Genomic DNA, 115,343 nt, shown 5'->3' on the forward strand with positions numbered 1-115,343 from the left:
ACCCCGGGGTCAGCGCGCCGGCTCCGGGCGCAGCGAGGACAGCAGCAGATCCGCGAAGTGGGTGCCGACCTGCGCCGGGGTGAGCCGGCCGTCGCTGCGGAACCACGCGCCCAGGTGGTGCACGGCACCGAAGAAGTAGTCGACGACCAGGTCGGCCGGCACGTCGGGGCGGAACGTCCCGGCGCGCTGGCCCTCCTCCACCAGGGAGCGGAAGCGTTCGTGGTACTCGCGGCGGGCCGCCCGCACCGCGCGTTGGCGGTCCACCGGGAGCAGGTGCATCGACTGGAGGAACACCGTGGCGTCGTCGAGGTTGGCGATCGCGGTGACCACCACGTCGGCGGCGGCCAGGTGCAACCGGCGCGCCACCGGCTGCGGGTCGGCCATGATGGCTTCGAGGCGCTCGCGCTGCATGCGCAGCAGCCGCTCGTAGATCTCCTGGAGCAGGTCGTCCTTCGCGGCGAAGTAGTGGTACATCGCGCCCTTGGTGACCCCGGCCGCCGCCACGATCTCCTGAACCGAGGTCTTCTCGAAACCCTTCTCCGCGAACAGTCTGGTGGCGACCGTCAGCAGTCGCTGCGGCAGTGCCTCACCGTCGCCCGTCCGACCCACCGGCATCCGTCCCTCCCGGGCCGCCCGCCGGCCCGGTGCGCCAGCCTACGCAGGTGCCGCCGGCGCGGCGGGCTCGACGCGCACCGGAATGCCGTTGAGCACGGTGTTGCCCGACAGCGGGTCGACAGCCGTCTCGTCGGTGAGCACGTTGCTGTTGACACCGGCATGGGCGCGGGCCACCGACTGGCGGGTGCCCGGCACGTCGTGGCCCCACCCGTGCGGAAGGCTGACCACGCCCGGCATGGTGTCGGCGGTCACCTCCACCGCGACGACGAGCGACCCGACCCGCGAGGAGACCCGCGCGTCGTCGCCGGTGGCCAGGCCGAGCGTCGTCGCGTCGTCGGGATGGACCTGCAGGGTGCAGCGGTCGCGGCCCTTGACCAGCGCCGGCACGTTGTGCATCCAACTGTTGTTCGACCGCAGGTGCCGGCGGCCGACGAGGACGAAACCCTCCGGCGGAACGTCGCGGGCCGCACGCAGCCGGGCCACGTCGGCCGCGATCGGCGGTGGGCACAGCTCGACCGTGCCGGTCGGGGTGCGCAGCACCTCCGGCAGTCGCGGTCGCAGCGGCCCCAGGTCGACGCCGTGCGGGTGGTCGAGCAGCCGGATCAGCGAGAGGCCGTCCGGTCGCTGCCCGAACTGGTCGCCGTACGCGCCGAACCGCAGCCGCGCGTCGAGAAGGCGTTCGGCCGGCCGCTCCCCGGCGATCAGGGCCCGTAGGTCGGCCGCCGACCGGCCCAGCCCCTCGGCCGCCTCGGTGAGCAGCCGGGCGAGCAACTGCTCGTGCAGCACCGCCGGGTCCGCATCGGCGCCCTGTCCGGCAGCGGTCAGGGTGAGCCGGGCGAGGATGTCGCACTCGTCGAGGGCGTCGGGATCCGGTGGCAGCACGGGCGGCGAGTAGGTCGCCACGTTGCGTACGGCCAGGGTGAGGAGCGCGAAGTCGTAGTGTCCCGAGTGGGCGGGGCCGGGCGGCGGCAGCACCACGTCGGCGTGCCGGGTGGTCTCGTTCAGGTACGGGTCGACGCTGACCATGAAGTCGAGCGAGGCGAGCGCAGCGTCCAGCCGGCGGCTGTTCGCGGTGGACAGCACCGGGTTGCCGGCGATGGTGATCAACGCCCGGACCTGCCCCTCCCCCGGCGTCTCGATCTCGTCGGCCAGGGTGGCTACCGGCAGCTCACCCTTGACCTCGGGCAGGCCCCGCACCCGGCTGACCCAGCGGCCGGTGCGGAACCCCGGGCCGGGGCCGGCGGCTCGGGTGCGCTGGTGGGCGGCGAGGGGGAACATCGCCCCGCCGGGGCGGTCCAGGTTGCCCGTCAACACGTTGACGACGTCGACCAGCCAACTGGTCAGGGTTCCGAACTCGACGGTGCACGTGCCGATGCGCCCGTAGACGGCGGCCGTGGGGGCGGTCGCGAGCTCGCGGGCGAGCTGCCGGATGCGCGGCGCGGGCACCGCGCACCGGTCGGTCACCCGCTCGGGAGCGAACGCGGCGGCCAGCTTCCGGACGTCGTCGAGACCGGTGACGTGCTCCCTGAGCCCGCCCAGCCGAACGAGGTCCTCGTCGAAGAGGGTGTGCACGACGGCGAAGAGCAGCAGTGCGTCCGTGCCGGGTCGGATCGGCAGGTGCTCGTCGGCGGCAGCGGCCGTGCGGGTGCGGCGGGGGTCAACCACCAGGAACCGGCCGCCACGCGCCTGCAACGCCCGCAGACGGCCGGGGAAGTCGGGCGCGGTGCAGAGGCTGCCGTTGGACTCCCAGGGATTGGCACCGAGCAGGACGAGCAGGTCGGTGCGGTCGAGGTCGGGCACCGGGATGGCGTTCGGGTCGCCGTAGAGGTGGCCCGACGAGACGTGCTTGGGCATCTGGTCGACGGTGCTGGCGGAGAAGACGTTACGGGTGCCGAGCGCCCGGACGAGCGGGCCCACATACAGCCCGCCGGCCATCGTGTGCACGTTGGGGTTGCCGAGGTAGACGGCCACCGCGTCGCGGCCGTTCGCCCGGACGGCGGTCAACCCGGCCTCGACGGCGGCGAACGCCTCGTCCCAGCCGACCTCACGCAACGTGCCGTCGATGCGCAACAGCGGGCGGCGCAGCCGGTCGGGGTCGGCGAGGAGCTGCGGGAAAGCAGCCCCCTTCGGGCAGACGAAGCCGTGGCTGAAGACGTGCTCACGGTCCCCGCGGGCGTGCGTCACCCGGTTGTCGGTGATGGTCAGGGTCAGGCCGCAGGTGGCCTCGCAGAGCGGACAGGTGCGGTGAGCGGTGCGCGTCGCGTTCGTTCCGGGCATCGCAGGAGCCCTTCCGGTGGGATACCGACTGGTCGGTATGATGGCACGCCACCCGGACGGCTGTCACCCTCCGACGAACCGGAGCCGGCGGTGGGGGTGCTCCGGCAACCGCCGCTGCCGCACCGTACGCCCCGCCGACGGTGGTCACACGGTCATGGGTTCGTCCGGCTCGCGCGATGCCGTGGCCGACGGCTCCGCGGTCGTCGAGGCGCTGGGGCGGGGGCCGGCCGTGGACCCCTCGCCGGGCGGCGGCGGAACGGAGACGGTGCTCGGCGACGGATCGCTGCTCGGTGACGGATCGGCACTCGACGTCGGGTCGCTGCTCGGCGTCGGATCGGCACTCGACGTCGGGTCGGTCGTCGGCGTCGGATCGGTCGTCGGCGTCGGATCGGTCGTCGGCGACGGGTCGGTCGTCGGCGACGGATCGGTCGTCGGCGACGGATCGGTGCTGGGCGAGGGAGTGGCGGTGGCCGGGGGTTCCCCGGTCGCCGACGGGCTGGTGGTCGGTGGGGTGCCTGCACCCGGCTGCGACGCCGGCGGGGACGACTCGTCGTCCTCCGACGAGGTGGACGACCCTGCCGTGACGGTGGACGACCGGCCGGTGGTCGTGTCGCCGGCGGAGCGGTTCGCCCGCAGGGGGCGCGTGGCGGCGGAGGTGGGCGGTGGAGTGGACCCGTCGGCGGGCGACGCGATCCGGCTGACCACCCGATCGCACGGGACGCCGTTGATGAGGAACTCGGCCGGTGCCCGGAGCTGATCCGCCTCCACGGTGCCCCGCAGCGCCGTCGCCAGGGTGGCGCCGGGTGCGAGCTGCTCGGTCGGGGTGAGGGTCATCCGCCGGTGGTCCTGGCCCCAGGGGGCGTCGGTGGCGGCGACCTGGTGGCCCGGAGGCAGCGCGAACGCCAGGGACCAGTCGCGCAGCCACTGCCCGCCGGTGTTGGTGACGGTCAGATCGGCGCGGAAGGAGCCGTTCGGCAGGTACTGGGCGGTGTACCGGGCGGCGCAACCACCGAACTGCGGGTCGATGCCCCCCGCGTCGCTGTCGGCGGCGTCGTCGACCGCGGTGAGGCCCGGCAACTGACCGGCGAGCACGGCGGCGAGCAGGACGGCCGGTACACCGACGGCCGCCCCCTTGCGGCGGCGCCTGGCACCTCGGGCCGGGGCGGTCCGCGGCCGGGCTCCCGCGGTCGGGGCGAGTGCCTTCGGACCGGTGAGTTGACGGGTCGACCCGGCGGTCGGGGTCGGGTCGGTCACCGGGCTCGCCGGCCGCACCGCCACGTCCCCACCGGCGGCAGCCCGTAGGACGGCCGCCACCTCGGCAGCGCTCGGCCGGCCCGCCGCCTGCGCTGACAGGCAACGCCCCACCAGCTCGGCCAGTTCGGCCGGCAGCTCCGCCGGCATCGCCGCATCGGGCAGACCGTGCCGCAACTCCGCGGCACCCTGGCCGGTGAGGCACTCGGCCAGCACCAGGCCGAGGGCGAACACGTCACCGGCCGGCACCGCGGCGGCACCGGCCGCCTGCTCCGGCGCCAGGTACGCCGGAGTGCCCCAGATCAGTCCCGCCTCGTCGGCCGGGTCCTGGCCGACCCCGGCCGCGATACCGAAGTCCACGACCTTGATCCCACGGGGGCCGAGCATCACGTTTCCTGGTTTGACATCGCGGTGGACGAGGCCGTGCTCGTGGGCGGCGGCGAGGGCGTCGGCCACGGCGGCACCCAGCGGGGCGACCTCGTCCCAGGGCATCCGGGTGGACCGGCGCAGGTGGGCGGCGAGGGTCTCGCCGTCGACGAACTCCAGGACGAGGAAGGGCGCCCGTCTCCTGCCGAGGTGGCGCTGCTCGCCGTAGTCGTACACGCCGGCGATGTGCGGGTGGTCCAGGCTCGCCGCCGCGAGCGCCTCGCCGCGCAGCCGCTCACGGGCCGCCGGATCGTCCAGCAGTTCGGCGGCGAGCATCTTCACGGCGACCGTGCGTTGCAGCCGTACGTCGAACCCGCGCCAGACCACCGCCATGCCACCCCGGCCGACCGGTTCGTCGAGCCGGTAGCGGTGCTGGAGTAGTCGCATGTGGTCCGTCCCCCCAGTCCTCGCCCGGTGTCGACGCGGGTCGACATCCGACCGCTTTCCGTTTCGTCCGCCCTGCTCGCGCCAACGTCCCGTCAACCGTCGGCGGTACCCGGCCACCGAGATCCGAAACCCCTGCTCAACGGGCCTGAGCGCGGCCGGGAGGGATCGTCACGCAACCGTCACCGTTTCGTGGTCTGGCCGCCATGCGCCGCGGACCTGTCCGTCCGTCCCGCTGTCGGTCCATCGCCGCCTGTCCAGTCCCCGACGACAATTCAGGGGTCGATTCTGGGGTGGTCATCGAATGCGGGGTGTCGAATAGGCGAATTGCATTGCTGTGATCACAATTTGCAAGCTATTTTCGCTGGGCTGCGCTCAACCTGTGCGAAGGAGAGCATCCGTGGACCTCACCCTGACCTTCGACGCCGTCTATGCGCCTCACGCCGCGGTCGTCATGTCGACCGTCGCCGAATCGAATCCCGGTGAGGACATCCGTTACTGGCTGATCGCCGCCGACGACGTCAAGGCGGCGGCCCGGGCCACGCTGGCGAAGGCGGCCGGGCCGAACGCCACCGTGGAGTACCTGCAGGTCGACACCTCCCCGGTCAATCTGCCCAAGGGCAGCGACCCCGTGATGTCGTACCTGTCGGCGGCGATGTACCTGCGCCTGCTGGTGCCCGCCGCGCTCCCCGCCGAGGTGGAACGGGTGCTCTACCTCGACTGCGACACCATGTGCACCAGCACCCTCGTGCCGCTGTTCGAACTCGACATGGGTGGGGTGCCGTTGGGCGCCGTCCGCGACCCGTTCAACCGGCGGCTGTACGACATGGGCGGCATCCCGGGCCTGGCCACCTACCAGAACCTGGACCCGCGGGCGAACTACTTCAACTCCGGGGTGCTGCTCATCGACACCGCGCGGTGGAAGGAGTGCGAGGTCACCGAGACGTCGCTGGCGTACCTCGCCCGGCACGCGCACGAGTCCCGCTACCCCGACCAGGACGCCCTGAACTACGCCGTGTACGGCAACTGGCTGCGTCTGCCCCGGCAGTGGAACGACCTGATGGCGTGGCGGCTGGAGCCGGAGTTCGGCGGGAAGCTGTCCGACTCCGCGGTCATCCACCCCGCCGGGCCGGTCAAGCCCTGGCAGCCCGGCTTTCCCAAGGGCGCCCGACGGGACCTGTACTGGCGGCACCGCCGGCACAGCGGCGGCCTCACCCCCACCGCGCGGCGGTGACCGTCGACGTGTCCGTGCCGACATCCGCCTGACCGCGTCCCCCGCCCGGTCCGCTTCCCTTCCCCGGGCGGCCGGGCGCGGGGGTCGCCTCCCGCGGAACCGGGCCCGGTCGCCCCCGCCGGCAGGGCGGGAGCGGCCGGGCCCGGTCGTCGGGGTCCTCGCCGTCAGGCCGGGTCGCCTGCTCCGGTGACCGACCACCGCTGCCCGGCCGGATCGAGGAAGACCGCGTCCGACCCCCCCTCGGTCGCCGGTTCGAGTGTCGCGCCGGCGGCCAGCGCCCGCCGCAGCAGCAGCCGCGGATCGGCGGGAGCGACGGTGAGCAGCACCGGGCCGTCGACCGGCGGCCCGTCGGGCTCGTGCCACTCGCTGACGGTGAGCCGGTGCCCGCCCACGGCCAGTTCCGCCTGCAGGACCCGCCCGTCGGGCAGGCACTCCCGCGCGAGCGGGACCGCATCGAAGACGTCGGTGTAGAACGCGATGACCGCAGCGGTGTCGCTGACCGCCAGATGTGGGCCGGAGCGTACGCCCGGGGTCGTCATCGGAGTCCGCACCTCCCGCTACTCGGCGATCCGGGTACGCCCGGTCCAGCGGAAGACCACCGGGGTGACGTCCCCCGTCGTGGCGTCCCGCTCGAAGTGCTCGTACCCGCCGTAGTGGTGCACCTTGATCTTGTCGGACGTCGGCGTCACCAGGTGGCTGCGCAGGTCGACCGGCAGGTTCGCCGGCCCGCCCTCCAGCACCGCCTCGACGATGCCGGCGGCCTCGGTGTCGATCGTCGGGGCCCGTCCCGTCCGGTTGGTCCGGTCGTCGCCGTCGACGACCGGGTCCGCTGTTGGGACAGTGGGCGCGGAATCGGAAGAAAGTGTCATCGCACGACCTCCGTCGCTCGTCGTTCCGCCTCGCCGTGCGCCGTCGCCGAGGGCGACGCGGAATTGCCGAGAAGGGCGACACCGCCGTTTCCGCAGCCGGAATTCGAAAGGACGGGAGTGTCGTTGTCCCGCCACCGGTGACGACCTTTCGTTCCCGTCGAACGTAATCCAGGTCACACATTGCCCGTACCCCTGACCACCCCCTAGCAGGCGGGGCGGGTGCGATACGGCCCGCTGACGGGTCGGCGGCTCACTCCCAGCGGAAGAAGCGGGCGGCCAGGACACTGCCGAGCACGGCGGTGACGGCCAGGGCCAGCAACTGCGGCAGCGCTGGGCTCTGCCCGGCCCACGCGGCGGCGAGAGTGTCCACGGTGGCCCCGAGCGGCGAGTAGTCACCGATGCGGGCCAGCACCGCCGGCATCTGGTCGCGGGGCAGCCAGGCGCCGGCGAGGAACAGCAGCGGGAAGAACAGGGTCGGGCCGATGGACTGCGCGGACCGTGCCGACGGGGCGAGCGCGCCGATGAGCAGCCCGATGGCGAACAGGCAGGCGACCCCGAGCAGGAAGGCCAGCGCGAAGGCCGGCACGTTCGCCGGGGCCGGCTGATCGAGCAGGAACCGCACCCCCATCGCGGTGACCACCACGCCCACCACCGCCATCACCAGATTGACCACGACCTGCGCGATGAGCAGCAGCGCGGGACTGACCGGGGTGGTGGCGAGCCGCCGCAACACGCGCCGCTCGCGGTAGATGCCCAGTGCCATCGGGAGGGTGAACAGGGCGAGCATCCCGATGGTGAGGCTCAGCGCCAGGGACGGCAGGAAGGTCAGCTCGGCGTGCTGGCCGCCGTCGTCGCCAGCCGTGCTGCCGCGCTGGGGCAGCCCGAAGACGAGCATCAGGCCCAACGGCAGGGCGAAGACGAAGAACAGCGACACCGGCTCGCGCAGGAACAGCTTGGCCTCGACGGCCACGAGCTTGGACAGGGCGTTCACGAGGACCTCTCGTCGGTCGGCAGGGTGGTGGCGCGGGCACCGCGGCCGGTCAGGGAGACGAAGGCGTCGTCCAGGGTGGGCTGGTCGACGCGCAGGCCCCCGTAGCGGATCTTCCGTTCCGCCAGCACGCCCAGCACCGCCTGGAGGACCTCCTCCGGACCGGTGACGGTGACCTCGTCGCCGCTGCGGCGTACGGAGGTCACCTCGGGCAGGGCGGTGAGCACCTCGTCGTCCAGCGGGTCCAGCGCCCGGAAGTGCACCCGGTGCTCGGAGCCGACCCGGGCGAGCAGGCCGGCCGGGGTATCGATGGCCACCACCCGGCCGGCGTCGATGACGGCGAGCCGGTCGCAGAGCCGTTCGGCCTCCTCCATGAAGTGGGTGACCAGCACGACCGTCACCCCCCGGTCGCGGATGGAGTCGACCAGGTCCCAGGTGTCGCGCCGGCCCTGCGGATCCAGGCCGGTGGTCAACTCGTCGAGTATGGCGATCTCCGGCCGGCCGACCAGGGCGAGCGCCACCGACAGCCGCTGCTTCTGCCCACCGGACAGCTTGTGGAACGCCGTGTTCCGCTGCTCGGCCAGGCCGAGATCCGTCAGCAGGGCGTCGATGTCGGCCCGGTTGCGGTAGAAGGACCGGTACAGGTCGAGCGCCTCGCGGACCCGCAGCTTGTCCGGCAGTTGGCTCTCCTGCAACTGGGCCCCCACCCGGTGCCGCACCTCGGCGCGGTCGCGCACCGGGTCGAGACCGAGCACCCGGACCGTGCCCCCGTCGGCGCGGCGCAGGCCCTGCACACACTCGACGGTGGTGGTCTTTCCCGCTCCGTTCGGGCCGAGCACGCCGAAGATCTCGCCCTGCTCCACTGTGAACGAGACGTCGTCGACCGCGATCTTGTCGCCGTACCGCTTGTGCAGGTGCTCGACTTCGATGACCGGCATGGGTGGTGGGCCTCCGTGACGTGCGCGTGCCCGTTGTGAGGGCGGACCCTCGGGGTGTCGCGGCGTGAGTGGGCGCGGGGAAGGGTCGACGCGCACGGGGCTGGTCGACGCCCGCAATCATCCGGGCAACCGAGGCCCGGTTCAACCCTTCAGCCGATGAATCGGGGTGGCGGTCGGAGAACAGCGGGCGCGGCAGGGGTGTCGGACCGTGACCCTGGGTGTCGGGGTCACCGCCGGTCGCACAGGGGCAACACCTCGTCGAGCCGGGTCAGGACGACGTCCGGGCCGGCCGCCCGCAGCACCTCCGCCGCGGACTCCCCCCACAGCGCCGCCACGGCGAGCACTCCCGCTGCCCGGGCGGCGGCCAGGTCGGCCGGGGCGTCGCCGACCATCAGCGCGGCGGCGCACGGCACCTCGAGCAGTTCCACCGCCCGCCGGACGATGTCCGGGGCCGGTTTGGGGCGGGGCACCTCGTCCGAGCCGACCACGTGGTCCACGAGCGGACGCAGGCCCACCACGTCCAGCAGGTGCCGGGCACGCACGCCACTGCGGCCCGTCGCCACCGCCACCCCCACGCCCCGGCGACGCAGCTCGCCGAGCAGTTCCGCCGCGCCGGGCAGCGCCACGACCCGGTGCGCCAGGCGGTTGCTCTCCCGTACGAACGGCTCCGCCATCGCCGCCGGCAGGCCCATCGCGAGCAACACCTCAGGCAGGTAGCGGCCGGCGTGGCGGCAGTACTCGTCGACCGGGGCGACGCCGTCGCCGACGACTTCGGCGTAGGCCAGGGCGAACGCCTCCCGGGCCACGGCGAGGCTGTCGACCAGCACGCCGTCGAGGTCGAACACGACGGCCCGGACCTCGACGGGGACCGTTCGGGGTGGCGTCTCCCCGGACACCGGCGCCACCTCCTCCGCGCTGGCCCGCGCCACCGGCCGGGCCGTAGGGGTGGCCGCGCCGGGATGTCACGACTACGGTCGAAACGGCCGGCGCGCAGCGCCGGGACCGTTCACCGACCCTACCGGAGCACCGACCGATCCGTCCCGGAGGCGGGCCGGCGGCCCGGACGGCGAGAGAGGTGTGCACGTGCGGCTGCTGCACTGGCTGTCCGAGTCCACCGACGAGCGGCCGGACGCGGTCCGGGTCGACGACCGGGCGGTGTCCTGGGTGGAGCTGCGTCGGCTCGCCACGGCCGTCGCCGACGACCTGCGCGGTCTCGACCGGGTGGCCGTCGAGGCCACCACGGACCTGGAGACGGTGGTCGGTGTCGTCGGGGCGTTGCTGGCCGGTACGACGGTCGTGCCGGTGCCGCCGGACGCCGGGCCGATGGAACGCGACCACATCCTGCGCGACTCGGCCGCCGAGGCCCTGCTCGTGCCGGCACGGGACGCTCCCCGGGGCGGCGGCGAGGCGCTACCGAGCGTCCCGGTGGACCTCAGCCGGCGCGCGGACACCGTCCACCCGGAGCCCGACCCGGCCGGCACCGCGCTGATCCTCTACACCAGCGGCACCACCGGGGCGCCGAAGGGTGCGGTGCTGTCCCGCCGGGCCGTCGCCGCCTGCCTGGACGGGCTCGCCGACGCCTGGGACTGGACGCCGGAGGACCAGCTGGTACACGGGTTGCCCCTGTTCCACGTGCACGGGCTGGTGCTCGGCGTGCTCGGCCCGGCACGGCTGGGCGGCCGGCTGCATCACGTCGGGCGGCCGAAGCCGCAGCGGTACGCGCAGGCGGCGGGCTCGCTCTACTTCGGCGTCCCGACGGTGTGGTCCCGGGTCGCCGCCGACCCGGACGCGGCCCGGGCGCTGCGGTCGGCCCGGCTGCTGGTCTCGGGCAGCGCCGCCCTCCCCGCGGGGGTCTTCGCCGACCTCGCCGCGCTCACCGGCCACCGCGTCGTGGAGCGGTACGGCATGACCGAGACGCTGATCACGGTCAGTGCCCGCGCGGACCGGCCACGCCGGCCCGGCACGGTGGGGCTGCCGTTGCCCGGGGTACGGACCCGGCTGGTCGACGAGCAGGGCGGGCCGCTGCCCGCCGACGGGACCACGATGGGCGAGTTGCAGGTGTGCGGCCCCACCCTGTTCGACGGGTACCTGCACCGGCCGGAGGCCGACGCGGCCAGCCGTACGCCGGACGGGTGGTTCCGCACCGGCGACGTGGCCACGATCGATCCGGACGGCTGGCACCGGATCGTCGGCCGCGCGGCCACCGACCTGATCAAGAGCGGCGGGTACCGGATCGGTGCCGGCGAGGTGGAGGACGCGCTGCTGGCGTACCCGGGCGTGCGGGAGGCCGCCGTGGTGGGCGTCCCGCACCCGGACCTCGGCCAGCAGGTGACGGCGTACGTGGTGGGCGACGGTGTGCGGGAGTCGGAACTGATCGACTTCGTGGCCCGGCAGTTGTCGGCGCACAAGCGTCCCCGGCAGGTGCGGCTGGTCGACGCGCTGCCCCGCAACGCGCTGGGCAAGGTGCAGAAGTCCCGCCTCGTGACGGACTGACACCGCCGGCGGACGGCTGCCGGCCGGGTCGCCGGGCACGGCAGCCGGCCGGGGACGGCAGCCGGCCAGCGGCCGGGCACGGCAGCCGGTCAGGGGGCCGCGACGGCGATGGCGGTGAGGACGAGGCCCCGGTCGACCAGGAAGCGGCCCTGGAAGGTTCCCACCGGCACCCCGCCGAGCACGGGGCCGGGGACGAGCAGCCGGGCGGCGAAGCTGCCGGCCGGGTCGACGGTGATGTCCGCCTCGGCGAAGTCCAGCCACCGACGGGTGAGCGGGAACCACGCCTTGTACACCGACTCCTTGGCGCTGAACAGCAGGCGGTCCCAGCAGACCGTGGGGTGGGCGGCGACCAGGGTGGCGGTACGGGCCCGCTCGGCGGGCAGCGCGATCGCGTCGAGCACCCCGTCGGGCAGCGGCGCGTGCGGCTCGGCGTCCACCCCGACGGTGGCGACCTGAGTCGCTCGGGCGACGACCGCGCCCCGGTAGCCGTCGCAGTGCGTCATGCTGCCGACCACTCCGGCCGGCCAGCCGGGTGCGCCCCGCTCGCCGGGCAGGATCGGCGTCGGGGGCAGTCCCAGCTGTTGCAGCGCCCGGCGGGCGCAGTCGCGCACGGTGGTGAACTCGCGGCGGCGCTTCGCCACGGAGTTCGCGAGCAGCGCCTCCTCCTCGGGGAACAGGCGTAGGCCGTCGGGGTCGGTGTACGACTCGACCGCGGTCACGGCCGGGGGAAGGATGCGCTCGATCACACCGGTCGATGTTAGGCCGCCCGCCACCGCCGGGCCGGGGGTGGCGGGGCCGATAGGGGTCGGGTACGGGGTGTGGGGCGGCCCCGCGACGGTGGCTCACCCGGCCGCGACGAGCGCGGCCTTTCTGACCCGCCCCTGCGCGCTGCGGGGCAGTTCGTCGACGAAGTGCACGCGGCGGGGCCGGTGCCCGGCCGAGAGGATCCGTCCCACATGGTCGACGAGCCGCTGCGTGGTGACCTTCGCCGCGGTCACCACATAGGCGATGACCTGCTCGCCGAGGTCCGGGTGCGGGACGCCCACCACGGCGGCGTCGCGGACGTCGGGATGGGCCCGCAGCACGTCCTCGACCTGGCTGGCGTGCACCAGACGGCCCTGGCAGCGCACCACGTCGGCCGCTGGCCGACCGATGATCCGGTGTGCCCCGTCGGCGGTGACGGTGGCGAGGTCGCCGGTGGCGTGCCACCCGTCGGCGGCGGGGCCGGAGGCGTCGACGTAGCTGCTGAACAGCGTCGGCCCACGGATGCTCAGCTCGCCGACGGACTCACCGTCGGCGGGCACCGGCCGTCCGTCCGGGTCGAGGACCCGGGTCTGCACGCCGGGCAGGGGCGTGCCGGTGACCCCGGGCCCGCCGCGCGCGTCAGCCCGGCCGGTGACCGCGACGAGGGTCTCGGTGGTGCCGTACCCCTGTACGAGCGAGTGGGTGGTCAGCAGCCGTAGGCGTTCGGTGACCTCCGGTGCCAGCGGTGCGTCGCCGGAGACCAGGATCCGTGCCGCGGACAGGTCGCGGGCCCAGGGACGCTGGGCGATCCGGGCCCACTGGCCGGGCACGGCCAGGTAGATCGAGCCGACCGGGCCGGCGACGGCGTGCCGGTCGAGGTGTACGAAGCGGCTACCCACCCGCAACGCCCCGAGCAGTCCGACGACGAGCCCGTACGCCCGGAACAGGGGGGCACCCTGGACGAGGACGTCCTCACGGTTCCACCGCCAGGCGTCGGCGAGCAGGTCGAGGTCGGCGGCGATCGCCCGCCGGGAGATGCGTACCCCACGCGAGGGTCCGTGGGCGCCGCCGGTGTAGAGCACGACGGCGTCCGTGCCCGGCTGCGGTTCCGGCTGCGGAGTCCAGGACCGCTGGCGCAGGTCGACCGGGATGACGGGCAGGGCGTACGACCCGGTGGGTTCGCCACCGAGCAGCACCGACGCGCCGGCCTCCCGCAGGATGCGGGAACGCTCTCGCGGGTCCGCCTGCGGTGGCAGCGGCACCAGTGGCACGCCGGCCTGGACGGCGCCCACCATGCCGACCACCGCCTCCATGCTCGGTCTCGCCTCGACCGCGGCGGCCCGGGCGCCCCGGATCCGGTCGGCGACCGCATTGACGCAGCCCAGCAGATCCTCACTGGACATGATGCTGCCAGAGACGCGGAGCGCGTCGGCCCGGTCGGCTCCGGCCCCCCGGAGCGCCGGCAGCAGTGTCATCCGACCTGCCCCTTGTCGAGGACTTCGACGAGTTCGTGCGGGAAGGTGAACATCACGCCACCGAACCCCGTCAAGTCACTGATGCGCACAGTCCCATATCGCATGGCCCCGCCCTCGGCGAGGTTGCCCCGAAATTAGGCGGCACTAAGGACTGACACAACCCCTAGCCGCATCCGGGCACCGCGACTGCGGGGTGGTGGGGACCTGTCCGGCCAGGTAGGAGCGTCCGGAGTCGGGCCCGCGCCCCGGCGGCGGCGAGACGTGGTGGTCAGCGGCCCGGCAGGGCGGCGACAGGGCGCGGCGGAAACCGGAGCGGGATCCGGCGCGATTCCGTGAATACGGTCGTGAATTGCACCGGCGGGCTTGCGAATCGCGTCGGAGACCGGCGCAATGATTGACTGATCGGCAGCCCTCAGCAGTTTCGTCCACGCCGCAGGCCATCATAGCCCTTCTTTAACGGCAAGTTACACGAAACCTCACCCAGACGCCCGAAACGGGCAAGCGGGGCGATGGTGCAAAACGGGGGACTTCCCACCCCGCGGCTACGCGGGCCGGGATTCGGGAACGCGAATCCGCAGCCGAACGGCGCGAGCCACAACCAGAACCCTCCGTCAATATCATGCTCACGCTCCGACAGCGGGGGGATCCTGCGGGCCCGCTGAGCCGCAAGCCGGCGGGCCGGGGGGCGGCCGCCGGGTCGATCGGCGTCACGCTCCGAATTGTCAGCGCAACTGTCCATACCGACCCGCACGCCGGGCCCGACCGAGCCAAACCGATGTTTGCCTATCCTTTACAAACCTCGACTTGCCGCACATTTGCCGGACTGACATACTCCCACGATGCATGGTGATCGATAGCGGGGATGTGTCCGGGGCAGCTCGTCGAATTGCCGCATTAGCATGCGGCAGGACGATGTCGAGGCCACGGACCAGGCACGCTGGTCGATGAAATCCGCGCGGCGTACCATCGCTGCCGATATTCACGAATGCAAGGAGCGGTCGAGGATTTGGGGGCGCTGACTTCGTCGGGCGGCGGGCACGGGCCGGGCGGACACACCGCCGGACGGCCACGGTGACCGCGTGTGTGGCGGGATCACGCCGATGACGCTGAGCGAACGCGACGAGCACCTCGACGTCCTCACCGGCCGCCTCGACGACCTGTTGCGCCCCGGTGGACCCGCCACCACCGCACCGATCACGGTGGTCTCGGGGCCCGTCGGCGTCGGCAAGACCACGCTGCTTCAGGCCTTCGTCCGACGCGCGGCCGAGGCCGGTGTCGCCGTGCTGTCCGCGAGTGCCTCGCGAGCCGAGCGCACGGTGCCGCTGGAGGTCGTCCGCCAGCTCGTTCGCACCGCCCCGCTCACCGACGCCACCCGCGACCGGGTCGGCAGGCTGATCGACCGGGGTGCCCTGGCCTGGATCGAGGCCGACGACGACGAGGAACGGTGCGCCTCGGTCACCGCCGCGATCGGCGGGGAGTTGCTGGAGCTGGCCGCCCGGGGGCAACTCGTGGTCACGGTCGACGACGTGCACCACGCCGACGTGCCGTCCCTGCGCTGCCTGGACTACGCGGCCCGCCGGGTGGCCGGTCTGGCGGTGCTGATCGTCCTCACCGAGTCGCCCCGCACCCGCCCCTGGCACCCCACCGCCTACGCCGAGCTGATGCAGCCCGCCCGGCTGCGCCGCGTCCGGCTTCCCCTGCTCTCCCCCACCGGGACGTACCGGATCCTGGCCGACCGGGTCGGCGTGCCGGTGGCCCGGACCATCGCCGACGAGGCGCACCGGATCAGCGGCGGCAACCCCCTGCTGGTGCGGGCGCTGGCCGACGACCACCTGGCTGCCACCGGCCGAACCGACCGACCGGTGGCCGGCGAGGCGTTCCGCGAGGCGGTGCTGAGCTGCCTCTACCGCTGCGACCACCTGGTGCTCACCACCGCCCGGGCCCTCGCCGTGGCCGAGGAGCCGCTGCACGGCCCCCTGATTCCCCACCTCGTCGGACTGCGCCCCGAGTCGAACCTGCGTGCCGTCGATCCGTCGACCAGTGCCGGCCTGATCACCGGCGGCGGGCTGCGCCACCCGGCGGTCGGGCAGGCCGTGCTCGACGGCATGACCACCGAGGAACGCGCCCGGCTGCACCGTGCCGCCGCCATCCTGCTGCACGCCGACAGTGCGCCGCCGACGCGGATCGCCCCACACCTGGTCGGCACCGACCACCTGAACGAACCCTGGATGGCCCAGACCCTCCTCGACGCCGGCGAACAGCTCATGCTCGACGGCGAGGTGGAAACCGCACGCCGCTTCCTGCGCCGGGCCAACCGGGACTGCGCGGACGAGTGCCTGCGGGCCCGGATCCGCAGCGCCCTCGCCAGCGCCGAGTGGCGCGTGGACCCGCAGGCCGCCGTCCCCCACCTGGTGGGAGTCGCCACCGCCGTGCGCGCCGGGCACCTGGGCAGCCGCCAGGCCGCGGGGCCGATCCAGTACCTGCTGTGGCACGGTCAGGTCGACAGGGCGCGGGAACTCATCCGCCACCTCGACGACCGGGCGGACGGCGTGGACCCGCGCTCCGCGGCGGAACTGCTCGTCACCCGGGGTTGGATGACCACCCTCTACCCCGCGGTCGCGGCCTACACCGACCGGGGACCGTTGCCCGTCCGCGACCCGCTGACCCTGGCCCGGGTCAAGCGACGCCTGCAGGGGATCACCATGCTGGGCTCCGTGCTCGAACGCGGTGACGCCGCCGTGGTCGAGGACGCCGAACGGGTCCTCACCACCCTCAGGCTGGACGACGAGGCCAGCATCTGGACGGCCGTCTGCGTCGTCGTCGCGCTGATCTACGCCGACCGGCTGGACCTCGCCGAAGAGTGGTGCCACCGGTTGACGGACACCGCCGCCGACCGTCGACACCCCACCCCGAGCGCGGTGGTCCGTGCCCTGGCGGCGGCCGTGGCGGCCCGACGCGGCGACCTGCCCCACGCCCGGGATCTCGCCGAGGAGGCGTTGAACCGGCTCACGCCCAAGGGCTGGGGTGTCTTCATCGGCATCCCGCTCTCCGTGCGCCTGATGGCGCTGACCGGCCTGCACGAGTGGGACGACGCGGCGCAGTGTCTGCGTACGGCCGTGCCCGCCGCGCTGTTCGAGACCCCCTTCGGCCTGCTCTACCTGCACGCCCGTGGGGGGTACGCGCTGGCCTCCGGCAACCCGGACGGCGCGTTGGCCGACTTCCAGCTCTGCGGGCAGCTCATGACGGCGTGGCGGCTGGACCTGCCCGCCCTCGTGCCGTGGCGCACCGAGGCAGCCCGGGCACTGCTGCTGATGGGGCGCCGGCAGCAGGCGGAGAAGCTGATCCGGGAACAGTTGGAACTGCTGCGTCCGATGCACGCACGCTGCCGGGGTGCGGCCCTACGGGTGCTGGCCTCGACGCAGGAGGGCCCGGAACGGATCCGGCACCTGCGCGGCGCCGTCCGGTTGCTGCGGCAGTGCGGCGACCGGATGGAACTGGCGCGCGCCCTCACCGACCTCGGTCAGGCGTACCAGCAGGCCGGCGACCTGCGGCAGGCACGCAACGCCTCGCGGGCCGCCCGTACGCTCGCCGAGCAGTGCAGCGTGCCCGCGCTGCGGCCCGCCGCCCCCGGCCCCCGGGACAGCTCCGTCGAGGCGACCGACGAGACGATGGTTCTGGTGACGGGGCTCAGCGACGCCGAGTCCCGGGTGGCCACGCTCGCCGCGCAGGGCCACACCAACCGGGAGATCGCCGAAAAGATGTTCCTCACGGTCAGCGCCATCGAACAGCGACTGACCCGCATCTATCGCAAGTTGGACGTACACTCGCGCAGCGAGTTGGCCGCCAGGCTGCGGCTCACCCCCTAGTTCGGCGTCCACCTCGTGCCCGCGCGACGCTGCGCGCGCGAATCCCGCCGGCGGTGTCTCGCTCGACCGGGTGCCCCGGGTGCCGACGGCTGCGCCTCGCCCACTCGGGGCACCCGGTCGTACAGCACACCCGCCGACCTGGTGGAACCACCCACAGGAACGTCCGCCATCTGTGGTCCAGTTGATTGACACACCCTGGCCGCACAGACGACACACATAGACGTATGGGCCGGCGTGAACACCCCTGACGGCGCGCGGCGCAACCCCTAACGGCCCTCTGGCACCGCACTTTCGGAGTGGAAACCGTGGGGTCTCGTGCCCGTTGTCGCGCATCGGGGCCGGTGCCAGACTCCCTGCAACCGGATCCGCGCTGGTGCGTCGCTCCGGTGAGGACATCCAATCCGTCCGGCACGGTGGCCGGTTGTGTCCACCCCTGTTCGCTGCCAAGACCGTAGCGCGGGTGGTGGTTCCGCCGCCGACCGGCATCCGGGGACGGTGTCGGCCGTGCCGGTCGATCCTGGCGCGGCACCCGGGTATGGGAGGAGCTGACAGGTGCTGGTGCAGCGCGAGGAACAGGTCACCCGGCTACGTACGGCCTTCCGATCCTGTGAGGAGCAGCGACGCGGACAGGTCGCGCTCGTCACCGGGGCGGTGGGCAGCGGCAAGACCAGTCTGCTTGAGTCGTTCGGCGAGTGGGCGGACACCGCCGGGGGGCGGGTGCTCGCGGCGGCGGGCTCCCGCGCGGAACGGGGCCTGCCCTTCGGGGTGCTGGGACAGCTGCTGCACAGCGCCCGGCTCGACGACGAGGCGGCGGCGCGGTTGGAGAGCCTGATGCGCGACGTCGCCGCCGTACCCCTACCGGAGCCCGGCGGCGACGCGGGTGACGGCTCGGCCGCCGACGACCGGGTCTGGGCCCGCCTGCTGCACGGCCTGTTCACGACGCTGCTCGACCTCGCCGACCCCGGACCGCTGGTGCTCACCATCGACGACGTGCACCACGCCGACCCGACGTCCCTGCACTGTCTGCTCTACGTCGCCCGCCGGCTGCGGCACGCCCCGATCATGGTGCTGCTCGCCGAGGCGTCCGCCCTGCGCCCGCCGCACCCCCTGTTCCGCGCCGAACTGCTCAGCCAACCGCACTTCTGCCGGATCACGCTCCCGCCGCTGACCGTCGAGGCCATCGCCCGCCTGGTCGACGACGACTCCGGGGCGGCCCGGGAGACCGCCGAACGCTGCCTCGACATGACCGGCGGCAACCCGCTGCTCACCCGGGCGCTCATCGACGAACGGACGCCCGGCGACAGCGACGACGAGCCCACCGTCGACCTGGCCTTCGGCGACACGTTCGACCAGGCGGTGCTCGGCTGTCTCTACCGCCACGAGCCGGGTGTCCGTCGCGTCGCCCGGGCGTTGGCGGTGCTCGACCGGCCCGCCCAGACGGACCTGCTCGGCCAACTGCTGGACATGGTGCCCGAGGCGGCCGTGCCGGCGGTACGGATCCTGCGCACCTCGGGCCTGGTGAAGAACGACCGGCTGCGTCACCCGCGCATCCTGCGCTCCATCCTGGCCGACATGTGTCCCGAGGAACGGCGCAGGATGCACCGGCGCGCCGCCGAGGCGCTGCACGACCACGGGGCCGAGCCGGGAGTCGTCGCCGGGCACCTGGTCGCCGCCGCCTGGTCCGACGCCGCGTGGACGGTGCCGGTGCTCCAGGACGCCGCCGCCCACGCACTGGCCTCCGGACGCCCCGACGTCGCCGCCGCCTGCCTGCGCCTGGTCACCGACGCCGACGCCGACGACGCGCGGCGCGGCGCGACCACGGCGATGCTGGTCAGCGCCCGCTGGCAGGTCAGCCCGCTGACCGTCAACGGTCAGCTCGGCCAGTTGCTGGCCACCACCGGCCCCGACGGACGGCCCACCGCGGCGGCGCTGGCCACCGTGCCGTACCTGCTCTGGCAGGGGCGGACGGAGGAGGCCGCCGAGCTGATCGACGGCTGCGCCGACGACGAGGACCTGCCCGGCGCCCCGGGGCGGCTGCCGGTCATGCGGCTGCTGCTCGCCCTCGCCCACCCGGACCGCCTCGCCGCCGTCCGCGAGTCCTCGGCCGCCTGGGGACGGACCGCGACCGCGCCGACCACCGGGGGCCTGCAACTTCAGGCACTGACGGTGCTCGGCACGGCGCTGACGCCGACGGGCGAGCACGACGCCGTCACCGCCGCCGAACAGCTGCTGCACCGGCACCACACCGACGACGGGGCTCTGCCGCTGCTGACCGCCCCGCTGCTGGCGCTGTTGTGGTCGGGGCGCGCGGACCGGGTCGCGGTCTGGAGCGACCTGCTGCTCGACCGGCCGGCCGCGCGGTACGCCCCGGTGTGGCGGGCCGTCCTGCGGGCACTGCGCGCCGAGGCCGCGCTGCGCCTCGGTGACCTGCCCGGTGCCGAGGAACACGCCCGGGCGGCGCTGGAGGATCTGCCCGCGCAGGCGTGGGGCGTGGCCGTGGCCGGTCCGCTGGCCACGCTGATCACCTGCGCCACCGAGGCCGGCCGGTTCGCCGAGGCCGACCGCTGGCTGGCCCACCCCGTCCCGCCCGGCACCTTCCGTACCCTGCTGGGCCTGCATTACCTGACCGCCCGCGCCCGGCACCACCTCGCCCTCGGTCGGGCCCACGCGGCCACCACCGACCTGCGCCGCTGCGGCGAGCTGACGCGCGCCTGGGGTGTGGACGTCGCCGGCGTGGTGCCGTGGCGGCTGGAACTGGCCCGGGTGCAGCTCGGCGTCGGCAACAAGCCGCACGCCACCCAGTTGCTGCAGGAGCAGTTGCGCGTGCCGCACGGGGTGGACGACCGCACCCGAGGTCGGACGCTGCGACTGCTCGCCGGCACCGCCGCTCCCGAGCACCGGCGCAAGCTGCTCTCCGAGGCGGTCCACCTGCTGCAGGCCAGCGGCGACCGGCTGGAACTGGTCCGTGCGCTCGGCGACACCGGGCAGACGCTGCAACGGGCCGGTGACTCGGCGCGGGCCCGGCTGCTGGTCCGTCGGGCGTACCAGCTCGCCCAGGACTGTGGCGCGTCGGTGCTGGCCCAGCGGCTGGTGCGCCGCGATCCGGGCGGGGACGGGCCCGCGTACCCGGCGGCGGTGGAGACGCCGGGAATGGAGGACGGGCTCAGCGAGGCCGAACGGCGGGTGGCGGCGCTGGCCGCCCAGGGGCACACCAACCGGCAGATCTCCAGCAAGCTGTTCATCACGGTGAGCACGGTGGAACAGCACCTCACCCGGGTCTACCGGAAGCTGGACGTCAAGCGCCGCACCGACCTGCCGGCCCGGCTCGTCACGCACGCCGAGCCGTTGGCCGAGGAACTCCAGGACGCGTCCTGACCGACGGGTGCCCCGGCGGACGAGCGCCGGGGCACCCGTCGTCCGGGGACGGCCCACCTGAGCCGGCGACGCCGGCCCGGTCTACTCAGCCGGCGACGCCGCCGATCACCCAGCCGGCGGTGACGCTGACGCCGGCCCGGTCGACTCAGCCGGCGGTCGACTCGTCGCGCAGCCGCAGCACCACGTCGGCGGCCGTGGAGACCCCGCCGGCCTGCCGCAGCCGCCGGCGCCACAGCGCCGCCCGGTCACGGAACACCGGTTCCGTGAGCAGCCGGCCCAGCCGGTCCACGATGTCCTCGACGTCGGGGGTGTCGGCATACTCGACGGCCAGGGCGACGCCCGCGTCCACGAACCGCACCGCGCCGTCGTGGCAGTCCAACCAGAACGGCATCACCAGTTGCGGCACACCGAACCAGGCCGCCTCGTGCAGGGCGTTGGCGGCGGCGTGGTTGAAGAACACCCGCACGTGCGGATGGGCCAGCACCTCCACCTGCGAGGGCAGCCATGCCTCGACGCGCAGGTTCGCCGGCCGGTCGGCGGCCGGGGGCAGGAACCGCTGCCGGTCGGCGGGCAGCTTCCACAGCACGTGGTGGCGCGGCGCCAGCCGGGCGGCCACCTCGACCAGGGCGGCCACCTGGGCCGGCGACGGTCGCATGATGGTGCCGAAGCCGATGTAGACCACCGACTCGTGGGCGTCCAGCCAGCGGCGCAGGTCGGCACCCTCGGGGCTCGGGACGATGTCCCCGGGCACCATGGAGCCGACCATCCGCAGGGTCGACGGGGCGGTGGCGAACGGGTACTCCAGGCCGAAGACCGTGTACGCCAGCAGCGCCCGGGCCGCCTCGGCGTACCGGGAGGGAAGCATCTCGTCGTTGACGATCCCGGCGTCGCGGCGGCGCTCGGCGGCGGCGGTGTTGCGGGCCAGCCGGTCGGGCTGCATCAGGATCTTCAACAGTCCGTCGCGGTGCCGGCCGTTGGCGGCCTGCTGGCTGGGGCTCATGTGCAGCGGCAGGCCGGACAGCGGCGTCGGGTAGGTCGGCGGCAGGTTGTCCTGCAGGAAGTTCGACGGCGGCACCGAGACGCTGATGACGAACGGGACATCCCGGATGGTCATCGCGTCCATGCCGAACGACGCGAACGAGTCGACCACGGCCAGCGTCGGCGCCACCTCGTCGACGAGTTCCAGGCAGCGTTCGTACTGCTCGTGCAGGTGGTCGTAGTCGACGGAGGTGTCGACGTAGCTGGCGAAGTTCTCCACCCTGGAGCCGGTGGACATCCGCCGGTGGGCCTCGTCGTCCCAGTGCTCGGGCCGGACGTGGAGCCGGGGCGGCCCGAGCGACAGGAAGCGCAGCTCCCCGTCGCCGGGCAGACCCTCGACGTCGGCGCGGCGCTCGTCGGTGCAGGCGAACCAGACGTCCCGGATGCCCCGCCGTTTCAGTTCACCGGCCAGGGTGAGCAGCGGGTTGAACAGCCCCGAACTGCCCGAGCAGACGATCAGCAGGGCACCCTCGCCGGCTGCCACGACGTCGCCTAGTCCATCGCCCGGCGCATGAAGCCCCGGATGCCGATGGTGGCGAACACGACGAACACCCCGGCCAGGACGATCAGGTCCAGCCAGAGCGGCACCGACTCGACGCCCGGCGGGGCGACCAGCGACCGGGTGGCCTCGCTGACGTAGGTCAGCGGGTTGAGGGCGCAGACCACCTGGAACCAGGGCAACGCATCCAGTGCCCGCAGCGGGAACTGGGTGGCACCGGTGAACATCAGCGGCGTCAGGATGACGGTGAACATGATCTGGATGCGGTGCGGCGGCACGAGGGTGCCGAAGGTCAGCCCCATGGCCGCGCCGACCAGCGCCCCGACCACCAGGACCCCGAGCACCTGGAACACCGTCATCAGCGGCCAGGTGACGCCGAGCATGAGCATGCCGATCGGGATGAGCACGATTCCGGCCACCAGGCCCCGGATCGCCCCGAAGACGATCTTCTCGAAGGCGACCAGCGGGACGGCCATCGGCGCGAGCAGGCGATCCTCGATCTCCCGGGTGAAGGAGAAGTCCATCACCATCGGCAGGGCGGTGTTCTCCAGCCCGATCAGGAACGCGTTGAGTGCGATCACGCCCGGCAGCAGCACGTTGGCGAAGTCGTCACTGGCATAGCCGAGGTCCGCGAGGACCTTGCCGAAGATCAGCAACATGAACAGCGGCTGGAGGAACACCTGGGCGAAGAACGCGCCCAGCTCCCGGCCCGTGACGAACAGGTCTCGCCAGAGCACCGCGCGGAAGGTGGCGAGTTGGTCCATCACCGGCACCGAGGTGGGCGTGGCGGCCGGCGACGGCGTCGACGGGGCGGCGGGGGCGGTGACGCTCACCGGAGTTCCCTTCCAGTCAGGTGGATGAAGACGTCTTCGAGGCTCGGCTGGCCGATGCTGAGGTCACGAACCTCGCAGCCCAGGTCGGTGAGGATCTTCAACGCCATCGGCACGGCGTTGGCCGGCGTGGTGCCGGTGTAGAGGCGGAACGACAGGGTGGCGTCCGGGTCGGGCGCGGCCTCCGGCATCGGCATCGGTGGCATGCCGGGGAACATCGGCATCCCGGCCGGGCCGCCGGCGCGCAACTGCTCCACCCGCTCCACGTCGGGAACGTTGGCGAGGGCGGCCTGCACCTCCTCGGCGACAGCCCCGGCGGCGACCACCAGGGTCAGCGTGCTGCTGCCCGGCAGGGTCCGGGTCAGGGCGGCCGGGGTGTCCAGGGTGAGCAGCTTGCCGTGGTCGACGATGCCGACCCGGTCGCAGAGCTTCTCCGCCTCGTCCATGTCGTGAGTGGTCACCACGACGGTGACGCCCGACTGCTTCAGCTCGGCGATCCGGTCGTGCACGAACAGCCGCGACTGCGGGTCGAGTCCGGCGGAGGGCTCGTCGAGGAAGAGCACCCGGGGGGAGTGCATCAACGCGCGGGCGATCATCGTGCGCTGCGCCAGCCCGCCGGACAGGAAGTCGGTGCGGGCCTTCGCGAAGTCCTTGAGCCCCATCTGCTCGAGCAGCTCGTCGGCCCGCCGGACCCGCTGGGCGCGGGGCACCCGGTGGTACGCCGAGTGGAACAGCAGGTTCTGCCGCACGGTCAGCGCCCGGTCCAGGTTCACCCGCTGCGGCACCACGGCCAGCAGCTGTCTGGCCGCCGCCGGCGCCCGGACGACGTCCGCTCCGCAGACGGTCGCCCGCCCGGAGGTGGCCCGTACCCGGGTCGTCAGCACCCCGATCGTCGTGGTCTTGCCGGCGCCGTTCGGCCCGAGCAGACCGAAGACCTCACCGGCGGCGACGGAGAAACTGAGCCCGTCCACCGCCGGTGGCATGTTGGGCTGGTATCGCTTGACCAGCTGTTCGACCACCACTGCTTCGTCCACGTCGCCATGCTCCCGTCCTGGTCCCCGCAGGGGACAGATGTCCGTCTAGTCGATAGGGGGTGTTAGGGGCAGGCCAGGGGCGCGGCCCGCCACCCTGGTCACAGGCCGCGTCCGGCCAGCCACTCGTGCACGGTCGCGGCCAGTTCCGGGCCCTGCTCGCCGACCATCGTGAAGTGGTCGCCGGCCGCGTCCACGGCCTCGTGCGGGTACGGCCACCGCGACCGCCAGCCGTCGGGTTCGCCGCTCCACTCCCCCAGTGGCTGGCGGGCCCGCACCAGCAGCGTCGCCGCTTCCATCGGGGCGGGAGCCCAGTCCAGGAACAGCGGCAGGTATCCGGCCCACGCGGTGGTCCGGTAGTCGTCCATCGGGGTGTAGGCGCTGTCCCGCTCGACCATCCCGTCGAACAGCTGGGCCGTCCAGCCGCCGAGCACCTCGCTGTTCGCCGGGTAGGTGTCCATCAGCACCACGGCGGCCGGCGGACGACCCTGGCGTTCCAGCTCGCAAGCGAGCACGTTGGCCACCATCGCGCCACCGGAGTGCCCGGCCAGCACGAACGGGCCGCCACCGACGGTGCGCAGCACGGTGTCGGCGTGCACCCGCAGCAGCGCGGGCAGGTCGGCGGGCAGTTCCTCGCCGACGGCGAAGCCGGGGTTCGGCAGCGCCCACACGTCCCGCCGGCCCCGGAAGCCCGCGGCGACCCGGGCGTACTCGTGCGGCCCGGACAGCAGCGACATGGTGCAGCAGCAGACGACCGGTGTGCCGGGGCCCTCGGCCAGCCGGAGGATCCCGGCCGGGCGGGTGAGCTGTGCCGGTTCGGTGAAGGCGGGCCGGAACTGGGCGAGCTTGACCAGCAGCTCGGCGTAGCCGGCGGCGTCCTCGCGTGCCCTGGGCTGACGGAACAGGCCGCCGAGGATGCCGCCCGCGCCCTCCGGGGTGCCCCCGCCCGAGCCGCCGTCCGGCTCGCCGGCCGCGTCCGCGCCCAGCACCTGGCCGAGCAGGTGCCGGGCCAGCACCGTCGGGGTGGGGTGGTCGAACAGCAGGGTGGCCGACAGCTCCGCCCCGGTGTCCTGGCGCAGCGCGTCGCGCAGCTCCAGGGCGGTCAGCGAGTCGAAACCCAGTTCCAGGAAGTCGCGGTCGGCCTCGATCGTGCCCGGCGAGGGGTGCCCGAGCACGGTGGCCACGTGCGCCCGGACCAGGTCCAGCATGATGTGGTGCCGGTCGGCGGCGGTGCTGGCGGTCAGCCGGTCGCGCAGCGCCTTCGCCGGGTCGGTGACCGTCAGGCCGGCCGGTCCGGCATCGTCGCCCGCCGTGACCGCCTCGGGTAGGCCGCGCAGCAGCGGGCTGGGGCGTACGGCGGTGAAGGTCGGCACGAACGCCGGCCAGTCGACGTCGGCGACGGCGACGGCGTCGTCGCCGCGCCCGAGGGCCTGCCGCAGCGCCGCGACGGCCAGCTCGGCGTCCAGCGGGCGGATCCCCCGGCGACGCAGCGGGGCCGGCTCGGCGACCTCGTCGGCCCACGGCACCCAGGCGAGCACGGTCGCCGGCCGGCCGGCGGCCCGGCGGTGGGCGGCCAGCGCCTCCAGCCCGGCGCCGGTGGCGGCGGCGACGGCCGCACCGCCGCCACCCCAGGTGGCGGCGGTGGACGTGAACACGACGAACTCGTCGACGGGGCGGTCGGCACAAGCGGTGTCGAGTTCCGCCACGGCGGTGACGCGTGCGGCGACGGCGGCGGCCAGCGCGGGCGGGTCGCTGGCGGTGACCGGGTCGCCGGCCCCGTCGGAGTCGGCGACGTGCACCACGGTACGTACCGGCGTCCCGGCCGCGTCGAGGCGGTCCAGCGCCTCGGGCAGGGCGGCGGGATCGGTGAGCACGGTGACGTCGACGGACAGGTCGTCGGGAGCCGCACCGCCGGCGAGCAGCAGGTGGGACGCGCCCCGCTCGGCGAGCCAGCGCAGCACGTGCGGGGCGCGCACGGCCGCCGTCCCGTGCACCAGGACCGCCCCCCGGGGCTGCCAGTCGTCGTCGGCGGCCGGGCCGGTGGGGGCGTGCTCCAGCCGCCGCGCGTAGACCCCGCCTGCCCGCACGGCGATCTGGTCCTCGCCACCTGCTGTGACGGCGCGGGCCAGCGCGGCGAGGGCGGCCGCGTCCGGGTCGGCCGGGAGGTCGACCAGGCCGCCCCACAGCCGGGGTGCCTCCAGCGCCACCACCCGTCCGAGCCCCCACACGGTCGCCCCGGCGGGGTCCGGCGCGGTGTCGTCGGCGTCGACGGCGACCGCGCCCCGGGTCACGCACCACAGCGGTGCGGCGCACCCGGCCTCGGCGAGGGCCCGCACCAGGGCGACGGCGCCGGCCAGCGCCCCCGTCCCGGCGGGACCGCCGTCGCCGGCCACCCCGCCGGTCGGGATGCCCGGGTCATCTCCGGTCAGGTCGCCGGACCCGGTGAGCAGCGCGACCACCAGGGCCGGGGTGGTCGCGGCGACGGCGGCGGGCAGCCCGTGCGGTGGCACCGGCTGCGGGGACAGGCCGGCCGCGGTGAGCGCGGCCAGCACCGGCCCGGCGTCGGTGTCGGTGACGACGAGGCAGGGCCCGGCCGGCGGCGACGCGGCCGGCAGCTCGACGGGGTGCCACGTGGTGCGGTACCGCAGGGCGTCCAGCTCCACGCGGCGTCGCCGTCGTCCCCGGTACGCGGCGAGTGCCGGCAGCAGGTCGGCGAGCGCGGCCCGCCGCTCGTCGTCGACGCCGAGGACGGCGGCCAGGGCCTCCGGCTCGGCGGTGTCCACGGCGGTCCAGAACTCGGCGTCGGCGCTCTCCTGCGCGGGCCGGGGGTCGAGGTCGAACACCATCGGCTCGGGCCAGTACCGCTCGTGGTGGAAGGCGTAGGTGGGCAGGTCGACGCGGACGGCGTCGGTGCCGGCGAAGGGGGCCGCCCAGTCCACACCGGCCCCGCGCAGGTCGACGGCGGCGAGGGCGGCGAGCAGGGTGGCCGGTTCCGGCTGGTCCCGGCGGCTGATCGGGACGAAGGCCGCCGGGTCGGCGTCGGGCAGGCACTCCCGGGCCAGGGCGGTGAGCGCGCCGTCCGGCCCCAACTCCAGGAACGTGCCGGCACCGGCGGCGGCGAGGGTGGCCATCCCGTCGTGGAAGCGGACCGTGTTTCGGAGGTGGTCGACCCAGTAGCCGGGGTCGGTGGCCTCGGCCGCGGTGAGCACGGCGCCGGTGCGGTCGGAGACCAGTGTCATTACCGGCGGGTGCCAGGTGACCTTCTCCGCGACGACCCGGAAGTCGGCGAGCACGGCGTCCATCCGGGCGGAGTGGAAGGCGTGGCTGACCCGCAGCCGGCGTACCTGCCGGCCCTGGGCGGCGAGCCGTTCCCCGGCCGCCAGCACCGGTTCGGTGTCCCCGGAGAGCACCACCGACGTCGGCCCGTTCACGGCGGCCAGCGCCACCCGCTCGTCGAGCAGCGGGGCCACCTCCGCCTCGGTGGCGCGCACCGCCAGCATCGCCCCGCCCTCGGGCAGGGTCTGCATGAGCCGGCCGCGGGCAGCCACCAGGGCGGCGGCGTCGGCCAGCGACAGCACCCCGGCGACGTGCGCGGCGGCCAGTTCGCCGACGGAGTGGCCGAGCAGGTGCTGCGGACGCAGGCCCCACGCGGTGACCAGCCGGTACGCGGCCACCTCGTACGCGAACAGCGCCGGCTGGGTGAACTCGGTGCGGTCCAGCGGGGCCGCCTGCGGGGTGCCCGGGTCGGCGAAGACCACCTCGCGCAGCGGTCGGGTCAGGTGCCGGTCCAGTTCGGCGGCCACCTCGTCGAAGGCGGCGGCGAACACCGGGAACCGGTGGTGCAGGTCGGCACCCATGCCGGGGCGCTGCGCACCCTGGCCGGTGAACAGGAAGGCCAGTTTGCCGGCGGGCCGGGCCACCCCGCGTACCACCTGCGGGGCCGGGGTGTCCTCGGCGACGGCCCGCAGGCCGGCGCGGAGCGCTTCGGTGTCGTCGCCGGTCACCACGGCCCGGTGCGGCAACGCCGCCCGGGTGGTGATCAGCGAGTACGCGACGTCGGCCGGCCGCAGCCGGGGGTGGGCGCTCAGGTGGTCCAGCAGCCGGCGGGCCTGCCCGGCCAGGGCCGGGGCGGAGCGGGCGGAGACGATCCACGGGGCCGGTGGGGCGGGTGCCCCGGCCGGCCGGGTCGTGACCGCGTCGGCGGGGTCGGCCTGTTCGAGGATGGCGTGGGCGTTGGTGCCGCTGACCCCGAAGGCGGACACGCCGGCGCGGCGTGGCCGGCCGGTGTCCGGCCAGGGCGTGGCAGCGGTCAGCAGGGTCACCGCCCCGGCGGACCAGTCGACGTGCGGGGTGGGCGCGTCGACGTGCAGGGTGGCCGGCAGCGTCCCGTGCCGCATGGCGAGGACCATCTTGATGACCCCGGCGACGCCGGCGGCGGCCTGGGTGTGACCGATGTTCGACTTGACCGACCCGAGCAGCAGCGGCCGGTCCGCCGGTCGTTGCCGGCCGTACGTGGCGAGCAGCGCCTGCGCCTCGATCGGGTCGCCGAGGGTGGTGCCGGTGCCGTGCGCCTCGACCGCGTCGATCTCGTCGGCGCCGAGCCCGGCGTTCGCCAACGCCTGGGTGATGACCCGACGCTGGGAGGGGCCGTTCGGGGCGGTGAGCCCGCTGCTCGCCCCGTCCTGGTTGACGGCGCTGCCGCGGACCACGGCCAGGACCCGGTGGCCGTTGCGGCGGGCGTCCGACAGCCGCTCCACGAGCAGCATGCCGACCCCCTCGGACCAGCCGGTGCCGTCGGCGGCGGCGGCGAACGACTTGCACCGCCCGTCGGTGGACAGGCCGCGCTGGCGGGAGAACTCGACGAACACCGTCGGGGTGGCCATCACCGACACCCCGCCGGCCAGCGCGAGGGTGCACTCGCCGAGCCGCAGCGCCTGACAGGCCAGGTGCAGCGCGACCAGCGACGACGAGCAGGCGGTGTCGACGGTGACCGCCGGCCCCTCCAGGCCCAGGGCGTAGGAGATCCGGCCGCTGGCCACGGCGGCGGCGCTGCCGGTGCCGAGGTAGCCCTCGACGCCACCGCCCACGCCGGCGAGCAGCGCCGCGTAGTCGCCCTGGCTGCTGGTGGCCGCGTACACGCCGGTGGGTGCGCCGCGCAGGGTGGTCGGGTCGATCCCGGCCCGTTCGAACGCCTCCCAGGCGGTCTCCAGCAGCAGCCGCTGCTGCGGGTCCATGGCCAGGGCCTCGCGGGGGCTGATGCCGAAGAAGGCGGCGTCGAAGTCCCCGGCGTCGTGGAGGAACCCGCCGTCGCGCACGTACGAGGTTCCCCGGCTGGCCGGATCGGTGTCGTACAGCGCGTCGAGGTGCCAGCCCCGGTCGTCGGGGAACGGGGCCATCGCGTCTCCGCCGGCGTCGACGAGGTCCCACAGCTGCTCCGGCGAGCGGATCCCGCCGGGGAAGCGGCAGCTCATCCCGATGATCGCCACCGGCTCGGTGAGCGTGGCGGTGAGCTGCTGGTTCTGCTGCCGGAGTTTCTGGTTGTCGAGCAGGGACGCGCGCAGCGCGCTGACGACCTCGTCCAGTGAGACGCTCATCGGGGGCTCCTTGCCGGCCGGGTCACGAGTCGGTGCCTTCCATGGCCATGCGGACCAGGCCGGCGACGTCGAGTTCGCGGATCTCCTCCGCCGGTGCCGGCGCCCCGGTGCCCGCCGGCGTGGTGGCGGGGGCGCTGACCGTGCCGGCCAGTTGGAGCAACTGGTCGAGCAGGCCGGCCTGCCGCAGCCGGTCCAGCGGGATCGCGGCGAGGGCCCGGCGGACCTGTTCCTCGCCGGTGCCGCCGGTGCCGCTGTCGGTTCCGCTGTCGGGGAAGAGTTCCGCGTAGAGGTGGTCGGCGAGGCCCGCCGGGGTGGGGTAGTCGAACACGACCGTGGTGGGCAGCTCGTGTCCGGTCGCCGCGGTGAGCAGGTTACGCAGCTCCACGGCGGTCAGCGAGTCGAAGCCGAGGTCGAGGAAGCCCCGGTCGGTCTCGATCACGTCGCCGGAGGCGTGTCCCAGCACCTTCGCCGCGTCCACCCGGACCATCTCCAGCAGCGCTGCCCGCCGTTCCTCGCCGGGCAGCGTCCGCAGCCCGGCGAGCAGGTCGCGACCGGCCGGCGTGGCCGCCTCCGGCGCGGGAGCGGGGGCGGCCAGCGCCCGTACGGCCGGCAGGTCGGCCAGCAGCGGGCTGGGCCGCAGCGCGGTGAACAGCTGGTGGAAGGTGGCCCAGTCGACGTCGGCGACGGTGACGCAGGTGTCGCCGACGGCGAGGGCGTGCCGCAACCCGGCCATCGCCACGCTCGGCGGCAGCACCCGCAGACCCCGGCGGCGCAGCTGCTCCGGTGCGCCGTCGGTGAACATGCCCGACTCGGTCCACGGCCCCCAGGCCACCGAGGTGGCCGGCAGGCCCCGGCCGCGCCGCCACTGCGCGAACGCGTCCAGGTAGGCGTTGCCGGCGGCGTACGCGCCCTGCCCGCCGCTGCCCCACGCCGCCGCGATCGACGAGAAGAGCACGAACGCGTCCAGCTCGACCCCGTCGAGCAGTTCGTCGAGCAGCTCCGCGCCGAGCAGCTTCGGGGCGACGACGTACGCCAGGTCCTCCAGGGTCGTCTCGGCCAGCGGCACGACCTCGCTGACCCCGGCGGCGTGCACCACCGCACGCAGCGGCGGACCGTCCCGGCGCAGGTCGGCGATCAGGTCGGTCATGGCAACCCGGTCGGCGGCGTCGCACCGTTCGATGCGGCAGTCCACCCCGAGGGCGGTCAGCTCGGCCAACAGCTCCGCCGCGCCGGGGGTGTCGGTGCCACGCCGACTGGTGAGCACGATCCGCTCGGCACCGGCTCCGGCCGCCCAGCGGGCCACGTGCCCGCCGAGCGCCCCCGCTCCCCCGGTGATCAGCACGGTGTCCCGGGGCCGCAACGGCTCGGGCTCCCCCACGGTCGCGGCGGGGATGAGCCGCCGGACCAGCACGCCGGACTCCCGGACGGCGAACTGGTCCTCCGTGCCGTCGTCGGTGACGACACCGCCGAGGCGCATCGCCGTCCAGCTCTCGATCGTGGTGGGCAGGTCGACCAGGCCGGCCCAGCGGGCGGGCTGTTCCAGGGCGGCCACCCGGCCCAGGCCCCAGAGCGCCGCCTGCCGGGGGTTGACCGGGGCGTCGTCCTCGCCGACGCCGACCGCGCCCTGGGTGACGCACCACAACCGGGCCGTCGCGTCGAGGTCGGTCAGTTCCTGCAACAGCCGCACGGTCGCGGTGAGGCCCCGGGGCAGCGCCGGGTGTTCGGCGTGCGGGGCGTCGTCCAGGCCGAGGAAGGACAGGATCGACAGGGGGCCGTCGCCCGCGGCGAGAGCCTCGCCGAGCACGTCGGCGAGCTGCCCGCCGAGCACCTCGGATTCGGCGGCGGTGTCGACCGGCACGGTGCTGACGTCCATCCCGAGGGTCCAGGTGCAGGAGTCCAGGTCGGGGTCGTCGGCCCGGTCGGCGGGAAGCAGCACCAGCCAACGGCCGGGATCCTGGGTCGCCGGTGTCGCGGCGAGCGGCTCCCAGGCCTCCCGGTAGCGGGTGGCGTCCACCAGTGACCGTTCCCGGCCGCGCCGCCGCCACGCTGACAGGGCCGGGAGCACCGTCCCGAAGGGCTGCTCGCGGTCCACCTGCAACTCGTGGACGAGAGAGTCGAAGTCCTCGGCCTCGACGGCCGCCCAGAACCGGCGCTCGACGTCGGTGCGGTCGTCCTCGGCGGGGAGGCTGGCCCAGGCGGGCGGCTCCGGCCAGTACCGCTGCCGGTCGAACACGTACGTGGGCAGGTCGACGCGTTGGGCACCGGTGCCCTCGTACAGGGCGGACCAGTCCGGGGAGACGCCGTGGACGTGCAGGGCGGCGACAGCCCGCAGCAGGGTGACCGGTTCCTCGCGCGCGCGGCGCAGGGTGGGCACGACCAGCGGGGGTCGGGCGCCGGCCGGGGCGCCCTCGGCGAGGACGGCCTGGGCGAGGGCGGTGAGCACGCCGTCGGGGCCGATCTCGACGTACCCGGTGCAGCCCTGCTCGCGCAGGGCGGCGACGGCGTCGGCGAAGCGCACGGCGTCCCGGGCGTGGCGCACCCAGTACGTCGGGGCGTCGAGGTCGGCGGCGTCGACGGGGTGACCGGTGACCGTGGAGATCATCGGCACGGCCGGGTCCCGGTGCGTCAGTCGACCGGCGACGGCGGCGAGGTCGTCGAGCACCGGGTCCATCAGCGGGCTGTGGAAGGCGTGGCTGACGGCCAGCCGCCGGACCCGTACGCCCCGGGCTTTCCACTCCGCGGCCAGTTCCTCGACGGCGTCGCCGGCCCCGGAGAGCACGACGGCGGCGGGGCCGTTGACGGCGGCGACGGAGACCCGGTCGGCGCGGTCGCCGAGCGAGGCGACCACCTCGGTCTCGGTCGCGGCGACGGCGAGCATCGCCCCGCCGTCGGGCAGGGCCTGCATGAGCCGGCCCCGGGCGGCGACCAGCGTGGCGGCGTCGGCCAGGGAGAGCATCCCGGCGGCGAGGGCGGCGGCGAACTCCCCGATGGAGTGCCCGGCCACGGCGTCGGGGCGCACCCCCCAGGTCTCCAGCAACCGGAACAGTGCGACCTCGACGGCGAACAGCGCGGGCTGGGTGAACTCGGTACGGTCCAGCAGGGCCGCGTCGTCGGTGCCGGCCTCGGCGAACAGCACCGGCTTGAGGGGACGGGGCAGGTGCGGGTCGAGGGCGGCACAGACCTCGTCGAGGGCGGCGGCGAAGGCGGGGAACGCCTGGGCCAGCTCGCGGCCCATCCCGGCCCGCTGCGCACCCTGCCCGGAGAACAGGAACGCCACCTTCGGCCGGGGGGCGACCGTGCCGGTGACCACCAGCCGCGAGTCGTCGCCGGCACCGAGGGCACGCAGCCCGGTGCGCAGCGCGGCCCGGTCGGTGGCGAGGACGACGGCGCGGTGCTCCAGGGCGGCCCGGGTCACCACGGACGACCAGCCGACGTCGACCATCGGCGGGGCCTCCGGCCCGGTGAGCTGGTCGGCCCACGGGCCGGCCTGGGCGGCCAGTGCCGCCGGAGTACGCGCCGACAACAGCACCGGCACCACCGGCAACCGGTCCGGGTCCCCCGCCGGCAGGGCCGGCACCGGCTCCTCGGGAGCCTGTTCGAGGATGGTGTGGGCGTTGGTGCCGCTGATCCCGAACGACGACACGGCGGCGCGGCGCGGACGCCCGGTGACCGGCCAGGGTCGGCCCTCGGTGACCAGCTCGACCGCACCGGCACTCCAGTCCACCTGGTCGGTCGGCTCGTCGACGTGCAGGGTCGGCGGGAGGTAGCCGTACCGCAGGGCGAGGACCATCTTGATGATCCCGGCGACGCCGGCGGCGGCCTGGGTGTGGCCGATGTTGGACTTGACCGAGCCGAGCAGCAGCGGGCCGCCGTCGCCCCGGTCCTGCCCGTAGGTGGCCAGCAGCGCCTGCGCCTCGATCGGGTCGCCGAGCCGGGTGCCGGTGCCGTGCGCCTCGACGGCGTCCACCTCGGCGGCGGTCAGGCCGGCGTTGGCCAGCGCCTGCCGGATCACCCGCTGCTGGGACGGCCCGTTGGGGGCGGTGAGCCCGTTGGACGCGCCGTCCTGGTTGAGAGCGCTGCCCCGGACCACGGCGAGGACGGGGTGGCCGTTGCGGCGGGCGTCGGAGAGCCGTTCGACCAGCAGCACACCGAGGCCCTCGCCCCAGCTCGTGCCGTCGGCGGCGGACGCGAACGCCTTGACCCGGCCGTCGGGGGCCAGTCCCCGCTGCCGGCTGAAGCCGACGAACACCCCGGGGTGGACATCACGGTGACGCCGCCGACGAGGGCAAGGGAGCACTCCGCACGGCGCAGCGCCTGGCAGGCCCAGTGCAGCGCCACCAGGGACGAGGAGCAGGCGGTGTCCACCGACACGGCGGGCCCCTCCAGCCCGAGGGTGTACGACACCCGCCCGGACAGGACGCTGCCGGCGTTGCCGGTCATCAGGTGCCCCTCGGCGCCCTCGGCGCTGAACATCAGGTTGCGGTAGTCCTGGTAGTTGGTGCCGACGAAGACACCGGTGGGGCTGCCCCGCAGCGCGGTCGGGTCGATCCCGGCGCGCTCGATCGCCTCCCAGGACGCCTCCAGCAGCAGCCGCTGCTGCGGGTCCATGGCCAGGGCCTCGCGGGGGCTGATGCCGAAGAACCCGGGGTCGAAGTCGGCCACCCCGGCGACGAAGCCGCCCTCCCGGGCGTAGCTGGTGCCCTCGTTCTCCGGGTCGGCGTCGAAGAGCCGGTCGAGGTCCCAACCCCGGTCGGTGGGGAACTCGCCGATCGCGTCGCCGCCGGCGGCGAGCAGCTGCCACAGCTGGTCGGGGTTGTCCGCCCCGCCGGGCAGGCGGCAGCTCATCGCGACGATGGCGATCGGCTCGTCGTCGACCACGGTGGCCGGGGCGGGAGCGGCGGTCTCGGGGGCGGCGCCGGTGAGCAGCTCGCCGAGGTGCGCGGCGAGCACCGTCGGGTTCGGGTAGTCGAAGGCGAGGGTGGCCGGCAGCCGCAGGTCGGTGGCGGTGGCCAGGAAGTTGCGCAGGTCCACGGCGGTCAGCGAGTCCAGCCCGAGGTCGCGGAACGGCCGGTCGGCGGGAATGTCGTCGGCCGCGCCGTAGCCGAGCGCGGTCGCCGCGCACTGGCGGACCATTTCCAGCAGGGTGGCCGAGCGCTCCGCCGGGGAGAGCCCGGCGAGCCGGTGGGCCAGCGCGGACGGGGTGTCCGCCGCGCGCTCGGCGGCCTCCTCGGCGACCTGGCGGGCGGCCTCGCGTACCTCGTCGAGGTCGGCGATGAGCGGGCTGGGACGGACCAGGGTGAACGCGGGGGCGAACCGGGCCCAGTCGATGTCGGCGATCAGCGTCGTGGTGTCGCCCCGTCGCAGTGCCCGGCTGAGGGCTTCCACGGCCAGCTCCGGGTCCATGCCGACCATGCCGCCCCGGCGCAGCCGCTGCTGGGCGCGCTCGTTGTCGGCGGGCAGGCCGGCGCCGCGCCACGCGCCCCAGGCCACGGACAGCGCCGGCAGTCCTTCGGCCCGACGTCGCTCGGCGAGGGCGTCGAGGTAGGCGTTCGCCGCCCCGTAGGCGCCCTGGCCGGCGTTGCCGGTGGTGCCGGCGACCGAGGAGAACAGCACGAAGGCGTCGAGGTCGAGGTCGCGGGTCAACTCGTCCAGGTGGACGGCGGCGGCGCACTTGGGCGCGGCGACGGTGTGCAGGCGCTGCGCGGTGGCGGTGTCCACGATGCCGTCGTCGAGGACGGCGGCGGTGTGCAGCACGGCGGTCACCGGCGTGTCGTCGGGTGCGGCGGCGAGCAGCGCGGCGACCTGTTCGCGGTCGCTGACGTCGCAGCGCGCCACGGTCACCCGTACGCCGAGGTCGGTCAGTTCCGCCGTCAGGTCGGTGGCGCCGGGAGCGTCCGGACCGCGCCGGCTGGCCAGCAGCACGTGCGCCGCGCCGGAGCGGGCCGCCCAGCGGGCCAGGTGGCCGCCGAGCCCGCCGGTGCCGCCGGTGATCAGGACGGTGCCGCGCATCCGCCAGCCGTCCTCGCCGTCGGCGGCGGCGGGTTCGGGTTCGGTGATCCGGGTGAGCCGGCGGGCGTGCACACCGGACTCACGGACGGCGAGCTGGTCCTCGCCGCCGGTGTCGCCGAGCGCGGCGCAGAGCCGCATGCCGGTCCACGGGTCGAGTGTGTCGGGCAGGTCGACCAGGCCGCCCCAGCGGGCGGGGTGTTCCAGGGCGATCGCGCGACCGAGGCCCCAGACGGCGGCGGCCGCCGGGTTCGGCGGCGGGTCCCCGGCCTCGACGGCGACGGCCCGACGGGTGGCGCACCACAGGCGAGCCTCGACGTCGAGGGTGCCGAGGGCCTGCACCAGCAGGACGGTCCCGGTGACGCCGAGCGTGGTGGCCGGGTGGTCGGGGTGTGCCCGTTCGTCGAGGCCGAGCAGCGACAGCACGGTGGCGGGGCCACCGTCGGCGGGGAGCGCGGCGCGCAGCAGATCGGCCAGCACCGCCGGGTCGGTGGTCGGGTCCACCTCGACGGGTACGACGTCCGCGCCGACGCTGCCGAGCGCGTCGAGCACCTCGGCGACCAGCGTGTCGTCGGTCAGTGCGGCGGGGATCGCTACCAGCCAGGCCCCGTCGAGCCCGTTCAGCGGCAGGTCGGGCAACGCCGGCCAGGCGATCCGGTAGCGCCACCGGTCGATGTCCGGCTCGTCGTCGTCGCGGCTGAGGAACAGCGGGGGCGCGGGCCAGAACCGCTGGTGGTCGAAGGCGTAGGTGGGCAGGTCGACGGTGTCGGTCCGGGGCAGGACGCGGGTGAGGTCGACGGGCAGGCCGATGGTGTGGGCGGTGGCGAGGTTGGTCAACAACCGGGTCGGATCGTCATCGCCCCGACGCAGGCTACCCACCGTGTGACCGGCCACCCCCACGTCATCCAGGATCGCCGTCACCGGCATCGTCAACACCGGATGCGGACTGATCTCCACGAACGTCGTGAACCCGGCCGCCACCGCCGTCCGCACCGCCGCATCGAACCGCACCGTCTGCCGCAGGTTCTCATACCAGTAATCCGCCGTCATCGTCTCCGGGTCAACCCACTCCCCCGTCAACGTCGACACCAGACGAACACGACCAGACCGCGGAGCAACATCCGCCAGATCCGCACGAAGCTGCTCGGCGACCTCCTGCACCGCCACCGAATGAGAGGCATAGTCCACCGGAATCAACCGCGCCCGCACCCCATCGGCCTGACACGCCTCCACCAGATCCGCCACCGGCTGCGGCGGACCCGACACCACCACCGTCGACGGCCCGTTCACCGCCGCCACACCCACACCCGGATACCCGGACAACCGCTCCGCCACCGCCTCGACGGGCAGATCAACCGACGCCATCGCACCGGTCCCCCGCAACACCGACAACGCCCGAGACCGCAGAGCAACAGTCTTCGCCGCATCATCCAACGACAGAATCCCCGCCACACACGCCGCACCGATCTCACCCTGCGAATGACCGACCACCGCCTGCGGGGCGACACCCACGTGCTGCCACACCGCCGCCAGAGCCACCCCGACAGCCCACAACACGGGCTGCACCACCTCGACCCGCTCCAACCACGACTCGTCATCCCCGGTCAGCACGGCAACCAGATCGACGTCCAGGTACGGCGCGAGAGCCCGCTGACAATCCGCCAACACCACATCGAACACCGGCACCCGACCGACCAGGCCCGCCGCCATCCCCACCGACTGCGCACCCTGACCAGGAAACACGAACACCGGGCCGGCACCCTGCGGCGAAGCGGCCCCGGTCACCACGGTGCCCGCCGGCAGACCGGACGCCACGGCGTCCAGACCCGCGAGCAGTTCGTCGGTACCCACCCCGACCACGGCGGCACGGTGCTCGAACGTCGACCGGGTGGTCGCCAGCGACCAGCCCACCGCAGCCGGATCCAGTCCGTCATGCGCCCGCACGTACGCGGCCAACCGCTCGGCCTGACCGGCCAGCGCAGCCCTCGACCGCGCCGACACCGGCCACACCGTCACGTCCCCGTCGACCAGTTCCGGGGTCCGGGTCCCGGCTACCGGCTCGTCGGAGTTCTGCGGCTGCTCGATGATGACGTGGGCGTTGGTGCCGGAGATACCGAACGACGACACCGCCGCCCGACGTGGCCGACCCGTCTCCGGCCACGGCCGCGCCTCGGTCACCAACTCCACCGCACCAGCCGACCAGTCGATGTGCGGCGACGGCGCATCCACATGCAACGTCGCCGGCACCACCCCCTCCCGCATCGCCAACACCATCTTGATCACACCAGCCACACCCGCAGCCGCCTGAGCATGCCCGATGTTCGACTTCACCGACCCCAACAACAACGGCGCCCGACCGGCACGATCCTGCCCATACGTCGCCAACAACGCCTGCGCCTCGATCGGATCACCCAGAGTCGTGCCCGTACCGTGCGCCTCCACCACATCCACATCCGCCGTGGACAGTCGGGCGCTGGCGAGGGCCTGGCTGATGACGCGCCGCTGGGCGGGGCCGTTGGGTGCGGTCAGCCCGTTGGACGCGCCGTCCTGGTTGACCGCCGAACCGCGCACTGTCGCCAGGACCGGGTGGCCGTTGCGCCGGGCGTCGGACAGCCGCTCGACGAGCAGCCAGCCGACGCCCTCGGAGAAGCCGGCACCGTCGGCGGCGGCCGCGAACGACCTGCACCGGCCGTCCGGGGAGAGGGCGCGCTGCCGGCTCGACCCGACGTACAGACCGGGGGTGGCCATCACCGTCACGCCGCCGGCCAGCGCCAGTTCACATTCGCCCGCCCGCAGGGCCTGCACGGCGAGGTGCAGCGCCACCAGCGACGAGGAGCAGGCCGTGTCGATCGACACCGCCGGCCCCTCCAGCCCGAGGGTGTACGACACCCGGCCCGACGCGACGGCCGCCGCACCACCGGTCATCGAGTGACCCTCGTCGCCGTCCGGCGACATCATCAGCAGGGTGCCGTAGTCCTGACCGTTGGTGCCGACGAACACCCCGGTCCGGCTGCCGCGCAGCGACGCCGGGTCGATGCCGGCGGCCTCGACCGCCTCCCAGGACGTCTCCAGCAGCAGCCGCTGCTGCGGGTCCATGGTCAGCGCCTCGCGGGGCGAGATGCCGAAGAACGCCGCGTCGAAGTCGCCGGCCCCGTCGACGAAGCCGCCCTCCCGTGCGTACGAGGTGCCGGGGTTGTCGGGGTCGGGGTGGTACAGCCGGTCCAGGTCCCAGCCCCGGTCGTCGGGGAAGAAGGTGACACCGTCCCGACCGTCGCGCAGCAGCTCCCACAGGTCGCCCGGGTTACGCACCCCGCCCGGCAGGCGGCAGCTCATCGCCACGATCGCCACCGGCTCAAGTTCCTGGGACTGGGCCTCGCTGAGCCGGCGGCGGGTGTCGTGGAGATCCGCCATGACCCGCTTGAGGTAGTCGCGGAGCTTGTCTTCATTGGCCATCGGAGTGCCGCTTCCTCGGGAGGGACGGGTGAGAGCCGGAACGGGTCAGGAGATGCCGAGGTCCTCGTCCACCATCGCGAACAGTTCGTCGTCGGTGGCCTCGTCGAGGTGTCGGCCGATGGTGCCGCCGCTGTCCTGGCCGAGCCGGGAGAGCATCGCCTGGAGGCGTACGGTGGCTCGCACCCGCGCCGCCTCGTCCCGGGCCACCACGTCGAGGCTGTCGGCGATCCGGTCGAGGTCGTCCAGCAGGACCGTCGGGGTGACCACGTCGTCGTGGGCGACCTCGGCGAAGAGGTACTCCGCCAAGGTCGTCGGGGTCGGATAGTCGAAGACCAGCGTGACGGGCAGGGCCACACCGGTGGCCGAGCCGAGCCGGTTGCGCAGCTCGATGGCGGTGACCGAGTCGAAGCCCAGTTCCCGGAACGCCCGGTGCTCGTCCACCGCCTCGACGGACGGGTAGTTGAGCACGGCGGCGACCTGGCCGCGGACGAGACCGAGCAGGACGGCGAGCCGCTCGGCGGCGGGCAGGCCGGCCAGCCGCTTCTGCAGCGAGTCTGGGGAGTCGTCGGTGTCGGCCACCGCGCTGCGCTCGGTGGCCACCAGCCGGCGGACGTCCGGCAGGTCGCTGATCAGCGGGCCGGGCCGGGTGGCGGTGAACGCGAAGTGGAACCTCTCCCAGGCGATGTCGGCGATGGTGAGGTGTGCCTCGCCGTGGTCGACGGCCTGGTGCAGGGCGGTGATCGCCGCCTCGGGGGCCATCTCCGGTACACCGTGGCGGTGCAGAAGTTCGCCGAACGGCCCTTCGGCCATGCCGCCGCCGGCCCAGGCACCCCAGGCGATGGAGGTGGCGGGCAGGCCGAGGCCGCGCCGGTGCTGGGCGAGGGCGTCGAGGAACGCGTTGCTGGGGGCGTAGTTGCCGACGCCGGAGCTGGCGACGCTGCCGGCGAACGACGAGAACATGATGAAGGCGGAGAGGTCCAGGTCGAGGGTCAGCTCGTGCAGGTGGTACGCGACGTCGACCTTGGCCTGGAGGACCCGCTCGATCTGGTCCATCCGGATCTCGTTGATCAGGGCGTCGTCGAGTACGGCGGAGGCGTGCACGACCACGTTCAGCGGCAGCTCGTCGGGAATCGAGTCGATCAGGGCGGCCAGGGCGTCCCGGTCGGAGGCGTCACACTCGACGACGGTGCCCTGAGCGCCCAGCGCCGTGAGGTCGTCGACGAGCTGCTGCGCACCTGGGGCCGCCATGCCGCGGCGGCTGGCGACGACGATGTTCTGTACGCCGCTGCGGGCCAGCCAACGAGCGGCGTGACCGCCCAGAGCACCGGTGCCGCCGGTGACCAGAGCGGTGCCGTACGGCTCCCACGGTTGGGCGGGCTGGCTGTCGCCGAGCGGCACCCGGGTGAGCCGGCGGGCCAGCAGGCCGCTGGGGCGTACCGCGATCTGGTCCTCGTCGCCGGCGGTGGTGAGGGCCGCGACCAGCAGGTCGGCGCTGCGCTCGTCGACGGCCTCCGGCAGGTCGACCAGGCCGCCCCAGCGTTGCGGGTGTTCCAGCGCGGCGACCCGACCGAAGCCCCAGGTCAGGGCCTGCACCGGGGAGCGCAGCAGGTCGGCCCGGCCGACGGCGACGGCGCCGGAGGTGACGCTCCACATCGGGGCGTGCAGCCCGACGTCGCCGAGCGCCTGGAACAGGGCGACGGTGGCGGCGAAGCCACCGGGTACGGACGGGTGCAGCGGGTGGACCAGTTCGTCGAAGGCGAGCAGCGACACCACGCCGGTCACCTCGGCGGCCCCGTCGTCGCCGCCGGAGGCGGCGGGCAGGGCCTCCCGCAGCAGCTTGCCGAGTACCTCCCGGTCGGCGTCGGCGGTGGCGACGGGTACCGCGACGACGGTGGCGCCGGCGGCGGTGATCGCGTCGACGGCGGCGTCCTGCCACGGCTCGACGAACTCGCCGGTGGGCATGACCACGACCCAGGTGCCGGTCATGCCCCGGTTGGCCACGCCGGTGAGGGGCTTCCAGGTGTCCTGGTAGCGCCAGCGGTCGATGTCGGACTGCCGGCGGCGCTTGGTCCGCCACGAGGTGAGCAGCGGCAGGACGGGGGCCAGCGCGTCGAAGGCCTCGTCGGCCGGGACGTCCTCGGTGGCGACGGTCTCGGCGAGCGCGGTGAGGTCGCCGCGTTCCACGGCGGCCCAGAAGGAGGCGTCGGTGGGTTCGGCCGTGGTGTGGAGCAGGTTCTCCAGGTCGGCGCCGCCGCTGCCGTCCAGCCAGAACCGCTGGTGGTCGAAGGCGTAGGTGGGCAGGAGCAGCGTCTGTGCCTCGGCGAGCACGGTCGTGAGGTCGACGGGCAGGCCGATGGTGTGGGCGGTGGCGAGGTTGGTCAACAACCGGGTCGGATCGTCGTCACCCCGACGCAGGCTACCCACCGTGTGACCGGCCACCCCCACGTCATCCAGGATCGCCGTCACCGGCATCGTCAACACCGGATGCGGACTGATCTCCACGAACGTCGTGAACCCGGCCGCCACCGCCGTCCGCACCGCCGCATCGAACCGCACCGTCTGCCGCAGGTTCTCATACCAGTAATCCGCCGTCATCGTCTCCGGGTCAACCCACTCCCCCGTCAACGTCGACACCAGACGAACACGACCAGACCGCGGAGCAACATCCGCCAGATCCGCACGAAGCTGCTCGGCGACCTCCTGCACCGCCACCGAATGAGAGGCATAGTCCACCGGAATCAACCGCGCCCGCACCCCATCGGCCTGACACGCCTCCACCAGATCCGCCACCGGCTGCGGCGGACCCGACACCACCACCGTCGACGGCCCGTTCACCGCCGCCACACCCACACCCGGATACCCGGACAACCGCTCCGCCACCGCCTCGACGGGCAGATCAACCGACGCCATCGCACCGGTCCCCCGCAACACCGACAACGCCCGAGACCGCAGAGCAACAGTCTTCGCCGCATCATCCAACGACAGAATCCCCGCCACACACGCCGCACCGATCTCACCCTGCGAATGACCGACCACCGCCTGCGGGGCGACACCCACGTGCTGCCACACCGCCGCCAGAGCCACCCCGACAGCCCACAACACGGGCTGCACCACCTCGACCCGCTCCAACCACGACTCGTCATCCCCGGTCAGCACGGCAACCAGATCGACGTCCAGGTACGGCGCGAGAGCCCGCTGACAATCCGCCAACACCACATCGAACACCGGCACCCGACCGACCAGGCCCGCCGCCATCCCCACCGACTGCGCACCCTGACCAGGAAACACGAACACCGGGCCGGCGGAGGAACCCGCGACCGTACCGGTCACCAGACTGCCCGCCGGAGAGCCGGCCGCCAGGGCGTCCAGACCGGACAGCAGCTCGTCGCGGCTCGAACCGACAACGGCAGCCCGCTGGTCGAACGTCGACCGGGTGGTCGCCAGCGACCAGCCCACCGCCGCCGGATCGGCGTCGGCGTGCTCACGCACGTACGCGGCCAACCGCTCGGCCTGACCGGCCAGCGCAGCCCTCGACCGCGCCGACACCGGCCACACGGTGACGTCGGCCTCGACCAGGCCGGGCCTGTCGGCGTTCTCCTCGACGGTCTCGGGGGTCTCCTGCCCGTCGGCCGTCTCCGGGGCGGCGGTGCGCGGCTGGTACTCCTCCAGGATCACGTGGGCGTTGGTGCCACTGACGCCGAACGAGGAGACGCCGCCGCGGCGGGGCCGGTCCAGCTCCGGCCACGGCCGGGTCTCGGTGAGCAGGGACACCGCGCCGGCCGACCAGTCCACGTGCGGGGAGGGCTCGTCGACGTGCAGGGTCTCCGGCATGACCCCGTTGCGCAACGCCATCACCATCTTGACCAGCCCGGCGACGCCGGCGGCGCTCTGGGTGTGGCCGATGTTCGACTTGACCGAGCCGAGCCACAGTGGCCGGTCGGCGGGACGGTCCTGCCCGTACGTGGCGATGAGCGCCTGGGCCTCGATGGGGTCGCCGAGGGTGGTGCCGGTGCCGTGCGCCTCGACCATGTCGACGTCGGCGGAGCCGAGCCGGGCGTTGGCCAGCGCCTGCCGGATGACCCGCTGCTGGGAGGGGCCGTTCGGGGCGGTGAGGCCGTTGGACGCACCGTCCTGGTTGAGGGCGCTGCCCCGGATGACGGCGAGGATCGGGTGTCCGTTGCGTTCGGCGTCGGCGAGTCGCTCGACGACGAGCACGCCGCCGCCCTCGCCCCAGCCGGTGCCGTCCGCCCCGGCGGCGAAGGCCCGGCACCGGCCGTCGACGGACATGCCGCGCTGGCGGGAGAAGACGACGAAGACGCCGGGGGTGGCCATGACGGTGACGCCACCGGCGATCGCGAGGTCGCACTCGCCGCGACGCAGCGCGTTCACCGCCAGGTGCAGCGCCACCAGTGAGGACGAGCACGCGGTGTCCACGGTGACCGCCGGGCCGTTGAGGCCGAGGGTGAACGAGATCCGGCCGGAGGCGACGCTGGTGGTGTTGCCGGTGCCGAGGTACATGTCGACGCCCTCGGGGACGTGCGGCAGGCCCATCCCGTAGTTCGAGGTGCTCAGGCCGACGAAGACGCCGGTGGAGCTGCCGCGCAGGGACAGCGGGTCGATCCCGGCCCGCTCGACGGCCTCCCAGGAGGTCTCCAGCAGCAGCCGCTGCTGCGGGTCCATGGCCATGGCCTCACGCGGCGAGATGCCGAACAGGGTCGGATCGAACGCTGCGGCGTCGGTCAGGAAACCACCGACCCGGGTGTAGCTCTTGCCGGGCTTGTCCGGGTCCGGATCGTAGAGCGAGTCCAGGTCCCAGCCCCGGTCAGCCGGGAACTCGCTGAGGGCGTCCCGGCCGTCGGCGACGAGGTCCCACAGGTCCTCGGGCGAGCGGACGTCACCGGGGAACCGGCAGCTCATCGAGACGATGGCGAGCGGCTCCTGGTCGCGCGCCTCCACGGTCTGGAGCTTGCGCCTGGTGTCGTGAAGGTCGGCGGTCACCCGCTTGAGGAAGTACCGCAGCTTGTCGTCGCTCATCGGGTCGCACCTGCCTCGATCCGGAAGTCGGTCATCTCAGGAGATTCCAAACTCTTTGCTGATGAAGTCGAAGATCTCGTCGTCGCTGGCCGATTCGAGATCGGGCCGGTCCTGGTCGGGACCGGCGGCGAGGTCGGACGCCTTGGCGAGCAGGTCCTGCATGCGGGCGGCGAACCGGGCCTGGGCGGCCGGGTCGAGCGGGATCGTGGTGAGCAGGCTTTCCACCGCGTCGATGCCCTGGAAGAGGGGCTGGGTGGACGGTGCGGTCCCGGCGGCGATCTCCCCGGCCAGCTTCTCGGCGAGGGCGGTCGGGGTCGGATAGTCGAAGACCAGCGTGGCCGGCAGCCGCAGCCCGGACAGGGTGTTGAGCCGGTTCCGCAGGTCGACGGCGGTGAGCGAGTCGAAGCCCAGTTCGGTGAAGAGCCGGCCCGGGTCGACCGCGTCGGCACCGGCATGGCCGAGGACGGCGGCGATGTTGGCCCGGACCACGTCGAGGACGACCTTGAGCCGTTCGGGGCCGGCCAGGCCGGCGACCCGCTGACCGAGCGACACCCCGCCGGAACGGGCTCCGGCGTCGACCGAGCGGCGCACCGGTACCCGGACCAGGGCGCGCAGCAGCGGGGCGAGGGCCCCGGCCTCGGCCTGCGTGCGCAGGGTCGCGACGTCCAGTCGCATGGGGACGACCGCTGCGGCGTCGAGCCGCCACGCGGCGTCGAACAGGTGCAGCGCCTGCTCGGTGGCCAGCCCGGCCGCGCCCTGCTCGGCGATGCGCCGCACGTCGGTGTCGGCGAGGTGGCCGGTCATGCCGCTGGCCTGTTCCCAGAGGCCCCAGGCCAGTGAGATGCCGGACAGCCCCTGGGCCCGACGGTGGGCGGCGAGGGCGTCGAGGAAGGCGTTCGCCGCCGCGTAGTTGGACTGGCCGGCGCTGCCCAGACTCGCCGCCGCCGAGGAGAACAGCACGAACGCGGCGAGGTCGTGCCCGGCGGTGAGCCGGTGCAGGTGCCACGCCGCGTCGATCTTCGGCACCGCCACCGCGTCGATCCGGTCGGGAGTCATCGACTCCAGCACCCCGTCGTCGAGGACGCCGGCGGCGTGCACCACGGCGGTGAGCGGGTGCTCGGCGGGGATCCCGGCGAGCAGCGTGGCCAGGGCGTCCGGGTCGGCGACGTCGCAGGCGGCGACGGTCACCCGCGTACCGGCACCGGCGAGGTCGGTGACCAGGTTCTCGATCCCGTCCGCCGCCGCGCCGCGCCGTCCGGCCAGCAGCAGGTGCCGCACGCCGTGGGTGGTGGCGAGGTGCCGGGCCAGCAGCCGGCCGAGCACGCCGGTGCCACCGGTGATCAGCACGGTGCCGGCCGGGTCGATGCCGCCGGGCAGCGGTTCCACGCCGGCCGGCACCCGCCCGAGACGCGGGGTACGTACCTGTCCGGCACGGATCGCGGCCTGCGGCTCCCCCGAGCCGATCGCGGCGGCCAGCACGGCGGCGCTGTCCGGGTCGTCGTCGATGTCGACCAGTTGCAACCGGTCCGGGTGTTCGAGCTGGGCGGCGCGCAACAGGCCCCACACCGGGGCCTGGCGCAGGTTCACCCGGTGCTGCTCCCCCACCGCCACCGCGTCGCGGGTCACCAGCACCAGCCGGGACCCGGCGAACCGGTCGTCGGCGAGCCAGGTCCGCAACGCCGCGAGGGTACGGTGCGTCTCGTGGCGGGCCTGGACGGCGAGCTCCAGGTCCGGGATGTCGTCGTGGCCTTCGCCGACCGGGACGATCACCGCCTCGGGGGTGGGTTCGCCGCCGGCGAGCAGGTCGGCGAGGGAGTCCAGGTCGACGTCGGTGCGCACCCGCGCGCCGGCCGACTCGCAGGCGCCGCTGAGGGTCAGGTCGTCGTCGGCGAGGACCACCCAGCGACTGGCCGCCGGGACCGGGCCGGTGGGCACCGGCAACGTCGGCCAGTCCACCCGGAACAGCGACTCGTGCCGGCCGGAGCGGGCCGCGCCGAGGGAGTCGCCGGACACCCGGCGCATGATCAGTGAGTCGACGTGCAGCACGGGCGTGCCGGTGGCGTCGGCGACCTGGAAGGAGACGCCGACCTCGCCGGCCGCGGCGACGCGGACCCGCAGGGCGGTGGCCCCGGCGGCGAGCAGGGAGACCCCGGTCCAGGCGAACGGAAGGCGGGGCACGGTGGCGTCGGCGCCGTCGCCCATCCGGCCGAGGAAGCCGCCGATCGACATGGCCTGCAACGCGCCGTCCAGCAACGCCGGATGGACGCCGAACCGGCCCGCCTCGGCGTGGTGTTCGGCGGGCAGCTCCACCTCGGCGAAGACCTCGTCGCCGCGGGTCCACGCGGCACGCAGTCCGCGGAACGCCGGGCCGTACCCGAAGACGGAGGCTTCGATGCCGGCGTAGAACTCGCTGGAGTCGACGGGGGTGGCTCCGGGTGGCGGCCACACCCCGAGGTCGAAGGCGGGCGGGTCGGACTGCGGCGGGGCGACCAGGCCGGTGGCGTGGCAGGTCCACGCGACGTCGGCGAGGATCTCGTCGGAGCCGTCCCGGTAGGGGCGGGAGTGCAGTTGCACGGTGCGGCGGCCGTCGTCGTCGCGCTCGCCGACGGTGAGCTGCACCTGGAGGGAGCCGAGTTCGGGCAGGACGAGGGGGGCGAGCAGCGTCAGCTCCTCCAGCGTCGGGCAGCCGGCCTGCTCACCGGCGTACGTGGCCAGCTCCACGAAGGCGGTGCCGGGCAGCAGGATGTTGTCCATCACGCGGTGCTCGCCGAGCCACGGGTGGGTACGCACCGACAGCCGCCCGGTGAAGACCATCCGCTCGCTGTCGGGGAAGGTCAGCGTGGCGCTGAGCAGCGGGTGTCCGGCGTCCTGGAGGCCGGCGGAGGCGACGTCGTGGGTCTGGTGCGCGGGCGGGTCGACCCAGAACCGCTGGTGGTCGAAGGCGTAGGTGGGCAGGTCGACGGTGTCGGTCCGGGGCAGGACGCGGGTGAGGTCGACGGGCAGGCCGATGGTGTGGGCGGTGGCGAGGTTGGTCAACAACCGGGTGGGGTCGTCGTCACCCCGACGCAGGCTGCCCAGCACGTGTCCGCTGGTGTCGGTGTCGTCCAGGATCGCCGTCACCGGCATGGTCAGCACCGGATGCGGGCTGACCTCCACGAACGTGCGGTGACCGGCGGCGATCGCCACCCGGACGGCCGGGTCGAACCGCACGGTCTGGCGCAGGTTGTCGTACCAGTACTCAGCCGTCATCGACCCCGGATCCACCCAGTCACCGGTCAACGTCGACACCAGCCGCGTGTGACCCGCCTGCGGCGTCACGTCCGCCAGGTCCGCGCGCAACTGCTCGGCGACCTCCTGCACGGCCACGGAATGGGAGGCGTAGTCCACCGGAATCAACCGGGCCCGGATCCCGTCGGCCTGGCACGCGTCCACCAGATCCGCCACCGGCTGCGGCGGCCCCGACACCACCACCGTCGACGGGCCGTTCACGGCGGCCACCCCCACGCCGTCGTACGCGGGCAGCCGCTGCGCCACCGCCTCGACGGGCAGGTCGACCGAGGCCATCGTGCCGGTGCCACGCAGCACCGCCAGGGCCCGCGACCGCAGGGCGACGGTCTTTGCCGCATCGTCCAGCGACAGGATCCCCGCCACACACGCCGCACCGATCTCACCCTGCGAATGACCGATCACCGCCTGCGGCACCACACCCACGTGCCGCCAGACAGCGGCGAGAGCGACACCGACGGCCCACAGCACCGGCTGCACCACCTCGACCCGCTCCAACCACGACTCGTCATCCCCGGTCAGCACGGCGACCAGGTCGACGTCCAGATAGGGCGCGAGAGCCCGCTGACAGTCGGCCAACACCGCATCGAACACCGGGGTCCGGCCGACGAGGCCGGCCGCCATCCGCGCCGACTGGGCGCCCTGACCCGGGAACACGAACACGGGACCGGCGCCGTGGCCGGAGGCCAGGCCGGTGACGACCGTGCCGGCCGGGGAGCCGGCGGCCAGGGCATCCAACCCGGCCAGCAGGTCATCGACGTCTGCACCGACCACGGCGGCCCGCTGGTCGAACGTCGACCGGAGGGTGGCCAGGGACCAAGACACCGCGCCCGGCTCGACGCCGACACGCTCGCGCACGTGCGCGGCCAGCCGCTCGGCCTGACCGGCCAGCGCGGCCTTCGACCGCGCCGAGATCGGCCACACCGTCACGGCCGCCTCGACCAGGCCGGACACCGGTGCGGCGGGGGCCGGTGCCACCGGCTCCTCGGCCTGCTCGACGATGACGTGGGCGTTGGTGCCGGAGATACCGAACGACGACACCGCCGCCCGACGCGGCCGACCCGTCTCCGGCCACGGCCGCGCCTCGGTCACCAACTCCACCGCACCAGCCGACCAGTCGATGTGCGGCGACGGCGCATCCACATGCAACGTCGCCGGCACCACCCCCTCCCGCATCGCCAACACCATCTTGATCACACCAGCCACACCCGCAGCCGCCTGAGCATGCCCGATGTTCGACTTCACCGACCCCAACAACAACGGCACCCGACCGGCACGATCCTGCCCATACGTCGCCAACAACGCCTGCGCCTCGATCGGATCACCCAGAGTCGTGCCCGTACCGTGCGCCTCCACCACATCCACATCCGCCGTCGACAACCGCGCCGACGCAAGGGCCTGCCGGATCACCCGCTGCTGCGACGGGCCGTTGGGGGCCGTCAACCCGTTGGACGCGCCGTCGGAGTTGACCGCCGAGCCGCGTACCACCGCGAGGATCTGGCGGCCCTGCCGACGGGCGTCGCTGAGCCGCTGCACGAGCAGCATGCCCACGCCCTCGGACCAGCCGGTTCCGTCGGCCGAGGCGGCGAACGACTTGCACCGCCCGTCGGCGGACAGGCCCCGCTGGCGGGAGAACTCCACGAACGCCGTCGGGGTGGCCATCACCATCACGCCGCCGGCCAGGGCCATGTCACACTCGCCGCGTCGCAGCGCCTGACCGGCCCAGTGCAGGGCCACCAGCGACGACGAGCAGGCGGTGTCGAGGGAGACCGCCGGGCCTTCGAGGCCGAAGACGTACGCGACCCGCCCGGAGATCACGCTGCTGGTGATCCCGGTCAGCGCGTAGCCCTCGGCGCCTTCCGGCGCGTACGCCAGCAGGGAGCCGTAGTCCTGGCCGCTGGTGCCGACGAAGACGCCGGTGCTGCTGCCCCTCGCGGTGGCCGGGTCGATGCCGGCGGACTCGAAGGTCTCCCAGGTGGTCTCCAGCAGCAGCCGCTGCTGCGGGTCCATGGCGAGGGCCTCGCGCGGGCTGATGCCGAAGAAGGCGGGGTCGAACCGGTCGACGCCGTGCAGGAAGCCGCCGCCCCGGGCGTAGAAGGTGCCGGCGGCGTCGGGGTCGGGGTTGTACAGGGAGTCGAGGTCCCAGCCCCGGTCGGTGGGCAGGTCGCTGATGGCGTCGACACCGTCGGCGACGAGCCGCCACAGGTCGTCCGGCGACCACACCCCGCCGGGCAGCCGGCAGGCCATGCCGACGATGGCGAGGGGTTCGTCGTCGGAGACGGCGACGGCGCTGGTCACGGGGCGGGCCGGTACGGGCGTGCCGGCGATCTCGGTGCCGAGGAACGTGGCCAGGTCGTGCGGGGTCGGGTAGTCGAAGACGAGGGTGGCCGGCAGCCGCATCCCGAACGCGTTGTTGAGCCGGTTGCGCATCTCCACGGCGGTCAGCGAGTCGAAGCCGAACTCGCTGAACGCCTGGCGCGGCTCGATCGCGGCCGGGTCGGGGTAGCCGAGCACGGCGGCGGCCTGCCCCCGCACGATCTCCACCAGCGCGGCGAGCCGGTCGGGGTCGCCGAGCGCGGCGAGCTGCTGGACGAGGGAGGCGCCGGTGGTCGCTGCCGCCGCGGCGCGGGCGGGGGTGCGGATCAGCGCCCGGTACAGCGGTGGGACGCTGCCGCCGGCGAACTGCACCTTCATCGCGGCGAGGTCGAGGCGGGCCGGGACCAGAGCGGCGTCGGTGGTGCGGCAGGCGGCGTCGAAGAGAGCGAGGCCCTCCTCGGCCTCCATCGCGGCGACGCCGGAGCGGGAGATCCGGTTGAGGTGGACGTCGTCCAGTTCGGTGGTCATGCCGCTGCGGTCGGCCCACAGGCCCCAGGCGAGGGTGAGCGCGGCGCGACCATGTGCCCGCCGGTGGTGGGCGAGGCCGTCGAGGAAGGCGTTCGCGGCGGCGTAGTTGCCCTGGCCGGGTCCGCCGGCGGTGGCGGCGAGCGACGAGTACGAGACGAACGCCTTCAGGTCAAGGTCGGCGGTCAGCTCGTGCAGGTTCCACGCCGCGTCGACCTTGGGCCGCAGCACCCCGTCCATCCGCTCCGGGGTGAGCGAGGAGATGACGCCGTCGTCGCGGACACCGGCGGCGTGGATGACGGCGGTGAGCGGATGCGCGGCGGGAATGCCGGCGAGCAGGTCGGCCACCGCGTCGCGGTCGGCTACGTCGCAGGCGGCGACGGTGACCGTCGCGCCGAGGGCCGCCAGGTCGTCGCAGAGTTCGGCGACGCCGTCGGCGGCCCGGCCGCGCCGGCTGGTGAGGATCAGGTGCCGGACGCCGTACCGGGTCACCAGGTGCCGGCTCATGAGCTGGCCGAGGGTGCCGGTCGCGCCGGTGATCAGGACGGTCCCGTCGCCGTCGAACGGTGCGACGGGCGGCTCGGCCGGAACCGGCACCCGGGTGAGTCGGCCGCCGGCTGCGACGCCGGAGCGGATCACGACCTGCGGTTCGTCGGTGTCGGCGATCGCGACGAGGGTGGCGGCTGCGCCGGCCACGTCGTCCACGTCCACGAGGAGGAACCGGTCCGGGTTCTCCGACTGCGCGGAGCGGAGCAGACCGATGATGGCCGCACCGGCCAGGTCGGTCAGGTCGGTGTCCTGGGCCGTGGCGACCGCACCGCGGGTCAGCACGACCAGCCTGGATTCGACGAACCGGTCGTCGGCGAGGAACTGCTGGAGCACGGCGAGCGCCCGATGGGTGCCCTCGGCGACCGCCCGCGGCACCTGCGGGCCGGCAGACGGCGCGAGGAACGGCACGACCAGCACGTCGGGGACGTCCGTGCCGGCGTCCGAACCGGCGTTCATGGCGTCGCGCAGGGCGGCCATGTCGGGGTATCCGGCCACGGCGGTTCCGGTGTCGGCGATCGCCCCGACCAGGTCGGTGTCACCGACGACCGCCCACGCGGCGGTGGACGGCCCGGCGGGTGCGGCCAGCGGGGTCCAGTCGATCCGGTAGAGCGACTCGACGCCACCACCGGCGGTGCGGAGCTGGTCGGCCGTGACCGGCCGCAGCACGAGGGAGCCGACGGAGATGAGCGGGGCACCGGTGACGTCGGCCAGCAGCAGCGAGATGCTGTCGGTGCCGGTGTGCGTGACGCGGACCCGGGCCGCCGCCGCGCCGGCGGCGTGCAGGGCGACGTCGTTCCAGGAGAACGGCAGCCGGCCGTGGCCGGGCGGGATGTTCGGCCCGGCCGGGGCGCCGCCGGGCGGGGTGAGGCCGAGGGTGTGCAGGGCCGCGTCGAGCAGCGCCGGGTGCAGGCCGTACCCGCCGGCTTCGGCGGCGGGTGTCTCGGGCAGCGCCAGTTCGGCGAAGAGGTCGTCACCGCGCCGCCAGGCCGAGCGCAGCGCGATGAAGGAGGGGCCGTAGTCGTAGCCCTGGGCCGCGAGGTTCAGGTACAGGTCGTCGGTGGGGACCTCGGTCGCGCCGGCGGGCGGCCAGGCGGTCAGGTCGGACCAGCCGGTGGGCCCGCTGGGCGCGGCCGGCCCGTTCGCCAGTACGCCGCTGGCGTTGCGGGTCCAGACGCGCTCGGCGGCGGCGTCGGTGGACTCGCCGGCCGGGGCGGAGTGCAGGGACACGGACCGGCAGCCGGTCTCGTCGGCCGGGCCGATCCACAGCTGGATGTCGACCCCGCCGCTCTCCGGCAGGATCAGCGGCGACTCCAGGGTGAGTTCCCGCACGTGGTCCGCGCCGACGTGCGCACCGGCCTGGAGGGCGAGTTCGACGAAGCCGGTGCCGGGCAGCAGTACGGTGTCGAACACGACGTGGTCGCTGATCCACGGGTGGGTACGCCGGGCCAGCCGGCCGGTGAACAGGAACCCCTCGGCGTGTGCGACCCCGACGGCGGCGCCGAGCAGGGGGTGTTGCGCGGGGCGCAGGCCGACGGCGGTGACGTCCCCGGTCCATCCGGCACCGGCCTGCGGCCAGTAGCGCTGGTGCTGGAAGGCGTACGTCGGCAGGTCGACCCGGGTCGCGCCGGTGTCGGCGAACCACGGTTGCCAGGTGACGGGAACGCCGTGCACGTGCAACTCGGCCAGACCGGCGAGCAGGGCGGCGACCTCGGACCGGTCCTTCCGCTGAACGGGCACGGCCAACACGGCGTCGTCACCCGGCAGGATGTCGGCGGCCATCGCCGTCAACACACTCTGCGGGCCGATCTCCAGGAACGTGTCCACACCCGCCGCCCGCAGCGCGGTGATCCCGTCGGCGTACCGCACCGCCTCCCGCACGTGCCGCACCCAGTAGTCGACCGTCCGGATCTCCTCGCCGCCGGCGAGCGCCCCCGTCACGTTCGACACGACGGGCACCACCGGCGCGGCGAACGTCAACCCGTCCAGGACCGCCCGGAACTCCGCCAGCATCGGCTCCATCAGCGGACTGTGGAACGCGTGGCTGACCGTGAGCCGCCGGGTGCGGGCCCCCCGGGTCTTCCAGACCTGTTCGACGTCGTCGAGCGTCGCCACGTCACCGGAGACGACGACGGAGGTCGGCCCGTTGACGGCGGCGATGCCGACCCGGTCGACCAGGCCGGAGATCGACTCGACCACCTCGGTTTCGGGCGCGTTGACGGCGAGCATCCCGCCGCCGACCGGCAACGCCTGCATCAACCGACCCCGGGCCGCGACCAGAGCACACGCATGCTCCAGAGACAGCACCCCGGCCACATACGCGGCGGTCACCTCCCCGATGGAGTGCCCACCCACGAAGTCCGGCACCACCCCGAACGACTCCACCAGCCGGAACAACGCCACCTCGACGGCGAACAACGCCGCCTGCGTGAACACCGTCTGATCCAACAGCTCCGCCTCGGCCGTACCCGCCCCGGCGAACAACACCTGCTTCAACGGCTGCGCCAACACCCGGTCCAGATGCCCACACACCTCGTCCAACGCCGACGCGAAGACGGGAAACACCCCGTACAACTCCCGACCCATACCCACCCGCTGCGCCCCCTGACCGGAGAACAGCACCGCGAGCGGACCCCGGTCGCCGGCCTGGCCGGTGACCACCACCGCCGACGGCTGCCCCGCCGCCAGCGCCCGCAGCCCGGCCAGCAGGTCGTCCCGGTCGCTCGCGGCGACCACCGCGCGGGCGTCCAGGGTGGATCGGGTGGTGACCGACGAGAAGGCCACGTCCCGCATCCGCAGGTCGGCGTCGCCTTCCAGCCAGGCCGCCCAACGACCCGCCTGGGCGGCGAGCGCGGCGGCGTCCCGGGCCGACACGGTCACGGGCAGGGCCGGCAGCTCGACCGCCGGTGCGGCGGCGGGGGCGGGCTCGGGAGCGGGGGCCTGTTCCAGGATGGTGTGCGCGTTGGTGCCGGACACCCCGAACGACGACACCGCCGCGCGGCGGGGGCGGTCCACCGCGGGCCACGGTGTCGCCTCGGTGACCAGTTCGACGGCGCCGTCGGACCAGTCGACCTGCGGGGTGGGCTCGTCGACGTGCAGGGTGGGCGGAACGACGCCGTGCCGCATCGCCATCACCATCTTGATCACCCCGGCGACGCCGGCGGCGGCCTGCGCGTGGCCGATGTTCGACTTGACCGAGCCGAGCAGCAGCGGCTCCGCGCCGCCCCGGTCCTGCCCGTACGTGGCGAGCAGCGCCTGTGCCTCGATCGGGTCGCCGAGCCGGGTGCCCGTGCCGTGCGCCTCCACGACGTCGACGCCGCCGGCGGCGAGGCCGGCGTTGGCGAGGGCCTGCTGGATGACGCGCTGCTGCGCCGGGCCGTTCGGGGCGCTCAGCCCGTTGGACGCGCCGTCCGAGTTGACCGCGCTGCCCCGCACGACGGCGAGGATCGGATGGCCGTTGCGTCGGGCGTCGGAGAGCCGCTCCAGCAGCAGGACGCCGACCCCCTCGGACCAGCTGGTGCCGTCGGCGGCGGCGGCGAACGCCTTGCACCGGCCGTCGGCGGCGAGGCCGCGCTGGCGGGAGAACTCGACGAACGCGCCCGGGGTGCACATGGCGGTGACGCCGGCGACGATGGCCAGGGTGCACTCCTGCTGGCGCAGCGCCTGGGCGGCCAGGTGCAGAGCGACCAGCGACGACGAGCAGGCGGTGTCGACGGTGACGGCCGGGCCCTCCAGGCCGAACGTGTAGGCGATCCGGCCCGAGACGACGCTGCCGGCGTTGCCGGTCATCAGGTGCCCCTCGAGGCCCTGCGCGGCGCCCATCAGCACGCTGCCGTAGTCCTGGCCGGTGCTGCCGGCGAAGACACCGGTGCGGCTGCCCTTGAGCGAGTGCGGGTCGATGCCGGCCCGTTCCAGGACCTCCCAGGAGGTCTCCAGCAGCCACCGCTGCTGCGGGTCCATGGCCAGGGCCTCGCGGGGCGAGATGGCGAACAGGGCCGGGTCGAAGTCGGCCAGGTCGTGGACGAAGCCGCCCTGGGCCGTGTACGACGTGCCCGGCGCGCCCTGCTCCTGGTCCGCGTCGTACAGGGACGCGAGGTCCCAGCCCCGGTCGTCGGGGAAGTCGGAGATCACGTCCCGTCCGGACGCGACCACCTCCCACAGGTCCTCCGGCGTCCGCACCCCGCCGGGCAGGCGGCAGCTCATGGAGACGATGGCCACCGGTTCCTGCTCGCCGGCCTCCACCTCGCGGAGCCGCTGCCGCACCTGGTGCAGGTCGGCGGTGACCCGCTTGAGGTAGTCGAGAAGCTTCGCCTCGTCAGCCATGGACCGCCCACTCCTTGTGTTGACCCGTGCACGCAGCGATCACGTCAGGACGCTCCCAACTCCCGGTCGATGAAGTCGAAGACCTCGTCGGGCGTGGCGTCCTGGAGCTTCTCGGCGACGGCGTCCGCGCCGCCCGCCGGGTTGTCGTCCTCGTTGAGGGAGGCGAGCAGCGCCCGCAGCCGTTCCGTGATCCGTTTCCGGGCGCTGCGGTCCGGCGCCGAGCCGGTCAGCGCCGCTTCCAACCTGTCCAGCTCCCCGAAGACCGGGGCGACGCCGACCACGCCACCGTCGACGACCGCCGCCCGGACGTACTCGGCGAGGCCGGCGGCGGTCGGGTAGTCGAAGACGACCGTGGCGGGCAGCCGTACGCCCGTCGCCGCCGTCAGCCGGTTGCGCAGCTCGACCGCGGTGAGCGAGTCGAAGCCGAGCTCCCGGAACGCCCGGTCCGGCTCGACGGCGTCGGCCGAGGCGTGCCCGAGCACGGCGGCGGCCTGGCCGCGTACCAGGTCGAGCAGGGTCCGGCGGCGCTCGGCGTCGGTCTGCCCGGCCAGCAGCGCGGCGAGGGACTCCGCGGACGGCCCCGCGTCCTCGGCCCGCTCGGCGGCGGCCCGTTGCGCCTCGGCGACGCCGGTGAGCAGCGGGCTGGGCCGCACGGTGACGAACCCCGGCACGTACCGTGCCCAGTCGATGCCGGCCACCAGCATCGCCGGCTCGCGGCGGGCCACGCAGCGCACGAGCGCGGCGAACGCGGTCGCGGTGTCGAGGCGGGCGACGCCGGTACGACGGCGGCGCTCCTCCACGGCCTGGTCGGCGGCGGCCATCCCGCCGGCCGCCCAGGGCCCCCAGGCGATCGAGGTGGCCGCCAGGCCCTGCCGGTGCCGCTGCTCGGCGAGCGCGTCGAGGTAGGCGTTCGCGGCGGCGTAGCTGCCCTGCCCGGCGGCACCGAGCTGGCCGACCATCGCGGAGAACAGCACGAACGTGCGCAGCGGCAGGTCGGCGGTCAGCTCGTGCAGGTGCAGTGCGCCGAGCACCTTGGGTCGCAGCACCACGGCGAGCCGGTCGGCGGTGAGGCCGTCGAGGACGCCGTCGTCGAGGACCCCGGCCGCGTGCACCACCCCGGTCAGCGGCGCGTCGGCGGGCACCTCGGCGAGCAGCTTCGCCAGCGCGGCCCGGTCGGCCACGTCGCAGGCGGCGACGGTGACCCGCACGCCGACGTCGGTCAGTTCCCGGACGAGGTCCGTCGCGCCGGGAGCGTCCGGGCCCTGGCGGCTGGCCAGCAGCAGGTGCTCGGCGCCCCGGGCGGCCAGCCAGCGGGCCACCTCCGCGCCGAGGGCGCCGGTGCCGCCGGTGATCAGCGTCGTGCCGCCGTGGTCGGGATCCTCGACGACGTCGGTGCCGCCGGGTGCCCGCACCAGCCGGCGCACCAGGATCGTGGCGCCGTCGACGGCGAGCTGGTCCTCGCCGTCGAGACCGGTCAGGGCGGCGCAGAGCAGGTCCCAGCCGTGACCGTCGAGGGTGGCCGGCACGTCCACCAGCCCACCCCAGCGCTCCGGGTGTTCGAGGGCGACGACCCGGCCGAGGCCCCAGAGCAGCGACTGCTCCGGCCGTGCCGCGGCGCCGCCCCGCGTGGTGCCGGCGGCCCCCCGGGTGACACACCACAGCGGGGCGGCCACGTCGAGGTCGCCGAGGGCCTGCACCAGGGCGAGGGACCGGGCCAGGAAGGGTGGCACCGGCTGGGTGTCGTCGACCGGGGCATCGGCGAGGGCGAGCAGGGACAGGACGCCGTCCACGGGTGCGCGTCCGCCGTCGTCGGTCCGGACGGCGGCGGTCAGGTGCCCGGCGACGCCCGCCCGGTCGGTCAGGTCCTCCGGCAGCAGCACGAGCCGGGCGTCGGCGCCCCGCTGGGCAAGCTCGGCCACAGCGGCCTCACCTTCGGCCGCGCGGTGCTCGTCCGCGACGACCCACCAGGCACCGGTGAGGAAGCCGACGGGTGTGCCGGGGTACGGCTGCCAGACGCTGCGGTAGCGCAGCTCGTCCAGGGTGGACCGGCTCCGCTGCTGACGCCGCCAGGAGGCGAGCACGGGCAGGGCCGCGCCCAGCCGCTCCAGCGAGTCGGCGGCGTCCTGCGCGGTGAGGTCCGCGAGCGCCGCCAGGTCCTCCCGTTCGACGGCCGCCCAGAACGCGGCGTCGACGCCGTTCGACGCCGGGTCCGCCGTCGCCGTCGTGTCGGCCCGGCTCGGCCAGAACCCCGTCCGGTCGAAGGCGTACGTGGGCAGGCCGACCACCGGCGTCACGGCGAGGACCTTCGTCAGGTCGACGGGCAGCCCGATGGCGTGCGCGGTGGCCAGGTTGGTCAGCAGGCGGGTGGGATCGTCGTCGTCCCGGCGCAGGCTGCCCAGCGTGTGGCCGGTCGTGCCGGTGTCGTCGAGGATGGCGGTGACCGGCATGGTCAGCACCGGGTGCGGGGAGATCTCGACGAACGTGGTGTGTCCGGCGTCGATCGCGGCGCGGACGGCGGTGTCGAACAGCACGGTCCGGCGCAGGTTGTCGTACCAGTAGCCGGCGTCCATGGTCTCCGGCGTCACCCAGTCCCCGGTCAGGGTCGACACGAGGCGGGTGTGCCCCGCCCGCGGGGCGATGTCGGCGAGGTCCGTGCGGAGCTGCTCGGCGACCTCCTGGACGGCCGGGGAGTGCGACGCGTAGTCCACCGGGATCAGCCGGGCCCGGACGCCGTCGGCCTGGCACGCCTCGACGAGGTCGGCCACCGGCTGCGGCGGCCCGGAGACGACGACGGTCGACGGGCCGTTGACGGCCGCCACCCCGACCCCGGGGAAGGCGGGCAGCCGCTCGGCGACGGCGTCGGCGGACAGGTCCACCGACGCCATCGTTCCCGTGCCGCGGAGCACCGCCAGGGCCCGCGACCGCAACGCCACCACCCGGGCGGCGTCCTGGACCGACAGGATGCCCGCCACGCAGGCCGCGCCGATCTCGCCCTGCGAGTGACCGATGACCGCCTGGGGCACCACCCCCGCGTGCCGCCACACCGCCGCCAGCGCGACACCCACCGCCCACAGCACCGGCTGGACGACCTCCACCCGGTCCAGCCACGACTCGTCGTCGCCGGTCAGCACCGCCACCAGGTCCACGTCGAGGTGGGGAGCCAGGGCCTGCTGGCACTCGGCGAGGCGGTCGTCGAACACCGGCGTACGACCCACCAGCCCGGCGGCCATCCGCGCCGACTGCGCGCCCTGCCCCGGGAACACGAACACCGCACCGGCGCCGTGACCGGACGCCGTGCCGGTCACCACGTTGCCGGCGGGCACGCCGGCGGCCAGGGCGTCCAGGCCGGACAGCAGTTGCCCGACGTTCGCCCCGGTCACGGCGGCACGCTGGTCGAAGACGGAGCGGGTCGTGGTCAGGGACCAGCCCACCGCCGCCGGGTCGAGCCCCTCGTGCTCGCGGACGTGCCGCGCCAACCGCGCCGCCTGACCCGCCAGGGCGGCCTTCGACCGCGCCGACACCGGCCACACCACCACGTCCGAGTCGACCAGCCCGGCAACGACGTCGACCGGCTGTTCGGCCTCGTCGGCCTGCTCGATGATCACGTGCGCGTTCGTGCCGGAGATGCCGAACGACGACACGGCCGCCCGCCGCGGCCGGTCCACCGTGGGCCAGGACCGCGACTGCGTCGCCAACTCCACCGCCCCGGCCGACCAGTCGATGTGCGGCGACGGGGCGTCCACGTGCAGCGTGGCCGGTACGACCCCCTCCCGCATGGCGAGCACCATCTTGATCACGCCCGCCACCCCGGCGGCGGCCTGCGTGTGCCCGATGTTCGACTTCACCGACCCCAGCAGCAGCGGTACGTCCCGGTCCTGCCCGTACGTCGTCAGCAGCGCCTGCGCCTCGATCGGATCACCCAGGGTCGTGCCGGTGCCGTGGGCCTCCACCACGTCCACGTCGGCCGTGGACAGTCGGGCGCTGGCCAGCGCCTGCCGGATGACCCGCTGCTGCGAGGGGCCGTTCGGCGCGGTCAGCCCGTTGGACGCGCCGTCCTGGTTGACCGCCGAGCCGCGTACCACCGCCAGCACCGGGTGTCCCAGCCGTCGCGCGTCCGACAGCCGCTCCACCAGCAGGATGCCGGCGCCCTCACCCCAGCCGGTGCCGTCCGCCGCCGCCGCGAACGCCTTGCACCGCCCGTCGGCGGCCAGGCCACGCTGCCGGGAGAACTCCACGAACAGGCCCGGCGTCGCCATCACCGTGACGCCGCCGGCCAGGGCGAGATCGCACTCGCCCCGGCGCAGCGCCTCCACCGCCAGGTGCAGCGCGACGAGGGACGACGAACACGCCGTGTCGACGGACACCGCCGGCCCCTCCAATCCCAACGCGTACGCCACCCGACCCGACAGGACGCTCGCGGCGTTTCCCGTCGCCCCGAACCCCTCCACCTCTTCGGGGGACATCACCAACAGGGCCCCATAGTCCTGACCATTCGTGCCCACGAACACCCCTGTTCGCGAACCCCGCAACGACCCGGGGTCAACCCCTGCCCGTTCGACCGCCTCCCACGACGTCTCCAGCAACAACCGCTGCTGTGGATCCATCGCGAGGGACTCACGCGGTGAGATCCCGAAGAAGGCGGGATCGAAATCCGCCACGTCGTACAGGAATGCGCCGCTGCGCACGTAGGAGGTGCCGGTGGAATAGGGGTCGGGGTCGTACAGCCGGTCGATGTCCCAGCCCCGGTCGGCCGGCAGGTCGGAGACGGCGTCGCGGCCGGCGTGCAGCATCTGCCAGAACCGCTCGGGGTCGTTGGCGCCGCCGGGGAACCGGCACGACATGGCGACGATGGCGACGGGTTCGTCGTCGGCCAGGGTCACGGGCGCGGCGGCGACGGCGGTCTCGGCTGTGCCCCCGAGTTCCTCGTGCAGGTGCCGGGCGAGCACGGTCGGGGTCGGGTAGTCGAAGACGAGGGTCACCGGCAGCCGCAGCCCGGTGGCGGTGGCGAGTCGGTTGCGCAGTTCCACCGCGGTCACCGAGTCGAAGCCGAGGTCCCGGAAGGCGTGGTGCGGGTCGATGGCCTGGCCGTCGGCGTACTTGAGGACCGTGGCCGCCTGGTCGCGGACCAGGTCGAGCAGCGCCTGCTGGCGCTCACCGGCGCTCATCCGGGCGAAGGTGGCGGCGGGACCGGTCTCGTCGGTCTCCCTCGCTTCGGTGAGGCCCTTGGTGGCCGCGAGCGCCTGCGCTTCGGGGATCTCGGCGATCAGCGGTGCCGGCCTGGTCGCGGTGAACGCCACGTAGAAGCGGTCCCAGGCGATGTGCGAGACGGTCAGGAACGTCTCGTCGTGCTCGACTGCCTGGTGCAGCGCCGCGACGGCGAGCCTCGGGTGCATCTCGGGGGCACCGTGACGGTGCAGCATCCGGCCGAAGTCACCCTCGGCCATGCCGCCGCCGGACCAGGCGCCCCAGCCGATCGACGTGGCGGGCAGTCCCAGGCCGCGCCGGTGTTCGGCGAGGGCGTTGAGGAACGCGTTGCCGGGGGCGTAGTTGCCGACGCCGGAGCTGCCGACGGTGCCGGCCATGGAGGAGAACAGGATGAACGCGTCGAGGTTCCGGTCGCGGGTGAGTTCGTGCAGGTTGATCGCCGCGGTGACCTTGGCGCGCAGCGCGTAGCCGACCTGGTCGAGGGTGAGTGAGCTGATCACGGAGTCGTCGAGCACGGCGGCGGTGTGCACGACGGTGGTCAGCGGGTGCTCGGCCGGCAGGTCGTCGATGACGGCGGCGAGGGCCGCCCGGTCGGCGGCGTCGCAGGCGGCGACGGTGACGCGGGCACCGAGGTCGACCAGCTCGGCCTCCAGCTCGGCGATGCCCTCGGCCTGGCGGCCGCGGCGGCTGAGCAGCACCAGGTGGGACGCGCCGTTGGCGGCGAGCCAGCGGGCCATGTGCCCGCCGAGGGCGCCGGTGCCGCCGGTGACCAGGGCGGTGCCGGTCGGTCGCCAGGTACGGACGGGCGGGGCGTCACCCAGCGGGGCGCGCAGCAGCCGGCGGGCGAACGTGCCGGCGCGGCGCAGCGCCACCTGGTCCTCCCCGTCGCTGCCGGCGAGCACGCGCACGAGCCGTCGGCCGGCGGCGTCGTCCCACTCGGCGGGCAGGTCGAGGAGGCCGCCCCAGCGGTCGGGGTGTTCGAGGGCGGCGACCCGGCCGAAGCCCCAGGCCAGTTGCTGCCCGGGGTGGGGCAGCGGATCCGCGGCGTCGGTGCAGACGGCACCCCGGGTCAGACACCACAGCGGCGCGCGGATGCCGGCGTCGCCGAGGGCCTGTGTCAGCGTGACGGTGCCGGCGAAACCGACCGGCACCGACGGGTGGGTGGGGGCCGGCGTCTCGTCGAGCGCGAGCAGCGAGACGATTCCGGCGACGGGTCCGGCGGCGGCGAGGTCGCGGGCCCGGTCCGCGAGGGCGGCCCGGTCGGTCCGCTCGGTGGCCAGTTCCACGGCGACGACCGTGGCGCCGTGCCGGACGAGTGCGTCCCGGCAGAACGCCGCCTGGTCGCCGGCGGTGTCGTCAGGGCCGGTGACGAGCCACCACGTGCCCGTGACGGCGGGTTCGTCGCCGTCACCGACGGGCAGCCAGGTGTCGCGGTACCGCCAGGAGTCGACGGCGACCCGGTCGCGGTGCCGGCGCCGCCAGGCGGCGAGCACGGGCAGCACGTCGGCGAAGGCCGCCTCGGGCACCGCCCCGGCGTCGTCGGTGTCGGTGAGTTCGGCGGTGAGCGCGGTCAGGTCCTCCGCCTCGACCGCGGCCCAGAACCGGGCGTCGACCTCGTCGTCGGCCGTCGGCGCGGCGGCGGTGCCGGCGGGGCCGGGCACAGGGGACGACTGCGGCCAGTAGTGCTGCCGTTGGAAGGGGTAGGTGGGCAGGTCGACCGAACGGCCCGGCCCGCCGGGGAACGCGGGCCGCCAGTCGACGGCCACGCCCCCGGTGTAGACCTCGGCGAGCGCGCGGTGGAACCGGTCGAGACCGCCCTCACCGCGACGGAGGCTGCCGGTCACGGTCACCGCGGCGGGATCGACCGCCGCCACCTCGACGCTCTCCTGCACCGCCATCGTCAGCACCGGATGTGCACTGACCTCCACGAACGTCGAACAGCCCGCCGCGACGAGGCCCCGCACCGCCTCGTCGAAGCGCACCGTCTGCCGCAGATTGCGGTACCAGTACTCCCCGTCCAGGGCGGCCGTGTCCAGCCACTCCCCCGCCACCGTCGACCAGAACCGCACCTGCGCGGTACGCGGACGCAACCCGCCGAGCAACTCCAGCAACTGCTCCCGCAACGACTCGACGTGCGCCGAGTGGGAGGCGTAGTCCACCGGGACGCGACGGACCCGGACATCGCGGGACTCGTAGCAGGCCACGAGTTCGTCGAGGGCAGCCACGTCACCGGACACCACGACGGAGGTCGGCCCGTTGACGGCGGCCAGAGCCACCCGGCCCTCCCACCGGGCGATCGTCGCGGTCACCTCCTCGGCGGTGGTCGCCACCGACACCATCCCGCCGTCACCCGCGACACCGGCGATGACCCGGCTGCGCAACGCCACCACCGCCGCCGCGTCCTCCAGGGTCAACGCCCCCGCCACGCAGGCGGCAGCGATCTCACCCTGCGAGTGGCCCACCACGGCGGACGGACGCACCCCGTAGGACTCCCACAACGCCGCCAACGACACGCCCACCGCGAACAGGACGGGCTGCACCACGTCGACCCGCTCCAACGACGGCGCGTCCGGCACACCCCGCACCACGTCCAGCAGCGACCAGTCCACGAACGGATCCAACGCCTGCGCGCACGCGGCCAGCCGCTCCGCGAACACCGGAGCCGAATCCAGCAACTCCGCCGCCATCCCCGCCCACTGCGAACCCTGACCGGGGAAGACGAACACCACCTCACCCGACACGCCCGCGACACCAGAGACGACGTGCGAGGCGATCGCGCCCTCGGCGACCGCACCCAGTCCGCCGAGCAGTTCCTCCCGGCCGGCAGCGAACACCACCGCCCGGTGCTCCAGGGGCGAACGCGTGGTGACGAGCGACCAACCGACGTCATCGAGGGCGCTGTCCGGCAGGTCCGTCAGGTGCTCCCGCAGGTCGCGCGCGCGGTCGGCGAGGGCGTCGACGGTGCGCCCGGAGAGCACCCAGGGCAGCTCGCCGGTCGGGCCGCCCTCGGCCGGCGGTTGCGGCGCGGGTTCCTCGACAGGTGCCGACTCGATGATGGTGTGCACGTTGGTGCCGCTGATCCCGAACGAGGACACCCCGGCGCGTCGTACGCCGTCGACAGGCTGCCAGGGACGCGCCTCGGTGAGCAGCTCGACGCGGCCGGCGGACCAGTCGACGTGCGGGGTGGGCTCGTCGACGTGCAGGGTGCGCGGCAGGACGCCGTGCCGCATGGCGAGCACCATCTTCATCACCCCCGCCACGCCGGCGGCGGCCTGGGTGTGCCCGACGTTCGACTTGATCGAGCCCAGCCACAGCGGACGGTCGGCGGGTCGGTCCTGCCCGTACGTGGCGAGCAGCGCCTGCGCCTCGATCGGGTCGCCGAGGGTGGTGCCCGTACCGTGTGCCTCGACCGCGTCGACCAGGTCGGGGGTGAGCCGCGCGTTGGCCAGCGCCTGGCGGATGACGCGCTGCTGGGCGGGGCCGTTGGGGGCGGTGAGCCCGTTCGACGCGCCGTCCTGGTTGACGGCGCTGCCCCGTACGATCGCGAGGACCGGGTTGCCGTCGCGGCGCGCGTCGGAGAGCCGCTGGAGCACCAGCAGGCCGACGCCCTCGCCCCAGCCGGTGCCGTCAGCCGCGCCGGCGAACGGCTTGCACCGCCCGTCGGCGGCGAGGCCGCGCTGGCGGGAGAAGCCGACGAAGATGCCGGGGGTGGCCATGACGGTGGCCCCGCCGGCCAGGGCCAGGTCACACTCCCCCGTCTGGAGGGCCTGTGCGGCGAGGTGCAGCGCGACCAGCGACGACGAGCAGGCCGTGTCGACGGTGACGGCCGGGCCGTGCAGCCCGAACGTGTACGACAGCCGCCCGGCGAGGACGCTGGCCGAGACGCCGGTGGCGAGGTAGTTCTCGTCGAGGTCCCCGGCGGCCATCAGCAGCGAGCCGTAGTCCTGCCCGTTGGTGCCGACGTACACGCCGGTGCGGCTGCCGCGCAGCGCGGTCGGGTCGATGCGGGCCCGCTCGAACGCCTCCCAGGTGGACTCCAGCAGCAGACGCTGTTGCGGGTCCATGGCCACCGCTTCGCGGGGGCTGATGCCGAAGAAGGCGGGATCGAAATCGCCCGCCCCGGCGACGAAGCCGCCCTCGCGGACGTAGCTGGTGCCGAGGTGTTCGGGGTCGGGGTGGTACAGCTCGGCAAGGTTCCAACCACGCTCGCCGGGCATCAGGGTCATCGCGTCGGTGCCGGCGGCGACGAGGTCCCACAGCTGCTCGGGCGACGACACGCCGCCGGGGAAGCGGCAGCTCATCGCCACGATCGCGATGGGTTCCCGGTGCAGGCCGACGCCGTCGGCGACCACCTCGCCGGGAAGCTGACCGGCGGTCAGTCCGTGCAGGTGGGCGGCGAGTTCGGCGACCGTGGGGTGGTCGAAGGCGAGGGTGGCGGGCAGGGTCATGCCGGTCTCGGCGGTCAGCCGGTTGCGCAGCTCGACGGCGGTGAGCGAGTCGAAGCCGAGGTCGCGGAACGTGCGGTCGGGCAGCGGCTGCCCGGCCGGGTAGCCGAGCACGGCGGCGACCTGGGCACGGACCAGCTCGGTGAGTTGTGGCAGGGAGCGGCCGACGACGACGGCGCGGACCGGCCCGGTCTGCCCCACCGGCACCCCGGGCAGGTTGGCGATCAGCGGGGTCGGCCCGCCCCAGGCCGCGGCGAGGCGTCCCCAGTCCACGTCGGCGACGGTGACCGCCGGGTCGGCGGCGTTGACCAGCCGGCCGAGCGCGGTGACCGCCTCGACGGCCGGCAGCGGGTTGACGCCACCCCGGGTGAGCCGGGCCGTCAGCGCGGCGGTCGCCGCCGCCATGCCGTCGGCGGCCCAGGCACCCCAGCCGACGGCGGTGGCGGGCAGCCCCTGGCCGCGCCGCCACGCGGCGAACGCGTCGAGGTAGGCGTTGGCCGCCGCGTAGTTGCCCTGCCCGGCGCTGCCGACGACACCGGCGAGGGAGGAGAAGAGCACGAACGCGTCGAGGCTCCGCCCGGCGGTGGCCTCGTGCAGCACCCGCGCGGCGCGCACCTTGCCGTCGAGGACGGTCTGCAACCGGACCGGATCGAGGCCGTCGAGGACGCCGTCGTCGACCACCCCGGCGGTGTGCACGACGGCGGTCAACGCGGGCAGGCCGGCGACGAGGGCGGTCACGGCGGCGGCGTCGGTGACGTCGCAGGCGACCACCCTGGCCGCGCCGAGCCCGGTCAGCTCGTCGAGCAGGTCGGCCGTGCCGGGGGCGTCCGGACCACGGCGGGAGGCGAGCACCACCTCGGCGGCGCCGTTGGCCAGCAGCCACCGGGCCACGTGTCGGCCCAGCGCGCCGGTCCCGCCGGTGACGAGCACCGTGCCGGTGGGCCGCCAGGCGGTCCCGGCAGGCGGGGTGGCGGGGACCAGCCGCCGTCCGAACACGCCCTGCGGGCGGATCGCCACCTGGTCGTGGCCGGCGTCGGTGAGGACGGCGAGCAGCGCGTCCCCGGCGGCCCGGTCGAGCCGACCGGAGTGGTCCGACCCGGCGTCGGCGGCGACCCGGGCCGACGCGGCCGCGGGCAGGTCGATCAGGCCGGCCCAGCGGTCCGGCTGTTCCAGCGCGACGACCCGGCCGAGACCCCAGGCCGCCGCCGCGTACGGGTCGGCGATCGTCTCGCCGCCGCCCACGGCCACGGCACCCCGGGTGAGACACCACAGCCGGCCGGGCAGACCGGTGTCGGCGAGGGCCTGGACGAGGGCGAGCAGCAGCGCCGTCCCGGCAGGTACGGCGGGCGCGTCCGGCAGCGGCTCGTCCTCCTCGGGAAGCAGGCAGAGCACGCCGGCCCAGCCCTGCTCCCCGCGGTCGCGCAGCAGGGTGCCCAACTCCTCCCGGCCGACCCCGGGGCGGACGCCCAGCACGTCGACGTCGCCGCCGGCCCGGCCGAGCACGTCCACGATCCCGGTCGCGTCCTCCCCGGGGGTGACGACGAGCCAGCGGCCCCCGAGGACCGAGGCGGGGGCCGGACGGACCGGCTCCCACGCGATGCGGTACGACCACGCCTCCACCATGGCGTCACGTGACCGGGCCCGGCGCCACGACGACAGCACCGGTACGGCCGGGGCGAGGGCCGCCACGGCGTCCGGGTCGTCCTGGACGGCCAGGTGGGCCGCCACGGCGGGCAGGTCGCCGCTTTCGACGGCGGTCCAGAAGTCGCTCTCGGTGCCGTCGGCGCGCTCGCCCGACGGGGCGGTCACGCCGTCGGCCTGCGGCCAGTAGCGCTGATGCGCGAAGGCGTACGTCGGCAGGTCGACCCGGGTCGCGCCGGTGTCGGCGAACCACGGTTGCCAGGTGACGGGAACGCCGTGCACGTGCAACTCGGCCAGACCGGCGAGCAGGGCGGCGACCTCGGACCGGTCCTTCCGCTGAACGGGCACGGCCAACACGGCGTCGTCACCCGGCAGGATGTCGGCGGCCATCGCCGTCAACACACTCTGCGGGCCGATCTCCAGGAACGTGTCCACACCCGCCGCCCGCAGCGCGGTGATCCCGTCGGCGTACCGCACCGCCTCCCGCACGTGCCGCACCCAGTAGTCGACCGTCCGGATCTCCTCGCCGTCGGCGAGCGCCCCCGTCACGTTCGACACCACCGGCAGGTGCGGCGCGGCGAACGTCAGCCGGGTGAGGACCGCCCGGAACGTCGCCAGCATCGGCTCCATCAACGGGCTGTGGAACGCGTGGCTGACCGTGAGCCGCCGGGTACGCACGCCCCGGCCCTGCCAGGTCCGCTCCACCTCCGTCAGGGTGTCGGCGTCGCCGGAGATCACGACGGAGGACGGGCCGTTGACGGCGGCCACGCTGACCCGGTCGGCCATGCCGTCCAGGGTGGCCAGCACGTCCGCCTCGGGCGCGTTGACGGCGAGCATCCCACCGCCGACCGGCAACGCCTGCATCAACCGACCCCGGGCCGCGACCAGAGCACACGCATGCTCCAGAGACAGCACCCCGGCCACATACGCGGCGGTCACCTCCCCGATGGAGTGCCCACCCACGAAGTCCGGCACCACCCCGAACGACTCCACCAGCCGGAACAACGCCACCTCGACGGCGAACAACGCCGCCTGCGTGAACACCGTCTGATCCAACAGCTCCGCCTCGGCCGTACCCGCCCCGGCGAACAACACCTGCTTCAACGGCTGCGCCAACACCCGGTCCAGATGCCCACACACCTCGTCCAACGCCGACGCGAAGACGGGAAACACCCCGTACAACTCCCGACCCATACCCACCCGCTGCGCCCCCTGACCGGAGAACAGCACCGCGAGCTGACCGCGCGGGGAAGCCGTACCCGTGACGGCCCTGCCGGCCGACGGGTCGGCGGCCAGCGCCCGTAGCCCGGCCAGCAGATCGTCCCGATCCGTGGCGGCGACGACCGCCCGGTGCTCGAGCGCGGACCGGCAGACCACCGACGAGAAGGCCACGTCGAGCGGGCTGGCCTGGTCGGCGGCCAGCCAGGCGGCCCAGCGGCCGGCCTGGGCGGCGAGCGCGGTGGCGGAGCGGGCGGAGAGCAGGACCGGGACCGTCGGGCGCTCGGCGGTGGGCGTCGCCTCGTCGACGGCGGCCTGCGGTGCCGGAGCCTGCTCGATGATCGCGTGGGCGTTGGTGCCGGACACCCCGAACGACGACACCGCCGCCCGACGGGGCCGGTCCACGGCCGGCCACGGGGTCGGCTCGGTGGCGAGCGCGACCGCCCCGGCCGTCCAGTCGACGTGCGGGGACGGCTCGGCCACGTGCAGGGTGGGCGGAACGACGCCGTGCCGGATCGCCAGCACCATCTTGATCACCCCGGCGACGCCGGCGGCGGCCTGGGTGTGCCCGATGTTGGACTTGATTGAGCCTAGCAGCAGCGGGGCGGCCGCACCCCGCTGTCCGTAGGTGGCGAGCAGGGCCTGCGCCTCGATCGGGTCGCCGAGCCGCGTGCCCGTGGCGTGCGCCTCCACGGCGTCCACGTCGGCGGGGGTGAGCCGGGCGTTGTCGAGGGCCTGCCGGATGACCCGCACCTGGGAGGGGCCGTGCGGGGCGCTCAGGCCGTTGGACGCGCCGTCCTGGTTGACCGCGCTGCCCCGGAGCACGGCGAGCACCGGGTACCCGTGACGTTGCGCGTCGGAGAGGCGGGCGAGCAGCAGCATGCCGGCCCCCTCGGACCAGGAGGTGCCGTCCGCGTCGGCGGCGAAGGCCTTGCACCGGCCGTCGGGGGCGAGGCCGCGCTGCCGGCTGAAGCCGACGAACACCGCCGGGGTGGGCATCACCGTCACGCCGCCGGCCAACGCCAGCTCGCAGTCGCCGTTGCGCAGCGCCTGGGCGGCCAGGTGGATCGCGACGAGCGAGGCCGAGCAGGCCGTGTCGATGGTGACAGCCGGACCTTCCAGGCCGAGGGTGTACGCCACCCGACCGGACACGACGCTGGTGGCGTTGCCGGTGAGCAGGTGTCCCTCGCCGTTCTCGGCCTGGGCGATCACCGCCTCGTAGCCGTGTGCGGCCGCCCCGACGAACACCCCGGTACGGCTGCCCCGCACGGTCGGCAGCGGCAGCCCGGCCCGCTCGAACGCCTCCCAGGACGTCTCCAGCAGCAGCCGCTGCTGCGGGTCCATGGCCAGGGCCTCACGGGGGCTGATGCCGAACAGGTCGGCGTCGAAGTCCCCGGCGCCGTAGACGAAGCCGCCCTCCCGGACGTAGCTGGTGCCGGGGTGGTCGGGGTCGGGGTGGAACAGCCGGTCGAGGTCCCAGCCCCGGTCGGCGGGAAACGGGCCGATCCCGTCACCGCCGTCGCGGACGAGTTCCCACAACCGCTCGGGTGAGTCGACCCCGCCCGGGTACCGGCAGCTCATCGCCACGATGGCGACGGGCTCGGAGTCCCGCGCCTCCAGCTCACGCAGCCGCCGCCGGGTACGCCGCAGCTCCGAGGTCGTACGCTTCAGGTACTCGACGTACTTCTCGTCCTCGTTGCTCACCGTGGACCCACCTCACTCGGCATGCCGTGGTCGTTGCGGCTGGCGGTCACGATGTCTCCAGCTCGCGGTCGATCAGGTCGAAGATGTTCTCGGCGGTCGCCGACTCCAGGTCGTCGTCGCCAGCGGTGTCGGCGTGCCGGTCGGCCAGCCGGTCCAGCAGGCCGTGCAGCCGGTCGGTGATCCGGCGGAACTCGTCGTCGGTCGGGTCGAGCCCGTCGAGCGCCGCCTCCAGCCGGTCCAGTTCCCGTCCGACGCCTGCCGTCCGGTCGACTGCCGGTTCCGCGAAGTCGAACTGCGTCGCCAGGTACGCGGCGAGCGCCGCCGGCGTCGGGTTGTCGAAGACCAACGTCGCCGACAGCCGCAGCCCGGTGGCGGCTCCGATCCGGTTACGCAACTCGACCGCGGTGAGCGAGTCGAAGCCGAGTTCCCGGAACGCCCTGGTCGGTTCCACGCCCGCCGGGTCGCTGCCCAGGACGACGGCGACGTGCGAGAGCACCAGGTCGCGCAGGGCACGTTCCCGCTTCTCCCCGGGCAGGGCGCGCAGGGTGTCGACGAACGCCTGCCCGCCGGCGGCCTCGGCGGCGACGGCCCGCCGGCTGGCGGGGCGGGCCAGGGCCGCCAGCAGCGGAGGGACGGGCGCGCCGGACGCCGCCGTCGACGTGGAGATCTTCGCGGGCATCAGCACCGCCCGTTCCGACCGCCAGGCCGCGTCGAACAGGGCGAGGGCCTCGTCGTTGGTCAGCGCCACCAGTCCGCTGCGCTCCAGCCGCCGCAGGTCGACGGTGTCGAGATGACCGGTGATGCCGCTGGCCTGCGCCCACAGGCCCCAGACCAGGGAGACCGCGGGCAGGCCGAGGGCCCGCCGGTGCTCGGCGAGCGCGTCGAGGAACGCGTTGCCGGCGGCGTAGTTGCCCTGCCCCGGCCCACCGAACACCCCGGCGGCGGCCGAGTAGAGCACGAACGCGGACAGCTCGTGGTCGAGGGTGGCCCGGTGCAGGTTCCAGGCCGCGTCGACCTTGGGGCGCAGCACGGCGGCGAGGCGGTCCGCGGTGAGCGACTCGACGGTGGCATCGTCGATGACACCGGCGGTGTGCACGACCGCGCGTAGCGGATGCCGGGCGTCGACCATGGACAGCACGTGGGTGACGGCGTCCGGGTCGGCCAGGTCGGCGGCGACGATCGACACGTCCGCGCCGAGCGCCTTGAGGTCGGCCAGCAGTTCGTCCGCGCCCGCGGCGTCCGGGCCACGCCGGCTGACCAGCAACAGGTGCCGGGCGCCGTGCGTGGTGACCAGGTGCCGGCACAGCAGCGCCCCCAGGGTGCCGGTGGCGCCGGACACCAGCACCGTGCCGTCGAGCCGCGGTGCCTGCGGAATGGTCAGGGTCAGCTTGCCGACGTGTCGGGCCTGGCTGAGGAAGCGGAACGCTTCGGGGGCGCGCCGGACGTCCCAGGTGCGCCGGGGCAACGGCCGCAGTGCGCCACTCGCGAAGAGTGCCATCAGCTCGTCGAGCATCCGCGCGATCGTGGCCGGGCCCGCCACCATGAGGTCGAACGTCTGGTAGCTCACGCCGGGGTGGTCGGCCGCGACCCGCTCCGGGTCCCGCTTGTCCGTCTTGCCCATCTCCACGAACCGGCCGCCGGGCGCCAGCAACCGCAGCGACGCGTCGACGAACTCGCCGCTGAGCGCGTTGAGCACCACGTCCACGCCGCGTCCGCCGGTGCGCTCACGGAACTCGTCGACGAAGTCGAGGGTGCGCGAGGACGCGATGTGCGCGTCGTCGAAGCCGGTGGCGCGCAGCGCCGGCCACTTGCCGGGGCTGGCCGTGCCGTAGACCCGCGCGCCGAGGTGGCGGGCGATCTGCACGGCGGCCATGCCGACGCCGCCGGCGGCGGCGTGCACCAGCACCGACTCACCGGCCGTCAGCCGGCCCAGCTCGACCAGCCCGTACCAGGCGGTCAGGAAGACCACCGGCACGGCCGCCGCGTCGGCGTACGACCAGTCGTCGGGGATGCGGGTGAGCATGCGGTGGTCGGTGACCGCGACGGAGGAGAACGAGCCGGAGATGATGCCCATGACGCGGTCACCGGGGGCGAGGCCGGTGACGCCCGGGCCGACCCGGAGCACCACGCCGGCACCCTCGCTGCCCAGCACCTCCTGGTCCGGGACCATGCCGAGGGCCAGCACCACGTCGCGGAAGTTGAGCCCCGAGGCACGCATCCCGACGACCACGTGCCCCTCCGGCACCTCGTCCGTCCCCACGGCAACGGGCAGCAGGGCCAGGTTCTCCAGGGTGCCCTTCTCGGTGACGTCGAGCTGCCACGGCGCCTCGTCGCCGGGCAGCGCCAACGCGCCGGCGTCGCGCGCCCGGACCAGGCGGGCCGCCAGGACCGCGCCGTCCCGGATCGCGAGCTGCGGCTCACCGGAGCCGACCGCGGCGGCGACCACGGCGAGGGAGGTGGCCGCGTCGTCGGTGTCGAGCAGCGTGAACCGGCCCGGGTGTTCGGACTGGGCCGAGCGGACCAGCCCCCACAGGGCGGCACGGGCGACGTCGCGGGGAGCCTCGCCGGGGGCGGCGGCGACCGCGCCCCGGGTGTGCAGGACCAGGCGGGTCTGTTCCAGCCGCGGCTCGGCGAGCCAGCGCTGCACCAGCGTCAGGGCGTCGCGGGCCGTGTCGTGCGCGTCCGCGTCCGGGTCGACGCGACCCGCGTCCGGGCCGACGTACGGGGCGACCACGACATCCGGCACGTCGCCGCCGTCGTCGAGCGCGGCGACCAACGCCGCCAGGTCGACGGGGCCCGTCACCGGGTGCCCGGCGGCGGCCAGCCCGGCGGCCAGGCCGAGGGGGTCGTCGCCGAGCACGGCCCACCGCGTCGTGCTCCCGACGCCCGCGTCGGTCGCCGGCAGTGGCGTCCAGTCCAGGTGGAACAGCGCGCTGCGGCGCAGCGCGGCGGCTTCGTCGGCCCGGTCGGCGGTGACCGGGCGGAAGGTCAGCGACTCCACCGTGACGACCGGCTGTCCGGCCGGGTCGGCCAGGGTGACGGCGACCGTGTCCGGGCCGAGCGACCGGAGCCGCACCCGCAGCCGGGTGGCGCCGTGGGCGTGCAGGCTGACGGAGCGGAAGGCGAACGGCAGCCAGCCGGTGCCGGCGGGATCCGCCGGGTTGCCGAGCAGTCCGCTGGGCCCGGTGGCCTGGAGAGCCGCGTCGAACAGGGCAGGATGCAGGCCGAACAGGGGCGCCTCGGCGGCCACCGCGTCGGGCAGCGCCACCTCCGCGTACACCTCGTCGTCGCGGCGCCACACCCGGCGCAGGCCCCGGAACGCCGGGCCGTAGCCGAGGCCGCGCTCGGCCGTCTGCGCATACCAGGTGTCCAGGTCGGTGTCGACCTCGACGGCGCCGGCCGGCGGCCACTGCCCCGGTATGACCACGGGGGCGGCAAGTTCCGGCAGCAGCAGACCCTCCGCGTGCCGGGTCCACTCCCCGTCTGCGCCCTCCTCCAGGCGCGAGTGCACGGTGACGCTCCGCTCGCCGGTGGCTCCGGGCGCGCCGACGCGCACCTGCACCTGGAGGGCACCGGTGGTCGGCAGCACGAGCGGGCTGATCAGGGCCAGGTCACCCACCTGGCCGGCGTCGGCCTCGTCGCCCGCGCGGACCACCATGTCCATCAGGGCGGTGCCGGGAACGACCGCCGCCGTGCCGACGACGTGGTCGGCGAGCCACGGGTGGGTGTGCACGGACAGCCGCCCGGTGAGCACCACCGTCTGGTCGTCGGCGACCGGTACGGCCGCGGCGAGCAGTGGGTGCCCGGCGTCCTGGAGGCCGGCGGAGCTGACGTCCCGCACCCGGTGGGCGGGCGCCTTCAACCAGTACCGTTCCCGGTCGAAGGCGTACGTCGGCAGGTCGACGGTGTCGGTCCGCGGCAGGACCTTCGTCCAGTCGACGGGCAGGCCGAGGGCGTGGGCGGTGGCCAGGCTGGTCAGCAGTCGCGCCGGGTCGTCGTCGCCCCGGCGCAGGGTGCCCAGGGTCTGACCGGTGGCACCGGTGTCGTCGAGGATCGCGGTGACCGGCATCGTCAGCACCGGATGCGCGGACACCTCCACGAAGTTCGTGTGTCCGGCCTCGATCGCCACCCGCACGGCGGTGTCGAACCGCACCGGGTTGCGCAGGTTCTCGTACCAGTAGGCCCCGTCCATCGCGGTCGGATCGGCCCACTCGCCGGTCAGCGTGGACACCATCGGCGTGTGCCCGGGCCGGGGGGCGAGGTCCGCCAGGTCGGCGAGCATCCGCTCCCGGATCTGTTCCACCGCCGGGGAGTGCGACGCGTAGTTGAACCGGATCGGCCGGGCTCGCACCCCGTCGGCCTGGAACGCCTCCACCAGCTCCGCGACCTGCTGCGGCGGGCCGGAGATCACCACCGACGCCGGCCCGTTCCGCACCGCGACGACCACCTCGGGGTGATCGGCCAGCCGTGCCGCGACCTCGTCGGCGGGCAGGTCGACCGCCGCCATCGCCCCGGTGCCGGCGAGCCCGGCGAGCGCGCGGGCCCGCAGGATGACGGCCTTCGCGGCGTCCTCCAGCGACAGGACGCCGGCCACGCAGGCCGCTGCGATCTCGCCCTGTGAGTGGCCGATCAGGAGCCGGGGGACCACCCCGGCGTGCCGCCACACCTCGGCGAGGGCGACGCCCACCGCGAACAGCACCGGCTGGAGCACCTCCACCCGGTCCAGCCACGACTCGTCGTCGCCGGTCAGCACCGAGACGATGTCCACGTCCAGGTACGCCGCGAACGCCCGCTGACACTCGGCGAGCCGCGCGTCGAACACCGGACACCGCCCGACCAGCCCGGCGGCCATCCGCGCCGACTGTCCACCCTGCCCGGGGAAGACGAACACGGCGTCGGCCCCGGCCTCGCCGGTCGGCTCCGTCACCACGTTCGCCGCCGACGCTCCGGTCGCCAACGCGTCCAGCCCGGACAGCAGGTCGTCGACGCTCGTCCCGACCACCGCGGCGCGGTGCGGGAACGTCGAGCGGGTGGTCGCCAGCGACCAGCCGACCGCCGCCGGCTCCAGCCCTCCGTGCGCGCGCACGTGCTGCGCCAGCCGGGCCGCCTGGCGGGTCAGGGCGGTCCTCGACCGCGCCGACACCGGCCACACCACCACGTCCGCGTCCACCAGACCCGCGGCGGGCCTCCCCGGCGGGGCCGGGTCGGCGGCCGGGGGCAGGTCGGCGGGCTGTTCGATGATCATGTGTGCGTTGGTGCCGGAGACGCCGAACGACGACACCGCCGCCCGACGCGGCCGGTCCACCGCCGGCCACGGGCACGCCTCGGTCACCAACTCCACCGCACCGGCCGACCAGTCGATGTGCGGCGACGGCGCGTCCACGTGCAACGTGGCCGGTACGACCCCCTCCCGCATGGCGAGCACCATCTTGATCACACCCGCCACCCCGGCGGCGGCCTGCGTGTGCCCGATGTTCGACTTCACCGACCCCAACAACAGCGGAACATCACGATCCTGCCCGTACGTCGCCAACAACGCCTGCGCCTCGATCGGATCACCCAGGGTCGTGCCCGTACCGTGCGCCTCCACCACGTCCACATCCGCCGTGGACAGCCGCGCGCTGGCCAACGCCTGCCGGATCACCCGCTGCTGCGACGGGCCGTTCGGCGCGGTCAGCCCGTTCGACGCGCCGTCCTGGTTCACCGCGCTGCCCCGTACCACCGCCAACACCACCCGACCGTTACGCCGCGCGTCGGACAGCCGCTCCAGGAGCACCATGCCGACGCCCTCGCCCCAGCCGGTGCCGTCGGCCGCGGCGGCGAACGCCTTGACCCGCCCGTCGGCGGCCATTCCGCGCTGCCGGGAGAACTCCACGAACAGGCCCGGCGTCGCCATCACCGTCGCGCCGCCGGTCAGGGCGAGATCGCATTCGCCCCGGCGCAGCGCCTGCACCGCCAGGTGCATCGCGACCAGCGACGACGAACACGCCGTGTCCACCGACACCGCGGGCCCCTCCAACCCCAGGGCGTACGCGACCCGACCCGACACGACGCTCGCCGCGTTTCCGGTGCCGCCGAACCCCTCCACCTGGTCGCCGGCCACCACCAGCAGGGACCGGTAGTCCTGACCGTTCGTGCCCACGAACACCCCGGTCCGGGAGCCCCGCAACGACTCCGGAACGACCCCTGCCCGCTCCAGCGCCTCCCACGACGCCTCCAGCACCAACCGCTGCTGCGGATCCATCGCCAGCGCCTCGCGCGGGCTGATGCCGAAGAAGGCCGGATCGAAGTCCGCCGCGTCGTACACGAAGGCACCCTGGTCGGTGTACGTGGTGCCGGACTTCTCCGGGTCCGGGTCGATCAGCCGGTCGAGGTCCCAGCCCCGGTCGGTGGGGAAGTCGCCAACGGTGTCCACGCCGTCGGCGACCAGCCGCCACAGGTGCTCCGGGTCGGTGACTCCGCCGGGCAGCCGGCAGGCCATCGCCACGATGGCGACCGGCTCGTCGCCGTCGACGGCGGACGGGGCGACGGGCCCGGCGGGCGCTCCGGTGTCGCCGAGCAGGCCGGCGAGCAGGAAGCGGGCCAGCGCCACCGGGTTGGGGTGGTCGAAGACCAGGGTGACGGGCAGCGGCTGCCCGATCGCGGTGACGAGCCGGTTGCGCAGCTCGACGGCGGTCAGCGAGTCGAAGCCGAGATCCCGGAACGCGGTGGTCGCCGGGATCGCGGCGGCGTCGTCGTGTCCGAGCACCTCGGCGGCGTGTGCCCGGACCAGGTCGGCGAGGGCCTCCTCCCGGCGGGGCGGGGCCAGCCCGGCCAGCTGGCGGCGCAGCGTCGCGGCGGCCCCGTCGTCGCCGTCGTCGAGCGGCGCGCCGCCGTCGAGGGCCGCCTTCGCCTCCGGTACGCCCTCCAGCAGCGGCCGACGTCGGGCGGAGGCGTACGCGGGGGCGAACCGGGACCAGTCGACGTCGACGACGGTGAGGGCGACGTCGTCGTGCTCGATGGCCTGGTGCAGGGCGCTCATGGCGACGGTCGGATCCATCTCGGGCACGCCCCGACTGCGCAGCTTCTGCGCGGAGTCGGTCGTGTGCATGCCGCCCTCGGGCCACGGGCCCCAGGCGATGGCGGTGCCGGCCCGTCCGGCGGCGCGCCGGTGCGCCACGAGCGCGTCGAGGTAGGCGTTGCCGGCGGCGTACCCGGCCTGGCCCGCGCTGCCCCAGGTGGCGGCGATGGACGAGTAGACGACGAACGCGTCGAGTTCCTGGTCGGCGAGGAGGTCGTGCAGGTGCGCGGCACCAGCGGTCTTGCCGGCCGTCACCTCGGCCAGTTCGGTGGGGGTGACCGCCATGAGCGGGGTGGTCTGGGCGACGCCGGCGGTGTGCACGACGGTGCGTACCGGTGGACCGTCGGCCTGGATCCGGTCGAGCAGGGCGGCGAGGGCGGCCCGGTCGGCGGTGTCGCAGGCGGCGACGGTGACCCGGGGGCCGAGGTCGCGCAGTTCGGCCGCGAGTTCGGCGGCGCCGGGGGCGTCCGGACCGCGCCGGCTGACCAGCACGATGTGCTCGGCACCGGCCGCGGCGAGCCAGCGGGCGGCACGGGCACCGAGGCCGCCGGTGCCGCCGGTGATCAGCGCGGTCCCGGTGGGCGTGAAGCGCCGCACCGGGGGGCGGTCGCCGAGTTCCGCGCGGACCAGGCGTCGGACGAAGACGCCGGAGGCGCGGACGGCGAGCTGGTCCTCCCCGGCCGGCCCGGCGAGGATCGCGGCGAGCCGGCCGGCGGTACGGCCGTCGGGCCGGGACGGCAGGTCGACCAGGCCGCCCCAGCGGTGGGGAGCCTCGACGCTGATCACCCGGCCGAGACCCCAGATCGCACCCTGCCCGGGGTGGGTCAGCGGGTCGTACGCGGCGACGCTGGCCGCCCCCCGGGTGACCAGCCACAACGGCGCGTCGAGTTCGGCGTCGCCGAGCGCCTGGGCCAGGGCCAGGGTGGTGGCCAGGCCCGGCAAAGTGGCGTCCGCGTCGGCCGGTGGTTCCCAGGCGAGCAGGGACACCACCGCGGCGACGTCGGCCCCGGCCATGCGGGCGGCGAGCCCGGCCCGGTCGGCGTCGGGTTCGACGGTCAGCGTCACGAGTTCGGCACCGGCGTCGGTCAGCGCGGCCCGGACGTCCCGCACCGCCGGGTCGTCGTCGAGCCCGGCGGGCACCGCCAGCAGCCAGGTGCCGCCGAGGCGGGCGGCGGCCGGTTCGTCGGTCACCTGCCAGGCGGCCCGGTACCGCCAGCTGTCGAGGAGGGAGTGGGACTGCCGCTGGCGTCGCCAGTCGGCGAGGGCGGGCAGCAGGGTGCGCAGCGACTCGACGGCCTCGGCGTCGTCGACGGCGAGGGTGTCGCGCAGGGCGTCCAGGTCGGCGCGTTCGACGGCGTCCCAGAACCGGTGGTCGAGCAGGCCGGTGCCGGTGGCCGGAGCGGCGGGCTCCTCCGTGGGCACCCAGTAGTGCTGTCGTTGGAACGGGTAGGTGGGCAGGTCCACCAGGCGGCCCGGCCCGCCGGCGAACGCCGGCCGCCAGTCGACGGCCACTCCCCCGACGTACACCTCGGCGAGCGCGCGGTGGAACCGGCCGAGGCCGCCCTCACCGCGCCGGAGGCTGCCGGTGACCGTGACGGCGGCGTCGGTGACCGCCTCCGCGCTCTCCTGCACCGCCATCGTCAACACCGGATGCGCGCTGACCTCGACGATCGTGGCGTAACCGGCGGCGACCAGGGCCCGCACCGCCTCGTCGAAACGGACCGTCTGCCGCAGGTTGCGGTACCAGTACTCCGCGTCGAGGCCGGCGGTGTCCAGCCAGTCCCCCACCACCGTCGACCAGAACCGCACCCCACCGGAGCGCGGACGCAACCCGCCCAGCAGCTCCACGAGCTGGTCACGCAGCGGCTCGACATGCGGCGAGTGGGAGGCGTAGTCCACCGGCACCCGCCGGACCCGGACCTCGCGGGCCTCGTAGTGCGCCACCATCTCGTCGAGGGCGGCGACGTCACCGGACACCACCACGGACGTGGGCCCGTTCACGGCGGCGAGGGCGATCCGCCCGTCCCATCGCGTGATGGTCTCCGTCGCCTCCTCGGCGGTCGTGGCCACCGAGACCATCCCGCCGTCCCCGGCCACCCCGGCGACGACCCGACTGCGCAGCGCCACCACCGCCGCCGCGTCCTCGAGGGTCAACGCCCCCGCCACACACGCGGCGGCGATCTCACCCTGCGAGTGCCCGATCACCGCCGACGGGCGCACACCGTAGGACTCCCACAGCGCCGCCAGTGACACCCCGACGGCGAACAGGGTCGGCTGCACCACGTCCACCCGGTCCAGCGACGCCGCGCCGGGCACGGCACGCACCACGTCGAGCAGCGACCAGTCCACGTACGGACGCAACGCCTCCGCACAGGCGGTCAGCTTCTCCGCGAACACCGGCGCGGTGTCCAGCAGTTCGGCGGCCATGCCCACCCACTGCGAACCCTGCCCCGGGAACACGAAGGCCACCTCACCGGGGGCTCCGGCGGTCCCCGTGACGACCTCCGACGTGGTCCGTTCCTCGGCCAGCGCGGTCAACCCGGCGGCCAACTCGTCCCGGTCGGCGGCGAACAGCACCGCCCGGTGCTCCAGCGGCGAGCGGGAGACCACCGAGGTCCAGGCGATGTCCGCCGGGTCCAGGTCGGCCCCGGCGGCGACGTGCCCCGACCAGAGCTCGGCCTGGCGGCGCACCGCGGTGCGGGTACGGCCGGTGAGCAGCACGGGGGTGGGCGCGGGACGGTCCGGCCGCTCGGCGTCGGCGGCCGTCTGCTCGGGCTGTTCGAGGATGATGTGCGTGTTGGTGCCGCTCATCCCGAACGAGGAGACGGCGGCCCGGCGCGGCCGGTCGGCGGCCGGCCATGGCGTCGGCTCGGTGACCAGGGCGACCGCCCCGGCGGTCCAGTCGACGTGCGGGGTGGGCTCGTCGACGTGCAGGGTGGCGGGAACGACACCGTGCCGCATGGCCAGGACCATCTTGATGATCCCGGCGATGCCGGCGGCGGCCTGGGTGTGCCCGATGTTGGACTTGATCGAGCCGAGCAGCAGCGGAGCTGCCTCACCCCGGTCCTGCCCGTACGTGGCGAGCAGCGCCTGCGCCTCGATCGGGTCACCGAGGGTGGTGCCCGTACCGTGCGCCTCGACGACGTCGACCAGGTCGGGGGTGAGCTTCGCGCCGGCCAACGCCTGCCGGATGACGCGCTGCTGGGCGGGCCCGTTGGGGGCGGTGAGCCCGTTGCTGGCGCCGTCCTGGTTGACTGCCGAGCTGCGGATGATCCCGAGCACCGGGTGACCGTTGCGGCGGGCGTCGGAGAGCCGTTCGAGCAGCAGCACGCCGACACCCTCACCCCAGCCGGTGCCGTCGGCGGACGCGGCGAACGACTTGCACCGCCCGTCGGCGGCGAGGCCGCGCTGCCGGGAGAACTCGACGAACGGGCCGGGGGTGGCCAGGACGGTCGCCCCGCCTGCCAGGGCCAGGCCACACTCGCGCTGGCGCAGCGCCTGGCAGGCGAGGTGGACGGCGACGGACGACGACGAGCAGGCGGTGTCCACGGTGAGCGCGGGGCCTTCGAGCCCGAACGTGTACGCGATCCGGCCGGAGACGACACTGGCGGCGGTGCCGGTGAGGACGTACCCCTCGACGCCGGGGGCGCGGTGCATGACGGCGGCGTAGTCCTGGCCCGAGGTGCCCATGAAGACGCCGGTGCGGCTGCCGCGCAGCGACAGGGGCGCGATGCCGGCCCGCTCGAACGCCTCCCAGGTGACCTCCAGCAGCAGTCGCTGCTGCGGGTCCATGGCCACGGCCTCGCGCGGCGAGATGCCGAACAGGGCCGCGTCGAACTGTCCGGCGTCGGGCAGGAACCCGCCGGAGGCGGTGTACGAGGTGCCGGGGTTGTCGGGGTCGGGGTGGTGCAGCCGGTCGAGGTCCCAGCCCCGGTCGGTGGGGAAGCCGCCGATGGCGTCACCGCCGGCCGAGACGAACTGCCACAGCTGCTCCGGTGAGCTGATGCCGCCGGGGTAGCGGCAGCTCATGGCGACGATGGCGACCGGCTCGGACTCCTCGGCGGTGACCTCGCGCAGCCGCTGACGGGCCTGGTGCAGTTCGGTGACGACACGCGTCAGGTACTCGCGGAGCCGTGCCTCGTCCGACCTGGTCGGTCCCGAACCCTCGTTCTCCACCGGCACGTTCGTCATGGTTGGTCCCACTTCCTCGTTCTCCACCGGTACGTGACGGTGCCTCAGGAAAGCCCGAGGTCCCGGTCCAAAAGATCGAAAAGCTCCTGGTTGCTGGCCGTCCGCAGCCGGTCGGCCACGTCGGCGGCCTCGTCGGGCCGCTCGCCGGTGTCGCCCCCGGCGGCGCCGAGGCGCTCCAGCAGCCGGTGCAGCCGCATGGTGATCCGCACCCGGCCGATGTCGTCGGCCTCGCGCCGGGCGAGTAACTCCTCCAGCCGGTCCAGTTCCTCGACGGTGGGCAGCGTCTCCACCGACGCCTCACTCACCAGCTCGGCGCGCAGGTGTTCGGCGAGGGCCTGCGGGGTCGGGTAGTCGAACACCACGGAGCTGGGCGGGTTGAGCCCGGTCGCCTGCGCGAGCCGGCCGCGAAGCTCCACGGCGGTCAGCGAGTCGAAGCCGAGGTCCCGGAACGGTCGGTCGGCCTCCAGGGCGTACGGGCTGTCGTGGTCGATCACCTCGGCGGCGGCGGTGCGGATCAGGTCGACCAGCAGCCGGTTCTGCTCGCTGGCGGTGAGGTCGGCGAGTCGCTTGCGCAGGCCGCTGAGGATCTCGCCGCCGGCGTCGGTGGCCGGGTCGGGCCCGGCGCGCAGGGCCGCCACCTCGGGCAGGTCGCCGATCAGCGGCCGGGGTCGGGCGGCGGCGAAGACCGGGGCGAAGCGCGTCCATTCGACGTCGGCGACGGTGAGCACCGTCCCGTCGCCCTCGACGGCGGCGCGCAGGGCGGCCATCGCCGCCTCCCGGTCGAGCAGGGTGACCCCGCGCCGGCTCATCGCCACGGCGTGGTCGTCGCTGACCATGCCACCACCGGCCCACGGCCCCCAGTTGACCGAGAGCACCCGGGTCCGGCCGGCGGGCCGGGACTGCGCCCAGGCATCGAGGAAGGCGTTGCCGGCGGCGTACGCGCCGTGGTCGCCGACGCCCCACGCCGCGGCGATGGAGGAGAAGTAGACGACCAGTTCGAGGTCGTCCGGGTCGAGGAACTCGTCGAGGTGACGGGCGCCGGCGGTCTTGCCGGACACCACGTCGGCGAGTTCGTCGACGTCGACCACGCTGACCGGGTTGAGCCGGCCCACCCCGGCGGCGTGCACGACGGCGTGCACCGTCTCACCGTCGCCGCGCAGCCCGGCGACGAGGTCGGCGACCGCGGCCCGGTCGGCCAGGTCACAGGCGACGACGCGGCCCTGCGCGCCGAGGTCGGTCAGCTCGGCGAGCGTGTCGGCGACGCCGGGGGCGTCCGCGCCGCGCCGGCTGACCAGGATCAGTCGGCGGGTGCCGTGCCGGGCGAACCAGGTGGCGGCGAACCGGCCGATGGCGCCGGTGCCGCCGGTGATGAGCACGGTGTCCGGCGGCTGCCAGGCCGGGGCGTCGGGCAGCTCGGCGCGGGCCGCCCGGGCCAACCGCCGCAGGTGCGTGCCGTGGGGACGGACGGCGAGCTGGTCCTCGGTGTCGGTGTTGGTCAGCGCCCGCAGCAGGTGTTCCCCGGCGGCGGTGTCCAACTCCGCCGGCAGGTCGAGCAGCCCTCCCCAGTGGGCGGGGTGTTCCAGGGCGGTGACCAGACCGAGGCCCCAGGTGCTCGCCTGGGCGGGGTGGGCGATCGGGTCGCCGGGGCCGGTGGTCACGGCCTGGCGGGTGAGCAGCCACAGTGGTCCGGCCGGTGCGGCGTCGGTGACGGACTGGATGAGAGCGAGGTTGCCGACGAGTCCGGCCGGCACGTTCGGGTGGTCGGGGTAGGCGCGCTCGTCCAGGGCGAGCAGCGAGACGATCCGGCGGGACGGGCCGGCGGGCAGCAGCCCGGCCAGCTCGGTCCGGGTGACGCGGGCGCAGTCGACCGTGACGGTCCGTACGTCGCCGCCGTGCCCTTCGATTAGCTCCGCGATCCGGGCGGCGCTCTCCCCCGCCGTGCCGGCCGGGACGACCAGCAGCCAGTCCCCCGTGGCGACGCCGGCGGTGAGCCGCCGCTGCGGCCAGGTGATCCGGTAGCGCCACCCGTCGACCAGCGCGTCGGTCTGCCGCCGGCGGTGCCACTGCGCGAGGGTCGGCAGCTGGGCGCGCAGCGGCTGGTCGGGGTCGACGCCGAACCGGGTCGCCAGCGTGTCGCCGCCGTCCTCGGTCACGGCCCGCCAGAACGCCTCGTCGACGGGGCCGGCCACCGTGGCGGCCTGCGTGGTGGTGCCGACCACCTCGCCCTCGCCGACCGGCCAGTACCGCTGGTGGCGGAACGCGTACGTGGGCAGTTCGACCGGGTCGGCGGCGGGCAGCAGCGCCGACCAGTCGACGGGCAGCCCGTGGCAGTGCAGCCTGGCCAGCGCGCCGAGCAGCGTCGCCACCTCGCCCCGGCCGTGGCGCTGCGTCCCGGTGACCAGCGGTCCGCCCTCGGGCAACGCGTCGGCGGCCAGGGCGGTCAGCACGGTGTCGGGGCCGACCTCCAGCAGCGTGCCGACCCCGAGGTCACGCAGGTGGGTGACGGTGTCGGCGAACCGGACCGCCTCTCGCACGTGCCGGACCCAGTAGTCCGGGGTGCAGACCAGCTCCGGGTCGGCGACCCGGCCGGTCAGGTTGGACACCAGCGGCACGGTCGGCGGGGCGTAGTCGAGCCGGGCGGCGACGGTGGCGAACTCGGCCAGCATCGGTTCCATCAGCGGGCTGTGGAACGCGTGGCTGACGTTGAGCCGCTTGGTGCGTACGCCGAGGGCGGTGAAGTGCCCGGCCAGTTCGGTGAGCGTGTCGCCGTCCCCGGAGACCACCACGGCGGCCGGCCCGTTGACGGCGGCGACGGCCACCCGGTCGGCGTACGGGACGAGGGTGTCGGTGACCTCGGTCTCCCCGGCGGCGACGGCGAGCATCCCGCCGCCGGCCGGCAGGGCCTGCATGAGCCGTCCCCGGTTGCCGACCAGGGCGCAGGCGTCCGGCAGGCTGAGCACGCCGGCCACGTGGGCGGCGGTGATCTCGCCCACGGAGTGCCCGGCTACCAGGTCGGGGCGCACCCCCCAGCCGGCCAGGAGCCGGTGCAGCGCCACCTCGACGGCGAACAGCCCGGCCTGGGTGAAGACGGTCTGGTCGAGCAGGTCGGCGTCGGCGCTGCCCTCGGCGGCGAAGAGCACGGTCTTCAACGGCCGGGGCAGGTGGGCGTCGAGGTGCTGGCAGACCTCGTCGAGGGCCTCGGCGAAGTCGGGGAACGCCCGGTACAGCTCGCGGCCCATGCCGGCGTGCTGCGCGCCCTGCCCGGAGAAGAGCATGGCGACGGTGCCGGCGGACGCGGCGACGTCCCGGGTGACGCCCGGATGGGTCTGCCCGGCGGCGAGCGCCCGCAGCCCGGCCAGGTACCCGTCCCGGTCGGCGGCGAGCAGCACGGCCCGGTGCCGCAGGTGGGACCGGCCGGTGGCCAGGGTCCGGGCGACGGCGGCGGAATCGGCGGCGGGCGCCGCGCTGGTCCAGTCGGCGAGCCGGGCCGCCTGGGCGCGCAGGCCGTCCTCGTCGTTGCCGGAGACCGTCCAGGGCAGCAGCGGCAGCGCGGGTGGCCCCGCCGGGGCGGGCGGGTCGGTGTCGACGGGCGGGGCCTGTTCGAGGATGACGTGGGCGTTGGTGCCGCTGACCCCGAAGGCGGAGACCGCCGCCCGGCGCGGCCGGTCCACCCCCGGCCACGGGGTGGCCTCGGTGAGCAGCGTGACCGCGCCCTCCGACCAGTCCACCTGCGGGGTGGGCTCGTCGACGTGCAGGGTCGGCGGGAGCAGGTCGTGCTGGAGCGCCATCACCATCTTGATCACACCGGAGACGCCTGCGGCGGCCTGGGTGTGGCCGAGGTTCGACTTGACCGAACCGAGCAGCAGCGGCCGGTCGGCGGGCCGGTCCTGCCCGTACGTGGCGAGCAGGGCCTGCGCCTCGATCGGATCACCGAGTCGGGTGCCGGTGCCGTGGCCGTCGACGACGTCCACGTCGGCGGGGGTGAGCCGGGCGTTGGCCAGGGCCTGCCGGATGACCCGCTGCTGGGCGGGGCCGTTCGGGGCGGTGAGACCGTTGGACGCGCCGTCGGAGTTGGTGGCGCAGCCGCGGACGACGGCGAGGATCCGCCGACCGTCGCGGCGGGCGTCGGAGAGACGCTGGAGGAGCACCAGTCCGGCCCCCTCACCCCAGCCGGTGCCGTCGGCCGCCCCCGCGAAGGACTTGCACCGGCCGTCGGCGGCGAGGCCACGCTGCCGGGAGAACTCCAGGAACGGGCCGGGGGTCGCCATCACGGTGACGCCGCCGGCGACCGCCATGTCGCACTCGCCGGCCCGCAGCGACTGCACGGCCAGGTGCAGGGCGACCAGCGACGAGGAGCAGGCCGTGTCGACGCTGACCGCCGGCCCCTGGAGGCCGAAGGTGTAGGAGAGCCGGCCGGAGAGCACCGCCGCGACGTTGCCGGTGGCCTGGTAGCCCTCGGTCTCGGCCCGTGCGGCCATGAGCAGGGTCGCGTAGTCCTGGCCGTTGGTGCCGACGAAGACGCCGGTGCTGGTGTCCCGCGCGTCGGCGGGGGCGATGCCGGCCCGCTCGAACAGTTCCCAGCCGGTCTCCAGCAGCAGCCGCTGCTGCGGGTCCATCACCAGCGCCTCGCGGGGCGAGATGCCGAACAGGCCGGCGTCGAAGCCCTCGGCCTCGGCGAGGAAGCCACCCTCCCGCGCGTACGAGGTGCCCGGGGTGTCGGGGTCGGGGTCGTACAGGGCGTCGAGGTCCCAACCCCGGTTGGCGGGGAACCCGGCGATCGCGTCGCGCCCCTCGGCGACCAGCCGCCACAGGTCCTCCGGGCTCGCCACCCCGCCGGGGTAGCGGCAGCTCATCGCCACGATCGCGATGGGTTCGTCGAGGGCGGCGGCCTTCGTGGGGGCGTCGACCTGCTCGGTGACGCCGAGGATGCGGTCGGCCAGCCAGCCGGCGAGCAGCGCCGGGGTGGGCCGGTCGAAGACCAGTGTGGCGGGGAGCTTCAGCCCGACCGCCTCGCCGAGCCGGTTACGCATCTCCACGGCGCTCAGCGAGTCGAAACCGATCTCGCGGAACGGTTGGTCGGCGGCGATCGCCTCCGCCGAGGCGTGCCCGAGCACGGCCGCGGCGTGCATCCGGACCAGCTCCAGCAGGGTACGACGGCGTTCCGCCTCGGCCACTCCGGCGAGCCGGGCGCGCAGCGGGGACACCTGGGCGGGCCCGTCGTCGTCCAGGGCGCGGGCGGCGACGAGCCGGGCGACCTCCGGGACGTCCTCGATCAGTGGCCGGGGGCGGGTCAGCGCGTAGGTCTGGTGGAACCGGTCCCAGGCGATGTCGCCGACGGTGAGGGTGACCTCGTCGCGCGCGAGAGCCTGGGCGAGCACGGTGACGGCCAGGTCGGGGCGCATCGGCCGGACACCGGAGCGGAACATCTGGTCGGCACCCTCGGCCGCCATCATCCCGCCGCCGTCCCAGGCGCCCCAGGCCACGGCGGTGGCGGGCAGGCCCCGACGACGGCGGTTCTCGGCGAGGGCGTCGAGGAAGGCGTTGCCGGCGGCGTAGCCGCCCTGGAATCCGCCGCCCCAGATCCCGGCGCCGGAGGAGAAGAGGACGAAGGCGGCCACGTCGTCGCCGAACGTCGCGTCGAGGTTGACGGCGCCGGCGACCTTGGCGTGCAGGCTGTCGGCGAGCCCGGTCACGTCGATGCCGGCGAGCGGGCCGGCCTGGGCGACGCCTGCGGCGTGGAAGACCGCGTCGATCCGGACGTCCTGCCCGGCGAGCCGGTCGAGCAGTGCGTGCAGCGAGTCCGGGTCGGTCACGTCGCAGGCCGCCACCGTCACGGTCGTGCCGAGGGCGGTCAGCTCCGCCTCCAGTTCGGCCGCGCCGGTCGTCGCCGGGCCCTGTCGGCTGGTCAGCACCAGGTGGGACGCGCCCTCGCGGGCCAGCCACCGGGCCACGTGCGTGCCGATCGCGCCGAGGCCGCCGGTGACCAGGACGGTGCCGGCGGGACGCCATCCGGCGGCGTCCGACCGGGTGTCGGTGTCGACGCGGACGAGCCGGCGGGCGAACAGGCCGGAGGTGCGTACGGCGATCTGGTCCTCGTGCCCGACGCCGGCGAGGGCGGCGGCGAGCCGGCCCCGGGCCCGCCGGTCCAGGGTGGCCGGCAGGTCGACGAGGCCGCCCCAGCGGTCGACGTGTTCCAGTGCGACGACCCGGCCGAGGCCCCAGACCAGGGCCTGCCGGGGATGGTCGAGCGGATCCGCGCGGCCGGTGGAGACGGCGCCCCGGGTGGCGCACCACAGCGGTGCGGCGATCCCGGCGTCACCGAGGGCCTGCACGAGGGCGAGGGTGCCGGCGAGCCCGGCGGACACGACCGGACGGTCCGGGTGGTCGGCCTCGTCGAGGGCGAGCAGGGAGAACACGCCGGCGACGGCGTCGGTGCCGAGGTCGGCGAGCTGCCCGGCGAGCGCCGCGCGGTCCGGGTCGGCGACGGTCACCGGCACGACGTCCGCGCCGGCCTCGCCGAGGGCCTGGACGACCTGCCCGACCAGCGGATCGCCCGCGTATGCGGCTGGCGCGACGAGCAGCCAGGACCCGCCCAGCCGGGCGGACGACGCGACGGGCAGCGGCTTCCAGCGCACCCGGTACCGCCAGGCGTCCGTGGTGGACTCGTCGCGGCGGCGCTGCCGCCACTCGGACAACACCGGCAGCGCCTCGCCGAGCGCCCGCGCCCCGGTCTCGTCGACGCGCATGGCGGCGGCCAGCGCGTCGGCGTCGGACCGCTCGACAGCGTCCCAGAAATGGCGGTCGACGGGGTCGTCGGCGGTGGCCGCCGGCCCGATCCGCACCGGCGTCTCGGGCCAGTACCGCTGCCGGTGGAACGCGTATGTGGGCAGCGGTACGGCGGGACCCGGACGCACGCCGCAGACGGTGGTCCAGTCCGCGTCGACGCCGTGGACGTGCAACTCGGCCAGGGCGGTGAGCATGCGACGCCACCCGCCCGCGTCACGGCGCAGGGTGTTGACCACGGCCGCCTCGTGCTCACCGGAGTCGATGGTCTCCTGCATGCCGAAGCTGAGCACCGGGTGCGGGCCGACCTCCAGGAAGACCTGGTGACCGTCGGCGAGCAGGTTGCGCATCGCCTCCTCGAAGTTCACCGTCTCGCGCAGGTTCCGGTACCAGTAGCCGGCGTCGAGGGTGGTGGAGTCGGTCTGCCGGCCGGTGAGCGCCGAGTAGAACGCCAGCTCGGCGGGGCGGGCGGTGACCCCGTCGAGGCTGGCCAGGAGCCGGTCCCGGACGGCCTCGACGTGCGGCGAGTGGGAGGCGTAGTCGACGTCGATGGGGCGGGTGCGCACGTCGTCGGCCGCGCAGGCGGCGGTCAGCTCGTCGAGGGCGTCCGGGTCGCCGGCGACCACCACCGACCCGGGGCCGTTGACGACGGCCACGCAGAGCCGGCCGTCCCACCGGGTCAGCAGCTCGCGGACCCGGTCGGCGGGCAGGGCGACCGACAGCATGCCGCCCCGGCCGACGATGTCGGCGAGCACCTGACTGCGCAGGGCCACGATCCTGGCGGCGTCCTCCAGGGAGAGGGCACCGGCCACGCAGGCGGCGGCGATCTCCCCCTGGGAGTGCCCGACCACCGCGGCCGGTCGTACGCCGAGCGAGCGCCACAGCCGGGCCAGGGAGACCATCACCGCCCACAGGGTGGGCTGCACGACGCCGGAGGCGACCAGCGGCGGGGCGTCGTCGGTGCCGCGCAGCACGTCGGTCAGCGACCAGTCGACCCAGGGCGCGAGGACGGCCTCGCACTCGGCGATGGACGCGGCGAACACCGGCGAGTCCACCAGCAGGTCGGCGGCCATGCCGGGCCACTGCGAGCCGTGGCCGGAGAAGACGAAGACGGGGCCGGCGTTGCGCAGGGCCGCGCCGGTCACCACGGCGGGAACGGTGTCGCCGTCGGCGAGCGCGGTCAGACCCCTGGTCAGGTCGGCCTGGTCCTGGCCGAGCACGACGGCCCGGTGCGGGAACGCCGCCCGGGTGGTCGCCAGGGCGTACGCCACCCCGGCCGGTTCGATCTCGGGGTGCGCGGCGAGGTGCGAGCGCAGCCGGACGGCCTGCTCCCGCAGCGCGGCCCGGTCGGCGGCGGACAGCACGAGCGGGACGACCCCGGCGTCGGCGGCGACGCCCGGCCGGAACTCGCCGACCACGGTGGACTCGGGAGCCTGCTCCAGCACGACGTGCGCGTTGGTGCCGGAGATCCCGAACGACGACACCGCCGCCCGACGCGGCCGGTCCACGGCCGGCCACGGCGTGGCCTCCGTCGCCAGGGCCACCGCACCGGCGGTCCAGTCGACGTGCGGGGACGGCTCGTCGACGTGCAACGTCGACGGGACCGTGCCGTGCCGCATCGCCAGGACCATCTTGATCACCCCGGCCACCCCGGCGGCGGCCTGGGTGTGCCCGATGTTCGACTTGATCGACCCGAGCAGCAACGGTCGGTCGTCCGGCCGGTCCTGCCCGTAGGTGGCCAGCAGGGCCTGCGCCTCGATCGGGTCCCCGAGGGTGGTACCGGTGCCGTGCGCCTCGACCGCGTCCACGTCGGCGGGGGTCAGCCGGGCGTTGGCGAGGGCCTGCCGGATCACCCGCTGCTGCGACGGACCGTTCGGCGCGGTCAACCCGTTCGACGCACCGTCGGAGTTCACGGCGGTCCCCCGGACCACGGCGTAGATCCGCCGGCCGTCCCGCTGGGCGTCGGAGAGCCGCTGCACCAGCAGCACGCCCACCCCCTCGCCCCAACCGGTGCCATCGGCGGACGCCGCGAACGACCTGCACCGGCCGTCGGCCGACAGGCCACGCTGGCGCGAGAACTCGATGAACGTGCCCGGCGTGGCCATCACCGTCACACCACCGGCCAGCGCCAGGTCACACTCCCCCGACCGCAACGCCTGCACGGCGAGGTGCAGGGCGACCAGCGACGAGGAGCAGGCGGTGTCGACGGTGACGGCGGGGCCCTCCAGGCCGAACGTGTAGGCGACCCGCCCCGACAGGACGCTGCCCGAGCTGCCGGTGCCGATGTAGCCCTCCACCTCGGCGGGCAGGTCGAGCAGCCGCGACGCGTAGTCGTGGTACATGACGCCGGCGAACACGCCCGTACGACTGCCGCGCAGCCGCCTCGGGTCCAGGCCGGCCGACTCGAACGTCTCCCACGACGCCTCCAGCAGCAGCCGCTGCTGCGGATCCATGGCCAGGGCCTCGCGGGGGCTGATGCCGAAGAACGCCGGGTCGAACTCCGCCGCCCCGTACAGGAAACCGCCGTGCCGGGTGTACGACGTGCCGCTGCTGTTCGGATCCGGGTCGAACAACGAGTCCAGGTCCCAGCCCCGGTCGGCCGGGAACTCGCCGATCCCGTCACCGCCCGCCGCCAGCAACTCCCACAACTGGTCCGGGTTGTCCACCCCACCCGGGTACCGGCACGCCATGCCCACGATCGCGACCGGCTCGTCGACGCGGGTGCTGGTCACCGTCTCGGTCGCGGACACCGTGGCACCCCGGCCGCCGACCAGTTCGGCGTACACCTGGGCGGCCAGGATCTGCGGGGTCGGGTAGTCGAAGACCAACGTCGAGGCCAGCCGCAGGCCGGTGGCGGCGTTGATCCGGTTGCGCAGGTCCACCGCGGTCAGCGAGTCGAAGCCCAGCTCCCGGAACGCCCGGTCCGCCGGCACCGCCTCCGCCCCGCCGTGCCCGAGCACCTGGGCCACCAGACCCCGCACGAGGGTGTCGACCTGGTCACGGGCCTCCTGCGGCTCCAGGTCGACCAGTCGGTCGGCCCAGTTGCCCCGGCCGGCCTGCCGCCGGGCGGTGACCGTGCCGAGCAGCGCCCGCAGCAGCGACGGCACCTGCCCGGCGACGACCTGCGACCGCATCGCCGGCACGTCGATGACGGCGGGCACGAGCGCGGCCCGGTCGGCGGACACCGCGGCGTCGAGCAGTTCCAGACCCGTCCGGGCGTCCATCGGGGTCAGGCCGGCCCGTGCCGACCGGGCCCGGTCGGCCTCGGAGACCGACGCGGCCATGCCGGGCGTGTCCCACATGCCCCACGCCAGGCTGACCGCCGGCAGGCCCACCTGGCGGCGGTGCGCGGCGAGGGCGTCGAGGAACGTGTTCGCGGCGGCGTAGGCGGCCTGGCCCGGGGAGCCGAGGACACCCGCCACGGACGAGAACAGCACGAACAGGTCGAGATCCAGACCGAGGGTCGCCTCGTGCAGCCACCAGCCGGCGGTGGCCTTGGGCGCCAGGACGCCGGCCAGGCGCTCCGGGCTGATCGCCGAGACCACGCCGTCGTCGAGCACGCCGGCGGTGTGCACCACGCCGGCCAGTCGGCCGGGAACGCCGGTGACCAGCGCGGCCACCCGGTCCCGGTCGGTGACGTCGGCGGCGACCACCTCGACCCGGGCACCGAGGCCGGTCAACCGCTCGGCGAGCGCCTCCGCGCCGGGAGCGGCCGGACCCTGCCGGGACACCAGCAGCAGCGACCGCACGCCGTGCGCGGTGACCAGGTGCTCCGCGACGAGGGCGCCGAGCGCCCCGGTGCCGCCGGTCACCAGCACCGTGCCGTCGCCGACAGTGGGCGCCGACCTCTCGGAGGCCGGCGCGGCGCGGACGAGACGGGGGGTCAGCACCGCGTCGGCGCGCAGCGCCACCTGCCCCCCGGTGGCCGGCAGGTCTTCGACGACGCCGGCCAGCACGGCGAGGGTGGCGGCGTCCGGGTCCCGGTCGAGGTCGGCCAGGACGATGCGACCCGGGTGCTCGGACTGGGCCGAGCGGAGCAGGCCCCACACGGCTGCGCCGGCCAGGTCGGCGAGCTGGTCGGCGTCCCGGGCCGCCACCGCGCCCCGGGTCAGCACCACCAGCCGGGAGTCGGCGAGGGCGTCGGCGGCCAACCACGCCTGCACCGTCGCGAGCACGTCCGAGGCGGCGGCCCGGACGGACTCCGGCACGGCCGTGCCGGGCGGTGCTCCGCCAGCACCCGGGCCGGCGGCCCCGGCCACCGGCAGCACCAGGGTGCGCGGCAGCGGCCCGGCGTCGGTCGCGCCGGTCAGCACGGCCGCCACGTCGGCGTACCCGGGCAGGTCGGCGTACCCGGGCAGGTCGGCGTACCCGGGCAGGTCGGCGGCCTCGGTTCCGGGTGGGCCGGCGAGCAGCGCCCAGCCGGACAGGTCGGCGACGGGCGTGACCTCCTCGGCCTGCCAGGCGACCTCGAACATCGACCGGGCCACGGCGCCGGGAGCGGCCAGGCCGGTCATCTCCCGCAGGACCAGGGTGTCCACCGACACCACGGGGGTGCCGGAGCCGTCGGCGGCCACCAGCCGCACCGCCGAGCCGTCGGCGGTCAGCCGTACCCGCAGCGCCGCCGCGCCGGACGCGTGAACCTGGACGCCCTCGAACGCGAACGGCACCCGGGGGCCACCGCCCGCCTCGGCCAGCAGCAGCCCGACGGGGTGCAGGGCGGCGTCCAGCAGCGCCGGGTGCACCGCGAAGCTGCCCGCGACCTCGGCGAGGTCCTCCGGCAGGGCGACCTCGGCGTACACCTCGCCGTCGCCGGCCCAGAGGCGGCGCAGCCCCTGGAACGCCGGCCCGTAGGCGAGGCCGTGCCCGGCCATCGCGTCGTACCAGTCGTCGAGCGCGATCTCGGTCGCCGCGGCGGGCGGCCACGACCCGAGGCCGGGCTCGTCGGCGGTGGCCGGTTCCAGCACGCCCTCGGCGTGCCGCAGCCAGCCGGCGTCCGGGTCGTCCTCCGACTGGGAGTGCACGGTGACCGCGCGGGCGCCGGCGTCGTCGGCGGGGCCGACGCGCACCTGCACCCGGGTGCCGCCGGCGGCGGGCAGGACCAGCGGCGCGGCGACGGCCAGCTCCCGTACCCGGGAGACGCCGATCTCGTCGCCGGCCCGCACCGCGAGCTCGACCAGCGCGGTGCCGGGCAGCACCACCGTGCCGGAGACCGCGTGGTCGGCCAGCCACGGGTGGGTGGCCAGCGACAGCCGGCCGGTGAGCAGCACCATGTCCTCGCCCGCGACGGAGACCGCCGCGCCGAGCAGCGGGTGCCCGGCCGCGCCCAGGCCGGCGCCGGAGACGTCGGCGAGCCGGCCGACCGGCTCCAGCCAGTACCGCTCGTGCTGGAAGGCGTACGTGGGCAGGTCGATCCGACGGGCGCCGGCACCGGCGAACAGGGCGTTCCAGTCGACGGCGAGACCGTCGGCGTGCAGCTGGGCGAGGGCCTCCAGGACGGCGCGGGCCTCGGGCCGGTCCTTGCGGTTCAGCGGCACCAGCACCGCCGTCGGGTCGGTGAGGCAGCTCTGCGCCATCGCGGTGAGCACCCCGTTGGGGCCCAGCTCCACCCACGTGCCGACGCCGGCCCCGGCCAGGTGGTCGACCGCGTCGGCGAAGCGTACGGCCTCCCGCACGTGACGCACCCAGTAGCCGGGGCTGCTCAGCTGCTCCGGTTCGGCGACCCGGCCGGTCAGGTTCGACACGATCGGCACGGTGGGCGGCCGGAACGTCAGCCCCTCCGCGACCGCCGCGAACTCGGCGAGCATCGGGTCCATGAGGGCGCTGTGGAAGGCGTGGCTGACCCGGAGCCGGTGGGTGGGCACGCCCCGGGCAGCCCAGACCGCGGCCACCTCGTCGACGGCCTCGGCGTCGCCGGAGACGACCACGGCGGTGGGACCGTTGACGGCGGCGATGTCGACCCGACCGGCGATGTCGGCCAGTGACCGGGCCACGGCCGCCTCGTCGGCGCCGACGGCGAGCATCGCTCCGCCGGCCGGCAGGGCCTGCATGAGCCGGCCCCGGGCGGCGACCAGCGCGGCGGCGTCGGCGAGGGTGAGGACCCCGGCGACGTGCGCGGCGGCCAGTTCGCCGATCGAGTGGCCGACCAGGAAGTCGGGGACGAGCCCGAACGAACCGGCGAGCCGGAACAGCGCAACCTCGACGGCGAACAGCCCGGCCTGGGTGAAGACCGTCTGGTTCAGCAGGGCGGCCTCGGCCGAGTCCGCCGGGGCGAACAGCACCTCGCGCAGCGGGCGGGGCAGGTGCGGGTCGAGCTGCGCGCAGACCTCGTCCAACGCGGAGGCGAAGACGGGGAACGCGGCGTACAGCTCGCGTCCCATGCCGGCACGCTGGGCACCCTGGCCGGAGAAGAGGAACGCGACCCGGCCGCGAGCGGTGGCGGTGCCGGTGACCACGGCGGGAGACAACTCGCCGGCGGCGAGGGCCCGCAGCCCGGCGAGCAGGTCGGCACGGTCGGTGGCGAGGACCACGGCCCGCCGGTCCAGCCCCGCCCGGCGGAGCCCGGACACGGCGACGTCCACCGGCTCCACGGTGTCGTCGGCGGCCAGGTGCTCGGCCCAGCGGCGGGCCTGCGCGGCGAGGGACTCGGCGCTGCGGGCGGAGAGCGGGACCGGCACCAGCGGCGGCGCGACGGCCGGCGTCACCGGCTCGGACTCCTCTTCGGCGGGGGCCTGCTCGACGATGACGTGGGCGTTGGTGCCGCTGATGCCGAACGACGACACGGCGGCCCGCCGCTCGCGCCCGGTCGCCGGCCAGGGGCGGGGCTCGGTGAGCAGTTCGACGGCACCGGCCGACCAGTCGATGTGCGGGGACGGTTCGTCGACGTGCAGGGTGCGCGGCAGCACTCCGTGCCGCATCGCCAGGACCATCTTGATGATTCCGGCAGCCCCGGCGGCGGCCTGGGTGTGGCCGAGGTTGGACTTCACCGAACCGAGCCAGAGCGGCTGCCCGCCGGTGCGGTCCTGCCCGTACGTGGCGAGCAACGCCTGCGCCTCGATCGGGTCGCCGAGGGTGGTGCCGGTGCCGTGGGCCTCGACGACGTCGACGTCCGCCGGGGAGAGCCGCGCGTTGGCCAGGGCCTGCCGGATCACCCGCTCCTGGCTGGGGCCGTTCGGGGTGGTCAGGCCGCTGCTCGCGCCGTCCTGGTTGACCGCGCTGCCCCGGATCACCGCGAGGACGCGTCGACCGTCGCGTCGTGCGTCGGAGAGGCGCTGGAGCAGCAGTACGCCGACACCCTCGGCCCAGCCGGTGCCGTCGGCGGACGCGGCGAACGACTTGCACCGCCCGTCGGCGGCGAGCCCGCGCTGCCGGGAGAACTCGGCGAAGACGCCGGGGGTGGACAGCACGGTGACCCCGCCGGCCAGGGCGAGGTCGCAGTCCCGCTGGCGCAACGCCTGCACGGCGAGGTGCACGGCGACCAGCGACGAGGAGCAGGCCGTGTCGATGGTGACGGCCGGCCCTTCGAGGCCGTAGGTGTACGCGACCCGGCCCGACACGACGCTGCCGGAGTTGCCGGTGCCCAGGTATCCCTCCACGCCTTCGGGCAGGTCGAGCACCCGGGAGGCGTAGTCGTGGTACATCACCCCGGCGAACACCCCGGTGCGGCTGCCGCGCAGTCGGTGCGGGTCGAGGCCGGCGGACTCGAACGCCTCCCAGGCGCTTTCCAGCAGCAGCCGCTGCTGCGGGTCCATGGCGAGGGCCTCGCGCGGCGAGATGCCGAACAGGGCCGGGTCGAACTCGGTGGCCTCGTAGAGGAAGCCGCCCTTGTCGGTGTACGAGGTGCCCGGGTTGTCCGGGTCGACGGAGAAGAGCCGTTCGAGGTCCCAGCCCCGGTCGGTCGGGAAGTCCCCCACCCCGTCCCGCCCGTCGGCGACCAACTGCCACAGGTCGTCCGGGCTCTGGACGCCACCCGGGTAGCGGCAGGCCATGCCGACGATGGCCATCGGCTCCCGGTCCTTCGCCTCCACCTCGCGCACGCGCCGCCGCGCCTCGCGCAGGTCCGTCGTGGCGCGCCGGAGGTAGTCGAGGAACTCTTCCTCAGTGGGCATCGAGCCACTCCGTATCGTGGTCAGAGGTCCGGTGCATCGCCGGTCAGCCCGTTCCGAGCTCGTCGTCGAGAAGGCCGAACAGTTCCTCGGCGCTGGCGGTGCTGAGGTTCCCGTCGCCCGTCGCGGCGTCGCCGGCGTCGCCCTCGGTGTACGTCCACATCGACAGCAGCTCGCGCAGCCGGGCGGCGACGGCGGTGCGGTCGGTGTCGTCGGTGGCGACCGCGCGCATCACGGTCTCCAGCTTGTTCAGTTCGCCCAGCACGGACAGCGCGTTGGTGGTCCGTTCGGCCAGCAGCGCGCCGCGCAGGTGGGCGACCATCGCGCCGGTGGTCGGCCGGTCGTAGATCAGGGTGGACGGCAGGCGCAGCCCGGTGGCGGCGGCGAGCCGGTTGCGGAACTCCACCGCGGTCAGCGAGTCGAAGCCCAGCTCCACGAAGCCCTTCTCCTCGTCGATGTCGCGGATCGACGAGTAGCCGAGCACCGCCGCCGCGTGGGTGCGAACCAGGTCGGACAGCACCCGGTCGCGCTCCCCCTCGGCGGTGGCGGCGAGGGTGTCGCGCAGCGCGGTCGCCGCGTCGGCCGGCGCGACGGCCGACGCCGGGGCGGCCCCGGCCGCACGGACCAGGCCGTGCAGCAGCCGGGGAAGCGCCGGGCCGAGCCGGCCGAGCAGCCCGTGGTCCAGGTTCACCGGTACGACCACCGCGTCCCCGAACCGCAGCGCCTCGCTGAACAGCTCCATGCCCTCGTCGGCGTCGAGCGGGTGGAAGCCGGCGCGGCTCATCCGCTGCTCGTCGACGTGCCCCTGTGGCCCGCCGGGCTCGTCGGGGTTGGCCCACGGCCCCCACGCCATCGAGGTGACGGCCAGTCCGCTCGACCGACGGTGGTGGGCGAGCGCGTCGAGGAAGGCGTTCGCGGCGGCGTGGTTGGCCTGGCCGGGGCCGCCGAACAGCCCGGACGCGGAGGAGAACAGCACGAACGCGGCGAGGCCCAGCTTCTCGGTCAGCTCGTGCAGGTGCCAGGCGGCGTCCACCTTCGGCCCGAGGACGGTGTCGAACCGGGCCGGGGTGAGCGCCGGCAGCACCCCGTCGTCGAGGATGCCGGCGGCGTGCACGACGCCGACCAGCGGCCGGTCGGCGGGGATCTCGTCGAGCAGCACGGCGAGGGCGTCCCGGTCGGTGACGTCGGCGGCGACGACCTGGGCGGCGGCGCCGAGCGCGGTCAGCTCGGAGACGAGGTCCGCCGCGCCGGGCGCGTCGGCGCCGCTGCGGCTGACCAGCAGCAGGCGGGGCACCCCGTGCCGGGTGACCAGATGGCGGGCGACCAGCCGGCCGAGCACGCCGAAGGCCCCGGTGACCAGGACGGTGCCGGCGGACAGGTCGGGTGCCGGCCGGTCCTGCGGCGGTGGTCCGACCCGCACCAGCCGGGGCGCCCGTAGCTGCCCGGCCCGCACGGCGAGCTGCGGTTCCCCGGTGGCCAGGGCGGCCGGCAGCGCGACCACCGAACGGGGGTCGTCGTCGAGGTCGAGCAGCACGAACCGGCCGGGGTTCTCCGACTGGGCGGAACGGACGAGGCCCCACGCCGTGGCGGCGGGCAGGTCGGCGGGCCGCTCGTCGTCGACGCTGACCGCGCCCCGGGTGACGACGACGAGCCGGGAGTCCGCCAGTGGTTCCCGACGGAGCCAGTCCTGCGCCAACGCCAGCGTCTCGTGGGTGACCAGGTGCGCGGACCGCGCGGGGCTCGGCTCGTCGGCGCGTCCCCCCACGAGGACGGCGACCACCGCGTCGGGGACGGCCGCCCCGGCGGTCACGGCTGCCTCGAGTTCGGCCAGGTCGCGGTACGCCTCGATGCCCGGCCAGCCCTCGGCGTCGCCGAGCACGGCGATGTGGGCGGGTCGGTCCGTCCCCGGTTCGGGGGCGACCCAGTCGAGCCGGTGCAGCGACCGGTTGGCCGTGCGACGGGCCGCGTTGAGCTGGTCGGAGCTGATCGGCCGCAGCACGAGGGCGTCGAGGGAGGCGACGGGCGTGCCGCCGGTGTCGGTGACGGTCGCCGCCACCGACCCCTCGGTCGCGGTGAGCCGCACCCGCAGTTCGCGGGCCCGGGTGGGCTGGACGTCCAGCCCGGTCCAGGAGAACGGCAGCCCGGGCTGCGCCGCACCGGGCCGGGTCGGGGCATCCGCGGCGCGGTCGAGGGCGCTGGCGCCGATGGCGTGCAGGGCAGCGTCGAGCAGCGCCGGGTGCACCGAGAACGGGACGGTGTCGGTGGCGGCGGAGTCGTCGAACGCCACCTCGGCCAGGATGTCGTCGCCGTGTCGCCAGGCGGCGCGCAGCGCCCGGAAGACGGGGCCGTAGTGGTAGCCCTGGTCGGCGAGGTGCGAGTAGAGCGTGTCCAGCGGGATCGGTTCGGCGTCGGCGGGCGGCCAGGCGCCGGTCGGGGCCACGGTCACCGCCCGGGTGGGGGCGAGCAGGCCGGTGGCGTGCCGCTGCCACTGTCGGGCCGTCGCCGGCCGGTCGGCTCCGTCGTCGACACACGAGTGGACGGTCACCTGCCGGCAACCGTCGCCGTCGGCCGGACCGACGCGGACCCGCAGGTCGACGCCGCCGGCCTGCGGGACGACGAGCGGCGCCTCCAGCACCAGTTCCGCCACGTGGGCGGTGTCCACCGTCCGACCGCTCCAGGACGCCAACTCGACCAGGGCGGTGCCGGGCAGCAGCACGGTGCCGAGCACGGCGTGGTCGGCCAGCCACGGGTGGCTGCCGAGCGAGATCCGCCCGGTGAGCAGCAGGCCGTCGTCGCCGGGCAGGTCGGCCACGGCGCTGAGCAACGGGTGGTCCACGGCGTCGAGACCCACGGACGGCAGTCCGGCCCGACCGGTTCCGCCCCGGGCGAGCCAGTACCGGTCCCGCGCGAACGGGTAGGTGGGCAGGTCGACCGTCGGCGTCGGGGTGAGGACCGTCGTCCAGTCGACGGGCAGACCGATCGCGTGGGCGGTGGCCAGGCTGGTCAGCAGTCGTTGCGGGTCGTCGTCGCCCCGGCGCAGGGTGCCCAACGCGTGACCGGACGCCCCGGCGTCGTCCAGGATCGCCGTGATCGGCATCGTCAGCACCGGATGCGCCGACACCTCCACGAAGCTCGTGTGTCCGGCCTCGATCGCCACCCGCACCGCCGCGTCGAACCGCACCGGGTTCCGCAGGTTCTCGTACCAGTAGGTGCCGTCCAGCACCGACGGATCAGCCCACTCACCCGTCAACGTCGACACCATCGGCGTGTGCCCGACCTGCGGGGCGAGGCCCGCCAGATCCGCCAGCATCCGCTCCCGGATCTGCTCCACCGCCGGCGAGTGCGACGCGTAGTTGAACCGGATCGGCCGCGCCCGCACCCCCTGCGCCCGGCAGGTGTCGACCAACTCCGCCACCTGCCGCGGCGGACCCGACACCACGACCATGCCCGGCCCGTTCACCACCCCGACCACCACGTCGGGGAAGTCCACCAACCGGGCCGCGACCTCCTCGGCGGGCAGGTCCACCGCCGCCATCGCCCCCGTACCCGCGAGCCCCGCCAACGCCCGAGCCCGCAGAATCACCGCCCGCGCCGCGTCCTCCAGCGACAGCACACCGGCCACACACGCCGCCGCGATCTCACCCTGCGAATGGCCGATCAGAAGCCGTGGCACCACTCCAGCCGAACGCCACACCTGCGCCAGAGCGACACCGACCGCGAACAGAACCGGCTGCAACACCTCCACCCGGTCCAGCCACGACTCGTCGTCGCCGGTCAGCACCGAGACGATGTCCACGTCCAGGTACGCCGCGAACGCCCGCTGACACTCCGCCAGCCGCGCGTCGAACACCGGGCACCGACCCACCAGACCAGCGGCCATCCGCACCGACTGACCACCCTGCCCCGGGAACACGAACACCACCCCGGGCCCCGCGTCACCGGCCACACCCGACACCACGTTCGTCGCCGACGCTCCGGTCGCCAGCGCGTCCAGCCCGGACAGCAGGTCGTCCGTGCCCGTCCCGACCACCGCGGCGCGGTGTTCCAGCGCGGCCCGGGTGGTGGCGAGGGACCAGGCCACGGCCGCCGGGGCGAGCCCGTCGTTCTCGCGGACGCGTCGGGCGAGCCGTTGCGCCTGGTCGCGCAGCGCCGGGGCGGACCGGGCGGACAGCGGCCAGATCAGCGGCTCCGCCCCGACCAGCCCGGTCCCGGACCCGTCGGTGGCGGGTACGTCGGGCTCCGCCTCGTCCGCCGGCTGCTCGACGATGACGTGGGCGTTGGTGCCGGAGATGCCGAACGACGACACCGCCGCCCGACGCGGCCGGTCCACCGCCGGCCACGGGCACGCCTCGGTCACCAACTCCACCGCACCGGCCGACCAGTCGATGTGCGGCGACGGCTCGTCCACGTGCAGCGTCGCCGGCACGAGACCGTGCCGCATCGCCTGCACCATCTTGATCACGCCCGCCACGCCGGCCGCGGCCTGCGTGTGCCCGATGTTCGACTTGATCGACCCCAATAGCAGCGGTACGTCCCGGCCCTGCCCGTACGTGGCCAGCAGCGCCTGCGCCTCGATCGGATCCCCGAGTGTGGTGCCGGTCCCGTGCGCCTCGACCACGTCCACGTCGGACGTGGACAGTCGAGCACTGGCGAGGGCCTGCCGGATCACCCGTTGCTGCGACGGGCCGTTCGGCGCGGTCAACCCGTTCGACGCGCCGTCGGAGTTCACCGCGCTGCCCCGCACCACCGCCAACACCACCCGACCGTTACGCCGCGCGTCGGACAGCCGCTCCACGAGCAGCATGCCCACGCCCTCGGACCAGCCGGTGCCGTCGGCTGCGGCGGCGAACGACTTGCACCGCCCGTCGGTGGACAGGCCGCCCTGCCGGGAGAACTCGGCGAAGGTGTCCGGGGTGGCCATCACCGCGACGCCGCCGGCGAGGGCGAGGTCGCACTCGCCCCGGCGCAGCGCCTCGCCGGCCAGGTGCAACGCCACCAGTGACGACGAGCAGGCGGTGTCGACGGTGACGGCGGGCCCTTCCAGCCCGAGGGTGTACGACACCCGGCCGGAGATGATGCTGTGCGCCCCACCGGTCATCAGGTAGCCCTCGGTGCCCTCCGGCACCTCGGTCAACCCGGTGCCGTAACCGGAGGTGGACGCACCGACGTACACCCCGGTGCGGGTGCCCATGAGGCCGGTGGGGTCGAGTCCGGCCCGCTCCAGGACCTCCCAGGACGCCTCCAGGGTGAGTCGCTGCTGGGGGTCCATGGCCAGGGCTTCGCGCGGCGAGATGCCGAAGAACGCCGGGTCGAACCCGGTCGCGTCGTAGAGGAATCCGCCGGCCGGGGTGTAGCCACCGTCGGGGGCGGGCACGGCCCAGCCCCGGTCGGTGGGGAACGGACCGATGGCATCGACGCCCTCGGTGACCAGCCGCCACAGTTCCTCGGGGCTGCCGGAGCCGCCGGGGTAACGGCAGGCCATGCCGACGATCGCGATCGGTTCGTCGGTGCCGACGGCGACCGTGGGCGCGGCAGGCAGGACGGCGTCCGCGCCGAACGCCGTCTCCCGCAGGTGCCGCGCCAGGGCGGCCGGGGTGGGGTGGTCGAAGACCAGGGTGGACGGCAGTCGCAGCCCGGTGACCTCGTTCAGCTTGGTGCGGAAGTCCACGGCGGTGAGCGAGTCGAAGCCGAGTTCCTTGAACGGCCGACCGCGCAGGTCGTCCGGGGTGGCGTGGCCGAGCACCCGGGCGGTCTGCGCGTTGACGATCCGGAGCAGTTCCCGCTCCTGCTCGGCCTCGGACAGGTCGACCAGGGCGCGCAGCGCCTCGGTCGTGCCGGCCGGCGCGGCGGCGGATTCCGCCTCGGCCTCCGCGAGCGCCCGCACCTGCGGCAGCTCGGACAGCAGCGGGCTGGGCCGGGTGAGGGTGAACGCCGGGTGGAAGCGGCTCCAGTCGACGTCGGCGACGGTGACGGCGGGGGTGGGCCGGTGCATCGCCCGGTCCAGGGCGACCAGGGCCCGCTGCGGGTCGATGGTGGGCAGGCCCATCCGGTGCAGTTGCTCGGTGGCGGTGTTCTTGGCAGCCATGCCGTCGGTGCCGCCCCACGCCGTCCAGGCGACGGCGGTGGCGGCGAGCCCCCGTTCACGGCGGTTCACCGCGAGCGCGTCGAGCAGCGAATTACCGGCGCCGTACGCGCACTGACCGGCGCTGCCCCACGTCCCGGAGACCGACGAGAAGAGCAGGAACGCGGCGAGCGGCCGGTCGGCCAGGCACTCGTCGAGGTGCAGTGCGCCGAGCACCTTCCCGGCGACGACGTGGGAGAACTCGTCGAGGGTGGTGCCGGTGAGCGGGGTGAGCTGGTCGGTGCCGGCGGCGTGCACCACCACGGTCAGGTCGGGCAGCGAGTCCAGCAGCGCCGCGACGGCCTGCCGGTCCGTCATGTCGCAGGCGGCAGCGGTCACCCGTCCGTCGCCGTAGTCGTCAAGGAGGCCGGCCAGTCCGGGGGTGGCGGCGCCGCGGCGACCGACGAGGACGACCCGACGCGCACCTCGGTCGAGCAGCCAGCGGGTCACGTGGTTGCCGAGCGCACCCGTACCGCCGGTGACCAGGACGGTGCCGTCGGCCCACCAGTCCGTGGCCGGTCGGTGCGGGGCGGCGGCGGGGGTGAGGCGACGACCCCAGACGCCGCCGGAACGGATCGCGACCTGGTCCTCGCCGCTGCCGCCGGTGAGGACGGCGGCGAGCTGGCGCAGGACGGCGGCGTCGACGGTGACCGGCAGGTCGACCAGGCCACCCCACCGGTGTGGCTGTTCGACGGCGGCGGCCCGGCCGAGGCCCCAGACCAGGTTCTGTAGCGGGTTTTCCAGCCGGTCGGCGGGTCCGGCCTTGACCGCCCCGCTGGTCACGCACCAGACGGGCGCGTCGAGGTCGAGATCGGTGAGGGCCTGCACGAGCAGGAGGGTGGTGGCGGCGGCGACGGTCGTGCCGGGGTGGGCGGGCAGCAGCCGGTCCTGCCCCGCGACGAGGTGCAGCACCCCGCCGACCGGCTGGTCGGCGACGGCCGTCCGCAGCCGGTCGGCGAGCGCCACCCGGTCCAGGTCGTCGGCGTCGACCCGCAGCACCGTCGGTTCGTCGCCGCCGGCCCGGAACAGGCCGACCAGGTCGTTCTCCCACGTCGGGGCGGCGTCCGCCGGCAGCACCAGCAGCCAGCGGCCCACCGGGCGGTCCGCCCCGGCGACCGGCACCGGCTGCCACGCCACCTGGTACGTCCAGGCGTCCGCCACCGAGCTGTCGTGCCGGTTGCGCCGCCAGGCGGCGAGGACGGGCAGCGCGGGCAGCAGGGTCCGCACCGGATCGTCGTCGCCGGCCGGGTCGCCGCCGAACTGGTCGCGCAGCGCGTCGACGTCGGCCTGCTCGACGGCCGACCAGAACGCCGCGTCCTCGGTGACGACCTCGCCGACCGGGGCGGCCGGGGGCGGTTCGGGCCAGAACCGCTCAGCGCGGAACGCGTACCGGGGCAGCGGGACGCGTCGCGGGTCGACGCCGGTGAAGAGGTGCCGCCAGCCGACCGACACCCCGGCGACGTGCAGTTCGGCGAGTGCGGTGAGCAGGGCGGCCGGTTCGGGGCGGTCCCGGCGCAGCAGCGCCACGGCGGCCGTCGGATCGTCGTCGGCGCCGAGGACGTCCCGGGTCAGCGCGGTGAGCACGCCGCTCGGCCCGACCTCCAGGAAGGTGCCGACGCCGAGGGTGCGCAGCCGTTCGACGCCGTCGGCGAAGCGGACGGCCTCGCGGACGTGCCGCACCCAGTACTGCGGGGTACGGATCTCGTCGGCGTCGGCGAGCCCGCCGGTCAGGTTGGAGACGATGGGCAGGGTGGGAGCGCCCAGCTCCAGCCGGCCCACCACGGCGGCGAAGTCGGCGAGCATGGGTTCCATGAGCGGGCTGTGGAAGGCGTGGCTGACCCGCAGCCGCCGGGTGCGCAGCTGCCGGTCGGTGAAGACCCGCTCCACCTCGGCGACGGCGTCGGCCGCGCCGGAGACCACCACGGCGGCGGGACCGTTGACGGCGGCCACCCCGACGGGGCCGTCGATGCCGGCGAGGACGGCGTCGACCTCGTCCCTCCCGGCGGCGACGGAGAGCATGGCCCCGCCGGTGGGCAGTTGCTGCATGAGCCGGCCCCGGGCGGCCACCAGCTCGGCGGCGTCGGGCAGGGACAGCACTCCGGCGACGTGGGCGGCGACCACCTCGCCGATGGAGTGACCCATCAGCACGTCGGGGGTGACCTGCCAGGCTTCCAGCAGCCGGTACAGCGCCACCTCGACGGCGAAGAGCCCGGCCTGGGTGTAGAGGGTCTGGTCGAGCAGGTCGGCGGCGTCGGTGCCCGGTTCGGCGGCGAGCACCGGTCCGAGCGGGCGCGGCAGGTGTGGATCGAGCGCGGCGCAGACCTCGGCGAGCGCGCGGGCGAACACGGGGAACGTCGCGGCGAGTTCCCGGCCCATGGCGGGGCGTTGGGCGCCCTGACCGGAGAAGAGGAACGCGAGCTGCCCGACCCGGGGGCCGGCACCCACGACGGTGCCGGCACCGGCCTCTCCGTCGGCGAGGGCACGCAGGTCACGCAGCAGACCGGCGCGGTCGGTGGCGAAGACGACGGCCCGGTGTTCCAGGGCGGCCCGGGTGGTGACCGAGGACCAGCCGATGTCGACCGGCCCGGCGTCGGCGACGACGGGATCGGCGTCGAGCCAGTCGGCCCAGCGGCCGGCCTGGGCGGCGAGTCCGACGTGGTCGCGGGCGGAGATCAGCACGGGTACGAGCCCGGCGGTCGTCACCGGGGCCGGACCGGTCGCCACCGTCGGTTCTCCCGCACCGCCTGCCGCGGCGGTCCCGGCGTCCTCGGTCGCGGTCCCGGCGGACCCGGTGACGGTGGTGGCATCGCCGGTGGCGGCAGCCGGGGCCCCCGCCGGGGGTTCCTCGATGATCACGTGGGCGTTGGTGCCGCTCATCCCGAACGAGGAGACACCCGCGCGGCGGGGCTGTCCCCCCGCCGGCCAGGGCTGCGCCTCGGTGAGCAGCGACACCGCGCCGGCGGTCCAGTCCACGTGCGGGGTGGCCTCGTCGACGTGCAGGGTGGCCGGCAGCGTGCCGTGCCGCAGGGCCATCACCATCTTGATCACCCCGGCGACGCCGGCCGCCGCCTGGGTGTGGCCGATGTTCGACTTCACCGAACCCAACCAGAGCGGCCGGTCGGCGGGACGGCCCTGCCCGTACGTGGCCAGCAGGGCGGTGGCCTCGATCGGATCGCCGAGGCTGGTGCCGGTGCCGTGTGCCTCGACGGCGTCCACGTCGGCCGGGGTGAGCCGGGCACTGGCCAGGGCCTTGAGCACCACCCGTTGCTGGGACGGGCCGTTGGGGGCGGTCAGGCCGTTGGAGGCGCCGTCCTGGTTGACCGCGCTGCCACGGACCACGGCGAGCACCGGGTGGCCGTTGCGTCGTGCGTCGGAGAGTCGCTCGACGAGCAGGACGCCGACGCCCTCGCCCCATCCGGTGCCGTCGGCGGCCCCGGCGAACGCCTTGACCCGGCCGTCGGCGGCGAGGCCACGCTGCCGGGAGAAGCCGACGAAGGCGGCCGGGGTGGACATGACGGTGGCGCCGCCGGCCAGCGCGAGGGAGCACTCGCCCTGCCGGAGGGCGTGGCAGGCCAGGTGCAACGCGACCAGCGACGACGAGCAGGCCGTGTCGACGGAGACGGCCGGTCCCTCGATGCCGAGCACGTACGAGATCCGGCCGGAGACGACGCTCGCGGCGGTGCCGGTGAGGACGTACCCCTCGACGCCGGGCGGGGGCGACTGGAGCAGCGCCGCGTAGTCCTGGCCGGTGGTGCTGGCGAAGACGCCGACCTGGTGGCCGCGGAGCGTGACGGGGTCGATGCCGGCGTGCTCGAACGCCTCCCAGGAGGTTTCCAGCAGCAGTCGCTGCTGCGGGTCCATGCCCAGCGCCTCGCGGGGCGAGATGCCGAAGAAGCCGGCGTCGAACTCGGTGGCCGAGTCGAGGAATCCGCCCTGCCCGACGTAGGAGGTGCCGGGGTGGTCGGGGTCGGGGTGGATCAGCCGCTCGAGGTCCCAGCCGCGGTCGCTGGGGAAGTCGGAGATCGCGTCGTCTCCGGCGTCGACCAGCCGCCAGAGGTCCTCGGGCGAACGCACGCCGCCGGGGAACCGGCAGCCGATGCCGACGATGGCGATGGGTTCCCGGTGCGTCGCCTCCAGTTCCCCGAGTTTCCTCTTCGTCTGGTGGAGGTCCGCGGTCACCCATTTCAGGTATTCCCGGAGAGTGTCTTCAGCCGCCATTAGCGCCACCTTTTCGGGCCGGAGGAACCAGGCGACCCAATACCGTCCACATAAGGACCGGGCCGCAGCACCACAGCCCGTCGAACCCGACCACTAATTGCAATGAACAACAGCTCTGCGCGCCAACTGTGTCTTACTTACCGGAGGAAGGTAATTGTCGGCTGACGGCGGTCACAACCCCTAGGGTGCCCCTACGGCCGCCCCTACCTGGGCTTCGGCGGGGACCGGCCGCAGGCTGGGCCGGGGCCGCCGCGCTCCGGTCCGGTGCGGCGGCCCGGCGGGGCCGGCGGCGACGGGCGTGAGCGCCCTGCGCGACCGGCCCCGTGGGGGCACCGGACAATGGTCGGACGGCCGATTCAGCGGGGGCCGCTCTCACCACCGGGACCGCCGAGCTCCCGGTGGATGAATTCGAACAGCTCGGCGTCGCTGGCCCCGTCGAGGGTCGGCGCCGCCGGTGCCTCGGCGGGTCGGTCGTCGCCCCAGCGGGCGAGGAACGCCTGCATCTGCACCAGCAGTTTCTGCCGGGTCAGCGGGTCCGGTGCGCTGGCGGCGAAGGCTCCGTCGAGCTTGTCCAGTTCCGACAGCAGGCCGGTGGTGTCGACGACACCGTCCGCCACGACGAGGGTGCGCAGGTGGCGGGCGAGCGCCAGCGGGGTCGGGTAGTCGAACACCACGCTGGCCGGCAGGGTGACCCCGGTGGCCGCCCGGAGCCGGTTGCGAAGCTGGACGGCGGTCATCGAGTCGAAGCCGACCTCCCGGAACGCCCGCGCCGGGCCGAGTTCCCCGGTGCCGGGGAGGCCGAGCACCGCGGCGGCGTGGGTGGTGACGAGTTCGACCAGGGCGAGGTCGCGTTCGGTGTCCGACAGCGGTCGGAGCCGTTCGCGCAGCGCGTCCGCCGCCCCGTCGTCGGCTGGCTCGGCGTCGTGCAGGGTGCGCAGCGCCTCCCGTGCCTCGGGGAGTTCGTCGAACAGCGGTCGGGACCGGACGGCGGCGATCGCCGGAACGAACCGGTCCCACCGCACGTCGGCCACCACCACCTGGGCACCGTCGGCCACCGCCTGGCGCAGCGCAGCGGTGGCCAGGTCGGGTGCCATGCCGGGCAGGCCGCGTCGGCTCAGCTGTTCCAGGTCGGCGTCGGTGGGGCCGTCGGCCCGGGGACCGAACGCCACCGACGCGACCGGCAGGCCGGCCCGCTGCCGGTTCGCGGCGAGCACCTGTAGCAGGGCGTCGCCGGCCGCCTGGCCGGACCGCCCGCCGGAGCCCCACACCCCGGAGGTGGACGAGCAGAGCACCAGCGCTCCGAGGGACCGGGCCTCCAGTTCGTCGGCGTACCGGGGGATGTCGCCGACGGTGGCGACGAGGTCGGCGGCGAGGTCCGCGAGGGTCAGCTCCGCCAACGGCACGGTGCCGGTGTCCGCCGGCACGTGCAGCAGGGCGGTGACGGGCCGGCCGTCGGCGGCGAGCTGTGCCATCCGGTCGGTGAGCTTCCCGCCGGCCGGCTGGTCCAGCGGCACCACCGTCGCGCCTTCCCGGTCCAGCCAGTCCGTGGCGTGCCCGGTGTCGGCCACGCCGGTGACCAGGACGGTGCCCCGGGGCGTCCAGCCGGTGCCGTCGGCCGGGCCGGAGGCCCGGACCAGCCGCCGCGCGTACACCCCGGCGGCGCGGACCGCGAGCTGGTCCTCGCCCTCGGTGTTGGTCAGCGCGGCGACCAACGTGCCGCCGAGATCCCCGGTGATCGTGGCGGGCAGGTCGACGAGACCGCCGACGTGCCGGGGGTGTTCCAGGGCGGCGGTCAGGCCGAGGCCCCAACTGGTGGCCTGCCACGGCGAGGTGGCCGGTTCGTCGTCGGTGGCGACGGCCCCGGCGGTGGCCAGCCACAGTGGCAGCGGTGGGGCGTTCTCCCCGCCGGTGTGGGCCTGTAGGAGCAGCAGGTTCGCCGCGAGCCCGGCCGGCAGGGCGTCCTGGCCCGGGTGCGGCGCCTCGTCGAGGGCGAGCAGCGACAGCAGCGCGGTCGGCTGGTGCGCGGCGCAGGCCCGGGCGAGGTCGGCGGCGAGTCCGTCCCGGTCGGCGGTCGCCGGGTCCACCGTGAGCAGGTGCACGGTGGCCCCGCCGGCGCGCAGCGCGTCGGCCACCGTCGCGGCCGCCTCCCGGGGCGGTGCGACGAGCAGCCAGCTGCCCGGGTCGCCGCCGGTGAGCCGCCGGGGCCGCCAGGTGATCCGGTACCGCCAGCCGCTGAGGGTGCCGTCCCGGTGTTGCCGGCGCCGCCACGACTCCAACTCGGGAAGCAGGTCCCGGAGCGGTTGGCTGGTGTCGATGCCGAGCCGATCGAGATCACCGTCGGTGACCGCGCGCCAGAACTCGGTGTCGGCCCGGTCCGCGGTCAGCGGGGCGGTCAGGGTGGGCCAGTACCGCTGCGGCTGGAAGGCGTACGTGGGCAGTTCCGGCAGGTCGCGTGGGGCGGGCCGGGGCCCGGCGAGCGGGGTGAGCAGGGCCGCCCAGTCCACGTCGCGGCCGGCCGCGTACCGGGTGGTGAGGGCGGTGAGCAGGGCGGTCACCTCCGGCACGCCGGCCTGCAGGGTCGCCACGGCGACGGCGTCGTCGGGGAGCAGGTCGGCGTTCATCGCGGTGAGCACGGCGGCGGGGCCGACCTCCAGGAAGGTGTCCACCCCCGCCGTGCGCAGGGCGGCGATCCCGTCGGCGTAGCGGACGGTCTCGCGCACGTGGCGTACCCAGTACGCGGAGGTGCGGATCTCGTCGGGGTCGGCGAGCGCCCCCGTCAGGTTGGACACGACCGGGATCAGTGGGGCGGCGAAGGACAGTCCGGCGAGGACGCTGCGGAACTCGTCGAGCATCGGTTCCATCAGCGGGCTGTGGAACGCGTGGCTGACCGTGAGCCGACGGGTCCGTACGCCCCTGCCCCGCCAGGCCCGCTCGATGCCGTCGAGGGCGCCGAGGGCGCCGGACACCACCACGGAGGTGGGCCCGTTGACGGCCGCGATCCCCACGTCGGTCCGGCCGGCGAGCGAGGCGACGACGTCGTCCTCGGGCGCGTTCACGGCCAGCATCCCGCCACCGCCCGGCAGCGCCTGCATGAGGCGGCCCCGGGCCGCGACCAACGTGCAGGCGTCGGGCAGCGACAGCACCCCGGCCACGTGGGCGGCGGTGATCTCCCCGACCGAGTGCCCACCGACGAGGTCCGGCACGACGCCGAAGGACTCCACCAGTCGGAACAGGGCCACCTCGACGGCGAACAGCCCGGCCTGGGTGAACGCCGTCTGGTCCAGCAGCCCCGCCTGCGGCGAGCCCGCGTCGGCGAACAGCACCTCCGTCAGCGGCTGCGGCAGCAGCGGGTCCAGGTGTCCGCACACCTCGTCCAGGGCGGCGGTGAACACCGGGAAGGTGTCGTACAGCTCCCGACCCATGCCGGCGCGCTGCGCGCCCTGACCGGAGAAGAGGACGGCGGTGCCGCCCGTGACTGCCGGGGCGGCCGGGACGAGCGCCGGATGCGTACCGCCGGTGGCGAGGGCCCGCAGCGCCGCGAGCCGGGTCTGCGGGTCGGCGGCGACGACCGCCGCCCGGTGGGTCAGGTGCGCCCGCCCCTCGGCCAGCGCCCAGGCCACCGCCCCGGCGTCGGGTTGGTCGTCCGGGTGGGCGGTCGGGTCGAGCCGGCGGGCCAGGCGGTCGGCCTGGGCGCGCAGTCCGGCGGCCGTGGCGGCGGAGACGGGCCACGGCAGCGTCGCGACGGCGGGGGCGGGCGGGTCGCTGGGGTCGTCCGCGGGTGCCTGTTCGAGGATCACGTGGGCGTTGGTGCCGCTGATGCCGAACGAGGAGACACCGGCCCGGCGGGGGCGGCCGTCGGCGTCCCACGGCCGTGCCTCGGTGAGCAGCGCCAGCGGACCGGACGCCCAGTCGACGTGCGGGGTCGGCTCGTCGGCGTGCAGGGTCGCCGGGAGCGTCCCGTGCCGCAACGCGAGCACCATCTTGATCAGGCTGGCCGCGCCGGCGGCGGCCTGGGTGTGACCGATGTTCGACTTGACCGACCCCAGCCACAGCGGCCGGTCGGCGGGTCGGCCCGGCCCGTACGCGGCGATCAGCGCCTGCGCCTCGATGGGGTCGCCGAGGGTGGTGCCGGTGCCGTGTGCCTCGATCACGTCGATGTCGGACGGTGCCAGGCCCGCGTTGGCCAACGCGTGCCGGATGACCCGCTGCTGCGCGGGCCCGTTGGGGGCGGTCAGCCCGTTGGACGCGCCGTCCTGGTTGACGGCGCTGCCGCCGACGACGGCCAGGATGCGCCGGCCGTCGCGCCGCGCGTCGGAGAGCCGTTGCAGCAGCAGGACGCCCACGCCCTCCCCCCAGCCGGTGCCGCCCGCGCCCGCGCCGAACGCCTTGACCCGCCCGTCGGCGGCGAGGCCGCGTTGCCGGGAGAACTCCAGGAAAGCCCCCGGGGTGCTCATCACGGTCACGCCGCCGGCCAGCGCCAGGTCGCACTCCCCCGACCGCAGGGACTGGGCGGCCAGGTGCAGCGCGACCAGCGACGAGGAGCAGGCCGTGTCCACGGTGACCGCCGGCCCGTGCAGACCGAACGAGTACGCCAGCCGCCCGGAGACCACCGAGGCGCCGTTGCCGGTGGCCTGGTAACCCTCCACCTCGGATCGGGCACCCAGGAGCAGGGTGGCGTAGTCCTGCCCGTTGGTGCCCATGAACACGCCGGTGGCGGAGCCGCGTACCCCCTGCGGGTCGAGGCCGGCCCGTTCGAAGGCCTCCCAGGTGGTGTGCAGCAGCAGCCGCTGCTGCGGGTCCATCGCGAGGGCCTCACGCGGGTTGACGCCGAAGAACGCGGCGTCGAAGTCCGCCACGTCGGCGAGGAATCCGCCGCTGCGGGTGTAGCTGGTGCCCACCCGCTCAGGGTCGGTGTCGAAGAGGGCGTCGAGGTCCCAGCCCCGGTCGGTGGGCATCGGGGTGACCGCGTCCACGCCGTCGACCAGCAGCTGCCACAGTTCCTGCGGGGAGGACACCCCACCGGGGAACCGGCAGGCCATCGAGACGATGGCGATCGGTTCGTCGGCCGGTGGCCGGACCACGGTCGCACCGGCCGTCGCGGCGTCGTCGGCGACGCCGGCCACCAGTCCGGCACGTAGGAAACGGGCCAGTTCCGCCGCCGACGGGTGGTCGAAGACGACGGTGGACGGCAGGGTCAGCCCGGTGGTCCGGCCCAGCCGGTCGCGGAGCTGCACGGCGGCGAGGGAGTCGAAGCCGAGTTCCCGGAACGCCCGCCCGGCCGGCACCTGATCGGTGGAGGTGTGGCCGAGCACGGCGGCCGCCTCCGCGCGTACCAGGTCGGTCAGGAGCGTCTCCTGGCCGGTGGCCGGTAGTGCGGCGAGGCGGGCCCGCAGCCCGTCGGTGGCCGCGTCGGTCCGGGGCTGTTGCGCTCCGGTGGGGGCCGGGGCCACCCGGTCGAAGAGGTGGCTGGGGCGGGCGGCGGTGAACGCGGCGACGAACCGGGTCCAGTCCACGTCGGTGACGACGGGAGCGGCCTCCGGGGCGTTGACCCAGCGGCCCAGCGCGGCGAGGGCGGCGTCGGGCGCGAGCGGGGTGAAGCCGCGTCGGCGCAGCCCGTCGGCGGTCTCCCCGGCGGCCATGCCGTCGTCGGCCCACGGGCCGTAGGCCAGCGCGGTGGCGGGCCGGTCGGCGGCCCGGCGGGCGGCGACGAGGGCGTCGAGCAGGGCGTTGCCGGCCGCGTAGCCGGCCTGCCCGCCACCGCCCCAGACGCCGGCCACGGAGGAGAAGACGACGAACGCGTCGAGGTCGCGGTCCTGGCAGGCGGCGTCCAGGTGGACGGCGCCAAGGACCTTGCCGGCCATGGTGTCCGCCAGGTCGGTGTCGGTCAGCTCGTACGCGGGGCTGGTCCCGCCGGACGCACCGGCGGTGTGCACGACGGCGGTGAGGGCGGGCAGGCCGGCGACCAGTGCGCTGACGGCCCCGGCGTCGGTGACGTCGCAGGCCACGATCCGGGCCGCCGCACCCAGTTCCCCGGCCAGCTCCCGCGCGCCGGGGGCGTCGGATCCACGGCGGGAGACGAGAACCACCTCGGTGGCCCCGTTGGCCAGCAACCAGCGGGCCACGTGACCACCCAGTGCCCCGGTGCCGCCGGTGACCAGCACCGTGCCCGACGGTCGCCAACCCGGTCCGGCCGGTGGGGCGGCGACCATCAGACGGCGACCGAAGACCCCGTTGCGTCGGACGGCGACCTGGTCCAGGGTGCCGTCGGCGAGCACGGCGACGAGCGCGGCGCGGGTGGTCCGGTCGGCGCGGGCCGGCAGGTCGACCAGGCCGCCCCAGCGGTCGGGCTGTTCCAGGGCGACGGCGCGGCCCAGGCCCCAGGTCGCTGCGGCCCAGATGTCCCCGGTCCGCTCGCCGGGGCCGGCCGCGATGGCGGACCGGCTGAGCGCCCACACCCGGCCCGGTAGACCGGTGTCGGTCAGGGCCTGGGTGAGGGTGAGCAGGACGACGGTGCCGGCGGGGACGCCGGGCGCGTGTGAAAGTGGACGGTCCTGGCGGGGCAGGACGCACAGGATGCCCGCCCAGCCGTCGGCGCCGGTGCGGCGGAGCCGCTCGCCCAGTTCCATCCGTCCGACGGTCGGCGCGACGGTGAGGGTGTCGACCTGCGCGCCGGCCTCGGTGAGTGTCTTCGCGACGCCCGCGTCGGTGCCGCCGGCCACGACGACCACCAGCCACCGGCCGGTCAGCCCGGTGGCCGGGGCCGGCCGGACCGGCTCCCAGCCGACCCGGTACGACCAGCCGTCCAGGGCGGTGTCGCGGGTGCGGGCGTGTCGCCAGGAGGTGAGGGCGGGCAGGGCCGGGGTCAGCGCGTCGATCGCCTCCTCGCCGAGCTGCCCCGCCAACGCGGTCAGGTCACCACGCTCGACAGCGGCCCAGAACTCCGCATCCGCACCATCGACCATGGTGTCCGGCGTGCGGGCAACAGGCTGCGGCCAGAACCGCTGATGCTGGAACGCGTACGTCGGCAGATCCACCCGCACCGCCCCGACACCGTCGAACCACCGCCCCCACATCACCTCGACACCACGAACATGCAACTCCGCCAACGCGGCAAGCAGCCCCTGCGCCTCCGACCGGTCCCGCCGCTGCACCGCCACCGCGAGAGTCGACTCCTCACCGGGCAGCGCGTCAGCGGTCAACGCGGTCAGCACACTCTGCGGACCGACCTCCACGAACGTGTCGACCCCGGCCGCCCGCAACGCGGCGACCCCGTCGGCGTACCGGACGGCCTCCCGCACATGCCGCACCCAGTAGTCGACCGTACGGATCTCGTCACCGTCGGCGAGCGCCCCGGTCACATTCGACACGACCGGCACCAGCGGCGCGGCGAAGGACAACGTCTCCAGGACGCCACGGAACTCGGCCAGCATCGGCTCCATCAACGGACTGTGGAACGCATGACTCACCGTCAACCGCCGGGTCCGCACCCCCCGCTCCCGCCAGACCCGCTCCACCTCGTCCAGGGTGGCGGCGGCACCGGACACCACCACCGAAGCCGGCCCGTTGACCGCGGCGATCCCCACCTCGCCCAGACCGGCGATCGAAGCCGCGACATCAGCCTCCGACGCAGCCACGGCCAGCATCCCACCACCAGCCGGCAACGCCTGCATCAACCGACCCCGCGCCGCCACCAACGCACACGCATCCGCCAACGACAGCACCCCGGCCACATGAGCGGCAGTGATCTCACCGACGGAGTGACCACCCACGAAGTCCGGGACGACCCCGAACGACTCCACGAGCCGGAACAACGCCACCTCAACCGCGAACAACCCCGCCTGCGTGAACACCGTCTGATCCAACAGACCCGCCTCCGGCGAGCCCGCCTCAGCGAACAACACCGACCTGAGCGGCTGCGGCAGCATCGGGTCCAGGTGTCCGCACACCTCATCCAGAGCCGCTGCGAACACCGGGAACACGCCGGACAACTCCCGACCCATCCCGGCACGCTGCGCACCCTGACCCGAGAACAGGACGGCGAGGTGGCCGCGTTCGGTGGCGGTGCCAGTGAGGACGGCCCCGGTGGGTTCACCGGAAGCCAAGGCGCGCAGTGCGGCGAGCAGGTCGTCACGATCGTCGGCGACCACCACGGCCCGCTGCTCCAACGCGGGACGGGTCGTCACCGACGACCACGCCACATCCACCGCACGCAGCGCCTCGTCACCGGCCAACCACCGCGCCCACCGACCAGCCTGGGCGGCGAGGGCGGCGTCGGTGCGCGCGGACAGCAGCACCGGCACGACCGGCGTCTGCCGCTCGACCACCGCACCGTCGATCACGGCCGGTGATGGTGGCTGCTCGATGATGACGTGGGCGTTGGTCCCGGAGATGCCGAACGACGACACCGCCGCGCGGCGCGGCCGGTCCACGGCCGGCCACGGCGTGGTCTCGGTGGCGAGGGCCACCGCACCGGCGGTCCAGTCGATGTGCGGGGACGGCTCGTCGACGTGCAGGGTGGGCGGGATCAGGCCGTGCCGGATGGCGAGGACCATCTTGATGACCCCGGCGACGCCGGCGGCGGCCTGGGTGTGTCCGATGTTCGACTTGATCGAGCCGAGCAGCAACGGTCGGTCGGCGGGCCGGTCCTGCCCGTAGGTGGCGAGCAGGGCCTGCGCCTCGATCGGGTCGCCGAGGGTGGTGCCGGTGCCGTGCGCTTCCACGACGTCGACCTGGGCGGGGGTGAGTCGGGCGTTGGCGAGGGCCTGCCTGATCACCCGCTGCTGCGACGGACCGTTCGGCGCGGTCAACCCGTTCGACGCACCGTCCTGGTTCACCGCAGTGCCCCGCACCACGGCCAGAATCCGCCGGCCGTCCCGCCGGGCGTCCGACAGCCGTTGCACCAGCAGCATGCCGACGCCCTCGCCCCAGCCGGTGCCGTCGGCGGACGCCGCGAACGACCTGCACCGGCCGTCGCGGGACAGACCCCGCTGCCGGGAGAACTCGATGAACGTGCCCGGCGTGGCCATCACCGTCACACCACCGGCCAGCGCCAGGTCACACTCCCCCGACCGCAGCGCCTGCGCGGCCAGGTGCAACGCCACCAACGACGACGAACACGCCGTGTCCACGGTGACCGCCGGACCTTCCAACCCGAACGTGTACGCCACCCGACCGGACAACACACTGCCCGACGTGCCGGTGCCGACGTAGCCCTCCACCTCGGCCGGGAGGTCCATCAGC

25 protein-coding genes and 1 pseudogene (1 of these 26 only partly in view) are annotated in these 115,343 nt (G+C 74.7%); 4 read left to right on the top strand and 22 right to left on the bottom strand.

Annotated elements, in window-relative coordinates; genetic code table 11:
- Positions 1-9 precede the first annotated feature (9 nt).
- The 3 genes from GA0070616_RS29085 to GA0070616_RS01490 form a co-directional block, all read right to left on the bottom strand.
- On the bottom strand, positions 10-615 hold the full coding sequence (locus GA0070616_RS29085; RefSeq protein ID WP_091075087.1) for a TetR/AcrR family transcriptional regulator: 606 nt from the start codon (positions 613-615) through the stop codon (positions 10-12).
- 39 nt (positions 616-654) lie between these two features.
- A complete protein-coding gene (locus GA0070616_RS01485; protein ID WP_091075089.1) occupies positions 655-2,892 on the bottom strand; it encodes a molybdopterin oxidoreductase family protein in 2,238 nt (745 codons plus the stop codon).
- Between the two features lie 144 nt (positions 2,893-3,036).
- The gene (locus GA0070616_RS01490) at positions 3,037-4,956 is read right to left on the bottom strand and encodes a serine/threonine-protein kinase (RefSeq protein WP_091075090.1); all 1,920 of its coding nucleotides are present in this window, start codon (positions 4,954-4,956) and stop codon (positions 3,037-3,039) included.
- Positions 4,957-5,353: 397 nt separating this feature from the next.
- Here GA0070616_RS01490 and GA0070616_RS01495 point away from each other — a divergent pair, with 397 nt between their 5' ends.
- Entirely contained in the window at positions 5,354-6,187 is an 834-nt protein-coding gene (locus GA0070616_RS01495; RefSeq protein ID WP_175439943.1) for a glycosyltransferase family 8 protein, read from the top strand.
- Positions 6,188-6,351: 164 nt separating this feature from the next.
- Here the strand turns inward: GA0070616_RS01495 and GA0070616_RS01500 are convergent, their stop codons facing one another.
- The 5 genes from GA0070616_RS01500 to GA0070616_RS01520 form a co-directional block, all read right to left on the bottom strand.
- Positions 6,352-6,726, bottom strand: a complete 375-nt coding sequence (locus GA0070616_RS01500) for a VOC family protein (protein WP_091075094.1) — start codon at positions 6,724-6,726, stop codon at positions 6,352-6,354.
- Between the two features lie 18 nt (positions 6,727-6,744).
- Entirely contained in the window at positions 6,745-7,056 is a 312-nt protein-coding gene (locus GA0070616_RS01505; protein ID WP_245712609.1) for a DUF5988 family protein, read from the bottom strand.
- 250 nt (positions 7,057-7,306) lie between these two features.
- On the bottom strand, positions 7,307-8,047 hold the full coding sequence (locus tag GA0070616_RS01510; RefSeq protein WP_091075095.1) for an ABC transporter permease: 741 nt from the start codon (positions 8,045-8,047) through the stop codon (positions 7,307-7,309).
- Positions 8,044-8,982: an ABC transporter ATP-binding protein gene (locus GA0070616_RS01515; protein WP_091075096.1), complete on the bottom strand. Its 939-nt coding sequence runs from the start codon at positions 8,980-8,982 to the stop codon at positions 8,044-8,046. The genes GA0070616_RS01510 and GA0070616_RS01515 overlap by 4 nt, the downstream gene beginning before the upstream one ends.
- 227 nt (positions 8,983-9,209) lie before the next feature.
- Positions 9,210-9,878, bottom strand: a complete 669-nt coding sequence (locus tag GA0070616_RS01520) for an HAD-IA family hydrolase (RefSeq protein WP_091089639.1) — start codon at positions 9,876-9,878, stop codon at positions 9,210-9,212.
- A 187-nt stretch (positions 9,879-10,065) separates the two neighbouring features.
- Between GA0070616_RS01520 and GA0070616_RS01525 the strand changes: the two genes are divergently transcribed.
- Positions 10,066-11,475, top strand: coding sequence for an acyl-CoA synthetase (locus tag GA0070616_RS01525; protein WP_091075097.1), 1,410 nt, complete (start codon positions 10,066-10,068; stop codon positions 11,473-11,475).
- Between the two features lie 89 nt (positions 11,476-11,564).
- Here GA0070616_RS01525 and GA0070616_RS01530 read toward each other — a convergent pair whose 3' ends face one another.
- Complete coding sequence (locus GA0070616_RS01530) at positions 11,565-12,221, bottom strand: 4'-phosphopantetheinyl transferase family protein (protein ID WP_091075098.1); 657 nt, start codon at positions 12,219-12,221, stop codon at positions 11,565-11,567.
- 96 nt (positions 12,222-12,317) lie between these two features.
- Complete coding sequence (locus GA0070616_RS01535) at positions 12,318-13,694, bottom strand: AMP-binding protein (RefSeq protein WP_091075099.1); 1,377 nt, start codon at positions 13,692-13,694, stop codon at positions 12,318-12,320.
- Positions 13,695-14,794: 1,100 nt separating this feature from the next.
- Between GA0070616_RS01535 and GA0070616_RS29090 the strand changes: the two genes are divergently transcribed.
- Both GA0070616_RS29090 and GA0070616_RS01545 read left to right on the top strand, forming a co-directional pair.
- Positions 14,795-17,560 carry an AAA family ATPase gene (locus tag GA0070616_RS29090; RefSeq protein WP_091075100.1) on the top strand — a complete coding sequence of 922 codons (2,766 nt, stop codon included), beginning with the start codon at positions 14,795-14,797 and terminating at the stop codon, positions 17,558-17,560.
- 552 nt (positions 17,561-18,112) lie between these two features.
- A complete protein-coding gene (locus GA0070616_RS01545) occupies positions 18,113-20,935 on the top strand; it encodes a helix-turn-helix transcriptional regulator (protein WP_091075101.1) in 2,823 nt (940 codons plus the stop codon).
- A 145-nt stretch (positions 20,936-21,080) separates the two neighbouring features.
- Here the strand turns inward: GA0070616_RS01545 and GA0070616_RS01550 are convergent, their stop codons facing one another.
- The 12 genes and pseudogenes from GA0070616_RS01550 to GA0070616_RS01610 all read right to left on the bottom strand — a co-directional run.
- On the bottom strand, positions 21,081-22,457 hold the full coding sequence (locus GA0070616_RS01550; protein ID WP_091075103.1) for a glycosyltransferase: 1,377 nt from the start codon (positions 22,455-22,457) through the stop codon (positions 21,081-21,083).
- 8 nt (positions 22,458-22,465) lie between these two features.
- A complete protein-coding gene (locus GA0070616_RS01555; protein ID WP_091075105.1) occupies positions 22,466-23,305 on the bottom strand; it encodes an ABC transporter permease in 840 nt (279 codons plus the stop codon).
- Positions 23,302-24,336, bottom strand: a complete 1,035-nt coding sequence (locus tag GA0070616_RS01560) for an ABC transporter ATP-binding protein (protein WP_091075107.1) — start codon at positions 24,334-24,336, stop codon at positions 23,302-23,304. The genes GA0070616_RS01555 and GA0070616_RS01560 overlap by 4 nt, the downstream gene beginning before the upstream one ends.
- Before the next feature lie 98 nt (positions 24,337-24,434).
- The gene (locus tag GA0070616_RS01565) at positions 24,435-29,927 is read right to left on the bottom strand and encodes a type I polyketide synthase (protein WP_091075109.1); all 5,493 of its coding nucleotides are present in this window, start codon (positions 29,925-29,927) and stop codon (positions 24,435-24,437) included.
- Positions 29,928-29,949: 22 nt separating this feature from the next.
- A pseudogene (locus GA0070616_RS29270) lies at positions 29,950-39,386 on the bottom strand (type I polyketide synthase).
- 45 nt (positions 39,387-39,431) lie between these two features.
- On the bottom strand, positions 39,432-44,420 hold the full coding sequence (locus GA0070616_RS01575; protein ID WP_091075111.1) for a type I polyketide synthase: 4,989 nt from the start codon (positions 44,418-44,420) through the stop codon (positions 39,432-39,434).
- Between the two features lie 36 nt (positions 44,421-44,456).
- Positions 44,457-55,415 carry a type I polyketide synthase gene (locus tag GA0070616_RS01580; protein WP_091075112.1) on the bottom strand — a complete coding sequence of 3,653 codons (10,959 nt, stop codon included), beginning with the start codon at positions 55,413-55,415 and terminating at the stop codon, positions 44,457-44,459.
- A 44-nt stretch (positions 55,416-55,459) separates the two neighbouring features.
- Entirely contained in the window at positions 55,460-69,628 is a 14,169-nt protein-coding gene (locus GA0070616_RS01585) for a type I polyketide synthase (protein ID WP_091075114.1), read from the bottom strand.
- Positions 69,629-69,674: 46 nt separating this feature from the next.
- Entirely contained in the window at positions 69,675-80,870 is an 11,196-nt protein-coding gene (locus GA0070616_RS01590; protein ID WP_425412978.1) for a type I polyketide synthase, read from the bottom strand.
- Positions 80,871-80,923: 53 nt separating this feature from the next.
- Positions 80,924-95,767 carry a type I polyketide synthase gene (locus tag GA0070616_RS01595; protein ID WP_091075117.1) on the bottom strand — a complete coding sequence of 4,948 codons (14,844 nt, stop codon included), beginning with the start codon at positions 95,765-95,767 and terminating at the stop codon, positions 80,924-80,926.
- 43 nt (positions 95,768-95,810) lie between these two features.
- The gene (locus tag GA0070616_RS01605) at positions 95,811-106,112 is read right to left on the bottom strand and encodes a type I polyketide synthase (protein WP_425412914.1); all 10,302 of its coding nucleotides are present in this window, start codon (positions 106,110-106,112) and stop codon (positions 95,811-95,813) included.
- A 347-nt stretch (positions 106,113-106,459) separates the two neighbouring features.
- Positions 106,460-115,343 carry the 3' portion of a type I polyketide synthase gene (locus GA0070616_RS01610; RefSeq protein WP_245712924.1) on the bottom strand. Its footprint extends 908 nt past the window's final position, so only the last 8,884 of its 9,792 coding nucleotides appear in the window; its start codon lies off the right edge, out of view — the gene reads right to left on this strand; the stop codon is at positions 106,460-106,462.

It is taken from the genome of Micromonospora nigra (assembly GCF_900091585.1).
GTDB classification, from domain to species: Bacteria; Actinomycetota; Actinomycetes; order Mycobacteriales; family Micromonosporaceae; genus Micromonospora; species Micromonospora nigra.

What these genes read in the sequence shown, in the direction of transcription:
- GA0070616_RS29085 (WP_091075087.1), bottom strand. Translation starts at nt 615, where the DNA reads ATGCCGGTGGGTCGGACGGGCGACGGTGAGGCACTGCCGCAGCGACTG.
- GA0070616_RS01485 (WP_091075089.1), bottom strand. Translation starts at nt 2,892, where the DNA reads ATGCCCGGAACGAACGCGACGCGCACCGCTCACCGCACCTGTCCGCTC.
- GA0070616_RS01490 (WP_091075090.1), bottom strand. Translation starts at nt 4,956, where the DNA reads ATGCGACTACTCCAGCACCGCTACCGGCTCGACGAACCGGTCGGCCGG.
- GA0070616_RS01500 (WP_091075094.1), bottom strand. Translation starts at nt 6,726, where the DNA reads ATGACGACCCCGGGCGTACGCTCCGGCCCACATCTGGCGGTCAGCGAC.
- GA0070616_RS01505 (WP_245712609.1), bottom strand. Translation starts at nt 7,056, where the DNA reads ATGACACTTTCTTCCGATTCCGCGCCCACTGTCCCAACAGCGGACCCG.
- GA0070616_RS01515 (WP_091075096.1), bottom strand. Translation starts at nt 8,982, where the DNA reads ATGCCGGTCATCGAAGTCGAGCACCTGCACAAGCGGTACGGCGACAAG.
- GA0070616_RS01535 (WP_091075099.1), bottom strand. Translation starts at nt 13,694, where the DNA reads ATGACACTGCTGCCGGCGCTCCGGGGGGCCGGAGCCGACCGGGCCGAC.
- GA0070616_RS29090 (WP_091075100.1), top strand. Translation starts at nt 14,795, where the DNA reads ATGACGCTGAGCGAACGCGACGAGCACCTCGACGTCCTCACCGGCCGC.
- GA0070616_RS01565 (WP_091075109.1), bottom strand. Translation starts at nt 29,927, where the DNA reads ATGAGCGTCTCACTGGACGAGGTCGTCAGCGCGCTGCGCGCGTCCCTG.
- GA0070616_RS01575 (WP_091075111.1), bottom strand. Translation starts at nt 44,420, where the DNA reads ATGAGCGACGACAAGCTGCGGTACTTCCTCAAGCGGGTGACCGCCGAC.
- GA0070616_RS01580 (WP_091075112.1), bottom strand. Translation starts at nt 55,415, where the DNA reads ATGGCTGACGAGGCGAAGCTTCTCGACTACCTCAAGCGGGTCACCGCC.
- GA0070616_RS01595 (WP_091075117.1), bottom strand. Translation starts at nt 95,767, where the DNA reads ATGCCCACTGAGGAAGAGTTCCTCGACTACCTCCGGCGCGCCACGACG.